The organism is Brevibacillus parabrevis, from assembly GCF_003710905.1.
Lineage (GTDB): Bacteria > Bacillota > Bacilli > Brevibacillales > Brevibacillaceae > Brevibacillus > Brevibacillus parabrevis.
The window spans coordinates 282,578-395,876 of the sequence record NZ_RHHV01000010.1; the positions used below are offsets into that span (position 1 = coordinate 282,578).

At 50.4% G+C, this 113,299-nt stretch carries 121 protein-coding genes, 8 pseudogenes and 1 CRISPR repeat array (2 of these 130 cut by a window edge); of the genes and pseudogenes, 101 read left to right on the forward strand and 28 right to left on the reverse strand.

Annotation, left to right across the window (positions count from 1 at the left end):
- On the forward strand, window positions 1-307 hold the 3' portion of the coding sequence (locus EDM60_RS14040; protein WP_122964532.1) for a hypothetical protein. The gene continues 332 nt to the left of window position 1, outside the view; only the last 307 of its 639 coding nucleotides appear in the window; its start codon lies off the left edge, out of view; its stop codon occupies window positions 305-307.
- 145 nt (window positions 308-452) lie between these two features.
- On the opposite strand, the gene EDM60_RS14045 is transcribed toward EDM60_RS14040, so the two are convergent.
- The 4 genes from EDM60_RS14045 to EDM60_RS14060 all read right to left on the reverse strand — a co-directional run bounded on the left by EDM60_RS14045 (window position 453) and on the right by EDM60_RS14060 (window position 3,664).
- Entirely contained in the window at window positions 453-1,109 is a 657-nt protein-coding gene (locus EDM60_RS14045; protein WP_122964533.1) for an RNA ligase family protein, read from the reverse strand.
- The gene (locus tag EDM60_RS14050; RefSeq protein ID WP_122964534.1) at window positions 1,099-2,058 is read right to left on the reverse strand and encodes an AAA family ATPase; all 960 of its coding nucleotides are present in this window, start codon (window positions 2,056-2,058) and stop codon (window positions 1,099-1,101) included. The genes EDM60_RS14045 and EDM60_RS14050 overlap by 11 nt, the downstream gene beginning before the upstream one ends.
- Window positions 2,059-2,231: 173 nt before the next feature.
- Window positions 2,232-2,492 carry a hypothetical protein gene (locus EDM60_RS28620; RefSeq protein ID WP_167470298.1) on the reverse strand — a complete coding sequence of 87 codons (261 nt, stop codon included), beginning with the start codon at window positions 2,490-2,492 and terminating at the stop codon, window positions 2,232-2,234.
- Between the two features lie 161 nt (window positions 2,493-2,653).
- Window positions 2,654-3,664 (reverse strand): NAD(P)/FAD-dependent oxidoreductase, encoded by a 1,011-nt coding sequence (locus EDM60_RS14060; protein WP_122964535.1) that lies wholly within the window; start codon window positions 3,662-3,664, stop codon window positions 2,654-2,656.
- A 339-nt stretch (window positions 3,665-4,003) separates the two neighbouring features.
- On the opposite strand from EDM60_RS14060, the gene EDM60_RS14070 reads away from it, so the two are divergent.
- From EDM60_RS14070 to EDM60_RS14090, 6 genes are all read left to right on the forward strand, one after another.
- Entirely contained in the window at window positions 4,004-5,194 is a 1,191-nt protein-coding gene (locus tag EDM60_RS14070; RefSeq protein ID WP_122964537.1) for an NAD(P)/FAD-dependent oxidoreductase, read from the forward strand.
- A gap of 3 nt (window positions 5,195-5,197) precedes the next feature.
- Window positions 5,198-5,449 (forward strand): hypothetical protein, encoded by a 252-nt coding sequence (locus EDM60_RS14075; RefSeq protein WP_122964538.1) that lies wholly within the window; start codon window positions 5,198-5,200, stop codon window positions 5,447-5,449.
- Window positions 5,450-5,528: 79 nt separating this feature from the next.
- On the forward strand, window positions 5,529-6,011 hold the full coding sequence (locus EDM60_RS14080; RefSeq protein ID WP_122964539.1) for an NUDIX domain-containing protein: 483 nt from the start codon (window positions 5,529-5,531) through the stop codon (window positions 6,009-6,011).
- Window positions 6,012-6,164: 153 nt separating this feature from the next.
- Window positions 6,165-6,326 (forward strand): YuiA family protein, encoded by a 162-nt coding sequence (locus EDM60_RS28625; RefSeq protein WP_167470299.1) that lies wholly within the window; start codon window positions 6,165-6,167, stop codon window positions 6,324-6,326.
- A gap of 196 nt (window positions 6,327-6,522) precedes the next feature.
- Window positions 6,523-6,783, forward strand: coding sequence for a YuiB family protein (locus EDM60_RS14085; RefSeq protein WP_063227416.1), 261 nt, complete (start codon window positions 6,523-6,525; stop codon window positions 6,781-6,783).
- Between the two features lie 159 nt (window positions 6,784-6,942).
- Window positions 6,943-7,560 carry a 3D domain-containing protein gene (locus EDM60_RS14090; protein WP_122964540.1) on the forward strand — a complete coding sequence of 206 codons (618 nt, stop codon included), beginning with the start codon at window positions 6,943-6,945 and terminating at the stop codon, window positions 7,558-7,560.
- 75 nt (window positions 7,561-7,635) lie between these two features.
- Here EDM60_RS14090 and EDM60_RS14095 read toward each other — a convergent pair whose 3' ends face one another.
- A complete protein-coding gene (locus tag EDM60_RS14095; RefSeq protein WP_122964541.1) occupies window positions 7,636-8,403 on the reverse strand; it encodes a cobalamin-binding protein in 768 nt (255 codons plus the stop codon).
- Between the two features lie 24 nt (window positions 8,404-8,427).
- Entirely contained in the window at window positions 8,428-8,904 is a 477-nt protein-coding gene (locus EDM60_RS14100) for a divergent PAP2 family protein (protein ID WP_063227419.1), read from the reverse strand.
- Window positions 8,905-9,118: 214 nt separating this feature from the next.
- On the opposite strand from EDM60_RS14100, the gene EDM60_RS14105 reads away from it, so the two are divergent.
- The 4 genes from EDM60_RS14105 to EDM60_RS14120 all read left to right on the forward strand — a co-directional run bounded on the left by EDM60_RS14105 (window position 9,119) and on the right by EDM60_RS14120 (window position 12,480).
- Window positions 9,119-9,493, forward strand: a complete 375-nt coding sequence (locus EDM60_RS14105) for a DUF309 domain-containing protein (RefSeq protein ID WP_122964542.1) — start codon at window positions 9,119-9,121, stop codon at window positions 9,491-9,493.
- Between the two features lie 53 nt (window positions 9,494-9,546).
- Entirely contained in the window at window positions 9,547-11,046 is a 1,500-nt protein-coding gene (locus tag EDM60_RS14110) for a leucyl aminopeptidase (protein ID WP_122964543.1), read from the forward strand.
- A 22-nt stretch (window positions 11,047-11,068) separates the two neighbouring features.
- Window positions 11,069-11,500 carry a CoA-binding protein gene (locus EDM60_RS14115; protein ID WP_122964544.1) on the forward strand — a complete coding sequence of 144 codons (432 nt, stop codon included), beginning with the start codon at window positions 11,069-11,071 and terminating at the stop codon, window positions 11,498-11,500.
- A 383-nt stretch (window positions 11,501-11,883) separates the two neighbouring features.
- Window positions 11,884-12,480 (forward strand): sulfite oxidase-like oxidoreductase, encoded by a 597-nt coding sequence (locus tag EDM60_RS14120; protein WP_122964747.1) that lies wholly within the window; start codon window positions 11,884-11,886, stop codon window positions 12,478-12,480.
- 31 nt (window positions 12,481-12,511) lie between these two features.
- On the opposite strand, the gene EDM60_RS14125 is transcribed toward EDM60_RS14120, so the two are convergent.
- Window positions 12,512-12,865, reverse strand: coding sequence for a hypothetical protein (locus EDM60_RS14125; RefSeq protein ID WP_141254217.1), 354 nt, complete (start codon window positions 12,863-12,865; stop codon window positions 12,512-12,514).
- Between the two features lie 435 nt (window positions 12,866-13,300).
- Here EDM60_RS14125 and EDM60_RS14130 point away from each other — a divergent pair, with 435 nt between their 5' ends.
- Both EDM60_RS14130 and EDM60_RS14135 read left to right on the forward strand, forming a co-directional pair.
- A complete protein-coding gene (locus EDM60_RS14130; protein WP_141254215.1) occupies window positions 13,301-13,789 on the forward strand; it encodes a hypothetical protein in 489 nt (162 codons plus the stop codon).
- Window positions 13,790-14,335: 546 nt separating this feature from the next.
- Window positions 14,336-14,974: a hypothetical protein gene (locus EDM60_RS14135; RefSeq protein WP_122964547.1), complete on the forward strand. Its 639-nt coding sequence runs from the start codon at window positions 14,336-14,338 to the stop codon at window positions 14,972-14,974.
- 93 nt (window positions 14,975-15,067) lie between these two features.
- Here the strand turns inward: EDM60_RS14135 and EDM60_RS14140 are convergent, their stop codons facing one another.
- Entirely contained in the window at window positions 15,068-16,399 is a 1,332-nt protein-coding gene (locus tag EDM60_RS14140) for an IS3 family transposase (protein ID WP_122964548.1), read from the reverse strand.
- A 192-nt stretch (window positions 16,400-16,591) separates the two neighbouring features.
- Between EDM60_RS14140 and EDM60_RS29525 the strand changes: the two genes are divergently transcribed.
- Entirely contained in the window at window positions 16,592-16,849 is a 258-nt protein-coding gene (locus EDM60_RS29525; protein ID WP_340964624.1) for a YolD-like family protein, read from the forward strand.
- 228 nt (window positions 16,850-17,077) lie between these two features.
- On the opposite strand, the gene EDM60_RS14150 is transcribed toward EDM60_RS29525, so the two are convergent.
- The gene (locus EDM60_RS14150; protein ID WP_122964549.1) at window positions 17,078-17,299 is read right to left on the reverse strand and encodes a hypothetical protein; all 222 of its coding nucleotides are present in this window, start codon (window positions 17,297-17,299) and stop codon (window positions 17,078-17,080) included.
- A gap of 158 nt (window positions 17,300-17,457) precedes the next feature.
- A complete protein-coding gene (locus EDM60_RS14155) occupies window positions 17,458-17,922 on the reverse strand; it encodes a GNAT family N-acetyltransferase (protein WP_122964550.1) in 465 nt (154 codons plus the stop codon).
- Between the two features lie 378 nt (window positions 17,923-18,300).
- On the opposite strand from EDM60_RS14155, the gene EDM60_RS29430 reads away from it, so the two are divergent.
- The 9 genes and pseudogenes from EDM60_RS29430 to EDM60_RS14190 all read left to right on the forward strand — a co-directional run bounded on the left by EDM60_RS29430 (window position 18,301) and on the right by EDM60_RS14190 (window position 23,118).
- Entirely contained in the window at window positions 18,301-18,423 is a 123-nt protein-coding gene (locus EDM60_RS29430) for a hypothetical protein (protein WP_279635077.1), read from the forward strand.
- 62 nt (window positions 18,424-18,485) lie between these two features.
- Entirely contained in the window at window positions 18,486-18,809 is a 324-nt protein-coding gene (locus tag EDM60_RS14160; RefSeq protein WP_122964551.1) for a hypothetical protein, read from the forward strand.
- Window positions 18,810-18,941: 132 nt separating this feature from the next.
- The gene (locus EDM60_RS14165) at window positions 18,942-19,538 is read left to right on the forward strand and encodes an ASCH domain-containing protein (protein ID WP_122964552.1); all 597 of its coding nucleotides are present in this window, start codon (window positions 18,942-18,944) and stop codon (window positions 19,536-19,538) included.
- Window positions 19,487-20,384, forward strand: a pseudogene (locus EDM60_RS14170) (IS3 family transposase). Before EDM60_RS14165 ends, EDM60_RS14170 begins: the two are co-directional and overlap by 52 nt.
- A 164-nt stretch (window positions 20,385-20,548) precedes the next feature.
- A complete protein-coding gene (locus EDM60_RS14175; protein WP_122964553.1) occupies window positions 20,549-20,776 on the forward strand; it encodes a YopX family protein in 228 nt (75 codons plus the stop codon).
- A 634-nt stretch (window positions 20,777-21,410) separates the two neighbouring features.
- Complete coding sequence (locus EDM60_RS14180) at window positions 21,411-21,719, forward strand: hypothetical protein (RefSeq protein ID WP_122964554.1); 309 nt, start codon at window positions 21,411-21,413, stop codon at window positions 21,717-21,719.
- Window positions 21,720-21,770: 51 nt separating this feature from the next.
- Entirely contained in the window at window positions 21,771-21,908 is a 138-nt protein-coding gene (locus tag EDM60_RS28635; RefSeq protein ID WP_167470289.1) for a hypothetical protein, read from the forward strand.
- Window positions 21,890-22,123 carry a hypothetical protein gene (locus EDM60_RS28930; protein WP_174769229.1) on the forward strand — a complete coding sequence of 78 codons (234 nt, stop codon included), beginning with the start codon at window positions 21,890-21,892 and terminating at the stop codon, window positions 22,121-22,123. The genes EDM60_RS28635 and EDM60_RS28930 overlap by 19 nt, the downstream gene beginning before the upstream one ends.
- Window positions 22,124-22,545: 422 nt before the next feature.
- Window positions 22,546-23,118: a sce7726 family protein gene (locus EDM60_RS14190; RefSeq protein WP_122964555.1), complete on the forward strand. Its 573-nt coding sequence runs from the start codon at window positions 22,546-22,548 to the stop codon at window positions 23,116-23,118.
- Here EDM60_RS14190 and EDM60_RS14195 read toward each other — a convergent pair.
- Window positions 23,115-24,164: a beta family protein gene (locus tag EDM60_RS14195; RefSeq protein ID WP_122964556.1), complete on the reverse strand. Its 1,050-nt coding sequence runs from the start codon at window positions 24,162-24,164 to the stop codon at window positions 23,115-23,117. The two genes, EDM60_RS14190 and EDM60_RS14195, sit on opposite strands and share 4 nt — an antisense overlap.
- Window positions 24,165-24,307: 143 nt before the next feature.
- On the opposite strand from EDM60_RS14195, the gene EDM60_RS14200 reads away from it, so the two are divergent.
- The 4 genes and pseudogenes from EDM60_RS14200 to EDM60_RS14215 all read left to right on the forward strand — a co-directional run bounded on the left by EDM60_RS14200 (window position 24,308) and on the right by EDM60_RS14215 (window position 26,147).
- Complete coding sequence (locus EDM60_RS14200) at window positions 24,308-24,598, forward strand: hypothetical protein (protein WP_122964557.1); 291 nt, start codon at window positions 24,308-24,310, stop codon at window positions 24,596-24,598.
- 73 nt (window positions 24,599-24,671) lie between these two features.
- On the forward strand, window positions 24,672-25,022 hold the full coding sequence (locus EDM60_RS29530) for a DNA translocase FtsK (RefSeq protein ID WP_307723386.1): 351 nt from the start codon (window positions 24,672-24,674) through the stop codon (window positions 25,020-25,022).
- Window positions 25,023-25,131: 109 nt separating this feature from the next.
- Window positions 25,132-25,680: pseudogene (locus EDM60_RS29170) on the forward strand (terminase small subunit).
- 74 nt (window positions 25,681-25,754) lie between these two features.
- On the forward strand, window positions 25,755-26,147 hold the full coding sequence (locus EDM60_RS14215; RefSeq protein ID WP_244226805.1) for a hypothetical protein: 393 nt from the start codon (window positions 25,755-25,757) through the stop codon (window positions 26,145-26,147).
- Window positions 26,148-26,174: 27 nt separating this feature from the next.
- Here the strand turns inward: EDM60_RS14215 and EDM60_RS14220 are convergent.
- Window positions 26,175-27,073 (reverse strand): annotated as a pseudogene (locus EDM60_RS14220) (IS3 family transposase).
- Window positions 27,074-27,381: 308 nt separating this feature from the next.
- Here EDM60_RS14220 and EDM60_RS29175 point away from each other — a divergent pair.
- Window positions 27,382-27,501, forward strand: a pseudogene (locus EDM60_RS29175) (excalibur calcium-binding domain-containing protein); the annotation flags it as partial.
- A gap of 221 nt (window positions 27,502-27,722) precedes the next feature.
- On the opposite strand, the gene EDM60_RS14235 reads toward EDM60_RS29175, so the two are convergent.
- Together EDM60_RS14235 and EDM60_RS14240 are read right to left on the reverse strand one after the other, a co-directional pair.
- Window positions 27,723-28,220 carry a hypothetical protein gene (locus EDM60_RS14235; RefSeq protein ID WP_122964560.1) on the reverse strand — a complete coding sequence of 166 codons (498 nt, stop codon included), beginning with the start codon at window positions 28,218-28,220 and terminating at the stop codon, window positions 27,723-27,725.
- A 74-nt stretch (window positions 28,221-28,294) separates the two neighbouring features.
- On the reverse strand, window positions 28,295-28,870 hold the full coding sequence (locus tag EDM60_RS14240; protein ID WP_122964561.1) for a YpjP family protein: 576 nt from the start codon (window positions 28,868-28,870) through the stop codon (window positions 28,295-28,297).
- 417 nt (window positions 28,871-29,287) lie between these two features.
- Here EDM60_RS14240 and EDM60_RS14245 point away from each other — a divergent pair, with 417 nt between their 5' ends.
- The 15 genes from EDM60_RS14245 to EDM60_RS14315 all read left to right on the forward strand — a co-directional run bounded on the left by EDM60_RS14245 (window position 29,288) and on the right by EDM60_RS14315 (window position 43,777).
- Window positions 29,288-29,878, forward strand: a complete 591-nt coding sequence (locus EDM60_RS14245; RefSeq protein WP_341867779.1) for an SOS response-associated peptidase — start codon at window positions 29,288-29,290, stop codon at window positions 29,876-29,878.
- A gap of 1,571 nt (window positions 29,879-31,449) precedes the next feature.
- Entirely contained in the window at window positions 31,450-31,722 is a 273-nt protein-coding gene (locus tag EDM60_RS14250; RefSeq protein ID WP_141254198.1) for a hypothetical protein, read from the forward strand.
- A 273-nt stretch (window positions 31,723-31,995) separates the two neighbouring features.
- On the forward strand, window positions 31,996-32,721 hold the full coding sequence (locus EDM60_RS14255) for a response regulator transcription factor (RefSeq protein WP_122964563.1): 726 nt from the start codon (window positions 31,996-31,998) through the stop codon (window positions 32,719-32,721).
- A gap of 1 nt (window position 32,722) precedes the next feature.
- A complete protein-coding gene (locus EDM60_RS14260) occupies window positions 32,723-33,664 on the forward strand; it encodes a sensor histidine kinase (RefSeq protein ID WP_122964564.1) in 942 nt (313 codons plus the stop codon).
- Between the two features lie 83 nt (window positions 33,665-33,747).
- Window positions 33,748-34,671, forward strand: coding sequence for an ATP-binding cassette domain-containing protein (locus tag EDM60_RS14265; RefSeq protein ID WP_122964565.1), 924 nt, complete (start codon window positions 33,748-33,750; stop codon window positions 34,669-34,671).
- The gene (locus EDM60_RS14270) at window positions 34,664-35,359 is read left to right on the forward strand and encodes an ABC transporter permease (RefSeq protein ID WP_229049742.1); all 696 of its coding nucleotides are present in this window, start codon (window positions 34,664-34,666) and stop codon (window positions 35,357-35,359) included. Before EDM60_RS14265 ends, EDM60_RS14270 begins: the two co-directional genes overlap by 8 nt.
- 23 nt (window positions 35,360-35,382) lie before the next feature.
- A complete protein-coding gene (locus EDM60_RS28640) occupies window positions 35,383-35,553 on the forward strand; it encodes a hypothetical protein (RefSeq protein ID WP_167470301.1) in 171 nt (56 codons plus the stop codon).
- Window positions 35,554-36,187: 634 nt separating this feature from the next.
- Entirely contained in the window at window positions 36,188-36,787 is a 600-nt protein-coding gene (locus EDM60_RS14280) for a hypothetical protein (RefSeq protein WP_122964566.1), read from the forward strand.
- A complete protein-coding gene (locus EDM60_RS14285; RefSeq protein WP_122964567.1) occupies window positions 36,784-38,199 on the forward strand; it encodes a phage baseplate assembly protein V in 1,416 nt (471 codons plus the stop codon). The genes EDM60_RS14280 and EDM60_RS14285 overlap by 4 nt, the downstream gene beginning before the upstream one ends.
- Window positions 38,196-38,828, forward strand: a complete 633-nt coding sequence (locus tag EDM60_RS14290; RefSeq protein WP_122964568.1) for a hypothetical protein — start codon at window positions 38,196-38,198, stop codon at window positions 38,826-38,828. Before EDM60_RS14285 ends, EDM60_RS14290 begins: the two co-directional genes overlap by 4 nt.
- A gap of 2 nt (window positions 38,829-38,830) precedes the next feature.
- Window positions 38,831-39,355 carry a hypothetical protein gene (locus tag EDM60_RS14295; RefSeq protein WP_122964569.1) on the forward strand — a complete coding sequence of 175 codons (525 nt, stop codon included), beginning with the start codon at window positions 38,831-38,833 and terminating at the stop codon, window positions 39,353-39,355.
- 14 nt (window positions 39,356-39,369) lie between these two features.
- Entirely contained in the window at window positions 39,370-39,762 is a 393-nt protein-coding gene (locus EDM60_RS14300; RefSeq protein ID WP_122964570.1) for a DUF4280 domain-containing protein, read from the forward strand.
- A gap of 23 nt (window positions 39,763-39,785) precedes the next feature.
- A complete protein-coding gene (locus EDM60_RS29180) occupies window positions 39,786-42,209 on the forward strand; it encodes a hypothetical protein (RefSeq protein ID WP_229049741.1) in 2,424 nt (807 codons plus the stop codon).
- A gap of 2 nt (window positions 42,210-42,211) precedes the next feature.
- Window positions 42,212-42,463, forward strand: a complete 252-nt coding sequence (locus EDM60_RS14310; RefSeq protein ID WP_122964571.1) for a hypothetical protein — start codon at window positions 42,212-42,214, stop codon at window positions 42,461-42,463.
- Between the two features lie 456 nt (window positions 42,464-42,919).
- Window positions 42,920-43,777: a replication initiation factor family protein gene (locus tag EDM60_RS14315; RefSeq protein ID WP_122964572.1), complete on the forward strand. Its 858-nt coding sequence runs from the start codon at window positions 42,920-42,922 to the stop codon at window positions 43,775-43,777.
- On the opposite strand, the gene EDM60_RS14320 is transcribed toward EDM60_RS14315, so the two are convergent.
- Complete coding sequence (locus EDM60_RS14320; RefSeq protein WP_122964573.1) at window positions 43,740-43,946, reverse strand: helix-turn-helix domain-containing protein; 207 nt, start codon at window positions 43,944-43,946, stop codon at window positions 43,740-43,742. The genes EDM60_RS14315 and EDM60_RS14320 overlap by 38 nt on opposite strands.
- Window positions 43,947-44,105: 159 nt before the next feature.
- Between EDM60_RS14320 and EDM60_RS14325 the strand changes: the two are divergent.
- From EDM60_RS14325 to EDM60_RS28650, 7 genes and pseudogenes are all read left to right on the forward strand, one after another.
- Window positions 44,106-44,881: pseudogene (locus EDM60_RS14325) on the forward strand (recombinase family protein).
- 121 nt (window positions 44,882-45,002) lie between these two features.
- Window positions 45,003-46,241, forward strand: coding sequence for an IS110 family RNA-guided transposase (locus tag EDM60_RS14330; protein ID WP_122964574.1), 1,239 nt, complete (start codon window positions 45,003-45,005; stop codon window positions 46,239-46,241).
- Between the two features lie 310 nt (window positions 46,242-46,551).
- Entirely contained in the window at window positions 46,552-46,752 is a 201-nt protein-coding gene (locus EDM60_RS29185; protein WP_255679264.1) for a deaminase domain-containing protein, read from the forward strand.
- A 12-nt stretch (window positions 46,753-46,764) separates the two neighbouring features.
- Window positions 46,765-47,229: an SMI1/KNR4 family protein gene (locus EDM60_RS14340; RefSeq protein ID WP_122964575.1), complete on the forward strand. Its 465-nt coding sequence runs from the start codon at window positions 46,765-46,767 to the stop codon at window positions 47,227-47,229.
- A gap of 192 nt (window positions 47,230-47,421) precedes the next feature.
- Window positions 47,422-47,934: a hypothetical protein gene (locus EDM60_RS14345; protein WP_122964576.1), complete on the forward strand. Its 513-nt coding sequence runs from the start codon at window positions 47,422-47,424 to the stop codon at window positions 47,932-47,934.
- Window positions 47,935-48,041: 107 nt separating this feature from the next.
- Complete coding sequence (locus EDM60_RS28645) at window positions 48,042-48,197, forward strand: hypothetical protein (protein WP_167470302.1); 156 nt, start codon at window positions 48,042-48,044, stop codon at window positions 48,195-48,197.
- A 20-nt stretch (window positions 48,198-48,217) separates the two neighbouring features.
- Complete coding sequence (locus tag EDM60_RS28650; protein WP_167470303.1) at window positions 48,218-48,382, forward strand: hypothetical protein; 165 nt, start codon at window positions 48,218-48,220, stop codon at window positions 48,380-48,382.
- A gap of 343 nt (window positions 48,383-48,725) precedes the next feature.
- Here the strand turns inward: EDM60_RS28650 and EDM60_RS29190 are convergent.
- Window positions 48,726-49,660: pseudogene (locus EDM60_RS29190) on the reverse strand (IS3 family transposase); the annotation flags it as partial.
- 16 nt (window positions 49,661-49,676) lie between these two features.
- Between EDM60_RS29190 and EDM60_RS14360 the strand changes: the two are divergent.
- Entirely contained in the window at window positions 49,677-49,871 is a 195-nt protein-coding gene (locus tag EDM60_RS14360; protein WP_167470305.1) for an IS3 family transposase, read from the forward strand.
- A gap of 76 nt (window positions 49,872-49,947) precedes the next feature.
- Here the strand turns inward: EDM60_RS14360 and EDM60_RS28405 are convergent, their stop codons facing one another.
- A complete protein-coding gene (locus EDM60_RS28405; protein WP_141254196.1) occupies window positions 49,948-50,166 on the reverse strand; it encodes a hypothetical protein in 219 nt (72 codons plus the stop codon).
- The gene (locus EDM60_RS14365; protein WP_122964580.1) at window positions 50,145-51,281 is read right to left on the reverse strand and encodes a TolB family protein; all 1,137 of its coding nucleotides are present in this window, start codon (window positions 51,279-51,281) and stop codon (window positions 50,145-50,147) included. The genes EDM60_RS28405 and EDM60_RS14365 overlap by 22 nt, the downstream gene beginning before the upstream one ends.
- 307 nt (window positions 51,282-51,588) lie before the next feature.
- Here EDM60_RS14365 and EDM60_RS14370 point away from each other — a divergent pair, with 307 nt between their 5' ends.
- Complete coding sequence (locus tag EDM60_RS14370; protein ID WP_122964581.1) at window positions 51,589-52,050, forward strand: OsmC family protein; 462 nt, start codon at window positions 51,589-51,591, stop codon at window positions 52,048-52,050.
- A gap of 291 nt (window positions 52,051-52,341) precedes the next feature.
- Here the strand turns inward: EDM60_RS14370 and EDM60_RS14375 are convergent, their stop codons facing one another.
- On the reverse strand, window positions 52,342-53,676 hold the full coding sequence (locus tag EDM60_RS14375) for an MFS transporter (protein WP_122964582.1): 1,335 nt from the start codon (window positions 53,674-53,676) through the stop codon (window positions 52,342-52,344).
- A 130-nt stretch (window positions 53,677-53,806) separates the two neighbouring features.
- On the opposite strand from EDM60_RS14375, the gene EDM60_RS14380 reads away from it, so the two are divergent.
- On the forward strand, window positions 53,807-54,313 hold the full coding sequence (locus EDM60_RS14380) for a DUF1648 domain-containing protein (protein ID WP_122964583.1): 507 nt from the start codon (window positions 53,807-53,809) through the stop codon (window positions 54,311-54,313).
- A 73-nt stretch (window positions 54,314-54,386) separates the two neighbouring features.
- Here the strand turns inward: EDM60_RS14380 and EDM60_RS14385 are convergent, their stop codons facing one another.
- Complete coding sequence (locus EDM60_RS14385; protein WP_122964584.1) at window positions 54,387-54,986, reverse strand: undecaprenyl-diphosphatase; 600 nt, start codon at window positions 54,984-54,986, stop codon at window positions 54,387-54,389.
- Between the two features lie 395 nt (window positions 54,987-55,381).
- On the opposite strand from EDM60_RS14385, the gene EDM60_RS14390 reads away from it, so the two are divergent.
- From EDM60_RS14390 to EDM60_RS14430, 9 genes are all read left to right on the forward strand, one after another.
- Window positions 55,382-56,710 carry an ABC transporter substrate-binding protein gene (locus EDM60_RS14390; RefSeq protein WP_122964585.1) on the forward strand — a complete coding sequence of 443 codons (1,329 nt, stop codon included), beginning with the start codon at window positions 55,382-55,384 and terminating at the stop codon, window positions 56,708-56,710.
- Window positions 56,711-56,741: 31 nt separating this feature from the next.
- Window positions 56,742-57,692 (forward strand): carbohydrate ABC transporter permease, encoded by a 951-nt coding sequence (locus EDM60_RS14395; protein ID WP_122964586.1) that lies wholly within the window; start codon window positions 56,742-56,744, stop codon window positions 57,690-57,692.
- A gap of 35 nt (window positions 57,693-57,727) precedes the next feature.
- A complete protein-coding gene (locus EDM60_RS14400) occupies window positions 57,728-58,555 on the forward strand; it encodes a carbohydrate ABC transporter permease (RefSeq protein WP_122964587.1) in 828 nt (275 codons plus the stop codon).
- Between the two features lie 28 nt (window positions 58,556-58,583).
- On the forward strand, window positions 58,584-59,546 hold the full coding sequence (locus tag EDM60_RS14405) for a GNAT family N-acetyltransferase (RefSeq protein WP_122964588.1): 963 nt from the start codon (window positions 58,584-58,586) through the stop codon (window positions 59,544-59,546).
- Between the two features lie 14 nt (window positions 59,547-59,560).
- Window positions 59,561-61,144: a glycoside hydrolase family 3 protein gene (locus EDM60_RS14410; RefSeq protein WP_122964589.1), complete on the forward strand. Its 1,584-nt coding sequence runs from the start codon at window positions 59,561-59,563 to the stop codon at window positions 61,142-61,144.
- A gap of 64 nt (window positions 61,145-61,208) precedes the next feature.
- Window positions 61,209-62,120 carry an N-acetylmuramic acid 6-phosphate etherase gene (murQ, locus tag EDM60_RS14415; protein ID WP_122964590.1) on the forward strand — a complete coding sequence of 304 codons (912 nt, stop codon included), beginning with the start codon at window positions 61,209-61,211 and terminating at the stop codon, window positions 62,118-62,120.
- Between the two features lie 230 nt (window positions 62,121-62,350).
- Complete coding sequence (locus tag EDM60_RS14420) at window positions 62,351-63,286, forward strand: cation diffusion facilitator family transporter (RefSeq protein WP_122964591.1); 936 nt, start codon at window positions 62,351-62,353, stop codon at window positions 63,284-63,286.
- A gap of 223 nt (window positions 63,287-63,509) precedes the next feature.
- Entirely contained in the window at window positions 63,510-63,770 is a 261-nt protein-coding gene (locus EDM60_RS14425; RefSeq protein WP_233454146.1) for a DUF1450 domain-containing protein, read from the forward strand.
- 153 nt (window positions 63,771-63,923) lie between these two features.
- Entirely contained in the window at window positions 63,924-64,523 is a 600-nt protein-coding gene (locus EDM60_RS14430) for a hypothetical protein (protein WP_122964592.1), read from the forward strand.
- 151 nt (window positions 64,524-64,674) lie between these two features.
- Here EDM60_RS14430 and EDM60_RS14435 read toward each other — a convergent pair whose 3' ends face one another.
- Window positions 64,675-65,628 (reverse strand): aminopeptidase, encoded by a 954-nt coding sequence (locus tag EDM60_RS14435; RefSeq protein WP_122964593.1) that lies wholly within the window; start codon window positions 65,626-65,628, stop codon window positions 64,675-64,677.
- 199 nt (window positions 65,629-65,827) lie between these two features.
- Here EDM60_RS14435 and EDM60_RS14440 point away from each other — a divergent pair, with 199 nt between their 5' ends.
- The 8 genes from EDM60_RS14440 to EDM60_RS14475 all read left to right on the forward strand — a co-directional run bounded on the left by EDM60_RS14440 (window position 65,828) and on the right by EDM60_RS14475 (window position 74,504).
- Window positions 65,828-67,444 carry an ABC transporter substrate-binding protein gene (locus EDM60_RS14440; RefSeq protein WP_122964594.1) on the forward strand — a complete coding sequence of 539 codons (1,617 nt, stop codon included), beginning with the start codon at window positions 65,828-65,830 and terminating at the stop codon, window positions 67,442-67,444.
- 113 nt (window positions 67,445-67,557) lie between these two features.
- On the forward strand, window positions 67,558-68,517 hold the full coding sequence (locus EDM60_RS14445) for an ABC transporter permease (protein ID WP_122964595.1): 960 nt from the start codon (window positions 67,558-67,560) through the stop codon (window positions 68,515-68,517).
- A gap of 6 nt (window positions 68,518-68,523) precedes the next feature.
- Entirely contained in the window at window positions 68,524-69,432 is a 909-nt protein-coding gene (locus tag EDM60_RS14450; protein ID WP_122964596.1) for an ABC transporter permease, read from the forward strand.
- Between the two features lie 37 nt (window positions 69,433-69,469).
- The gene (locus EDM60_RS14455; RefSeq protein ID WP_167470306.1) at window positions 69,470-70,477 is read left to right on the forward strand and encodes an ABC transporter ATP-binding protein; all 1,008 of its coding nucleotides are present in this window, start codon (window positions 69,470-69,472) and stop codon (window positions 70,475-70,477) included.
- Window positions 70,474-71,454, forward strand: coding sequence for an ABC transporter ATP-binding protein (locus EDM60_RS14460; protein ID WP_122964598.1), 981 nt, complete (start codon window positions 70,474-70,476; stop codon window positions 71,452-71,454). Before EDM60_RS14455 ends, EDM60_RS14460 begins: the two co-directional genes overlap by 4 nt.
- A gap of 19 nt (window positions 71,455-71,473) precedes the next feature.
- Entirely contained in the window at window positions 71,474-72,421 is a 948-nt protein-coding gene (locus EDM60_RS14465; RefSeq protein WP_122964599.1) for a DUF1177 domain-containing protein, read from the forward strand.
- Window positions 72,418-73,686, forward strand: coding sequence for a M20 family metallopeptidase (locus EDM60_RS14470; RefSeq protein ID WP_122964600.1), 1,269 nt, complete (start codon window positions 72,418-72,420; stop codon window positions 73,684-73,686). Before EDM60_RS14465 ends, EDM60_RS14470 begins: the two co-directional genes overlap by 4 nt.
- Before the next feature lie 38 nt (window positions 73,687-73,724).
- Window positions 73,725-74,504 carry an IclR family transcriptional regulator gene (locus EDM60_RS14475; RefSeq protein ID WP_122964601.1) on the forward strand — a complete coding sequence of 260 codons (780 nt, stop codon included), beginning with the start codon at window positions 73,725-73,727 and terminating at the stop codon, window positions 74,502-74,504.
- A 107-nt stretch (window positions 74,505-74,611) separates the two neighbouring features.
- On the opposite strand, the gene EDM60_RS14480 is transcribed toward EDM60_RS14475, so the two are convergent.
- The 3 genes from EDM60_RS14480 to EDM60_RS14495 form a co-directional block, all read right to left on the reverse strand.
- The gene (locus EDM60_RS14480) at window positions 74,612-76,186 is read right to left on the reverse strand and encodes a sensor domain-containing diguanylate cyclase (protein ID WP_122964602.1); all 1,575 of its coding nucleotides are present in this window, start codon (window positions 76,184-76,186) and stop codon (window positions 74,612-74,614) included.
- Between the two features lie 183 nt (window positions 76,187-76,369).
- Entirely contained in the window at window positions 76,370-76,735 is a 366-nt protein-coding gene (locus EDM60_RS14490; RefSeq protein ID WP_122964604.1) for an HsmA family protein, read from the reverse strand.
- A 96-nt stretch (window positions 76,736-76,831) separates the two neighbouring features.
- Window positions 76,832-77,059: a hypothetical protein gene (locus tag EDM60_RS14495; RefSeq protein ID WP_122964605.1), complete on the reverse strand. Its 228-nt coding sequence runs from the start codon at window positions 77,057-77,059 to the stop codon at window positions 76,832-76,834.
- A gap of 299 nt (window positions 77,060-77,358) precedes the next feature.
- On the opposite strand from EDM60_RS14495, the gene cuyA reads away from it, so the two are divergent.
- From cuyA to EDM60_RS14575, 15 genes and pseudogenes are all read left to right on the forward strand, one after another.
- Entirely contained in the window at window positions 77,359-78,366 is a 1,008-nt protein-coding gene (gene cuyA, locus EDM60_RS14505; protein WP_122964607.1) for a D-cysteate sulfo-lyase, read from the forward strand.
- A 51-nt stretch (window positions 78,367-78,417) separates the two neighbouring features.
- Window positions 78,418-79,383 (forward strand): carbohydrate kinase family protein, encoded by a 966-nt coding sequence (locus tag EDM60_RS14510; protein ID WP_122964608.1) that lies wholly within the window; start codon window positions 78,418-78,420, stop codon window positions 79,381-79,383.
- 112 nt (window positions 79,384-79,495) lie between these two features.
- Complete coding sequence (locus EDM60_RS14515) at window positions 79,496-80,389, forward strand: AEC family transporter (protein WP_122964609.1); 894 nt, start codon at window positions 79,496-79,498, stop codon at window positions 80,387-80,389.
- Between the two features lie 115 nt (window positions 80,390-80,504).
- A complete protein-coding gene (locus EDM60_RS14520) occupies window positions 80,505-81,494 on the forward strand; it encodes a helix-turn-helix transcriptional regulator (RefSeq protein WP_122964610.1) in 990 nt (329 codons plus the stop codon).
- A gap of 154 nt (window positions 81,495-81,648) precedes the next feature.
- Complete coding sequence (locus tag EDM60_RS14525; protein WP_122964611.1) at window positions 81,649-82,635, forward strand: ABC transporter substrate-binding protein; 987 nt, start codon at window positions 81,649-81,651, stop codon at window positions 82,633-82,635.
- Window positions 82,636-82,763: 128 nt separating this feature from the next.
- Window positions 82,764-83,063, forward strand: a complete 300-nt coding sequence (locus tag EDM60_RS14530; protein WP_122964750.1) for a DUF2277 domain-containing protein — start codon at window positions 82,764-82,766, stop codon at window positions 83,061-83,063.
- A 116-nt stretch (window positions 83,064-83,179) separates the two neighbouring features.
- Window positions 83,180-83,509 carry a cupin domain-containing protein gene (locus tag EDM60_RS14535; protein WP_122964612.1) on the forward strand — a complete coding sequence of 110 codons (330 nt, stop codon included), beginning with the start codon at window positions 83,180-83,182 and terminating at the stop codon, window positions 83,507-83,509.
- Window positions 83,510-83,672: 163 nt separating this feature from the next.
- Window positions 83,673-84,365: an FHA domain-containing protein gene (locus EDM60_RS14540; RefSeq protein ID WP_122964613.1), complete on the forward strand. Its 693-nt coding sequence runs from the start codon at window positions 83,673-83,675 to the stop codon at window positions 84,363-84,365.
- Between the two features lie 168 nt (window positions 84,366-84,533).
- Complete coding sequence (locus EDM60_RS14545) at window positions 84,534-86,594, forward strand: penicillin-binding transpeptidase domain-containing protein (protein ID WP_122964614.1); 2,061 nt, start codon at window positions 84,534-84,536, stop codon at window positions 86,592-86,594.
- A gap of 125 nt (window positions 86,595-86,719) precedes the next feature.
- Window positions 86,720-86,905, forward strand: a complete 186-nt coding sequence (locus EDM60_RS14550; RefSeq protein ID WP_122964615.1) for a hypothetical protein — start codon at window positions 86,720-86,722, stop codon at window positions 86,903-86,905.
- Window positions 86,906-87,346: 441 nt separating this feature from the next.
- Window positions 87,347-87,681: a CRISPR direct-repeat array (repeat unit 37 nt; unit sequence GTTACATTGGAGACCCGAGAAGTTAGGGGACTGAAAC).
- 452 nt (window positions 87,682-88,133) lie between these two features.
- Entirely contained in the window at window positions 88,134-88,565 is a 432-nt protein-coding gene (locus EDM60_RS14555) for a hypothetical protein (RefSeq protein WP_063229941.1), read from the forward strand.
- A gap of 27 nt (window positions 88,566-88,592) precedes the next feature.
- On the forward strand, window positions 88,593-88,994 hold the full coding sequence (locus EDM60_RS14560) for a hypothetical protein (protein WP_122964616.1): 402 nt from the start codon (window positions 88,593-88,595) through the stop codon (window positions 88,992-88,994).
- A gap of 23 nt (window positions 88,995-89,017) precedes the next feature.
- Complete coding sequence (locus EDM60_RS14565) at window positions 89,018-89,515, forward strand: hypothetical protein (RefSeq protein WP_122964617.1); 498 nt, start codon at window positions 89,018-89,020, stop codon at window positions 89,513-89,515.
- A 526-nt stretch (window positions 89,516-90,041) separates the two neighbouring features.
- Entirely contained in the window at window positions 90,042-90,698 is a 657-nt protein-coding gene (locus tag EDM60_RS14570; RefSeq protein WP_122964618.1) for a hypothetical protein, read from the forward strand.
- Window positions 90,584-90,853: pseudogene (locus EDM60_RS14575) on the forward strand (iron chelate uptake ABC transporter family permease subunit); the annotation flags it as partial. The gene EDM60_RS14570 and the pseudogene EDM60_RS14575, both read left to right, overlap by 115 nt.
- A gap of 77 nt (window positions 90,854-90,930) precedes the next feature.
- On the opposite strand, the gene EDM60_RS14580 reads toward EDM60_RS14575, so the two are convergent.
- Entirely contained in the window at window positions 90,931-91,809 is an 879-nt protein-coding gene (locus tag EDM60_RS14580) for a proline iminopeptidase-family hydrolase (protein WP_122964619.1), read from the reverse strand.
- A gap of 216 nt (window positions 91,810-92,025) precedes the next feature.
- On the opposite strand from EDM60_RS14580, the gene EDM60_RS14585 reads away from it, so the two are divergent.
- From EDM60_RS14585 to EDM60_RS14635, 11 genes and pseudogenes are all read left to right on the forward strand, one after another.
- The gene (locus tag EDM60_RS14585) at window positions 92,026-92,928 is read left to right on the forward strand and encodes a hypothetical protein (protein WP_122964620.1); all 903 of its coding nucleotides are present in this window, start codon (window positions 92,026-92,028) and stop codon (window positions 92,926-92,928) included.
- A gap of 73 nt (window positions 92,929-93,001) precedes the next feature.
- The gene (locus EDM60_RS14590; protein ID WP_122964621.1) at window positions 93,002-94,492 is read left to right on the forward strand and encodes a sensor histidine kinase; all 1,491 of its coding nucleotides are present in this window, start codon (window positions 93,002-93,004) and stop codon (window positions 94,490-94,492) included.
- Window positions 94,470-95,171 (forward strand): response regulator transcription factor, encoded by a 702-nt coding sequence (locus EDM60_RS14595; protein WP_122964622.1) that lies wholly within the window; start codon window positions 94,470-94,472, stop codon window positions 95,169-95,171. The genes EDM60_RS14590 and EDM60_RS14595 overlap by 23 nt, the downstream gene beginning before the upstream one ends.
- A 55-nt stretch (window positions 95,172-95,226) precedes the next feature.
- Window positions 95,227-95,727, forward strand: a complete 501-nt coding sequence (locus EDM60_RS14600) for a hypothetical protein (protein ID WP_122964623.1) — start codon at window positions 95,227-95,229, stop codon at window positions 95,725-95,727.
- 30 nt (window positions 95,728-95,757) lie between these two features.
- The gene (locus EDM60_RS14605; RefSeq protein ID WP_267901850.1) at window positions 95,758-96,876 is read left to right on the forward strand and encodes a beta-ketoacyl-ACP synthase III; all 1,119 of its coding nucleotides are present in this window, start codon (window positions 95,758-95,760) and stop codon (window positions 96,874-96,876) included.
- Window positions 96,866-98,038 (forward strand): ATP-grasp domain-containing protein, encoded by a 1,173-nt coding sequence (locus EDM60_RS14610; RefSeq protein ID WP_122964624.1) that lies wholly within the window; start codon window positions 96,866-96,868, stop codon window positions 98,036-98,038. Before EDM60_RS14605 ends, EDM60_RS14610 begins: the two co-directional genes overlap by 11 nt.
- A 33-nt stretch (window positions 98,039-98,071) precedes the next feature.
- Entirely contained in the window at window positions 98,072-99,073 is a 1,002-nt protein-coding gene (locus EDM60_RS14615) for an NAD-dependent epimerase/dehydratase family protein (RefSeq protein WP_122964625.1), read from the forward strand.
- Window positions 99,063-99,923 (forward strand): MBL fold metallo-hydrolase, encoded by an 861-nt coding sequence (locus EDM60_RS14620; RefSeq protein ID WP_122964626.1) that lies wholly within the window; start codon window positions 99,063-99,065, stop codon window positions 99,921-99,923. Before EDM60_RS14615 ends, EDM60_RS14620 begins: the two co-directional genes overlap by 11 nt.
- Window positions 99,911-101,257 (forward strand): F390 synthetase-related protein, encoded by a 1,347-nt coding sequence (locus EDM60_RS14625; RefSeq protein WP_122964627.1) that lies wholly within the window; start codon window positions 99,911-99,913, stop codon window positions 101,255-101,257. The genes EDM60_RS14620 and EDM60_RS14625 overlap by 13 nt, the downstream gene beginning before the upstream one ends.
- Window positions 101,235-102,395: a GNAT family N-acetyltransferase gene (locus EDM60_RS14630; protein WP_122964628.1), complete on the forward strand. Its 1,161-nt coding sequence runs from the start codon at window positions 101,235-101,237 to the stop codon at window positions 102,393-102,395. Before EDM60_RS14625 ends, EDM60_RS14630 begins: the two co-directional genes overlap by 23 nt.
- Window positions 102,396-102,486: 91 nt before the next feature.
- A pseudogene (locus EDM60_RS14635) lies at window positions 102,487-103,370 on the forward strand (DMT family transporter).
- Here EDM60_RS14635 and EDM60_RS14640 read toward each other — a convergent pair.
- Complete coding sequence (locus EDM60_RS14640) at window positions 103,367-104,074, reverse strand: ArsR/SmtB family transcription factor (protein ID WP_122964629.1); 708 nt, start codon at window positions 104,072-104,074, stop codon at window positions 103,367-103,369. The pseudogene EDM60_RS14635 and the gene EDM60_RS14640 sit on opposite strands and share 4 nt — an antisense overlap.
- Window positions 104,075-104,210: 136 nt before the next feature.
- Window positions 104,211-105,209, reverse strand: coding sequence for a M23 family metallopeptidase (locus tag EDM60_RS14645; protein ID WP_122964630.1), 999 nt, complete (start codon window positions 105,207-105,209; stop codon window positions 104,211-104,213).
- Between the two features lie 195 nt (window positions 105,210-105,404).
- On the opposite strand from EDM60_RS14645, the gene EDM60_RS14650 reads away from it, so the two are divergent.
- Together EDM60_RS14650 and EDM60_RS14655 are read left to right on the forward strand one after the other, a co-directional pair.
- Window positions 105,405-106,127 (forward strand): response regulator transcription factor, encoded by a 723-nt coding sequence (locus EDM60_RS14650; RefSeq protein WP_122964631.1) that lies wholly within the window; start codon window positions 105,405-105,407, stop codon window positions 106,125-106,127.
- Window positions 106,117-107,901, forward strand: a complete 1,785-nt coding sequence (locus EDM60_RS14655; RefSeq protein WP_122964632.1) for a sensor histidine kinase — start codon at window positions 106,117-106,119, stop codon at window positions 107,899-107,901. Before EDM60_RS14650 ends, EDM60_RS14655 begins: the two co-directional genes overlap by 11 nt.
- A 14-nt stretch (window positions 107,902-107,915) precedes the next feature.
- Here EDM60_RS14655 and EDM60_RS14660 read toward each other — a convergent pair whose 3' ends face one another.
- On the reverse strand, window positions 107,916-109,673 hold the full coding sequence (locus EDM60_RS14660) for a methyl-accepting chemotaxis protein (RefSeq protein ID WP_122964633.1): 1,758 nt from the start codon (window positions 109,671-109,673) through the stop codon (window positions 107,916-107,918).
- 330 nt (window positions 109,674-110,003) lie between these two features.
- Between EDM60_RS14660 and lplA the strand changes: the two genes are divergently transcribed.
- The 3 genes from lplA to EDM60_RS14675 all read left to right on the forward strand — a co-directional run.
- Window positions 110,004-110,996, forward strand: coding sequence for a lipoate--protein ligase (lplA, locus tag EDM60_RS14665; protein ID WP_122964634.1), 993 nt, complete (start codon window positions 110,004-110,006; stop codon window positions 110,994-110,996).
- Between the two features lie 180 nt (window positions 110,997-111,176).
- Window positions 111,177-112,049: an aminoglycoside 6-adenylyltransferase gene (locus EDM60_RS14670; protein WP_122964752.1), complete on the forward strand. Its 873-nt coding sequence runs from the start codon at window positions 111,177-111,179 to the stop codon at window positions 112,047-112,049.
- Window positions 112,050-112,365: 316 nt separating this feature from the next.
- Window positions 112,366-113,299, forward strand: the 5' portion of a protein-coding gene (locus EDM60_RS14675; protein ID WP_122964635.1) for an ABC transporter substrate-binding protein. The gene runs 14 nt beyond the window's last position; 934 of the gene's 948 nt are visible here — the first part of the coding sequence; the start codon lies at window positions 112,366-112,368; the stop codon falls past the right edge of the window.

The following is a 113,299-nucleotide window of genomic DNA, read 5'->3' on the forward strand; positions in this document are numbered from 1 at the left end:
CGAAGAGCGCAGGCAGCTTGTCAGCAAGCTGAATGAGCAAGTGAAAAAAGGCGAGATTACCAGTGAGCAAATGGAGCAGCAGCTGAAAGACTGGAGAGAGAAAAACATGGGCATGCCGGGCATGAAGGAAGATCGCGAAGCCAGAAAAGCCCGGATGGAAAAGATGAAAACGACGCACGAAGCGTTTGAAGCCGCGATTGAATCGGGGGATGCGGCGAAAATCAAGCAAGTGCTGCCGCAAATGCTGGAGCAGATGAAGGCAAAAAATACGGCGATGGCCCAGCGGCTGGAGCAGAAGAAGAAATAAGCGGATGAACGAGCAAAGGCGTGTGAACCAGGACAATGGTTCGAACACGCCTTTTTGCTGCGAGACATTTTAGCGAGGACAATGACAGGCTACTGACTGCTTATAGCAAACGAGAGCAAGAACGGTCAAGTTAGCCTATTCTGTGTTACTCCGCTTTTAACTGATTCGGCTCAACAGCCTTCGCCATCCAGTGCTGATCGGTTTGGACGTGATTTTTGCGGACGAACTTCGCTGCGCTGTATTTGAAGTCAGCGTAGGCGAAGGAAGCGGTGAGCCGGACGACATAGCCTTCCTGCTCGCCGCCAAACACGGATTGCCGCGTATAGCAGGCCCGCACCTTTTCCTCGTCCCATGGGCCGCGATAGAGCACAGGCGGAGTCTGCAAACCAAGAAGCTCTGCCCATTCCAATGTATCGTCCCAACTGAGGCAGACGTTGCGGTCATCCCAGACGGAAAACAGGTAGAAGTAGCTCGACAACTCCTCATAAAAAATCGAATGCTTGGCAAACACGTTCTCCCCGCAAATGCGATAGCCGGGTGGAAGGTGGTGGGCAATCGAGCCGTGCAGCATTTTGATCCAGTGGCGGGACGGATGGTCGCGGCTGTCGATCGAACGGGCGTGCAAGTAGTCGCGGTACAAGCTGGTGTTTTCTCCGTCCAGCTTTTCTGTCACGACAATTTCTTTTCCAACAAAATGCCGGGTATCTCGCAAAATCCGATCGTCGTCGGTTTTGCTCCGGGACCAGGGCAGGTGAAAGGTGCGCGGATACTTTTGATAGTGGCTCGTCGACTTATTTTCCATAGTGATCCGCCTCTTTGAAAAAGTATAGCTTCGTCAGCATGTCTGCCCCGACCAGATGGTAAATCTCCGACGCGCCTTCATCGCCGCCGTAGGCAATTTTCATGTGCATTTCGATCAGAGCGGCGGCCCGGAAGACAAGCTCGTCGGCAAATCCCAGCTCTTTCAGGAAATGAACGGCAATCTGGCTCGACACGTATTCGTGCCCGTAGTAGCTGCTGTGGCCTTTGGCTTGCTTGAAAACTTTTGTATACAATTTTCCCACGTCGTGAAACAGCGCGACAATTTGCATCAGCAGCTTGTCGTCCTCTTCGTAAAAAGTATTGACGTAATCGAGGACGTGGTACGTATGCTTGCACAGCGTGTGCTGATGGTGCGGGTTGTCTTGCTGAAAATCTTTCATTTGCTGAAAATAAGCGATTCCGGACAAGGCGGCAAACAGCTCGTCGTAGCCGGGTTCGCTTTGTAAAAGGGCGATAAACGCCTCTTTAGTCATCGGGTACGGCACAGGCTCATGCAGCAGGTGGATGGCGGCAAAGCCTTCCTGGTGCAAAGGAATATGCAAGTTTTTATGGTATTTGGCGAGAACCAGCTCATCCAGCTTGCGTTTTCTCGCCTGATTTCGTTGCAGGCAAATTTCAAACGGAGTGCTCACGTAGTAGCATTCCGCCGTCGCGTGCGGGAATCGCTTCAGTACGCTCATCCGCTTGTCCCGATCGACATTGGTGGCGTCGAAGACAACGTCGCTTCCTGCAGCCAACGCTTGCTCGATACGGGTGTAAACCTCGTGGAAAACGAGCGGATTTTTCCGGCGCTTGGCTTCATCCCCGAACAGCTCTAACCGAACGGCATCCGTGGACACGAGTGTCGCCCGTTCTTTTTTGGCGATCAGCCCGGCTGCGCGGGTTTTGCCGCTTCCGGGAATGCCCACCATCATGATGAATTTATTCATAAAATGACGCTCCCCTCAAAAAGTGGTTCCAATAGACGAGTGCAGGGGGTCGACAATTTAACCGATTACATGATTTTTCCGTCCTTTAACAAATAATTCCTTATAGTATAGCGTGTTTTTGCAAAAAGGGAAGAAAAAAATCCCGCCTCTGCCGTGGGCGATAGCGGGATTGCTTACAGCATGTCGGGTGTCCATTCTTGAATGGCTACCGTTTGTGCCAGCTGGCAAGTGCTGCACCAGCCGGTATGCAAGCACAGGTGCTTCTCGCGATCGGGGTAGCCGTTGTCCCATTTGGCGTCATCGATCTCCCGGTAAGGGCTGTAGTCGCCGTAAAAGTCGTACAGACGGCCTGCATCCGCAAGTGGCGTGTAGCATTGTGGGCAAGCTTGCGAGAGAGAAGCGAGCCCATTGCAAACCGGACAAAGATAATCCATGGTTTTCCCTCCAAAAACGTAAACGCTGGTTGTCGTTTTCTCTACTCTGCGTCAGAAGGAAAGCCGCTATGCATCCTGCCCGAAAGCTTCGCCGTCACGAAAAAATCCTTGCACCGCAAAAGAAAAGCGGCACAAGGATTGAATGCTTGCTGATTGTTGAATCAAGCTTTGAAGTTGTCCATGCTGGAGGAATGCCCTGGCTGCAATTTGGCATCCGGGTTGAAGTAGCCTACCGCATTGTTGACGGCCGTTGGCGCTTCCCCGAAGCCGACAGCAATCAGCTTGACTTTGCCCGGATAAGTCGCGATGTCTCCCGCCGCAAAAATGCCGGGAATGTTCGATTCCATGCGCGTGTTTACGACAATCGAACCTTTTTCCAGCTCCAATCCCCAGTTTTTGATCGGACCGAGCGAGGAGATGAAGCCGAAGTTGACGATGACGGCATCGACTTCCAGGTTGAGTTCTTCTTTCGTGGTGCAATTCGTCAGAGTCAGGCGTTCAATTTTTTCTTCTCCGTGAAGAGCGGATATTTCATAAGGTGTCGTGACGTTTACCTTGGACGACATGAGCATCTCTACGCTGTGCTCATGCGCACGGAACTTGTCTCTGCGGTGGATGAGATGGACTTCTTTGGCGATCGGTTCGAGCATCAAAGACCAGTCCAGTGCGGAATCTCCGCCGCCAATGACGGCGACGCGCTGCCCTTTGAAGGAGTTCAGGTCGGTGACGAAATAGTGCAGATTGGATTTTTCGTATTTGACGGCATCTGGGTGTTCCAGTCTGCGGGGTTCGAACGCACCTACGCCTGCCGTGATGATGACAGATTTTGCGTAGTGTACGCCTTTGTCCGTAGTGATTTCAAAAACGTCGTCCGCTTTTTTCTCTACGTTTTCCACTTTTTCTTCCAGACAAACGGTTTGCTGAAAACGTGAAAGCTGCTCCTTCAGGTTATTGATCAAATCTTGAGCCAATATCTTTGGGAACCCGGCTACATCGTAAATGTATTTTTCCGGATAGAGAGCTGACAGTTGCCCGCCAAGCTGGGGCATGCTCTCAATAATTTTCACACTTGCCTGCCTCATGCCACCGTAAAATGCAGTGAACAGTCCGGCAGGGCCTCCGCCAATGATCGTAATGTCGTAGATTTGCTCGTCCTTTTGCAGAAAATTCAATCGAAAGCACCTCCGAATATTCGAAAAACCGAACTCCTCACCCATTATAACCCAACAAAGGAAAGAAAAAAAAGCAGGGAAAAAAACGCCTCGATAGGCAAAAAACCCTTGCAAATCATGGTGGCAATCGATAAGATGAGGGTGACTGTAAAGAAATTGTCACATTTGTTTGTTTCTAAGTTTGTGCTTTTTTTCACAGGTTGGAACATATGACATAACAGGCAATTATTCCGATACGTCATTTTTTATTCACTTGGGCATCTTACTTGGTAACAGCCTACGTGAAATTTCGCACAATCTTCCTCTGGTTACCATTAACAATGAATGGAAGGGATACCGATGAGTACACCCAAAATCCTCATTCTTGGAGCGGGATACGGCGGCTTGCTGACCACGTTGCAGCTGCAAAAAAAGCTGAATTACAACGAAGCGGAAATCACGCTGGTGAACAAGCACAACTATCACTACATCACGACCTGGCTGCATGAGCCTGCTGCTGGCACGGCTTCTGCCGACCATGCGCGGGTGAGTCTGGAAGGAATCTTGAACCAGGACAAAGTCCAGTTCATCAAAGGAACGGTTCAGGCGATCGATCCGCAGGAGCAACATGTCACACTCGATAGCGGCGAAGTGCTGACCTACGATTATCTCGTGATCGGATTGGGCAGCGAACCGGAGACGTTCGGCATCGAAGGATTGAAAGAGCATGCGTTCAGCATTCGCAGCATCAACGCTGTCCGCCATATTCGCGAACATATCGAGTACATGTTTTCCAAATACAAAAACGAGCCGCATCGTACAGACTACCTGACTTTCGTTGTCGGGGGAGCGGGCTTTACGGGAATCGAGTTTTGTGGAGAGCTGGGCGACCGTCTGCCAGAGCTGTGCCAGGAGTTTGACGTGGACCCGGAGTTGGTCAAAGTATATTGCATCGAAGCGGCTCCATCTGCTTTGCCGGGCTTTGATCCCGAGCTGGTGCAGTACGCCATGGATGTGCTGGAGCGCAAAGGCATCGAGTTCAAAATCGGCACGCCGATCAAGCAGTGCACACCGGACGGCGTCCTTTTGGCAACCGGGGAAGAAATCAAGTCGAAAACGGTTGTCTGGGCAGCAGGTGTGCGCGGCAACAGCATCGTCGAAAAAGCTGGCTTCGAAGTCATGCGCGGCCGCGTCAAGGTAGATGAATATTTGCGTGCGCCGGGCTATGAAAATGTGTTCGTTGTCGGAGATTGCGCCCTGATTTTCAACGCAGAAGGTCGTCCGTACCCTCCGACAGCGCAAATCGCGGTTCAGGAAGGCGAGACGCTTGGAGAAAACCTCGCCGCGCTGATCCGTGGCGAGCTACCACAGAAGTTTGTCCCTCATCTGCAAGGAACGCTGGCTTCTCTCGGAAAAGGCGAGGGAATCGGCCAGGTCGGTTCGAAAAAGCTGTTTGGCAGCACAGCGGCGATGATGAAAAAGGCAAGCGATCTGCGCTATCTGTACAAAATCGGCGGGGTCGGCCTCGCCTTGAAAAAGGTAAAGCTGTAAGCGATGCGCCACGCGAGTATTCAGGTCAGAGGGCTTATGACCCGCGACGAAATGGAGCGGTACAATGCCATGATGGAAGTGGGCGCCTTTTTGGAAGAGCAAGGGCGGCACGACCTGGCTTGGCATGTCCAGCGTGAAATTGATATTCTCATCCTGCCTGCCATCGATCGGCTGAAGGAAAAAGGCCGCGAGAGGGATCGGGAAAATCTGCGCTACATGATTGACAACGGACTTTTGGACGACGATGATGAGTAATAGCTACCCCCGGTGAGCGAAACGCCGGGGGTTTCGTGTACATACGGTCAGGAAGGACAAAGCGAAAGGAAGCGAGCGAATGCGGGAAGGGAAAGTGTGGCTTGGCGCCTGCGGAATCGTCATCCGCGGCGAGGAGGCGCTGGTCGTCAAAAAGGCGTACAGCGGGTTGAAAGGGCAGTGGTCGTTTCCGGCCGGATTCGTACAGCAGGGCGAGACGGTAGACGAGGCAGCCGTGCGCGAGGTTTTGGAGGAAACCGGGATTGAAGCAGCCGTGCGGCAAGTAGCGGGTATCCGTTCCGGGGTCATTCGCGGGTCGATCAGCGACAACATGGTTGTGTTCTGGATGGACTATGTAAGCGGCGAACCGCGCCCGCAGGAGGGGGAAATCGTCGAAGCCCGATTTTTGCCGATTCCTGAGCTGATGGAAGATCCGCTGTCTTCTACATACTTGAAAATCATCCTGCCAGGCTACGCAAAACGGGAAAAAGGGATGGAAGGGCAATCCTATGAGATTGATCCTGTCTTTCAGTACACTTCCTATAAAATCTTCAAGCAAAGCTGAGAATGAAATAGCTAAGCCGCGATGTTTCCGCTTACATCGCGGTTTTTTCTGTTATATCGGAGAAAAACTGTGTTGTGAAAAAAGGCAGTGATCTGATATAGTTAGATACATCAAAATAATCTGAAAATACATGCAATTAACAAAGGAGCATGTATGGAGAAAGGGGAGCTCATCATGAGACATAACCAAGAACAATGCCCGTACTGCAATGGTCAAGGGTATTTCCAGCTGCTCCTGGGTGGCACGGAAAATTGCCCGAACTGTGAGGGCGTAGGAAAAGACGCTCATCAGGAGTCCGCATCCGCAAACAAATAGCCGATACTTGCCGTTGCATAGAGCAAGAGCCGTCAGAGAGCTGGCGGCTCTTTTCGTCTACGCTTCGCAAGGCTGCACATATTGACCTGTATCTGCCATTTTTGCTACACTAAATAGCGAAAATAGCCCGTCCTCCCTTGATTTGCCAACCAGCCTTGGCAAAAGCCGGAGGCGATGGCAGGAGGTTTGGCGGTCGATGAGCTTATTGCAATTTATGGTTTCCATCGTTTTGTTCACCGTGCTCGGTTTTGGCATTGGGTTTATTTTAAACATGATTTTGAAAACGACGTGGCTTCCGGTTGTGATCGCGGTCGGCGTGGTCGTTGGCGCCCTCGTTTATCAAAAAATCGTTCCGGGTGTCTGGGACGCGATCATTCTCGGCTGTGGAATGGCAGGCACAGTGGGCAGCGGCTGGACGATTGCCACCCTGCGCAAAAAAGGATACCGGATGTTTTAACAGGCGGAAAACAGGTCTTGATTCAGGGGCCTGTTTTTCTTTTTTTTCATCGTTTGCCAAAGCGGGAACATACAGAATGTTTCTGAAATCATCCAAAATTTGTGTATAGTTTCCTCCTCTTCGGGACATGACTAGAACCGAGAGGAGGTTTACCAAGAAATGAATGGGAAGCAGTTTGTAAGTATCCTCGCATTGTTCGTCCTCGTTTTGACGGCATTTGCAAGCGACGGATACGGCTACAACGTGGTAGGAGACCATAATCTTTCATCCACATTCGGAATCAAGGAAACCAAAGAGGGGCAACGGGTCGTAAAAAAACGGACAGTTTCGGCCAGCTCACTCACTCAAGTCATTGATAAAGCGGATGTATTCCTCGACCAATATCCGAAAGTTCGCGTCGTCGCTACCGGATACTATGCCGGGTTTGAATCGACCGGAAAGAACCCGTCTGATCCGTCCTACGGGATTACGTATTCGGGCGTAAAGGTTCGCCGGGACGATTACTCGACGATTGCAGCCGATCTGCGCATTTTTCCGCTGGGAACGGTCCTGTACATACCGGGCTACGGATACGGGGTTGTAGCGGACAAAGGCGGTGCCATTCGTGGCCACAAGATCGACCTGTACTTCGAGACCAAGCAGGATGTGTTCACCCAATGGGGCAAAAAATCACTCGATGTATATATCGTAAGACGCGGGGAAGGGAAGCTGACAGAAGCCTTTCTCAACAACCTGAACCAGAAGGGCATCGCGGCAATGGCTGAAGTGGCAAACTAGAGGTTTGCTGCGAGACAATGGAAGACAAAAAAACGTTCAAGGCGATGTGCTTTGAACGTTTTTTCATGCCGTGATTTATGTATGAATCAGCTTCACGAGCTGTTCCAGGCCATCGAGTATGCGCGGAGACGGGCGGCAATAAAGCCCTTCCTCCAGCAGGTGAACCTGGTCTTTTTGAATAGCTGTCATCTGGCTCCACTCTGGACGGCTCGTGATCGTTTCCCGCTTGATGCGCTTCAGTTCGATGCCGCACCAGACGACGCAAATATGATCAGGATCGCGCTCTTGCACCATCTCTCTGGTCGCTTTTACATTGGCGACCGGGAAGTCGGAGAATACGTTGACAGCACCGGCTATCTCGCTGACATCGGTCAGCCAGTTCGTTTGTCCGGGCGTATAGATCGGGTTCGGCCACCATTCCCAATACAGCTTGGGACGCTGCGTACAGGAAGCCGTCTGTTGTCGGATGCTTTCTATTCTTTCGTCAAAATGGGCGGCAAGCTGTTCCGCTTGCTTGTGAAAGCCTGTCGCCTCGCCGACCAGTCGGATGTCAGCGGCGATTTCGCCAATCCTTTGCGGGTTCAGCACGATATGCGAAAGCCCCAAGGCTTGCAATGCCTCCACATTTTTTTCCATTCCGGGAACGCTTAGCGAGGCGACGACCAGATCAGGCTGGAGGGCAGCCACCCGTTCCATGTCAATGGTCAGATCGGGACCGACGCGCGGCAGGTGCTGCCACTCCAAAGGCCAGTCGGAGTGATCGTCCAGCCCCACCACGTGCTCATGCAGACCTAAATAATAGAGGATTTCCGTATTGCTCGGACAGATGGACACGATGCGCATGTGATTCCCCCCTGTGGAAACATCCTAAAAAAACGGCTGCACCAGCAATGCAATCATGATGCCCAGCCATCCGCCAATCAGCACTTCAATCGGCTGGTGTCCGAGCAGTTCTTTCAGCTTTTTCGCCTTTTCCTGGTTCGGGCGAACTTTTAACGATTTCATCCCTTCCAACAGGTGGTTAAATTCGTCCACCAGCTTGTTGAGGACGACGGCTTGCATGCCGGCATGCCGGCGAACGCCCGCAGCGTCGAACATGACGATCACGCCAAGAATGGCGGAGATAGCAAACATGTTGCTGGAAAAACCTTCACGCAGTCCCACTGCGGTCGACAGAGCTGTCACGGCAGAAGAGTGGGAGCTGGGCATGCCGCCTGTGCTGAGCAACAGGGACCACTGCCATGTTTTCGTTGCGAAAAAATGGAGGGGAATTTTGATAAATTGGGCGATTCCTATGGCAAGCAGTGCAGCCCATAAGGGGAAGTTTTCAAAAATATCCGCCACGGAAAATCAATTCCTTTCTACTGTGCGCTTCTCTAGATTATTGTAACAGAAGGGCGTTGTCTTAATCCGTGAAGTTTTCATTTGGATTTTAAGCGCTGCCAATCTGTGGTACCATAAGGAAAGCTCCTGCTAGAGGGTCAGCCTGCAAGCCGCAGGCACTTCTTATCTAGGTAGCTTTTGCCATCAAGCAGGTGGAAAACGGAGGTGTGCATCCATGGGCTATCCCGTGCAGTATTTGCAGTTCATTGAAAAATTCAATGAAGGGGAGTTCTACGAATGCCACGATCTGCTGGAAGACATCTGGATGGAGGACAAGACCGACAAATTTTTGCAAGGCATGCTGCAATTGTCAGTCGGGTTGTACCATCTTGAATACGGCAACTTGAAAGGCGCTCGCTGGATGTTTGGCAATGCGCGGAAGTATTTGTCCCGCTACGGACCCGTGCATTGGGGGCTAGACGTAGAGGAAGTGCTTCGTTACATAGAGGACTGCGAGGCTGTGTTGCCGGATCGCGATGCGATTCCGTATGCAGAGGCGAAAGCCATGACGTTTCCATCCTTGCGCTTGCATGTAGACACATCGTGTTAAAACACAAATGTGCCCATAATTGTATCCTATCACAGCGAAAGAGGGAAGAGTATATGGAAGTAACCGTAGAAAAACGCTCACAGCTTGTGAGCTACGTATGTGATGAGCTGATCGTGCCGCTCTGGAAAGGGGAACAGCTTTCCGAGGTGTACCCGGAACTGGAAGAAGCTTTCGCAGGCAGCCTCAGCGGCTTGCAGCAGGAAGGCGAAATCACGGGCGAGGCGAAAGAGCTGACAGTCATTCATGGCTTGAACCGGATTGCCGCGAAAAAGCTGCTCATCGTCGGCATGGGCGATCCGGCCAAATTTGACTTTGTCGCTGCACGCAACGCATGGGGCCGGGCAGCCAAATCAGTCGTGTCCAAAGGAAACGCGAAAAACGTCGCAATCGATTTGCCGACAACCGGGCATTTGAGTGCCGAGCGTCTGTCCCAGGCAGTAACAGAGGCGTTCGGTCTGGCAGAATACAATTATGAAGGCTATCGTCAAAAAGCGAAGCGGGAATTTGCGCCAATCGCCACTGTGCGAATCTTGGCAGCGGACGATGCTGTAAGCGCTGTACAGGCTGGCGTGCTGCGGGGGAATGCGCTCGTTTCCGGTACGAATCTGGCGCGTACGCTCGTCAATGAGCCAGCCAACTACTTGACGCCGCGCGCTCTGAAGGACGCCGCTGTCGCTGTGGCAGAGCGTTACGGCATGACCGTGGAAGTTCTGGAGAAAGCCAAGCTGGAAGAGCTGGGCATGGGCGGAGTTCTCAGTGTCGCAAAAGGCAGCGAGCTGGAACCGTACGTCGTAGCCGTCAAATATCAGGGAAGAAAAACGTGGGATAACGTTATCGGCCTGGTTGGAAAGGGCGTTACTTTTGACACGGGCGGTATTTCCATCAAGCCGGTAGCGGGCATGGAAGACATGAAGTCGGATATGGGCGGCGCGGCTGCCATGATCGGCGCGCTGGAATCGCTGGGCCAAATGAAGCCGGAAGTAAACGTGCTCGCGGTCATTGGAACAGTGGAAAACATGCCGTCGGGCACAGCATTCCGTCCTGGCGACGTGATCACAACCATGAGCGGAAAAACGGTCGAGATCATCACGACAGATGCGGAAGGCCGCCTCGTTTTGGCCGATTGCATTACTTATGCAAAAGAGCAAGGAGTGTCGTGCATCGTAGACGCCGCCACGCTGACAGGCGGAATCGTCGTTGCGCTCGGACATTACTGCTCCGGGGCAATGACGAACGACAAGGCGCTCATGGATGAGCTTTTGCAAGCAGCGGATGTTGCTGGCGAACGCCTGTGGCAGCTCCCGACCTTCGAGGAGTACCGCAGCCTGAACAAGAGCCGCTTTGCCGACCTGAAAAACTCGGGCGGACGTTACGGCCACGGCATCATCGGCGGCGTTTTCCTCCAGGAGTTCGTCGGCGAGACACCATGGGTACACCTGGACATCGCTGGCACAGCGTACACGGCCACAACGGGCGACATGCAGCCAGCTGGCGGTACAGGCGTCATGACGCGCACGATTGCCGAATTTGTAGCAAGCCGCAGCCAATCCTAAACACGAAAAGGAGTGCATTGACATGAGCCAAAATCCTAGCAACGAAGTTCGCCGCCAAATGTTGGAGGAGGCGAAGACGATCGCTGTAGTAGGACTGTCCAACAAACCGGATCGCACCAGTTACATGGTCGCACAGGCCATGCAAAATGTCGGCTACCGCATCATTCCGGTCAACCCGGTTATTGCCGGGGAAACGGTACTGGGCGAAAAAGTCGTTTCCAGCCTGGCAGAAATCGATCAGCCTGTGGACATCGTCAACGTTTTCCGCAAAAGCGAAGACATTTTGCCTGTCGCAGAAGACGCCCTGAAAATGCAACAGAAGCCGAAAGTGTTCTGGATGCAGCAAGGGATCGCCAATGAAGAGGCGGCAAACCAAGTTCGCGCCGAAGGCATCGAAGTCGTGCAAGATATGTGCATCAAGGTAGACCATGCGCTGCTGCGCGTTGGCAAGTAAGATTTTTTCTTTTTGCTTCTCTTTGGAAGGCGGGGATGACGTCAAATCGTCATGCGCCCTATGACCTGAGCTAACACTCGTGTTGCAACGGTTGGTACAACGGGATGCTACAACAGGATGCTACAACAGGATACTACCTTGCGAAAAGGCAAAGGGCCTCCGCTCTCACATGGGGGGGGGGCTTTTTGCAGCATAATCAGGTTCGGTTCGGGCTGGTTTTCGGGGGAAACGCGCTGGAGGCTTACTTGGTATGTGGTACGGCGCTGGCCCACGCTTTGCAGGCGCTGCACTTTCGCCGTCATTTTTTCTTGCACGTTATCGCTTTCGCTGGATATGATAAGAAAAAGCAGGACAAGCGGACAAAGACAGCAAGGAGTGGGCCTATGTTTATCCATCCATCGACAGACACCAAGCGCGACCGTATCCCCCCGAACCAGAAGCAGACGACGGGTTTTCCCGTACTTCACTACGGAGATGTTCCAGAGTACACGGACCTGTCCACCGAGTGGAGCTTCCGCCTGTTCGGCTTGGTCGAGGAAGAAGTCACATTGACGTACGAACAAATGATGGCGCTGCCGACAGGCGAAGTGACGAACGACATTCACTGCGTCACAGGCTGGAGCAAGCTGGACAACGAGTGGCAGGGCATCCCGGTAGAAGAAGTGCTGAAGCTCGTGAAAATAAAGCCGGAAGCCAAGTACGTCATGCTGCACGCCGAGCACGGCTGGACAGTGAACATGCCTTTGGCCGACTTCACGAAAGCAGGCAACCTGTTCGCCAACAAACACAACGGCGAGAACCTGACCCCCGAACACGGCTGGCCGCTGCGCTTCGTCATCCCGCACCTCTACTTCTGGAAAAGCGCGAAGTGGGTGCGCGGCATCGAGTTTATGGAGAAGGACAGGCAGGGATTTTGGGAGAAGAATGGATACAACATGTATGGAGATCCGTGGCTTCAACAACGTTACGCTTGGGATTAATTACCAATAAAAGGAGGCGAAAATTCGCCTCCTAATTTGTTTGAAATGATTTTATTTCACACGCTACACGCCGACCTGGACCGCCAACAGCTTCACCATATGTATCGACAACCATTTCAGAAAATAAGGTCTGAATGATTAGCTTTTTATGCTCAAGCTCTAGGTAGTACCAGTTATCTTTTATGTTGAGCGCCGCTTCCATGACTTCTTGTTGAGTAAGAGCTGTTGATTTTTTTTCTAATACTGGTTGAGCAAAGAGTTGAGACTTAATCGCTTCCTCTCGTGTAGATTCTTCTTGCATCCTCAATCTCAAGTCATCAATCGAAATAGCATCATTTGCAAATGCCATCTGCCACTTTTTTTTTTCGTTTTTGAATCTCAGCAAGCCTCTAGTGCACTCTCCTATAAATATCCTCCTCTCTATTTTTAGGTGAAAAGTAACACCCTCCAAAGAAATATTACCTCATTTGTCCTATTTTGGCGATATATGGAATACAACGACATCTCGATATTAGTCTAAGTAAAGAAGAGACTTTTCTATTTTCTGGGACAATTGTATGATTTGTAGAAAGAGAGAGTGAGAACGTGGTATATCACAATTTGAAAGAAATTTTTATTCAAAAAATGGGTGTGCCTGTACTCTTTCCTGTATTTCCGAGGCCAATGGATTCTCAAATTCTTTTTACCCATTCACTGACTCGCAAAGTAATGGAAGTACACTCTGGTCTGTATTGTCGACTTGATCTGCAGTTAAAAAATGTAAAAAGATGCGATGGAGTTTCTAAAAACTAGTGGTGTCAATGTAGAAGACAAAATACTGATGAATGGGTTTTCAGCTTCTGGTAAGTTTGTGACTCGGTTTACACTAATGCATCCTGAGATGGTGCAAGCAGTTGCCGCCGGAGGAGTAAACGCTATCTTAACTTTACCGTTGGAGTCTTTGGATGGCGAACGCATACGCTACCCAGTGGGGGTATCTGATCTTGCTAATTTAACCGGAAAAGTCTTTGATTTTCCCCAATACGCAAGAGTTCCCCATTTTGTATTCATGGGAAGTTTAGATATAAATGATCAAGTTCAAATCAAATATGCTCCAGAAACTTTTGATATCCAGGACATTGAATTAATTTACAACCTAATTGGTGAGAAAATGATGCCCGATCGGTGGATGAAAACACAAATTATATTTAGCCAATTAGGTTGTAATAGAGTTTCCTTCAAGACTTACGAAGGAGTCGACCATAGATATGTTTCCGAAATCATTGATGACTTGATTAATTTCTTTACTGCTAATACTCAATATGAATAGGAAGACGCTCCACAAAAAAAGTGGGGCTTTTCTTTTTGTCATCCATCATAAGACAGGAATAAACGCTCGTGTAAAGGTGAGAGAATAGAGATCAAATTTAGCCCTAGATTGTGTAACGACAGCTCGTGTAACGACTCATGGAGGATAAGAAACGGATTTACAATAGTTGGTGGAAGCAGACATGGTCGTGTCAGGTACCGCATATGTATTGATACTTGCGGGGAGCGTAATTGAAAAAAAGAGTAAGGATTCGAGCTGACTCCTGTTTATTCATACTGAGCGTGCATGATTTTACAAAATTTTATTTTTGATTCGACATGTTTTTACAACATTTTCAATTAATTACCATTATTATGAGTAAGAGAATATTGATTTGAGGTGATATTATCAAAAAAATTCTCTTGGTTATACTTCTTGGGCTGTTGGCATTCAGTTTTTTTGATCTTGACGTTAGCATGGGAATAAGTAAAAAGGTTTCTGTAGTTATCACAGTTGCGGTTGTTGCTTGGATGACTTATCTGGACTATAAGGGTGGAGGAAAGACGAGTGAAAAAAAATAAAATAACTAAATCGTTACTAGCAGTTGCATTGACTACAGCTTTTCTATTTACTGGATACTCTCCGGTAGCGATGCCTAGTGTTCATGCAGCAGAACAAACTATTGACCAAAGTTTTGATGTACTACTTGAAATTGCAAAATCAGATTTGGAAGAAAAGACCTTTGTCAAGAATGGTGTAGTTGTAAATGGGTATAGCAACTACAAAGAAGCGGGAGTCAGCCAAGAGGCGTTTGAAGAATTTGAAAAGATTGTTAGTTATGCAAATAAGGAAATCAAAAAAGGGAACATGGTTGTTGGCAAGAACATTTTAGATACAAAAGCAGACATTATTAACACAAATTCGAGTAAAGCTTGCAGTTCTAAGAATTCAACCAACAACATAAAACCTATGGCGCTTTATTATGATTACCACATTAGTGCAAGTAAAGCCACAAAGATTGGAAAAGCGTTAGCTGCGGGTATCGGAGCTGCTGCACTAGCTTCTGAATTTGGCCTGCCAGCTGCTGTAGCTGCGGTACTCACTGCTTTATACGGAGCAAATGAGTTGTGCAATTGGGATGGTAATGGGTATACCATTTACTACATAATTACTCCTATCCCTGCGGGCTACTGTGTACCAGATTGATTATTAATTTAATATCAGACTGACAAAAAGGCCCCTTCAATTGTGAACTGTGACCTGAGAAATGGACAGTATTTGAAAAGGGCCTCTCGAAACTTAAGCGGCTATGAGATGACTCCTGAATTCATCAGGGGTCATCTTTTTTAAGGTCCATTGGTAACGCTCTGAATTGTAATAGGTTACGTATTCATTAACACGCTGACGCAACTCTTTCAGGGATGCACAGTCCTTGTATTCAAGTTCATCTTTCATATGACCAAAGAATGATTCCATGGAAGCATTGTCCCAGCAGTTACCTTTGCGAGATATCGACTGCTTAAAGCCAGCTTTAGCAATAAGGAGCCTCGTTAAGGGATGAGTATAGTGCATGCCTTGATCTGAATGAAAAATAGCATCAGGATGGACGTTACCGTCCAACCGTCTGATTAATTGGGCCAGCGTTCGTTTAACCAGGGATAACTCTAACGTGGAAGATAGATAGTGTGCCAAAATCTGTTTGGTTGCACCGTCTTTCACACAGGACAGATAGGCCCATTGGCCAGTGCCATAGCGCAAATAAGTGATGTCAGTAAGCAGAACCTTCTCGGGTATACCTTGGTCAAACTGGCGTTCCAGGAGGTTTGGACATGTGCGGTGTTCCTGAGTTGCCTTGGCCATTTTACGATATGGATTCGCTTTCCGAATGACAGTGACCAACTTAAACTTTCGCATGAGACGACGAATCTTTTTATGGTTCATCACGACACCGTTCAAACGCGCCAATCTCATTTTGATGACCAGTGCCCCGGCTTTCCCTTTCAGGGCTTCGAAATGCTCCTTTATTAGCAGGAAGTCACGTTCATCCGCCGCTTCTCGAAGCTGACGGTGTTCTTCAGCACGACACCAGCGATAATAGCCACTCGGGCTAACTTCTGCAATCTGACATAGATAACGGGTTACGCGCTGCAAGCTATGTTTTCGAAGGACTAGGTTAATGAGCTGAAAGCCCTCGGAAGATGGTAACGTCTTACTGGTTTGTCTTTCGAGCGCTTCTAGCTTTTTTAGAAGTTCATTCTCTGTCTCAAGAAGCCTAATTCGCGCTTGAGCACGTCTCCATTTCTCTTCCGCCGATAACTCTCCTTCTGACTTTCTGCCCGTGCTGCCCTTACCTCTACGCTCCTCAATAAATCCAGCTTCACCAAAGGTAGCATATACTTTTCGCCATCGAAGCAAGCACTTTTTTGGCATATCCCGACCGATCATTTCCATGTAAAAACCCGCCTGAAGAAAAATCTCCATCGGCGTTTGTCCCTCTTGGTATGCTTGTACAGCGGCAACCTTGAATGAAGGAGAATACGAGATGTTTTTCCCCGTTACTCGAAGTACATTTGGATTTTTCTCCAACATTTGTATCTCTTGTTCAGTAAAACGTTTTCTGTCTCGGCTCATTTTCCGTTTCCTCACTCATTTCTCGTTAAAGAAGATTAAAACACAAAAACCCGCAAGACGGTCACTTTTTTCAAAGTGTCCATCTTGCGGGTCACAGTTCACTCATTGCAGAAGGGGCCTTTTTTTTATTTGCATGTTGGCAATCCGTTCGCATATAATACAAACAAATGTTCTTGTTCGGGGGCGAACAGCATGAGAATCAGCAAGATAGATAATCCAACTTCAGGACGTTTCGTGCTTCCGCAACAGCGGGAATTGTACTTGCAGATGAAGGAAGACGAGAAATTGGTTCCGATGCCATCACTTGAGCATGATGAACTTGAATCAAAGATTTGCCTGGGATTGATTGCAAAAAAGAGGGAGGCGAGAATTTCGCCTCTTTTTTTGTTGGGGAAGATTTTTCTTTTGTATGCTGCATGCCGATTGGTGCCACCAATTGCAGCGCCATAAGAAGGCGGTCCTGCTGAGCATCGATGGAGTGGCCATCTTTTGCTTGCTCATCAGTTGAAACCCGAGTTTTTAGATCAGTCTATTGAGAAGTTCTGCTTTTTTCTTCTTCTGAAATATACGTTTTCGCCAAAAAAGAAATAGTTGGACCAGGAAATAAACAAAGATTACATCGTGGACAACTCCTACACTTGAAGCAACCATGTCAATTGTTTCTTCTACATTCATAACTTATTCATCGCTTTCCTTGGTGGAAAAATGAGTTGACTGTTTTTGTTCTTGGATCACGACAAGACGCTCGATCTTACTTATGATTTCATCGTTTTGTAATAAGTTTCTTTTCATATAACGAACAGCAAAGAGAAGTACAAAAATGGTTACAGTTGCTTCAATCAGGTAAATTAAATTACTAATCAGTCTCGGGATCATTAAGGACCAAGAAATGCCTTCCATTGTTTACCTCCTGTGTAATTTGTTTATCCCATTTTATTACAGAATTTAGAGAATGCGAAGTTTTCATTTAACACAACACACGATTTGAGAAATGGGATCAGCAGGTAAGCTTGAAAAAATGCCGGTATCCAATACGCAATAGATACCGGCCTCCACTTCTATTCAAGTGTATAGTCGTAGCGAATGAAGCCTTTATGATAGGCAATTTTGTCATAAAGAGCACGAGCAGTGAAATTGTCCTGGCGGGTTTGCCAGTACAGCCCAGAAGCTTTTTGTTCTCGTGCAGCTTGAGCGACCCGTTCTATAAGGGCACGGGCCACACCATGTCCGCGAGCGGTTTCGTCAACGAAGAGGTCTTGCAGGTAGCACACATCTTTTTTCCAGACCGTAGGCTGAAAAACGTAGTGGGTGATACCGATCAAGTTGCCATGAAGATGCGCACCGAAACCGAATATTCTATCGCCAATGAGCAGTCGGTTCCAGATCTCATCGTATGCGGAATCTGGGAGCTCTGTCTCGTAAAAGGCTTTGTAGCTTCGAGCCAATACGTCCCAACGCTTTCGATCCTCTGCTCTTAGCGGAGTGATGTCAAGCATGAGACTTTTGTTCATGTTTTCAGCCATTTGAAAATCAAACCTCCTCGTGGTCACTATTAAAGATTTAATCAGCATATTATCACGAATCTTTCACTTAAACAGGTTGCAGAAAACCGTTTCTATACCAGGTCAGACGAGGGTTAAGCCAAAATGTACTTTTGTAGTTGTGATACTACTTGTGAGAAGGCTGGGAGGCACAGCTTCTTTTCTCCCAGCCTGGTTGAAAACATTAGCTAAAGAACTTCATGATTTGTTCAACTACCCGAACAGTGAAATATAGCACTCTCAAAACCCAAACAAAACGATCGAACAAATTTTTGATAGATTTAATCATAGTAATCACCTCCCTATAAATTGCGGAGGGCGGTAGAAGAAAACGAGTAAGTTTTTCGGGAGGTAAGAGGCATGAAGAAGCATCAGTGGGAAAAAATTCTCAAAATCGTAGCGCGAAAGATCAACAGCGGTGATTTTACAAAGCTGAAGCCAGTCACTTCCGGTGCGTCGACAAAACGATTAGTGACCATATAGCCAAGAAATACGTTACAGAGTGGCAGCCATGGTGGTACGACCAAATTGAGAGTTGGGGCAACATGAGCCTCGGAGAAGGGCATAAAAAGTTCTTTGATCAGTGTTGGCAGGAGTTGCAGGCGTGGATAGGCATTGATATGGAGAAATATCACCAGTATTTTGAACTCAACCACAAAGATAAGCCCAAAAGGCAGCGTAGCAACCGCAAACCAAGACGGGAAAAGGAACAGGCGATCAGGAAACTCAGGAATCCGCGCGAGTACAAAATCGTCGTAAATGAAGGTGGCAAACGAGTTTGGAAAACTATCGTTGGTGAACCCAGTTTTTCAATACCAGGGATACGAGTTTTTCATAGCTCACTACCAAGGTCGCTGGACAGTCTCTGATATTGTTTCAGGGGCAAGGATTGTTCGCGATACTCGTTACAAACGAGCCGTAAAATACGCTAAGGGGCTGATCGAGAAACACTTCGATCGCTATGTTGCGATGGTGGAGAGACTAAGACAGGAGGAACCTGCTTGAAAGCACTTACCATACATCAACCTTGGGCGACGCTGATCGCTTTGGGTGAGAAACGTCTTGAGACTCGGAGCTGGGCCACAAAGTACAGTGGCCCCCTTCGCGATCCACGCCGCCAAAAGGTGGACAAGGAAGTGTGCCAGCAGGAGCCTTTTCGCATCGTGCTGGCGAGTCATGGATACACGGCGGACAACCTGCCAACAGGCGCGGTGGTAGCGACAGCCACCCTCAAAGAGTGCCTACGGATCGTTACCCCAGGTACAGGCCAGGTAGCGGCCTATCGTGATTCAGACGACGCTATGGTACCGATTGACGGACAGGAAAAAATCTTTGGCTGGTTTGAGCGAGGAAGGTTTGTTTGGAAAAGGGCCGACGTCAAGCCGATCGATCCGGTTACAGCAGTAGGCAAGCAAGGACTCTGGAACTGGCACTATGGCACATGCATCAACTGTAAAGGTGACAATGGATCGGCTACACTGAATTGGACAATTCTCTTAGGGTCTAGTAGATTGAAATCAAATCGGTATGGAACGGAGAGAATGTCATGGGGAAACGTGAGCGTCGGTCATTTACAGATCAATTCAAACAGCAGATGATTCAGCTTTATGAAAATGGCAAACCACGTGCAGATATTTTGAGAGAATATGATCTGAGTGCATCTGCGTTTGACCGTTGGGTCAAACAGAGTAGAACCACAGGTTGCTTCAAAGAAAAGGACAACCGAACAGAGGAACAAAATGAACTCATGGCGTTGCGTAAGGAAAATCAACGGTTGAAGATGGAGAACGATATTTTAAAGCAAGCAGCGCTGATCTTCGGACGAAAATAACAGTGATCCGGCACAATGCACATAAATACCCCGTGTCTGCCATGTGCACCATCCTCAAGGTGAATCGGAGTACCTACTATTATGAAAGTAGCCAGCAGCCATCTATTGATGATGAGGTGGAGCAAGCAATCATCCATATTTTTGATGAGAATCAGCGCGTGTATGGAACCAGAAAGATCAAGGCAACCCTACAAAAAGAAGGATGGATCGTTTCCAGACGGCGGATTGGACGCTTGATGAAAAAGAATGGTCTTGTATCGGCGTATACGGTTTCCCAGTATAAACCGCATAAGTCACCGTGTAACGATTCACCAATCCAGAATGAACTGAACCGCGAGTTTACCAACCGTACGATTGGTGACGTCGTCCGTACATTCAACATCAAGCGCTCGCTAAGCATGAAAGGCTGCCCCTATGACAATGCAGTCGCAGAAGCAACTTTTAAGCTGATTAAAACGGAGTTTGTCAAGAATCGAAGATTGGGTCACTCGCACAGTTGAAGCAGGAACTAGGGGCATACGTGAAATGGTTTAACGAAACAAGAATTCACTCGACATTGGGGTATTTGAGTCCACTCGTTTACAAACAGAAAGCACTTAAGAAATCTGTCTAGTTTGGTGTTGACGGTCCACAAAGAGCTGCTGCCATTGGATGACGAGCAAGGCATTTGAGAAGATTGCGCGCAGGTCATGAGCGATCTGGCGCCATAGGAGGGGAACGGGATGCAAGGGAAAGCAGGGCGCGAGATCAAGTTTCGGGGCAAACAGAAAGACAACGGTGAGTGAATACGGCTACATCTGGATCATTCCGGTGCTGCAAATTCATTACATTTTGACGGGCAAAATTGATGTGCGCGATTGCTCCATCGAGAAATATGAAGTCGATCCAGCATCAGTGGGGCAAATCTCTGGTCTCCCCGACAAGAACGGCAAGGAGATTTTTGAGGGGGATATCTTCCAGACTGATAATTACCCTAATATGATCACGATAGATTTTGGGGTGTAAAGAGGCTGAAGGCTGGCGTAGCCATTCGCGGTATCTCAGATGGATTGTTGGAATACGTTGATGATTCAATCGAAGTCATCGGCAACATCAACGAAAACCCGGAGCTGCTGGAGGTGGGCAGGTGATGGACAAAAAACAACTTCTCATCGACTCAATCGCAGCAAGCAAAGAGATTCTGGCAGAGCTTAACGACTTCGCGGAAAACGAAGGCCATCCAAATGCGTAGATGATGCTCTCAGTTTGCAAGGAGATAAGGCATCTCAAAGCGCAAAATAGCGAGCAGGAGTCGGAACTTGGGTTGATCGAAAGTCCTTCTCACAGCGGGGCGCTGAAGTAAGTGGGACGTGAGTTGGATGTGAAAGTGGCGGAGGCGTTGGTGTGGCAAGTCGTGAGTGTGCATGATGACACGGATATACACCGATTCCCCACTTTTCAACGTCTTGGGAAGGCATGGGCGTACTGATGGAGGAAGCACGCAGAAGCGACATTTGGTTATGGTTTGAACCATCTCTTAAAGGGTACGTTGGTGTAGCCTGCGATGGCCCGTGTGATCGGAAATATTACGTGAGCGACATCACTGCGGCGCCGTATGCAATATGCCTAGTGTTCCTGAAGGCGACGGGAGTGATAGGCCATGCGTGACGACGGAAAAGACCTGGCGGTATGCAAGGCTGCTACTGATGGTCCTTGGTACGCAAATACGAGTTGGCTTGGTTGGCTTGCTTCCGAGGTTACAACAAACCCAGGAGCATCAGCGTATGAGTGGGTTTGCCAACTTTGGTACAGAGACGAAGAAGTCATGCGAAATCATACAGCTAACGCTCGATTCATCGCCGAAGCCCGCGAATCGCTGCTGCATTGGATCGAGCGGGCGCAGGCAGCAGAAGCGGAGGTCGATAGGTTAAGAAAAGAACACCATTTTGACCGCATTGAGCTTAATTGACAGATCATGAAGCTGGAGACAGCAAACAAACGGCAAGAGAAACTTATAGCCATGGCAAAGATTCGAGACATCCTGCAGTTCAAAAAGCGAAAAGAGAACGAGCCGATCAGCTTCGAGGATCATCTGGAGCGCGCAACGGAGCGCCAACGCAAGCCGGAAACGAGGAAACCATGGCAGAGCGCCAGTTGATCCGTGAGATGCGTGGAGATGTCGAATGGGTCATTGAGTGGTTGGAGAGCGGTCGCCGTCCGGGCAACAAAAGAGGAATCGAACGGCGCGCTGCTTACCAACGCGAAAAGTTAATGGACCTGATCCGCATGCAGGCATTTGTCGCACACAGTACGGCTGGCAGCCCAGCAAATATTACTGAGTGGCTTAAGGACGCGCTGTGCGAGCTGAGTTAGTGGGAACGAGAATGCTATGTCATGGCATAAGGCCAGTGCTTCTCGCATGCTGAGGTGGCTAAACCGCTCGGCATATCCAACGCAGCGTGGACCCTCACATCAAGCGTGCGCAGCAAAAAATATCGGAGCGTGTGATGAACGGCCTTTTCCTTATCGGATGAGGCTATTTTTTGTCGTGCAGATGCCACCTAATTTAAGAAAGGCCTTTTTCTTTCGCAAACCCCTCCTACCGCCTTAGGAACGGGGCGGATTTCTTCTCGTATGGCGATGCATAGAAGAGCCAAGGAAAAAACTGCTCTAATTTCTATATTGCGAATAGATTACTACTAAAAGGAAGAAAGAGGCGGCACTATCAAGGCAGGAATAACATGGACAACGTCTAAATAAACTAAGTCAATTATAACTAGGGAATGGGATGAAGTATGGAGAAGTTACGAGATCAAGACGTTAGGGAGGTACTGCTGGAGCGCCTGTCATCAGTTTACAAAGACGAACCTGAGACGAGAATTATTAACGAATTAGGCATTGATTTTGGTGCCTCCAGAGTTGATGTTGCGGTTGTGAACGGAATATTACACGGATATGAAATAAAGAGTGAGAGTGATACCCTTAAGCGGTTGCCAAAGCAAATGGAATATTATAATCGCTTGTTTGAACGCTTAACAATTGTAGTAGATGAAAAGTATTATGAAGAAGTTAAAGAAAGTGTTCCAAATTGGTGGGGTATCACCCTTGTAAAGAGTAAGGACGGGGAAGTAAAACTTATAAATAAAAGAAAAGGACGCCGGCAGACGTCCCAAGATAAGGAGCTTTTATTAAAACTTCTTTGGAAAGATGAACTAGAAAAACTTATAGATGTTCTTGGTTATCCTAAGAAACTGAAAAAACTACGCAAACAAAAGCTACTAGAGTTATTTTTAAGAGACAACAACACCAAAGTAATTAAAGAATTCGTTTACCATTCCTTAAAAACACGAGAGCATTGGAGAGACTAACGAATCTCTAATTGATCAGTTACAAATTCAATATGGTGATTAATACCAAATTCTATTGGCTTTGCGTGGTTGGTGATTTCCAAATCACCAACTGAACATTCATAAATAGCACTATCTCCAACAGAAAAGTCTCTGCCTGAGTAGTAGTCACTTTCGACAATTGTTTTGCACACATCAACGAAGCTTTCAACACCACCATCTTTTAATAGAGTAGATTTACCTATCATGTAAAAATCTGCGGTGGTGTAAAAGATTTTTAGATAGGTGTTGTAGTAGTCGATGTTCTTACCCTCCTCAGGCTCAGGTGCAAGACGAACGGTGTAATCAGCAAAATGCAAATCAGGGAATTCATCCAGTAATTCAAAATAAGTATTAATGTCATCCCTTGGTGATGCTTCTTTGATTGATGCTGCAGATACACCATCACTATTTGCAGGACAAGAGGTTAATGCCAGCAAAGTAATAGCGTTTTCTAATTTTGAGTATGTTTCTACAGCGTTTTTAATTCTTTTGTATCCTTGATACTTGTCAGCAAAATCTATGATGATAATTACCTTGTCCATCATAGTAAAGTGAGTACTCAAGAGCCCTTCAATCCGCTTATAGATAAATGGATCAAGTGTGCTATCAAATGAATTGCAACGTACACGCACTGCTATTTTATTGAGTCCTTGGTCCTTTATGGCTTCCACATACCAATCCGGGGAATCATAGTGGAAACAAGGAATAAAATCGAGCCCTTGTTGAATCAGTTTTTCTGAACAATAGCTAATAATGTTTTGTTCATCTTCTGTTAAGAGTGCATCTTCAGGATCACCAATAATGTCGTATGCTTGTTTAAAGTCATAGATGAATTCTCTGTTTTGAAGTTTTCCCGACAGATACGTACCCAATGTTTTAAAAGACGTCCACCACGTCTTTTTATTTTTGGAACTAATTCTTTTTGATTCAATAATCGGAACAATTGAATCCTTGGTCTCCTCCTTCAAATTGAAATATGCATTCATTTCTGAAGCTGAATTTCTCAAGATTGGATAGTAAGTCATGTGAACATCACCTCTTAATTCTTTGGTAGGTCTAAAGTTCTGCTTTATTTATCAGTTCCCCTTCTAAATGTCGGGAAATGTCGGTTGAAAGTTGTAGGATAATTGGCCTTTCTGAAGAAGTTACTGGAGGGAGGTGATAAGGCATGTACCAGATAAAATATCAAAGCGGGACTTTTGAGAACAAATCAAGCTTCATAATTGGTACAACTAGCTTTTTTGATGCAATGGTTCTCAACGAAGAAGATGAAGTTAATTATGTTGTCAATCGTGCAAGGCAAATGATTCAAAGTGGCGGGGTCGTTATATTGGAAAAGCCATATCAAAATGAGCCTCCAGTAATTGTGGCCGTAATTGAAGACGAGGAGTCGCTTAACCAATGGGCGGCAAAGACGGATGATTTACAACAATGGATAAAAAGAAACAAGAAACGCTAAGTATTTTTTGGCACCCAATGAGGTGCTTTTTCTTTTGCAAAACAACTCAAACAATGGTGGTGGTGACCATGTAGTGGCACGAGCAAGAGACCCCAACCGAGACAAGGCATATGAGATTTGGGAGCAAGCCAACGGCGAAATCAAGCTAAAGAATATTGCGGATCGATTGGGTATATCCGAAGGAACGATACGGGGCTGGAAGAACAAAGACAAGTGGTCGTTGTCGGTAGATAAGCTGCAAGAGCCTCCAGTCATCGAGGATGAGCCGGAAGCAGACGAGTTATACGATCAGGTAGTGAGCATCGCCGTAGAGGCGCCAATGGCTTCAGCCAGCTTGTTACAGCGTCACATGCGTATTGGGTACACACGAGCAGCACGTCTCATCGAGCAGATGGAACGGGGTGGTTGGTCCCTACGAGGGTAGCGCACCGCGCAAGGTGTTTTTAAAACAGGCCTTGATATTCCGCCGAAAATTTCCGATACTTCCCCCAACGGAACGCTGTGAACCGCCACTGGAAATAGATGACGAAGACGTGGCTCTGACTGAAAAGCAGAGGCTTTTTTTGGAGTACCTTCGTGATTTCAACGCTACCAGAGATGCTATAGCTGTTGGCTACAGGAAGAAGACGGGGTGGGAAAACCTGAGAAAACCCCAGATTCAAGCTGAGATAAAGCGGCAAAAGGAAGCGATGGCTGATGATTTAGGGCTTGATGTTCAACGCATCATTGCGGAGTACATGAAGATTGCGTTTGCGGACATTACTGATCTACTAGAGATCGGACAAAAAGAAGTCCCGGTCATGACCATGTTCGGGCCGATGACAAAGGTTGAAGGCAATCCAGTAACGAAAATAGTGAACTAAGCTGACTTCAAGGAAAGCGAGAGTATCGACGGCATAGTCATCAGTGAAGTAAAACAGGGCAAAGACGGTGTTAGCATCAAGCTGCACGACAAAATGAAGGCTCTGGAGAAGCTCGAAAAATACCTTGGCTTCATGACTGAAGAGCAGCGAGTGCGGGTGGAGAAGCTGGCACTTGAATTGGATAAGCTCCAGTCTGATGATGACGAGCGCCCAACGTAAGTTGTAGTGCAGAGGTGGTTGCGTTGGTCCGTTCGAGGGTTGGACACCGCACGCACGCTAAACAAGTTGAAGTCATGCAGTCCACCGTCAGAAACATCGTCATGAATTGTGGGAGACGTGGAGGCAAAACCAACGTAGGGGCGCGGAAGTTCTTCGATAACATTCTGGCTGACTGGGAGCGAGGTAAGGGTCTTCCGTACAAGCCTCCGCGTAACCTGAAAGTCATGAAAAAGTCAAAGCCCCGCCTCGAATACTGGTGTATATCACCAACTTACGCCATGTCTGAGATCCAGCAGGAAGAGTTGGCAGCAGTTATCCCGGAAGAAATGATTGAGAGCTGGGATGCGTCAAAGAATCGTATTTGGCTGAAAGGTTGGGTGCTGATCCAGTTCAAGTCGGTGGACAATCTGAAAACGCTTGTCGGTAAGGGGGGGACGGTGTATGGCTTGATGAGGTGTCCAAGATGAAGGAGCAAATGGACTGTCAACACCAAACTAGACAGATTTCTTAAGTGCTTTCTGTTTGTAAACGAGTGGACTCAAATACCCCAATATCGAGTGAATTCTTGTTTCGTTAAACCATTTCACGTATGCCCCTAGTTCCTGCTTCAACTGTGCGAGTGACCCAAATCTTCGATTCTTGACAAACTCCGTTTTAATCAGCTTAAAAGTTGCTTCTGCGACTGCATTGTCATAGGGGCAGCCTTTCATGCTTAGCGAGCGCTTGATGTTGAATGTACGGACGACGTCACCAATCGTACGATTGGTAAACTCGCGGTTCAGTTCATTCTGGATTGGTGAATCGTTACACGGTGACTTATGCGGTTTATACTGGGAAACTGTATACGCCGATACAAGACCATTCTTTTTCATCAAGCGTCCAATCCGCCGTCTGGAAACGATCCATCCTTCTTTTTGCAGGGTTGCCTTGATCTTTCTGGTTCCATACACGCGCTGATTCTCATCAAAAATATGGATGATTGCCTGCTCCACCTCATCATCGATAGATGGCTGCTGGCTACTTTCATAATAGTAGGTACTCCGATTCACCTTGAGGATGGTGCACATGGCAGACACGGGGTATTTATGTGCATTGTACCGGATCACTATTATTTTCGTCCGAAGATCAGCGCTGCTTGCTTTAAAATATCGTTCTCCATCTTCAACCGTTGATTTTCCTTACGCAACGCCATGAGTTCATTTTGTTCCTCTGTTCGGTTGTCCTTTTCTTTGAAGGAACCTGTGGTTCTACTCTATTTGACCCAACGGTCAAACGCAGATGCACTCAGATCATATTCTCTCAAAATATCTGCACGTGGTTTGCCATTTTCATAAAGCTGAATCATCTGCTGTTTGAATTGATCTGTAAATGACCGACGCTCACGTTTCCCCATGACATTCTCTCCGTTCCATGTCGATTTGATTTCAATCTACTAGACCCTAAGAGAATTGTCCAATTCAGTGTAGCCGCTCCACCAAACGTAAAATACGTTGATCAGTATAAGGCAAGGCGATTCAAGAAAAGGCGCAAAAGGCAGGGCTTGGTATTTGGTCCGTAGAGAACTATGCCCAAGAAGATGGTTACCATCCGGATGTTATTAAGAAAAATGAGCCGGCATCTACCAAAGCACAAACAACTGTGTCCAAGCCGAAAGAAAACACTCAACCAGCCCCGGTCACTACACCGCAGCCAGTTCAGGAAGTGTACTATGCGAATTGTAGCGAAGCAAAGGCTGCAGGTGCTGCTCCTCTGTATAGGGGAGAGCCTGGTTATAGAGCAAAGTTAGATCGTGACAAAGACGGAGTTGCTTGTGAAAAGTAAGATTTAAGCCTTCTCATTTGAGAGGCATTCTATGGCGTATCAAAATCAATTGTCACTGGCGAGGTTCGCGAGTATGTTTACATTCAGAGACAGATTAAAGCAAGCGTCAAAATACGGAACTGGACAAAGAGTGGTATGATGCCATCACCAGTATTATTTTATTTCTGGTTAATAAATAACCCGTCCCCTCAAATAGGGACGGGTTATTGAAGTAACAATTATTATTCGGAAATCATAAGTACAATCTTTTTGAAAATTTCAGGGGCTTGCTTAATTTCGGATGCTTTAATTTTTCCAAGCAGGAATCCATAGCCCTCTACACCAGGGTATTCATCTGATTGCCTTAACTTCTCTTCCAATGAGCCTTCCTCATAGTAAAGATCCCACGAATCATCTTCTAATTCAATGGCGATGCCCACATGTTCTGTCCCGTTTTGATCGATTTCCAGATGGTAATGCCGTAAATCTCTATAAAAAACCTCATCAAACCTAACATTGATAATACTTAACTTTTCTCGTAACTGAGCAACAGATGAAGGTGTTAATTTTAATTTTAGTTTGATACCGATTTCTTCTTTTCTAAAAATACTTGATTCATTAAAAAGCTTTCTATCGTTACCTGTAACGTCTATAACAATTTTTTTAATATCATTATAGTTAGGATGATCCTCAAATAATAGATCACATCCATATCTAATATAGGATTGTTCACTAGACACTATAGGTCCTCCAGAATTTATTTTTAGATATTTTTAAACCAATGATTGCACAGGAATAGAAAATTAATTAAATTCTACCATGGAAAACTCGGTATGTCTTTACCGAACTCAACATCGACAATGTCTATATGTTCACTCATATCAGGTTGAACATGCATATGAATATTACCTACATACCCTTGTTTTGGTTTTTTAAGAACTTTCATGTCAACACGAAGAATTTGGACTCTATCATAAGACAGAATAAATAACGTATGGTTATCGTCGTTGAAACTGCTTTTTTTAGGGCCCTTCCATGATAATTTATCAACACCATATTCCTCAACTAGATCTTTTACAGCCCTTGTTACTTTATTTACAATTTTTTTTGTGACTTCTCTTTCAAAGTAAGTTATATAGCCGCGCATAGCAGAAAAAAATGCTAGTACTTTTACATGATCCATAAGAGGATTTTCACTTCTTAACGAAGCGCGCTGCTGACTATTAGAGGACGGTTTCCCATCATATATAGTTGGATCATCAAGAATCACTTCATCAGGTGATTCACTAATGTTGACCATCTGTGCCGAAGCTAATGAAGAATTAAAGACTCCGGTAAAAATGATACTTAAAACAAGAGTAAAGGTTAAAATTCGCTTCAAGTGTTTCATTAATTTAAATCTCTCCCAGTTATTATTTCTACCTATTCCTGTGCAAATAGTAGCTTGAAAGACAAGGGTAAATATAGGTATATATATTAAAAAATTCCATTTTGTTTAATTATACCCAACAAAATTTCATTTGCAATCAAAAAGTAAATTATTAATATTCAGAAATTAATCCGAATAAATACTCGATTTTTAATATGTTAAATAATACAAAGTGGCGATGTATGTTCTCATCTGGCCTTGATTCCACAGGAATCTAAGCGCATGCTGCTATCACCAGTATTTGTTGATTTCATTCTGACTGCTTAGAGCTGGTATACCAAGCTGCGATTCGGCTATGATTGTACTAAGAGGTGATAGTATGTGCGGACGTTTTACGCTAGTGACCAACCTTGAGTTATGGAATGCAAGGTTCCAAATATGCAGCCACGATACAATATCGCACCGGGTCAATTAATCCCAGCTATTATCTCTGATCAAGGTAAGCGTCGACTCGGACAGTTGAAATGGGGATTAGTTCCCTCGTGTGCACAGGATGAGAAGAACGAATTTAAAATGATCAACGCCCGCGCCGAGACGCTGACGGAGAAGCCCGCCTTCTGGCGGCTGTATGAGCGGAAGCGGTGCATTGTTCCAGCCGATGGATTTTACGAATGGCAGCAGCGAGCAGGTGGCAAGCAACCGACGCGGATCATGATGAAGACGGAAGAACCGTTTGCGTTTGCGGGCCTGTATGATACATGGACCAATCCAGCAGGCAAGAAGCTACATAGCTGCACTATCATTACCACCAAGCCGAACGAGGTAGTCCGGGACATCCACGACCGCATGCCAGTGATACTTCGCCAGCAGGACGAGGCTCTGTGGCTGAATCGAGAGCACTACGACGCTGATCTCTTACAGTCGCTGCTTGTTCCATACGACCCTGCTCAGATGCGAGCATACCCGGTTCCTTCTATAGTAGGTAGTCCAAAAAAACGATGTGCCGGAGTGCATTCAAGAAATAGCTGACCCGTCCCCGTTTTGAGGAGACGGGTTTTTGATTATGTCAGTACCTATCCATATAATCTGACATGTAAACGAATCTGGCCCCGCCGCCAATCATGTACGTTTTCAGTCGTTCGCGAAATGTCCTGTCTGCAAGCGCCAATTCGACAACGAACGCCTGCGCGCTGCCGAGCGACCGATTCCGTTTTGCTCTCCCGTTGAAAATCGGATTCCGGAAGTCAAACCCGAACAGTGAAATATAGCACTCTCAAAACCCAATTAAAGCGTTCGAACAAATTTTTGATAGATTTAATCATAGTAATCACCTCCCTATAAATTGCGGAGGGCGGTAGAAGAAAACGAGTAAGTTTTTCGGGAGGTAAGAGGCATGAAGAAGTATAGATGGGGAATTTTGCGGAAAATCAGAACGTTAGGCTCGCTGATACCGCTTGCATATAGTGATCAGGAGTTCTTCGGTGCGGTTTGTTGGCGCTACCCCGATCTTACTTATGGTTTCATCGTTTTCTAATAAATTTCTTTTCATATCACAAGCAGCAAAGAGAAGCACACAAATGGTTAGTGACAGAAATGCTTCTGAAAGAGGCATTCTAGCACTTCACACGACTTGTACAAACGTAGTCCAAGCGATAAAAATAACCCCCGGATTATCCCCGGGGGCTGTTGATGGATTACATGACTGTTTGAGTAATAACATTTGATTCGCCTTCGTTCTTGCCACCTGTAATGACAACCTTAAATAGATAAGTTTTTCCTGCCTCTAGCTGAGCAGCACGTACAGTATGCTTGGGAATCCCATTAACGGAGGCGGATTTAATTCCTAATGGCAGGTAAGCATCCTCCCAAGTTTCTCCATTGTCCGTAGACTGTAAGACTTTTTCAGATGCGGCGTCCTGTGGGGCGGTGTAGTAAAAATCGACAAATCTTCCATGAGACACATGCCAACCAGACCCAGAAATGACGACATCATCAATTGGTTTTATATCGCTATTCTCGCCTTATTTCCTTCTCTAATCGAAGGCATTCGAACGAGCCTACACCGTGCGGGCGACTTTCATCGCACACGGCGTTCCATCAACAGATAAAAGAGAAATTTTACAACGGGCAACTTTAACATACGCCACGCCTTCAATGGTGTCTGCTAACGAAAGTTAACCCATTTGGTAGCGCTTCTAGAAATGAACCAAGTTAAATCAAGTATTACGTGTGAGAACTGGTTGTAGAAATAAGAAGATCGGTAGACAGATTTTGAACAGATTGGGGAGGGACGAGTAAGCATGACAATCGAACATATTGTGGTTCTAATGTTTAACACCCAAATCCCTAACCTTAGTTAGGCGAAAATCTTGATCCTTTTTGTTACTCTATCAACGCCCGTTGTAAAAAGTACATGTCGCATCCGCTGATGGCACGCCGTATGCGTTGAAAGACGCCTGTACGGTGTAGGCTCGTTATACAACCGAGAGATAGAGAAGGTTCAAGACGAGACTAGCAATCATGCGCCAAGAGTGAACACAAATGCTTTTATTGGCCAGCGTGAATACTTTCCTGCAAACATTCCCGGGATGTATATGGTGGTGGGAATTAACGAAAAGCCGGAAAAAAGCTGGCTTATTGATGATGATGGGGACAGCTTGACTTACACAGTTTCTTCTAGTAATTCCACTATTGTGGACGTAGCAATCGGTCAGGAGAGTTTTACTGATATTAATGGCCAACCGAATACAAGTACAAGGATTCTGGTTACAGCAAAGACGCCTGGTGTTGCAGTCATAACGCTTACCGCAAATGATGGGAAAGGGGGAAGCGGATCGGTATCGTTTGAGTTGGAAGTAATCAATCCAGTTTAAGTTAAGCCCCATCCAAAAGGTGGGGTTCTTTTTTTGCGGATTGCGGATGCATGAATAGAGTAAGCTCTTTCTGATAAACGCCTCATGAACCGCTAATCACCCAGCATTCGTTGTCAACAGCCATTGCAGAGCCGCTCTGTGCTGGCTGTTTTTTTGCTTTTTCGACGGTTGTATTGCCTGTGTGAGAGGTCCACTCCATTTTTACGCAAATTCTATGCATCCTCTTTGCACCGGGCTATAATTTTCACGATGGAAATTTTAGGAGGGAGCATCATGCCGCACAGCATATTGTTAATAGAAGACGATACCCAGATCGTGGAAATGTTGCGTAATTATTTGGTCAAAGAAGGCTACGACGTCTCGGAGGCGTTTAATGGTTTGGAGGGGATTTCTCTGTTTCGGCAAAAGGCTTTCGATATCGTCATTGTCGATGTGATGATGCCGAAACTGGACGGCATCGAGGTAATTAAGCTGATCCGCGAAAAAAGTTCGGTGCCGATTCTCATCATGTCGGCGAAGGACAGCGATGTCGACAAGGCGATCGGGCTTGGATTCGGGGCTGACGATTATATCGCGAAGCCGTTTTCGCTCATTGAAGTGACAGCCCGAATCAAAGCGGCGATTCGTCGTGCCACGACGTATTCGACTGCCGGACAAATCGCCACCGAAGCAACAGAACAGGCGTCTGGAGCGGCCAGAGTGCTGACATTTGACGTGCTGCGCATTGATCTGGACAATTTTTCAGTGGCGAAAAACGATGTTGACCTGAAACTGACGGCCAAAGAATTTGAAATCTTGAAGCTGTTCACCACAAATCCGAATCGCGTGTTCACGAAAGCGCAGCTGTACGGTTTTATTTGGAATGACGAATATTACGGCGACGAAAACGTCATTAACGTCCACATCCGAAGGTTGCGGGAAAAAATCGAAGACAACCCGTCCGAACCCAAGTATATCAAGACGCTGTGGGGCATCGGCTACAAGTGGGAAGGCAACTGACATGGTGATCGCGCTGGCTGTACTCGTTGTGATTTTGACTGTAGTGATTGCCATTCAATACCGTGCTTATCGAGCAAGAAGCTCCAACCTGGAGAAAATGCATAACAAATTAAACGAAATTATCGCGGGAGACACAAGCGAGAAGTTGCTCGTTTTTACGGACGATCGCGCCTTGATACCAGTCTTGATCGCAATCAATCATTTGTTGGAGCACAACCAGCACAGGACGGCGAATTTCTTGAAGATGGAGCAGTCGATGCGAAAAATGCTCTCGAACATTTCGCACGATTTGAAGACGCCGCTTACCGTTGTGCTTGGTTACATCGAAACGATCAATTTGGACCCGGATATGGACGCCGAAGAAAGAAAAGTTTTGTTGACCAAGGTGCACGCCAAGGCAAATGAGGTGCTGGAGCTGATCCGCCAGTTTTTTGATTTGGCCAGGCTGGAGTCGGGAGACAAGCCGATTTCCCTTTCCGGGATTCACATGAACGACGTTTGCGGAAAAAACATGCTGGCTTTTTACGACACCCTGACGGTCAAAGGCTTCGAAGTCGTTATCGACATTCCGGACAAGCCGCTGCTTGCATGGGGGAACGAGGAAGCGCTGGATCGTGTCCTGAACAATTTGATTGCCAATGCGATTCAGCATGGCGGGGAGGGAAGGGCCGTCGGACTAACATTGCGGGGCGACGACGAGTTCGTGTACGTGGACGTATGGGACCAGGGCAAAGGGATCGATGAGATGCATCAAGATCGGGTGTTCGAGCGCATGTACACGCTGGAAGACTCCCGCAACAAAGCGTATCAAGGCAGCGGTCTCGGGCTGACGATTACGAAACGGCTTGTCGAAGCGCAGGGAGGAACGATTCGCATCCAGAGCAAGCCTTATGAAAAAACGATGTTTACCGTCAAGCTGAAACGAATCGCATTCACTGATTAAGGAATTTGTAAGAATCAGGTAAGGAATAAGCAAATTTCGATGCTTACAATAAAGCCTGTAAAGAACGAGGGAGGCATCGAACGATGACGCATATCGCAAGGACGAAGCAGTTGACCCGGGCTTATAAGGGCAAGGAAGTTGTTTCCAACGTCAATTTGAACATCAAGCAAGGCGAAATATACGGCATGCTCGGCCCAAATGGAGCAGGCAAAACAACCGTCATGAAAATGATTACCAACCTGGTGAAGCCGTCGGCGGGCGAAATCGAACTTTTCGGCGAAAGGCTGACCGATCATTCGTACCATTTGTTGGGACGGATGGGTACGATCATTGAAAACCCGATTTTTTACGAAAAACTGACGGCTCACGAAAACTTGGAGCTGCATGGTGAATACATGGGCTACCATAACAAAAAGTCGATCGACGAGGCGCTTGATCTGGTGAATTTGAACGGGATTGACAAGAAAGCGGTCAAGGAATTTTCGCTTGGGATGAAGCAACGACTTGGCATCGCGCGGGCGATCATGACGAAACCGGAGCTGCTTATCCTCGATGAGCCGATTAACGGCCTCGATCCGTTAGGCATCAAGGAGATTCGCGATCTGTTCAAAATGCTGTGCAAGCAGTACGGGATGACGCTTGTCATTTCAAGCCATATTCTTGGTGAAATCGAGCTGATCGCTGACACGATTGCAGTCATGAACGAGGGAAAGCTGTTGCAGGAGGTTTCGATGGAACAAGTCGCCAGGCAAACGGCAGAATATGTTGAAATTACAACGAACGAAAGCAGTAAGGCGGCTTACATACTTGAGAACCATTTGCATATTTCCAACGTGCGCATCACCGACGAAGGCCAAGTCCGCATTTACGATAGCCGCATTCCACAAAGTGAGCTGATGAAGGTTTTGGTGCTGCACGATGTCGCGATCGAAGCGGTTCATAAGAAAAAAGGGTCACTTGAGGACTATTTCCTCTCTATCCTGGGTGGGGGTGGGGTAGTTGCTTAAACTGATGAAGCTCGAAATGCGCAAACTTCGCCTATGGTCTTATATACGGGGGGCGATCATTGCCAACGTCGTGATTCTGGGTTTTATTTGCTTGATCAGTCTTGACGCGGAAATGAAACAAGATATGTCTTTTAAAAGTTATGACATGGCGTTTTCCGTCATAGATACGTTTATTCGAGGAACGTTTATCGTTTTCGCGGCAGTGCTCATTTCACGGCTTGTCATTGACGAGTTCCGCAACAAATCGATCATGGTGCTATTCATGTACCCGATCAATCGCAAAAAGCTTATCGCCGCCAAGCTGCTTGTCGTCGTGCTGTTTACGCTGATTGCCGATATTGCGACAAACCTGTTTGTTGGCGCTGGATTTTATGTATTTAATTTGTTTATGCCCGTTGTTTCAGAGCCGCTCACGTTGCCTGTCGCAGCCAAAGGACTGCTGACGGTCGTCATGAGTGCGCTGGCGACCAGCTTTTTAAGCCTGATTCCGCTTTACTTCGGCATGCGCAAGAAATCAGGCGCGGCCACCATCGTGTCATCGATTTTCGTGGTGACGCTCGTTTGCCAGAACGTCAACGGCTTCACTTTATACTCCATCATAGCGGTGCCGATTGGCCTTGCATTACTCGGAGCGGCGGTCGCGTTTATGTCGATTCGCAATATCGAGCGTGTCGATGTGCTACAGTAGCGGACGGGAGGAGCAGATCGACGATGAAGCAAGTAGTAAAATGGACATTTTTGCTTTGTGTCGTTTCGTTGACCTTGCACGGGCTGCTGTACTGGGGAACGGGGGAACGGAAAGTGCTCATCAACACGTATGGCGCTGCCGGATTAGGCATCTTGTCCGCGTTCGGGTTATTGTTTTTGAGGAATAAGAGGTAAGAGCCGTAAGTATCGGGATAAACATAAGCGAAGGCTGTCTGATAGGGACATTTGAACCTCGGGACAGCCTTTGCGTTTGGTAAGAGTGAAGCCAGGCGCGATTCGGAACAGCAATAACGCCACATAATTCGGGGCAAAGATGGCGATGATTAAGGCAAACGAGCTTACAAGCAGTCCTGCTTGCGAAGGGCTGATTTGATAGTGCTCGGAAATCTGCGGTAAAATACCGACTACGCCAAGCTTGGTGTTTATCATTCTGAATATTCATAAAAATGTTAGGAAAACACGGTATGGCTTGCTCATACAAGCAACCTCCTTTCCGTTAGTGTCGAATCCCCTTGGCCCTTTAGCTCGGCAATTTCAAGCATTGTGCTGATTGGCATGCCATATACAAAGTATATTCTTTCGAGTTCACTTGAAAGCAAGCCGTTTTGTTAAAGCTCGTCCTGTTTTGGCATTTTTAGTTTCATGCAGCCCATTCTACTCACGATGGGTTTTCCTTTTTTCTATTTTACGGTGAAGCGAACTTGGGAAAGTTCCGATACAGATAAAAGAAAACGAATGGTACAATATGTATTTTTTTCTTTATTTAGGATTTTAAATAGGATTCCATAGAGAAAAGGTGATACGGGTTATGGGACATATGGATGAAAAGATACTGGCGGTATTGAATGAAGCGGAAAAAGCGAGTGTGCCTCTTGTGATTTGCGATGGACCCGTCAGAGTGGGAAGCCGCTTCTACGAGTTTGAGCAGCAGGCATTTTGGGACAACAAGGTCTGCTTGCCTATCCCCAAAGATTTTGTGGACATGCCTGAGCACTTGCGTTCGCTCAAATATCCGTACCAGCAGCGCCCGCAGATTATTAAAAGTGATGAGAGTGGCAGCATCAACTTCACGTTGAGTCGGATTGACCAAGACTTGCAGGACCAGTGGGTCAAGCAACTGACGGCAGGAATGAAAGCGGCAATCAAAAAGGCCAATCCGGCAAATGTTTTCTATACAGACGGGGTAGAAACCGTGGGCGAAAAGCAAATTGGCTACTTCGAGTTTAAAAGCCCGGCACTGGATGGCTTCCTGTATCACCTCATGTTTTTTCTGGCGCTGGAAGGAAAAATGGTCATGGGCACGTTTGCTTGTCCTTACGCCGAGTATGAAGACTGGCGGGAAATTGCTTTTCAAGTCATGAGGACAGTAAGCGTCACAGAAGCGGATAAGGGAGAAGAGCAAGGATGAGCCAAACCGTCTTTACGTATGCCGACCTTTTCGTATCGCCCTACCAATTCGAAAAAATGACACAATTGCACCTGAGCAGACAACTAAACGAACATAGCAAACTCACCCTCAGTGGAATCGTGCCTGAGGAAAAGCTCGACCAGTACGTCGAACAGGCGGATGAGAACGAAAGAATAGAGCTGTATGTTCAGGATGGAGCGAGGAAACGCGTTTTGTTTCAAGGTGTCGTTACCAAATTGTCTGTCCAATCTGTAAGAGACGTAAGGCACATCGTCATTGAGGCCTACAGCACAACGATCCAGATGGACATTGCCAAGAAAACTCGTTCTTTCCAAAATAAACGACTTGCTTATCGCGACCTGTTTGCCAAAATTACCGCACAGTATCCTGGGGCCGATGTGGTCGATGAAGCATCAGGCGGAAAGCAGATCGGGGGCTTGCTAGTTCAGTACAAGGAAACCGATTGGGAGTTTGCCAAGCGGTTGGCTTCCCACTTCCAAGCGCCACTTGTGCCAGTTTGCACACAAAAGGGACTCAGATATTTTGTCGGAATCCCTGACTCGGGCGAACCGCAAAAACTGGAAGAATACAATTACACGATCAAAAAGAATTTGCAGGAATACAAACGAAAAGCAGAAAACGACAAGCAGGATTTTACGGAGCAGAATACGATCAGCTATGAGGTCACCAGCAACAAAATATTGGATTTGTGCAGCACCGTTACTTTTCAGCGGCGCACGCTTTACGTATACAGCGCTGAAACCAGGATGGAGCACGGAATCCTGGTCAACCAATACGTGTTGCGCGATCAGAAAGGATTGCTGAGCTGGCCTGAATTGTCTTTGGCTGAACTGGCTGGCTCCTCTTTATTTGGCAAGGTCTTGGATGTGGCCAAAGATTCGGTAAAAGTACATCTGTCTATCGATCAAAAACAAACTGTTGAAGAAGCAATCTGGTTCCCGTATTCCACGGTGTACTCTTCCCCCGACGGCAGCGGCTGGTATTGCATGCCGGAAATCGGTGATGAAGTGAGGCTGTATTTTCCAGATGCAAAAGAGCAGCATGCTTTTGCCGCAAGCTCTGTCGACCTGCTCTCGTCTGATCCGCAAAAGCGCAGCGATCCTTCCATCAAAAGCATCAGCACGAAATACGGCAAGCAAATCATTTTCCGGCCAGGAGCAATCGAGATTATTGGCAGCGGCAAGCTGTTGATGCGGCTGACAGACGATGGCGGCATCGAGATCAACAGCGACAAGAAAATCACGCTCACAGCCAAGGAAGATATTGAAATCACAGGGGGAGAAAAGGTGCTCATTCATGGAGAAGCGGGCATAGATATGAAGCAGGCAGATGCTACCCTGAGCATCGTAGACGACGTGACTTTAAGCGGAGCGAAGGTAAATATCAAGTGAGCAAGCTGATGGACAAACAGGCGGCCATGCACGATTTTTGGCAAAAGCATGTGTTGGATCGGTGGCAGTACGATCTGATCGAGATTGACCAGCGGTACAGCGAGCAAAAAGCAGGCATCGAGAACGGCTTTTGCCAAGCTTTCGATGCGCTGTGCACACAGGCAGCCAGACAGCAGGAACAGGGGAGCAAAGGAGAGATTCACACCATTTTCTTTTCCTTTTTGCGGACAAGCATCATGGAGAACAGTGCAGCATACCGCCTGGATGCGCATGATGAAAACTGGTTTTTGGACAGGACAGAATGCACGGTGGCGTGGGAAGCGGACTTCATCTTCGCCCCTTTGTTTCGGCGGATGACGGAGCTGGAGCAGGTCAAGTCCGCCTACGCAAGAAAGATCACATCGATGGATATCGAGCGGATCAAGCAAAGCGAAGCCATCAAGTATCACTTGCTGGCGGTGGAATTTATGAAGAGCATGGTGCCGATGCTGCTGGAGTGTCCAGGCTACCGTCAGATGGGCAAATCTTTGAAAATCTGCCTGCTGGCCGGGGAATATCGGGATCAATGCGAAGTCCTGTACGCTCATCCTGATCCGGCGGACAAGGAAACCAATGGAGCGGGAGCATAATCATGGACTACTTTTTGCTGAAACAAGATGAACGGTATACAGATGTGCCTCTGCTGATGGATGTGCACAAACAAATCGACATTCGCGATATGCGAATATCACGTGCTTATAAAATCGCTGACCCGCTAATCTTTCACGTCAAAGCGGGAGCAGGCAGCAGCTTTCTTGACATAATGGATCGTCAGTTGCTTTTGCTGTCGGACAAGCTGAAGCGAGTGGTGGAAGTTTACGAACCCGACACCTTGTTTAAACTGACTCCGCTAATCGACCTCTCCCGCCAGCTGCAGAAAAACTACTACCTCCCCATTTTGGAAGAACGGGAAGTGCTCAGCCCTCGTACCGAGTTTCACCATGGCAAAAGCCGAATCAAAAAGCTGGTGCTCCATAAAGAAAAGATGCGCGGCAAAAAGATTGTCCGGATCAAGGAGAGTGAAAAACCGCTGATCGTCGTCCGGTTGGACGTGGCCGAGAGCATCCTGCGGCGGGATTTGACAGGAATCTGGCTGGAACGAGTGCCGGTTGAATAAAGGAGGAACCGAAGATGCAGGGAACGCGCTATGTGGTGAGAGGGGCGAAAATGTGCTGCAATTGTGGCAGCCATGCGCGGCGAATTAACTTACCAGTCAGCCACGGCTCGTATGTGAACGGAAAACCTGTGATGAATAGTGAAGATTACAAAACGGGTGAAAATATTGCCCATTTCGGAATTTGCCAAAGCCCATCCAATCCAAGCAACGCCACCATCTACCTGATCGCCGAAGACGGACAAAACATTGCCGGAAAGCCTTGCACGCCTACTATTTGCGCTCCCTGGCTCAAGGCGAAGGAAGATACGAGAGTAGAAGGCAAAGCCGCCCTTACGACCGATTCCCAACTCATCTGCGGCTACCAGGGTGTCATCCGCTTTCTCACAGACGGACAGAACGACGAATAAAGCTAAATGGAGGCCGAGAAGGAATGACAGGGTATGAGCGTATCCGGGTAACAGCGCCTTACCGGATCAAACGAATCGAAGAGGCTCGGGTGGAGTGGAGGCTTAACGAGCATGCGCGTCTGTATGTACGCGGGATCGTGGATGACAGTGAAAAGGGAAACGCCGTGTTGCAGGCTGTCGCAGATGATGAAATTCATCTGTACGACAGTGATGGCGAAGCCGAAACGACGCTTTTCAAGGGCTTGCTGACTTCTGTCCAGATCAATCATACACAAGACGTGTACGTCATTGAACTGGAAGGGCTGTCCGGAACCTTCCAACTGGACGTAATCAAAAAACGTCGCTCCTTCCAGAGGGTGGAGATGACTTATGCTGAGCTGGTGCAGGAGGTCACCAAGACGTATCCGGGTCACAATGTGTCCATCAGCATCGGCGATGAAGTCCCGATTGGAGAGCCGATCATCCAGTACGACGAGACGGATTGGGAGCTGCTCAAGCGGCTGGCCAGCCATTTTCACGCGCTCCTCGTTAGTGATATCATGGAGCCAACACCGCGGTTCTCTTTTGGAATGCCGCAAGGGAAAAGCCATATCTTGCCGAACGATACGGCCTATACAGCAAGCAAAGACCTGTTGGCGTATCAAAAAGCAGGTGGAGATGCGGCAGGCTTGCACGATACCGATTTTTTCACCTATGAAATCGAGTCCGGCGAGCGGTATGCGATCGGGGATGAGATCTGGTTTCGCAACAAGCGGATGGTGGTCAGCGAGGTACATGCCCGTATTCAGCAGGGACTGTTTTTCTATACGTACCGTTTGTCCCGGCTGGACGGCATTCGCCAAGAGCCGATCCACAACCCGAAGCTCTCTGGTGTCTCGCTAGAGGGCAAGGTGCTGGCGGTCAAGGGCGAGGAGGTCAAGCTGCACCTGGAGATAGACGAGCGGCAGTCACAGGAAACGGCGTATGGATTCCCTTTTGCCCCGCCGACAGGCAACGCGATGTACTGCATGCCGCAGGTGGGTACGAACGCCCATTTGTACTTCCCCGATGCGACGGGCAAACGGGCGATGGTGCTTGGCTGCGTCCGTAAAAACGGGAAGATTTGTGCGAAAACAGGCAACCCGCACATCCGGTATTTCGGCACGGAGCACGGAAGCGAGCTGGAGCTGTCGCCTACAGCCATCAACATCGTCAGCGGATGCCAGGAGCCGTTGAAGCTGACGATAGACGACAACACTGGAATTACGCTAACCAGCCACAAAAAACTCGTGCTGAACGCCAAGGAAGAAATAGCGCTGTATACCCCGAAACGAGTCGTAATCCAGGCGAAAAGCCAGATTCTCGTCAAAAAAACGAGTGCACCAAGCGGATTTGCGCTGGAGAGCGAGTATCACTTTCTAGGTACTGCCGTTCATGCGGCAGGGCGGGACCGGACGACGTTTCCGCCGTACAACGACGAACCGAAGCAAGGGACGCCACCACCACCCGAACCGCAGTTTGACTGGGGAAAGCTGGCAGTCTGCGTCCTGGCCGCCGTGGCGATTGTCGGGGCGGTGGCTTTGACGGTAGCTACGTTTGGTGCGGGTGCGGTGATTGGAGCAGCGGCAGTCGGGGCCGCCCTCGGAGCGATAGGCGGGGTCGTGATGACCGCCTCGTCCGATCTCATAAACGGGGAGGCAAGCAGTCCTTACGACTACCTCAAAAGCGCCGCTCAGGGGGCTGTGATCGGGGCAGTCTGCGGAGCGATATTCGGCCCAGCCGCAGGGATCGGCGGAGGATCGGTCATCACGCTGACGGGAGGCCAAACGAGCGTGGGACTTGGCTCTGCGATGTTTATCGGAGGATCGTCGGGGTATATCGACTACTCGCTCCGGGAGCTGTGGGACGGCCGGACGCCGGACGGGGGAAAAGCGCTGGAATCGTTTGCGTTTGGAGCCGTGTTGGGCGGAGCTTTCACGGTAGGGGCGTCATGGCTAGCGAAAGGGGCCGAGCGAGTTAGTGGGTTGGTGAAAGGACGGGGGAGTTCGAGGGGTGAGGGGACGGGTAAAGTTCAGACTGGTGGTAGGGAACTCTCTGTCGATGAATACCTAAGACGGTTAGACAAAGCAGATGAAATGTATGAATCCTTTAGGAAGTCAAATGTTGACGTTCAGGCTATTGCCAAAAATACAGGGATGGCAGAACATAGGATTCAGAGAATAAAAGAACATTTATTCTTTAAAGAGCACATCAAGGAGCATGGTGTTGGACGTTTTGAAGCCGATTATGAAATTGCTCAAGCATGGGATAGGCTTCAAAAAGGAACTTACAAGCAGAATGACATCGACTTATTGAATCATGAACTCTTTGAATCAAAGTTTGAAGGTATATTTAAAACGGATTACAGGACTGCCCACGATAGAACAGTAGATTCTGGGCGTCCATGGTATCCGCCAGAGGAGGAGTAATTTTGGCTTCGTATGTACTGTTACTTAAAGAATTTGAAAACGATGAATCTGTTATCTACAAATTTGGACCAAATGAAAATGTAATGGGGAAAATCGAGTTAAACAAAATAACCAGAAAATTTTCTGAGTTAGAAGGTATACCCGACCCAAGTATTCCATCAAAGTTCTATTTTGACAGAGCGGCACAGAGGTTGGCAGTTTGTCTAGTTAGAGAAGGCGGAATTTTTCCGGAAAGAACGGCGTTCGAGTCTTAGTAGAGTCCTTGTGTTTGGTGGGGGGCTACCCAGTGCCGAATAAACGACTTAACTTTAACATTACCAACATAACCTTTGTTCTACCTGTAAGAAGTTTTTATGAATTAAGATGTACGCACAGAATGTCTGGAAAAAGTATCCCTATTTAACGTAATATCGTTACATTGAACAGGTCAATTATGGTCAGATACCACCATAAAAGACCTGTTTTTTGTTATCTTCGTTTTCTTGCGGTTTTTTCAAATATGTTTGCAACGATGTACGTACATAGAACGATTGATAGGGTGAAAGAAACACAGTGCAACTTTTGAGTATGGTATAGCGACCATAGAGAGTGTCAGGAATCAAATGATAATTGCAACGGGAAGGTCACGTGTGAAAGGCTAGCCACCGACTCCCTCATCTATATAATACAAGCGGCAAATCCGTCAAAAGTTTTGCCTGTGGGGGTAACGCATGAACAACGTACAACTTTCCATTGATAAGGTTTCCGTTGAGTATCAAGGAGTGACGGTCAGCTTTTACAATCAGCTTGCACTATCGTTTCGAGATTGGTTTGATATTAAACCTGCCATACGTCACAAAGGGTATGTATACCATTGGAATTTAGCTTTGAATGACGCATATCTTTATTTGCGATACCAACCGTGGCGGCAAAAGAAATCATTAAAATACACCTTGCAAATTGAAACTCATCCTGACTACTTGGTTCGTTTTCAAAAGTTGCTTTCAGCTTTGTACAGGCACACGCAGAAGGTCTATTTTAGTCGTTGCGAATTGGCTTTTGATTTTCCTTATCCGATGAGCAATGTATTCATCGCATCGAATACAGGGCGGAACATGAACATTTACGAGGGAACTCGATATTTTGGGCGGAAAGACGAAAGTAAAGCCCATGCCTTTTGTCGTAATTATGATAAAAAGGCAGAGCAGATAGCGAAGGGGATTCTAGAAGAGGGAGAGCGAACGAGAGTGGAACTAGTTTACAGACCCGATGAGAAAATACCTTTGGAGAGCATCATTCAATATCCGCCCAAATTTAATGATTACTACACTTGTAGCGTCATCACAGAGTTGCAAACAGTTCGGGCGGAGAAGAGAGCCATGATATTAGCGTTGCAACACGGTTTAATGACACCCGATGAATTGAGCAAGCATCATAGAGCATCAATAAAAGAAATCATGTCTTCACAGCAACTTGTAGACTTTGATGCTCTCGCCGCTCAACATTGGGAGGATTTAATGACCCTGACATGTGCTCTAGTTTGCGGTAGAGTTAGTCATCTTCCAGTACAAGAAGTTCATGCAGGCTAATGTTTAAGGTCTTGCAGATAATGTCAAAGGTGCTGAGATGTACTCTGTCAACTTCGTTAGAACATAGATGACTTATGGTATTCGGTCGTAGCCCAGTAAGCCTTGCTAATTCACGCTGAGACATATTACGTTGGGCTAGAATCTCTTTCAGTTTTACGACTACTGGCAAATTGACACCAACTTCCGAACAGACTTTATCACTTTATTATACGATTTCCTCACTCTTTATGGAAATGATTGATTGTAACGCTTAGTCGATATATAATTACGTTGTATCTACTAAGCGTTACAATAATTCAGATTTCTGTAACGGTGGGGAGGAAACACCATGAATGTCATCGGTTACGTAAGAGTATCAACACAAGGACAAGCCAAAGACGGCTACAGTTTAGCGTACCAACAAGATGAAATCCGCTCTTATTGTCAGGAGCAAGGATGGAACTTGATGAACATATATGTTGACGAAGGAATCAGTGGGGCGAAGGTAAATGAGGATGCTCTTGAGGTAGACAGAATCGGCTTCCAGAGCATGTTAGCCGCACTAGCCAGTAAAACCATTGATGCAGTTGTTGTCCTCCATACAAGCCGTTTATGGCGGTCTGACATCGTAAAAGTTCTGGTTCACAGAGAGTTCAAGAAGTATGGGGTGGACGTTCGGAGCATTGAACAGCCCACCTACAGCATTTACAAGAAAGACCCGAATGACTTCCTCATAAATGGCTTGATGGAGTTGCTAGACGCATACCAACGTCTTGAAATCGCCATGAAGCTAAGCAGAGGGCGGAGCAAGAAAGCCCAACAGGGCGGCTATGCAGGTGGAAGGGCTACCTTCGGATACAAAGCAAAGAAAGGTCAGAAAAGTATCCAAGTAGATGAAAGACACGCCCAGACCGTCCGTAGAGTATTTGAAATCAAGGAACAGTATCCCACATGGTCATTGACCCAGATAGCCGAAACACTGAACCAAGAAGGCTATACAACTGGGCAAGGCAGATTGTTTACCAAGTGCAAGTGAAACGAATTTTGGACAAACGTGATTTTTATAGCGGCACATACCGCTATGGAGATATACAAGCAGATGGCTTGCATGAAGCCATCCTGTAACAGGAAATGAATGGAGAAGCTTGCGTCCCATTGCGAACCGTAAGGTTAACGCTCGAACTGAGGTTGCTCCCATTCTTACTCCTAATCATCAAAGAATCCGTATACAGGGGTGATTTCTTTTATGCACTACAAGCAAAAACACATTTATGTCGGGCTTGATTTACACAAAGCCCACCATACAGCCGTTATCATCGACTGTTGGAATACGAAACTGGATGAAATCCAAATCGACAACAAGCCAAGCAGTTTCGATGACTTGATGAAGATGGTCAAGAAGCATTGCAAAAAAGGAATGACTCCTGTCTATGGATTGGAAGACACGGGCGGCAACGGCAGAGCACTAGCCGTTCACCTTGTTGAGAAGAAGCAAATTGTCAAAGAAGTCAATTCTGCCCTGTCCTATAATGAGCGTAAGAGTTATGCAACCACCCAAAAGAGCGACAGTTGGGATGCGTATTGCATCGCCAAAGTATTGCTTGCAAGGTTAGATGAACTACCAGATGCGAATCCACAGGACATTTACTGGACAATCGGGCAACTGGTGGCAAGACGCAACGCACTGGTCAAACACGCCAGTTCATTAAAGAATCAACTGCACCAACAATTAAGCTACCACTATCCGTCCTACAAGAAGTTCTTCTGTGATGTAGATGGAAAAGCCGCCCTTGCTTTCTGGGAGAAGTACCCTGCTCCCCATCACTTGGAATCGGTTGGGGCGGATGAACTGGCAACCTATCTACGCAAGGCAAGCCATAACACCTGTTCTACCCGTAAGGCAGAGGAAATATTGGAACTGGTGAAGAAGGACGGGGAGACGAAGCGAAAGTTTCAAACGTCCAGAGACTTTATTATTGTCAATATGGTTCAGGACATGAAACGGAGCAGAGAACTGATTAAGCAGACAGAAGAACAGCTTCGTCAGGTCTTGTCTGAGACGGACTACAAGCTAGAGTCGATGGATGGAATCAGCACCGTTACAGCGGCGGAACTGATTGCCGAAATCGGAGACATCCGCCGATTCTCCAACGCTGACAAGCTAGCACGTTTTGCAGGAATTGCTCCCGTTCGCTTTAGTTCGGGCGGCAAAGGCAAAGACCAAGCAAGTGGACAAGGAAATCGGGTATTGAACGCTATATTCCACAATCTAGCCGTTCAACAAATCCAAGTAGCGAAAGGCGACAACAAGAAGCAACGAAATCCCCTCTTCTACGACTACTATCATCGAAAGCTAGCAGAAGGCAAAACCAAGAAGCAAGCCCTGATATGCGTCATGAGAAGGCTCGTAAACATCATTTACAGCATGATGAAGCACAAGACCGAGTATCGGGCGGCTAATCTAATAGAGCGTCAGGCAAGTTGATATAATGGTGGTGATTGGTAAAACAGTTGCCACCTTCTTTATTCCCAAGTTTAAGATTACAACTTAGGGGACGGGTGAACCTGTTAGAAGATATTTTAGAGAAACAACACAAGCAGATAGAGAACTTGTCGAATCCCTAAGAAAAAAATATACTGCTGGGAAGAAAAGGAACGTTGCGGCGGCAAAAGGAAAAATAGATGGTGATGAGATAGATTTAGAAAGCGTTAGTGGAGAGTTTACAGACAATGACTACTTTAATAAGGGCAATTTTAAGCCCCCACAACCAGAGGATTATCATTATCAGGGACCAATTAGCGAATTCACAAGTCATACTGAACAAAAAATTGTAGAATATTTAAGGCTCAAGTACAAAGAAAAGCCTGATGTTAAGGGGAAAATTGAAATTATTTCTGAAAGACCGTATTGTGATAATTGTATTGATTTGGTTGATCAATTCCAGAAAGAATTTCCAAATATCGAGGTAGTTCGTGTTGAAGTAATTCCAAAATAAAGGAGAATAACGATGAGATATTTAAATGAACTTGTTATCCAACTTCAAAATGATAAAATTCCTATGATTCCGTGCACAATGGAAGAATTAAATGAAGTGAAGAAGTTGATAGGAACTAATAAACTTCCTGAAGCATACATTGAGTTTCTTGAAGTAATGGGAGGCGGAACAGAGCATACTTTTTTACGTGGAGAATCATGTTTTATTGACGAGTTGCTTGAATTGAATGAATGGGGAGCGGAATTATTAGAAGAAAATAATGTTCCTTTGAAGCTTACCTCTAACGATTTTGTATTTTGGATGAGTCAAGGGTGTATGTTTTGTTTCTTTAAATTAGATGAGGGTGAGAATCCCCCTGTCTATTTTTATTCAGAAGGTAAGAAGAAAGAAGGTTTCTATAAGATTACAGATACTTTTACAGAATTTTTACAGCGCAGGTATTTGAGAGATAAGTATGTTTTTCAAAAGAAAGATTAGGAGAAGTAAAGGGTTGTCAACATTTTTGTGTAAGCCCATTTACAACCCCAACAACAAGATCGTACCATACAACCAACAAACCAAACACTAAATAATTCAAACACTTGATAAACTTCAAAAGCTCTTTCCCACTTGAACCATGAGTAGGAATGAGCTTTTTTGCATGCCCAAAATCAAAGGAGGATGAAACGAATGGCAAAACGTGAACAGGTAGGGGCAGAAGAGTTGAAGAACGAGCAACTAGCACAGGAAGTAGAAAAAGAAGTGAGGTCTATTGCCCAGGCTCGCGCAGCATACGAGCAGCTTATGAATGAAATTCGCAGTTACTGTCAGCAAGCAAGGCAATTGCGTGAACAGGCGGAAGAGTTGCAAAGATCAGGACGTACCGATTTTCACGTTAGCGAAGAGATTCAGCAGTTGTTGAAACATGCAAAGCATTTGGATGCGGTGGCAGATCAGAAGTATGGACTGCCACGCCAGCAAGCACTAGAACTCATAGACAGACTAGAGCAAGAAGCATCAGATTGCAAGCAGCTTGTACAGTATAACCAGACCGTCCTGACGCGGCAGCAGCAGGAACTTGAAGATGCAAAGGCAGCGGCGGCAAAAATGGTTCAGGACGCAGAGGAACGCCTGAAACAAACACGGCAGGTACTGGCTGAAAAAGTAACTCAGCTTGCAGAACTGGAGGGGTCAGGCAGATGAGGAACCGTATACCACAAACGGATCAGGACATGATGAATGCTCTGTTGCAGCGGTACAAGGGAACAGGCAAATGAATTGAACTGATTACAGAGAAGGGAGCCTATGCAATGCAGGCGAGCAAAGATAACAGCAACTTCGTCATTGAGATCGTGGATGATAGTGAAGTCATTGAAGTTAATGGAGTAGGCACTACAGATGAATTGAGAGCGGCTGTTCAAGACGCAGTACGTGAAACAATCAGCAACGCTATAGGCAGAACGTAACCAGAGGGAGGAATAGAGAGATGTTGAACCTAAGTCCGGAAGCATTGGAAGCACGTCGGGAATATAGAAGACAGTATGAGCGAGAGTATCGGCGCAGATGGCGGCAGAAGCCGGAGAATCGCCTGAAAGCGAAGGAGTACGAGCGCAGATACTGGGAACGAAAGGTACAGCAATCCAAGGCATAGCATTGCAGCCCAACGCTCTTAGGTGACGCACCCATTCAAATGTACGACCAAGGACATTTTACCACAACAGACACGAAACCACGAGAGCAACCAAATACGAAAGTCACAGGAGGTAATAGCACAATGACAAAACATGAAGAATTCTTATGGGAACTGGTGCTTCACGAGAGCGAAATGAAAGCAGAACTAACACGACTGTATTTGATTGCTTTACGTTCATTGCTAAAACAGAACAGCTTGAGGCATTTCAGTTGCATAAGAAACAGAGGGAAGATAGTGGGAGGAAAGCATTAGGAGAATCCTGCTCTATGAATGAACCAGAATATGGATTGTCAACAGTGAATCAGACAACTTTTTTAAGGGCTTCTTGGCGATACTGAACAGGCGTCATATAGCCTAATGTCCCATGAATGCGATGCTTGTTAAACCCGTTCACGTAATCGTATAATTTCAGCTCCAGATGACGAAGACTCTGGAAGTTCATCTGGTTCACAAACTCTGTTTTCATGATCTTGTAGGTGGCTTCAGCCACAGCGTTGTCGTACGGACAGCCCTTCATACTTAGCGATCGGGCGATTTCAAGCGTCTCCAAAAGCTCGTCCATCTTTTGATTTTTGAACTCGCTACCACGGTCGGTATGAAACCACTGAATCTAGCGTAAATCTCCATGTACCGTCGCAAAAGCGCGGGAAATCAGAGCAGCGTCCTTGTTTGGACCCGCACTATGCCCAATGATCTCTCGATTGAACAAATCAACCAGCACACAAATGTAATGCCATCGGTTCTGGACCTTTCCATACGTCAGAGCGCTGACGACGAAGTGTTTGGCTTCCTCCTGCTCGAACTCTCGGTTCAGAACATTCCCCGTCGTTGCTTCATTACAAGCGGTTTGATGGGGCTTATATTGAGACACGGTGTAGGTGGAAACGAGTCCTTGCTCTTTCATAATACGACCAATTCTACGTCTGGAGACGACGAATCTGCGTTCCTAGAGCTTGACTTTGATCTTTCGTGTACCGTAAGCTTTTCGATTTTTGTGGAAAATCTCCACAATCAATTCGGTTATATCGTCTTCGTTTGGTTGTTCTTTCGCTTCATAGTAAAAAATACTTCTTGCGATTTGCAGGACGTCGCACATTGCTGATACTGAGTATTTATCACGGTTGTTCTGGATGATAGCTACTTTCGTCCCATGATCAGCGCGGCTTGCTTTAAAATATCGTTCTCCATTTTCAGACGCTGGTTCTCTTTTCGCAAAGCGATCAGCTCATTTTCTTCTGACGACGATAACGCTGTGGCTGAAGCCACCTACAAAATCATAAAAACAGAGTTCGTGAACGTGAACCAGATGAACTTCCAGAGTCTGCGTCATCTGGTACTGGAATTGTACGATTACGTTAATTGGTTCAACAAGCATCGCATTCATGGGACATTAGGCTATGTGACGCCTGCTCAGTATCGCCAAGAAGCCCTTAAAAAAGTTGTCTGATTTACTGTTGACAATCCAACGCTATCATTTCCCGCGGCGTTCCATCAACAGATAAATGCGCACACGATTTCTTGTCCTACATATCATAACTATATGGACCACGCTTGGCTTTTTTATAATCTTCCAGCTCTGATTTGTATGGTTTGACATCAGGGCTATCCAAAATAGCGTAAATTTCCTCAAGAGAAAGCAAGTCATCGCGGAGGTTGCCATCCGGATCATAAGCTAAAGTGGAGGCCCATTCATCAGAATCGTAGAAGAGGAAGTATGTGATTATCTCTCCCGATACTCCCACTTGTCAAAACGGCTCATGTGCACGGAGTCCAAATCGCCGACAAAAAATGACTTGCCGTCAGTTGCCCACCCTAAAAACTGGATATTGTCGCTTGAGTTCATGTAAAAGCTATTATCGAATGGATACACAAACGATTTGGTTGTTGTTTTGATCACAAGCTGGGCATAAAAATCTTGACCGTTCGAGGGGTGCCAGTATTTGTCCGCGACATAGTTATGGCCAGTCGGCGACCAGTAGATTCTCGTCAATTGACGCTCCAAATCGTTTGGGTCCGCAGTGTAATTATTTTGGGTCGATACACTCTTTCCGGTTTGCAGGTCGGTGATGAAACCGTGTCCTTGCTTGTCTTCAAACCGCAGCTTCATATCGTTGGAATACGAGGGGAAGTTTTTAAAAGAATACGTGTACTTGAGTCCGGTTGGCAAATCGAGTTCTTTTATCGCTCCGTTTGCCTTGTACAGCACTTTTTTGGATGTCGGCACCCAATAAAACAAGTCTGGCACCATGTAGCTTTTGAGTTGGTCGTCACTGAGCGAAAATTGGTCATTTACCTTCATTTTCAGTGAGTTCATGTCTTGCAAGTACAGCTTGTAGCGTTTGGTGGCATCCGGCTCTTTGAGATTGGCTTGCACAAAGACGAGGTAATGGCCGTCTGGTGCCATCGCATAATCGAGGATTGGCGTGTCGGCCGTGCCGTTGGCAAGCAACGTTTTTTGCTTGGTGAGCGGGTTGTAGCGGTACAAGCTGGCTTGCTCGACCATTAACAGCTCATCTTTGCCAGAAGCCCATTTGGCGAAGCCGTTCAACTGGCTGAACTGCTTGGTTTTGGTGTCGTACAAATAAGGAATGGTCGGTGCGTTGTTTGTGAATCCTTGCTTTTCGGCGTACACAAAACGTCCGCTCGGCGACATGCTCGCGCGGTGTACGGCAGGCAATTGAGCGACGAGCGTCTGCTTTTTGCCATCCAGACCGATCCGGTATATTTTGCTTGGCGGGTCTGTTGGAGTGGCTGTTGCCGATGCAGTTGCTGCGCTTGCTGTCGGCAATGCCAGGGACGGGAACAGTGAGACAGCAAGAAACAATGTTGTTAGAGCAATCATACGGGTTATTTTCATCGAATCATCCTTTCTGCAATAAGAAGACGCCCGAAAGGTTGAAAAGTTACAAAAAAAGAAAGAAATGGTATGCCAGCATGCGGGAAGAGGTGCGAAATGAAGGGCAGTTTCCGCCATTGGCTTAGCCGTAAGAAGAGTACATCGGGTCACAGGAAATCCAAATAGATAAAAAGTTTTCGCGACAAAACATCTCGACTTGCTATCTTTTTTATCTTTTCAAGATTTTGCAATAATTCATATTAAAACAATCGGATAAATGTGTTAAGATTTGCAATAGGATGTGAAAGATAGGAAAGGGAGTGGGATCATGCCAGTTGAAACATTTAAAGCAACCGCGCATCTTCAGGAGGGAATGGTCGTCAAGGCGCATTCCAGAAACTTCGAGGTAACGGTCGACGAGCCGAGAAGCCTTGGCGGAACGGATACAGCGATGAATCCTGTCGAATTGGTGCTGTCCGCCCTTGGCGCGTGCCAATCGATTGTAGCGCGTGCGTATGCGAAAAAGTTTGGTGTGCAGCTCGACGACTTTTGGGTGGAGGTAGAAGGCGACCTCGATACAGATGGCTTCATGAACAAATCCGATGTGCGTCGCGGTTACTCCGAGATTCGCTACACCTTTCATATCAAGACGGACGCATCCCGAGAGCAAGTGGAAGCATTCATTCAGTTTTTGGAGAAGACATGCCCTGTCGGCGACACGATTGCCAATCCGGTCACGCTCAAGCTAAACGGAATTGTCATCGGGAATGCTGCAAGCAAGCTGGGCTAATTTTTGCTGATGAGCAAAAGAAAAGAGGCGGGAGATTCTCTGCCTCTTTTTCTGTGTGAAGCGTGCCCGGAAAGCGGTATGTGGGAAAACCTCACGTACGGTTTGATGAGAGGGAGCTAAGAGAAGTAGGGCAACACGAAGGCCGCCCGAAAAATTCAGTTTTCAACTCTACAAAACGACATGATGTGTGCGTGGAGAACTGCGCGCATAGCGGCGAGAGCGCAGCAAAAATGACAAAAAGAGGCGAAAAGCTTCGCCTCTTTCTGCGGGAATTGTCCAACGCTGCCTGCCTTACCCCAGCGGTGCGTTTTCAGAATGCGTTGCCGCTTGCTTCTTTTTCGACCAGATCAAAACAGGGATCAGCAACAGGGAAAGGAAGCCGCCAGCGAGCGACAGCGTGGCGTAGCTGGCACCGGAGACGACCATGCCGGACAAAGCTCCGCCAGATGCTCCGGCAAGGGCGATCAGGACGTCGACTGTTCCTTGGGTTTTCGCTCGTGTAGCGAGCGGAGTCGCGTCGACGATCAGGGCCGTACCGCTGATCAGGCCAAAATTCCAGCCGAGTCCGAGCAGAGCCAGAGCGAGGACGAGCAGCAGCATGGAATCAGCAGGGGCCAAAGCAGCGAGCACTCCTGCCGCGAGCAGCGTGATGCCAGCCGCAAGCGCCATGGCAGAGCGCCCGATTTTGTCCACAAGTATGCCAGTCATAAGCGAAGGCAAGTACATGGCGCCAATATGCACGCTGATGACGAGACCGACTTCGCTCAAGCCATGGCCGTGATGTTTCATATGGATGGGAGTCATCGTCATGATCGCAACCATGACGATTTGGGTCAAAATCATGATCGTTGCACCGACGATGATGCCGCGGCTGTTGGCGACAGACTGGCTATCCGCCAGATGTTCGGGATGTTTCTCTTCGCGGGCCTGGGCATCGGCAATCGCTTGGGCAACCAGCAGCGGGTCTGGGCGAAGCAGGAACAAAAAGACCAGTCCGGCGCAAAGAAAAGCCGCAGCCCCTAAAATAAAGGGACCAGCCAGCGGCGGCACGCCGATGGAAGTGGCAAAACGGCCCATCGTTTCCACCAGATTCGGGCCAGCCACTGCGCCAAAGGTGGTAGAAACGAGTGCGGTACTGACAGCGGTCGCGCGCTGCTGCGGCTGGGCCAGATCGGTTCCGGCATAGCGGGCTTGCAGGTTGGTGGCTGTCCCGGCGCCGTAAACGAGCAGCGAGGCAAACAGCAGGACGATATTTTGCGTCGTGGCAGCGAGGATCACCCCGATGGCGCCGATTCCGCCCGCGAGGAAGCCGGCTGCCAGACCGAAGCGGCGACCATGGCGTTGCGAAATTTTGCCGACCAACAGAGCGGCCAGCGCGGAGCCAAGCGTAAGCAAGGCAGCGGGAATGCCAGCGAGACTTTCGGTTCCCAGCATGTCTTGGGCGAGCAGAGCACCGACCGTGACGCCAGCGGCGAGTCCGGCGCCGCCAAAAATTTGCGAGATGACGACGATCAAGAGTGTCCGCTTGTAAAGCCGTTGTCGCTCATGGGATGAATCGATAAAACATCGAAAATGGGCCTGTTGATTTTGCAAAGGCTGCAAATTATGATTAGAATGACGCACCATGGCTTTCTCTCCTTCTATTGTAGCTGTTTGTATGTAGCAAAATGGTTTCATGGGAAACGGAACTGGATGAATCTTATCTCCAATTTCTAGAAAAGTCAAACCAGTTTGACAAACAGAAGGGAGTATCTCTATGTCCGATTGGTGGGGACGCCCAAAAATCGAAATCGCCAAGTCGAAAAGCGAATGGATATGGGACATTCTGGGGGCCTTCTTTTATATCGGTGGAATCGTCTTTTTGCTGTTCGTTTGGGGGGAACTGCCGGACAAGGTTCCAGCCCATTTTGACGCGGTGGGAGAAGTGGATCGCTGGGGGTCCAAGTGGGAGCTGCTCATCTTGCCCGGGATCGGGGCATTCATCTTTGGCTTGATGCAGCTTTTGGAAAAGCATCCGGAAGTGTACAACTACCCGAAGCGATTCAATGAGTCCAACGCGGAGCAATTTTATTTGCAGAGTCGAAAAATAGTGAATCAGTTAAAAAATATGTGTCTGATCGTGTTTTCTGCGATTTTGCTGGAATCGGTTTCGATCGCCATGGGGTGGGGAGGCGGATTCGGCAAATGGTTTTTGCCTGTCGTGGCAGCCGGGATCGTCATTCAACTCGTTTACGGCTTCAGCAACTTGAACAAAATTCGCTGAGATCGCAAAAAAGCCCAAAGCATCCACTCCTCTGAGCAAAAGGAGCGCGCTTCGGGCTTTTTTTTGTGCTGCTCTACAATCCTTTGGAGCGTGGCTTGACGGGCAAAATAGCGCTTTCCATTTTTTCATAGAAGGAAAGCAAGCTATGTACAAAAGCGAAGCGCGGCAACAGCAGGAAGACGGTCAATGCCGAGCCGATGCTGATCAAAGCGCCTACGAGGACGTCGGCCGGATAGTGTACGCCTACCCAAATGCGGGACAGACCTACGCACACAGCGAGCAGCATCCAGAGAATGCCCGTTTTTCTTTGGAACAGCCAAAAGCTGACACAGAAGGAGAAAAACAAAATCGTATGGTCGCTCGGAAACGAATTGTCTACGGCTTTTTGCACCAGCTGATTCACATTGGCAAGCTCGGCGAATGGCTGGTTGTTAGTATGCAGAGTCCCAGCCAGTTTTCCGAGCACCTCCGCCATGACAAACGTGGCTGTCGCACAGATTACCATCATGCGATTTTGCGAGTCTCGCGTGAACCAGTAGAGCAGGGCGCACAGAGCCAGCGCGTAGACCGTATATTCCGCGATGGCGTAAAACGCCGGATTCAGTTCTGGATACTGCTTTCCCAGGTCGTTGATCGCCCGGAAGCACTGCACATTGAGTTCCATCAAATTCAAAAATAGCCAGCCCCTTTCTTTGACAATAGGAAAATACTAACCAACGGGCAGCAGAGAAGAAATCGATTTAGATTACATAAAATTACAATGGTGTAAGGTTGGCTCTCGACACGGAACGAGGAAAGCGAACAGCGGGTGTCGAAAAAGAAATTTTGAAATTTTATTTTATGATTAAGAAGATATCTTGATATTTTGTTTCGAGAGTCTATAATACAGGTATGTAACAAATTGCCAGTAAATTCTCGCAATAGAGGCGCTGCAAGCAGAAGGCGAAGGGGGAGTTTTTGGTTGACGCTCATTAGCCACGGTACAGCGGGACGAATCGAACGTCTGGCAAAGCAATCATTTTTCTTTTGCTAGAGAGAAGGACATTTTTTGAAAAGGGGAGGCTTTCCATGAAAAAAAGCAAGTTTTTATCCGTAGTAGGGATCGCCAGTCTGGCAGCGGCATTGCTCGTGGGAGGATGTAGCCAATCGTCGACGCAGCAGGGAGACAAGGTGGAGCTGTACATGGGGTATACTTCTGACCCGCCGACGAAGAAAAAGATGGAAGAAATTATTGCAAAATTCGAACAGTCTCACCCGCATATCAAAATCAAGACAGTGACAGCGCCCTACGAAGACTTTTACCAGAAGCTGACGACGCAAATCGCCGCAGGAAATGCGCCTGACATCTGGCAAAGCGACGGGACGAAAGTATTCGGCTTTGCCCAGCGCGGAGCGATTCGCGATATTACCGATTACGTCACGAAGGAAGTCAACAAAGACGAAGTGCTTGGCGTGGAGTTCAACAAAGACGCTTCCGGCAAATATTGGGGCGTGCCGCAGGGCATCCAGGTCGGGGCGCTTTTCTACAACAAAGATTTGTTCGACAAGGCTGGAGTCGCTTATCCGACGGCTGACTGGACCTGGGATGATTTGAAGGCGGCTGCCGCCAAGCTGACGCTTGATGCGAGCGGGAAAAATGCGGACGACCCTGCTTTTGACAAAAACGCGGTGAAGCAGTACGGATTTACGTTCTTCGGAAGCTCGCGCGGTGCGTTCAACATTATGAAAGCGTACGGCGGCGGCGTTCTCGATCCGACGATGACGCAATCGATCATCGACTCGCCGGAAAACAAAAAAGCGGTGGAGTGGATGGCGGACGGCATGAAGCGCAAGCTGTTCCCCAACCCGGCAGAGCTGAAAGCGTTCCAAAGCAATTTCAAGGTGTTTTTGAGCGGGGCCACGGCGATGCAGATCGACATTTACGCGGCGACGACCTCGATGAACGGAGCAGGCTTGAACTACGATGTCGCGCCGATGCCTAAAGGCCCGGACGGCAAACGTTTTGCGCCTGTCATCGCCAACTCGTGGGTCATCAACAAAAAAGCCGAGGAGCAAAAAGTCAAAGCAGCCCAGGAATGGATCACGTATTGGACGACATCGGACGAGGCGCAAAAAGAATGGGCAGAGGTGGGCGAAGCGATCCCGGTGAAAAAATCGGTCGCCAACTCCGAGATGTTCCTGAATCCGAGCATCAAGCCCGACAACAAAAAAGTGTTCCTGGATAGCCTGGACTTCGCCGGAACGATCGATACGAATGCCGTCTTTGCCGAATGGCTGAAAGTCGTCACAGACAATTTGGCCGAGCTGTTCATGGACAAGATGAGTGTGGACGATTACATCTCGAAAACCGATCAAGGGGTACAAAAAGTTTTGGATGACTTCTTCAAGAAGCAATAGCAAACCATCAGGGGAGGAAGTGTAGCGAGCGATGCTGGAGATACCGAACAAGCTACAGGCACAGCCTGATGTGAAAAAGAAGCGGAAATGGCTGGACAGCGAGGGGAGATGGGGATTGCTTCTCGTCTCCCCCTACCTGATCCATTTTCTCGTGTTTGTCGTAGGAACTTCCCTTGCTTCCCTGTATTTCAGCTTTTCCGACTACGATATTTTGAATCCGCCCAAGTGGACTGGCCTGGACAACTATGAAAAGCTGTTCGCGGACCCGCTGTTTTACCAGGCGCTGTGGAACACGGTCTACTTCACGCTTTTGTACGTTCCGGCCAAGACGTTTTTGGCCCTTTTGCTGGCAGTCGCGCTGAACCAAAAGCTGAAAGGGCTAAAGCTGTTCCGCATGGCGCACTTTTTGCCAGTGATCTCTTCCTGGACGGTAATTGCCTATGTGGCGGATGCGGTGTTCAACCAGCGGATCGGTTTTGCCAATGCCATTCTCGCCCACTTCGGGATTGCGCCGCAAAGCTGGCTGATCGACGAAGTGTGGGTCATTCCGGTGCTCGTGCTCATCGCGATCTGGAAGTCGGTCGGCTACATGATGATTATTTTTTTGGCGGGACTTCAAGGGATTTCCAACGACATGTACGAGGCGGCTTCGATTGATGGCGCCAACGCCTGGCAAAAGTTTTGGAGGGTGACTGTGCCGATGATTTCCGGTACGACGTTTCTCGTCATTATTTTGAACACGATCTACTCTTTTCAAAATTTCGAGCAAATCTTTGTCATGACGGGCGGGTCAACCGAAGCAGGATCGACGGGCGGCGCCAACAATGCGAGCCTCGTCCTGATGCTGCTCATGTTCAGACAAGGCTTCAGCTTTTACAAGATGGGCTACGCCTCCGCGATTGCCTGGGTGTTGTTCCTCATCCTGCTGGCGATTACTTTGGTGCAATTCAAATTGCAAAAGAAATGGGTTCACTATGACTAAACTTGACTGGATGTGCAGAGGAAAAGGGGGTAGCCATGCAAAAGCGTTTTCCGCTCAATAAACTATTCGGATACCTGTTTGTTCTCGCCAGCACTTTGATCATGGTTGTGCCGTTTTTGACGACTGTCTTCAACTCGTTGAAAACGTACAAGCAATACATGCAATTTCCGCCGGAGTGGCTGCCTGACCCTGTGAAGTGGAGCAACTACTCGCAGGTGTGGGAACAGGCGAATTTCAGCAGCTATACGGTGAACAGTGTGATTGTCGCCGTTCTTTCCGTAGTCGGTACGCTGTTGTCCAGCTCGATGATCGCGTTTGCTTTCGCTCGCTTGAAGTTTCCGTTTCGCGACACGCTGTTCATGATCGTGCTCGGAACGATGATGATTCCGGGGATTGTGACGATCATCCCGCAGTTCATCATCTTCAAAAATTTGGGCATGCTCGACTCGCTCACGCCGCTGTGGATTTTGGAGTGGTTGGGACAGCCGTTCGCGATTTTTCTGATGAGGCAAGCATTTTTGAGCATTCCAAAAGACTACGAGGAAGCGGCCAAGCTGGATGGCTGCAATCCGTTCCAGATTTACTGGCGGGTATTTTTGCCGATGTGCAAGCCGGCGCTGGCGACACTGGCCGTATTTACGTTCATGGGCAAATGGAACGAGATTCTCGCGCCTGTGATTTATTTGCTATCCGAAGAGCATTTTACGCTGCCGATCGGAATTTTGTCGCTGCGCGGACAGTACAAGACCGATGACCAACTGCTGGTTGCCGGGGCGTTGATCAGTTTGATTCCGATTTTGATCGTCTTTTTGTTTGCGGAAAAATATTTTGTGGAAGGTTCCAAAACTTCCGGGCTAAAGTAGGCGAGGCAATAGGAGGCGGATGAAACGCATGTTTTATGTACCATTAGACGAGCTGTATCTGGATGCTTTGTGCGAGCTGTGGAACCAGGAGCTTGGCGAGCGCTTCCCGATGCGGCCCGAGCTTTTTCAGCAAAACAGCTTCGCAGACAAAAACGTGCTGCAAGCCGGCTCCTGGATTGCCATCGATTCTGCCACGCGCCGTCCGGCAGGGTTCGCTGTGGCGAAATGCTGGCAGGAAAAACTCGATGTCCAGCTGGGAAAAGGTGTCGGCTGGATTCAAGTGTTGCTGGTGGATCACGAGTTTCGCGGGCAAGGAATCGGCGGGGAGCTGCTGACGCGGGCGGAGCGGGCTTTGCAGCAGCGAGGGGTGCAAAAAATTTGGCTGGGGCGCGATCCGTATCATTACTTTCCTGGCATCCCTGATGAATCGACAGCGGTCAAAGACTGGTTTGCCGCGCGAGGATACAGTCTGCTGGAGCCGCTGGAAAACGATCTGCTCTGCCGCTATGCCGCAGAGGAGGAAGCATCGCCGCTGCCGCAAGTTTCCGACGGTTGTTTCCGGTTGTTGACGCAAGCAGACAAGGAAGCTTTTCTGGCCTTTTTGCACCGCTGCTTTCCGGGGCGCTGGGAGTACGAGGCGATCCACTATTTTCAGCGCGGGGGAACCGGGCGCGAGTTCGTTGTTTTGGAGCGGCAAAAAGAAATCGTCGGCTTTTGCCGGATTAACGATGCCAACTCGCCGTTCATTGCCCAAAACGTGTACTGGTCGCCGCTGTTTGAGCAGGAATTGGGCGGGATCGGGCCGCTTGGCATCGACCCGGCGCATCGGGGAAGCGGTTTGGGACTGGCGATTGTCCAGGCAGGGATTGCCATGCTGCGCAAGCGCGGCCTGCGGCAAATTGTCATCGACTGGACTGCGCTCATGAACTTTTACGCCAAGCTCGGCTATTCAAGCTGGAAGCAGTACGCCAAATACAGCAAGGAGCTGTGAGAAGGGGGATCTCCATGCGCGCAGAGCAGATGAGTGTGGAGCAAAAAGTTGGGCAGTTGCTGATGATCGGGTACCAGACGCTCGATCTGCCACAAGAGATGGAAAAATGGATCAAGGAGCGACAGATTGGCAACGTCATTTTGTTCAGCCGCAACATCGGTGCGCACGCGGAAACATTTGAGCGCGTGCGCACGATGCAAGGCTGGGCAAAGGAGGCCGGGCACTGCTGCCCGCTATTGATCGGGACGGATCAGGAAAACGGGGTGGTGTCGAGACTGCACGAAGCGACAGCATTCCCCGGGGCGATGGCGCTCGGAGCGACGGGAAATCCAGACTTGGCGCGGCAAATATACGCAGCGACAGGCGCGGAGCTGCGAGCGGCGGGAATTGGCGTCAATTTTGCTCCTGTCATCGACGTGAACAACAACCCGCAAAATCCGGTGATCGGCGTTCGTTCATTTGGGGCCGACCCAGCGGCAGTCGGGCAATTTGGCGAAGCAGCCATGCACGGTTTGCTGGCGAGCGGCGTCATTCCGGCAGTAAAACATTTTCCCGGACATGGAGACACGCATACAGACTCGCATGAAGCGATTCCGGTTTTGCCGCACGATTGGCAAAGGCTCACACAGGTCGAGCTGGCTCCGTTTCGGCACTGCATCGAGGCAGGCACTCCGGTGGTCATGATTGGTCATGTCAGCTTGCCGACCATCGACGCCAGCGGACTGCCTGCTTCGATCTCGCAGCAGCTCGTGACGGACATTTTGCGAAGGGAACTTGGGTTTTCCGGAGTCGCGATTACCGACTGCCTGGAAATGGCGGCGATTGCCAACTCCACTGGCGTGCCGGAAGCGGCGGTGCTCTCGCTCAACGCTGGCGTGGATATGGTGCTCGTCTCCCATACGCATGAGGTTCAGCAGCAGACGTATGACCGACTGGTCGAGGCGATTGAAAACGGCGAGATTTCCCCAGCCCGCGTAGACGAAGCAGTCAATCGGATTTTGGCTTTGAAGCGGCGTTTTCTTTCCTGGGAGACGTATGCTGCGACGACGCCTCCTGCTTTTGACCGGGCCGGGCACGAGCATTTGGCGAAGGAAGTGCTGGCGCAGGCTGTCACGGTGCTGAAAAATGAGCGCGGGATCGTCCCCATTCCGAAGCAGGCTGCGACGCTTGGCGTGATCATGCCGCGAGTCGGGCGAGTGACGTTGGCCGAGGATGAGGATCAGCAGGCGGAAGCGGAACTTTTGGCAGCGTCTTTGCAAGCGTATAGCCCGGTACAATGCCATTTTCTGCGTTCGCTGCAACCGACGCGGGAAGAAGCAGAGCAAGCTTTTGCCGCGATGGCGCCTTTTGAAACGGTTATTGTCTTTACGTACAACGCCCATCTTTACGAAGGGCAGGCGCAGTTGGTCAAGCAACTGTCCAGTCAAGGCAAAAAAGTGATCGCGGTAGCGCTGCGAAACCCGTACGACCTGGGCGCATTTCCCGAAGTCGATGCTTGTCTCGCGGTGTACGATCATCGCAAGCTGGCGATCGAAGCCGTAGCGGATGTATTGTTTGGCAAGCAAAAACCAACTGGTCGATTACCTGTCAGGATGTAGGAGCAGCATGGAAACTTTGGACGCAAAAACAAGTGACAAAACAAAACTGACGGGGAGGTAGCGCATGAGAAATCAACTGAGCGGCTTGACCACGGAAACAAAGAACAAGCAATCCGAAGATTTGGATTTGCTCTCGACATTCGATATCGTCAGACTCATGAACGAAGAGGATAAAAAAGTCGCTTATTGCGTGGAAAAAGAACTGCCTGCCATTGCTCGGGCAATCGATATGATCGCGGAATGCCTGCAAAACGGCGGAAGGCTGTTTTATTTTGGCGCAGGCACCAGCGGACGTCTTGGACTTTTGGATGCTGCGGAGTGCCCGCCGACTTTTGGCACAGACCCTGCATTGGTGCAAGGCGTGATCGCTGGCGGAGTGGAAGCGGTCGTGAAAGCAATCGAGGGCGCAGAGGATCTCGCCCATTTGGGGCAGGAAGATGTTGTGGCGCATGGCGTGCGCGAAGGCGATGCGGTAGTGGGCATTGCCGCGAGCGGACGGACGCCTTATGTAAAAGGGGCGCTGGAGGAAGCGGGACGATTGAAGGCGAAAATCATTTCCTTGTCGTGCAATCCTGCTGCCGAAATCAATGAGGGCGTGGACGCCTCGATCAACGTGGTGGTCGGCCCGGAGGTCGTAACAGGCTCTACGCGGCTGAAGGCGGCGACCGCGCAAAAAATGGTGTTGAACATGATTACGACGACATGCATGGTGCGCTTGGGCAAGGTGTACAAAAACTTGATGGTGAACGTGCAAATCACAAATGAAAAGCTGAAGGAGCGAGCCAAGCAGATCGTAGCAGAGGCCGCGCAAGTGCCGCCGGAAGAAGCGGAGCAGCTTTTGGCGCAAGCGAATGGAGACGCCAAGCTGGCGATTGTCATGAAAAAAACAGCGTTGGCGCGGGAAGAGTCTGTGCGCTTGCTGGAACAATACAAAGGGAATATTCGACCGATCATGGAAGGGCATGTGTCCAGGTAGAGGAGGACATAGCTGATTCAGACGGTGTAACGAAGGCTTTGCCAGGCGACGACGACTGGCGAAGCCTTTTTGCCTTTTGGGGGCGCAAAGCATTGAGAATGGCCGGGATGGGAATGAAAATCAGTAGTATGATCCATAAAATGTTCATTTGATGAAATCACTGGAACACTCTATAATTAAATTAATTATTATATTGTAATTGTTCTATATTGATTATGGGGGTGCTTCTTATGAATCATGCTGACTATCATCATCTCGATCACGTGAAGGAACAGCAAAAGTCGAAGAAAACGCTGTGGATTACACTGATCTTGACTTTGTTTTTTACGATTGTCGAAATTGTGGGCGGCTTGCTGTCCAACTCGCTCGCGCTCCTGTCCGACTCGGCGCATATGATCTCGGACGTGATCGCCCTCGGCCTGAGCATGACCGCGATTTACATGGCGACGCGCAAGCCGAACAAAAAGTATACGTTTGGCTTTCTGCGCTTTGAAATCATTGCCTCGTTTCTGAACGGTCTGGCTCTTGCCGTCATTGCCATCGGGATTGCGATCGAAGGGATCAACCGGATGATTCATCCGCAAGACGTCGACTTGGGACTGATGTTGACGATCGCCTCGATCGGGCTGATCGTGAATATCGTCCTGACCGTCGTTCTCTCCAGAAGCACGAAGGAAGAAAACAATCTGAACGTAAAAAGCGCGCTGTGGCACTTCATCGGCGATTTGCTCAGCTCTGTCGGGGTAATCGCTTCGGCTATTCTCATTTACTTCACAGGCTACTACTTGTTCGACCCGTTGATCAGTATGGTGATCGGGGCCATCATTTTTATGGGCGGCTTTAAAATCATCCGCGAATCTCTCGCTGTGTTGATGGAGTCTGTGCCGGAGCAGTTTGACCTGGATCAAATCCGGGCAGACCTCGCCAGCGTGGAAGGAGTCTACGATGTGCATGAGCTGCATCTGTGGGCGGTATCGACGGAGCACTATTCGCTGACGGCGCATGTGTTCGTGCGTGAAGATATTCAACCGTATTGCGTGATTCTCGGCATCAATCATCTGTTGAAAACAAAGTACGGCATCGAGCATTCGACGATTCAGATCGAGCACCCGATGATCCTCGATCACGGGGAGTACGGGAAACAATTTTTGCTGCCGCAGACGTAAGCGGAATGCTGTGGCGTGTGCGGCCCATTCAAGCTGAATGAACAAAGGCCGGGCGGTTCCAGATCATGTGCAGGTTTTGCTGTACAGGTTCTGGCAACCAGCCCGGCTTTGTTTTTTCCTTGCTGCTTTAAAGCGTTTGTGGTTTTACGCATGCTCTTGCTGTGTATTCTGAATAGACTGTAAAATTTCGGTATAATCGCATGCCAAAATTCGAGTGGAGGATATGCTGGTGCAAACAATCAAGTTTTGTCCGTGCAATCTGGAAGGCAGTCTGAAATGGGTGAGGGACGAGGTCAGGCAGCTTCCCGACGTGCAAGTAATCGATGAGCGCTGTGTCAACTATTGCGGTCAATGCCTGGAAAAAGCGTTTGCCCTGTTCAACGGCAAAAACGTGGTGGGCAACGACGGGCAAGAACTGCTGGAGCGACTGAAAGAAAAATGGGCGGTGACAACCGCGGTATACCAGGACGCAGAAGGGGCGTGACCTTCTGCGTTTTTTTGTGGGTGTATACGAAGAAAACATTGACACGAACAATTCGCAAACACTGAAATTTATAATTTATGTAAAATATAGTATATTTTTGATGTTGGAAAATAATTGAATCGTTTCTATCCGTAACATAGAAGGGGGATATGGGTGAGAAAAGCGAAGCAGATGTTTTTGGTGGTGAGCTATTTCGTTGTCTTTGTGCTCGGCGGATATGCCTATCATGTCATTTTTCAGCCCGAAGACAAGCAAAGTGGGTATTTGTCTGAAAGCGATCGGGATAAGTTTGTACATGTCACCAAAAAAATCGATGAAAAGTTCAAACCAGAAGGCTATGAAGAGTTATTGCAAGGGGATGTAAACATGTTAACAACCCCGGATATGATTTTGGGGCCACAGCAACAAGAATTGCAAACGTCAATCTTTGGCAGGCAGAAAAACTACATATTTAAAAACCAAACAAACGGAACCGTAATTCTCATGAGCATAAGCAAAAGAGTTGGCGCCGAGCAAGAACAATGGCAAAACAGCATTTATTATAGCAACGCCAGATACAATTCGCCGGACAATGATTTCAAAGCCTATTACGCAAATGTGTATCCATCCATAAATGCCTATCAATATAGCCTTGAAAAATATGGATATAATGTAAGCTGCGTTCTGCTTTCTGATTCTACATACGATAAGGGAGCGAGTGATTTAGCAGATTTCATCACTCAAGTAGATGAGTTCCTGCAAGAGAATGTATAAATGTCGATTGGTTATTCCGACGATGTATTCGAAGCAACGACCCACGAATACATCAAACCTACGAGAGAAAGATAATTCCCTTCCCGCGCATGCGGATCGAAAAGCAAAAAGCAGAGGCGACTTAATCCGCCTCTGCTTTTGCTTTTTCAAGCTACTCGTCCCCAAACAGAAAGCGCCCTTTTTCCTGGAGTTGTTGCCCATCAATGAACACATCCGGTTCGTTTACGATTAAATCAATGTGCACACCAGCCTGGATGGTACCCCCAAAAGTCGCGTTGCTGCCGAACGCAACGTGGATCGTTCCGAATGCTTTCTCGTCTTCCAGCACAACCCCGATAATTCTCGCCTTGTGATTGGTTCCAATCCCAAATTCCGCCAGCATGCGGCCATCGCCATCCCCGAGCGTGGCAAGCAGTCGAGAACCCGTCGGCCCCTCTGCGCTAATCAGCCGACCATCCTTGATCGTAAGCAGCAAAGGCTCGTCAATCATGCCGATTCCGCCGATGGAGCCGTCGACCAAAATTTGTCCGTTGGCCGAGCCTTCGATGGGGGCGATGTACGCCTCGCCAGACGGGAGATTGCCCGATTGTCCTTTTTCCAGATACATGCCAGTGCTGGGAACGCCGTTGCGTGTTTCAATGGAAAATTCCAGCGCGTAGCCGGCTTTTTCAATTCGTACTTGTTTGCCGCGGATCAGGATGTCTGTCACCTCTTCGGTCAGCCATTTGACCTCCTGATAATCGGCAGAAATCGCTCCAGCGGTAAACATGTCGCGGGTAATGCCCGGCATGGTGGCGACGCGCGTTCCGTTGGCAGCGGCCACTTTTCGCGCTTGTGTGTGCGTAAGCGAATGTTTCGTGATGCACACGGCTACGTCCGCTTGCTCCATCGCTTTGGCAATCGCCTGCGGCGGCTCCTGGCCGGATTTTTCGCGCTCCTGCATGACTAACAGCACGGTTTCCGCACCGAGCAGCTTTCCAGCTTCATAGAGAGCTTCTGCCAAAGGACGCTTATCTTCATCGGTAACAATGACCAATTCTTCCTTTTCCTTTACGCCTAAACAAGTCGCCAGCAAATTGCGGCTGATTTCCACGAGTTGGCTCATCGGTCGCTCACTCCTGATTTTTAGTAAATGTAAATCTTGAAGAGATTGTACTGAAAGAAAAAGCGGTTAATCAAGTCTTAATTTTTTTGTTTTTTGACTATTTACACTAAAAAAAGCATTTGCTATAATCCAAAACGTAACACATATTGAACATGCGTTTCATTATTTGATACAAACAAAAATGTCTGGGGGAATCGTAGTGAGGAAAATGTTGAAAGCCAAAGCGTTGTTTTCTTCTGTCATGGTCGTATCCATGCTGGCACTCGCTGCATGTGGTGGACAAGGAATCGCTCCTGCTCAAGATGCAAAGGGCGGCGACCAGCAGCAGGCGGCTGGACAGCCAAAAGATGGCGGCGTGCTGAAAATCGGCTTGTCTTCTACGGCAAAAACACTGGACCCAATTGCTTACACGGGTGCTTATGAATCCAACATCATCCGCAGTATTGGCGACACGCTCGTCCGTTACACGAATGACTTGTCCAAAATTGAACCGAGCCTCGCAACAGAGTGGAAAGTGTCGGATGACATGAAGGTGTATACGTTCAAGCTCCAGGACAATGTGTACTTCCAGCCTGGCAAATACCAGGATGGACGGAAAATGACAGCCGAGGACGTGAAGTACAGTCTGGAACGTTCTGCGAAGCAATCCGCACTCAAGCGTCTGCGCGGCGTGGAAAAAGTAGAAGTCATCAGCGAAAACGAAGTAGCGATTCACCTGGACGCGCCAAACGCCGCTTTGCTTGCCATGCTGACAGACGGCGGCAACATCATCGTTCCGCGCGAAGAGGTAGAAGGCTGGAAAGATCAGTTCGGCACTCACCTCGTGGGAACAGGGCCGTTCATGATCGATAAATTCAACCAAGACGATTCTGTAAATTTGAAGCGTTCTGATAAATACTGGGGTCCGAAGCCTCACCTGGATGGCGTAGAGTTCAAATTCATCACCGATGCGAACATGATGACCAACGCCCTGCGCTCCGGCGACATCGACATGGTGACCGATGTCAAAGGGCAAAACCGTGCGATCATCGAGAAGGATCAAAACTTGAACTTGCAAACGAAGCCAGGTTTGTCCATTGAGTACATGGGTTTGAACCAGATCGAAGGCCCGACGAAGGACAAAAAAGTGCGTGAAGCAATCCGTCTCGCGGTAGACGTGGAAGGTTTGGTCAAAGGGGTATTCAAATGGGGCGGAGCGGAAAAATCTTTCCTGCCGCTGCCAAAAGCATCGTGGGGCTATGACTCGTCTCTCGAAGCAGCCGTTCCTGCTTTTGACCCGCAAAAAGCCAAACAGCTTCTGGCTGAAGCAGGCTATCCGGACGGATTCAAAACCGAGCTTTATGTAATCGCTTCCCGCGTGCCGCAAGCGACCATCGCAGCGCAACAGCTGAAAGACAACCTGAACATCGACGCAGAGATCAAAACCGTTGAGTGGGGAACGTTCAGCGACATCGTAGCCAAAGGAAAAGCTCCGCTCTACATCATGGGCTGGTCCTGGTACCCGGACCCTGACTTCTTCCTCTATCAAATGTTCCACAGCAAGCAAATCGGTTCGCTCGGCAACGGCTACGCTTACAGCAATCCGGAAGTAGACAAGCTTCTGGAACGCGCAACGGCAGAGACGACGGACGAAGCGAAGCGCAAAGAGCTGTACAGCCAGGCGATGAAACAAATCAACGATGACGTCGTTCACGTCGAACTGGGCCTGCTCGATGTTGCGACCGGAATGAAGAAATACGTGCAAGATTACCAAGTGCGTGCGGACAGCTCGATCTTCCTGGTCAACAGCGAGACGAACGTTTGGCTGAACAAGTAATACACACGCCTAAAAGCTTCCACGGTTCGAAGAGAGGCCGCGACAAAGTCCTCTCTTCGGGCATTTCTTACCAGGCCAAGCTTTAAACGAATAGTGGGAAGGAGGAGAGTGGCTTGCTCAAACTGATTTTCAAACGGTTATTCGATTTAATCCCTACGCTGTTTGTCGTTGCCACGACCGTTTTCATCATCACGCGGTTGATTCCCGGCGACCCGGCGGCAGTGCTGCTTGGGCCGCAAGCTTCCCCTGATGAAATCGCCAAAATGCGGGAAACACTCGGGCTGAATCAGCCGTTGTACCTCCAATACGTCGACTTCCTCGGCAGCTTGCTGCAGGGAGATTTGGGAACCTCGCTCGGCTACAATCAGCCGGTCATGTCTTTGATCATGGAGCGCTTCCCGAACACGCTTTTGCTGTCCGCCTGTGCGCTCGCTCTCTCGCTGCTCATCGGGATTCCGGCAGGCATCATTTCTGCAACCAAACAGTATTCGTTCTGGGATTACACCGTCATGATTCTCTCGCTCGTTGGCGTATCGATGCCGATCTTTTGGCTCGGGGTCATGCTCGTTCTTTACTTCAGCGTACATCTTGGCTGGCTTCCGGCTACCGGGATGGGCTCGTTGTCCGAAGGCTTCGGCAGCGTAGTCACGCACCTGATTTTGCCGAGCATCGCCTTGTCCACGATTCCGATGGCTACTTTTGCCCGGATTACGCGCTCCAGCATGCTTGAAGTAATCCGCCAGGACTACATCAAGACGGCTCGGGCAAAAGGGCTGCGCGAATTTTTCGTCGTCTGGAAGCACGCCTTGAAAAATGCGATGACTCCATTGCTTACGGTCATGGGGATGCAAATTTCCTCCATGCTCGGCGGGGCTGTCCTGACGGAGACGATCTTCAGCTGGCCGGGGATGGGGCGTCTCGTGGTTGACGCGATTGAAAATCGGGACTTTGTCGTCGTGCAAGGAACCGTCCTGTTCATCGCCGTTATTTTCGTGTTGATCAATTTGCTCGTCGACATTTTGTACACCGTGGTCAATCCGCGCGTGAAACTAACGAATAAAGGGGAGGGCTGATCCGATATGAGCAACCACGCGCAACCATTATCGCCAGCTCCCGCGACGCTCGCACCTAACGCACCCAAGAAAAAAAGCAAGGAAAACAGTGTATGGAGCCGGCTTTTGAAAAACAAGCTGGCGATGGTCGGCATGGTCATCATCGCGATCATGGTCATTTTCGCCCTGTTCGCGCCATTGATTGCGACGCACGGGCCGAACGACATGGACTTGGCCAATTCGCTGTCCGAGCCTGGCATCGACGGTCATTTGCTCGGAACTGACAACTACGGGCGCGATTTGTTCAGCCGGATCGTCTACGGCACGCGCATTTCCTTGATCGTCGGTATTTTTGCGATCGGACTCGGCGGCATGATCGGCACGCTGCTCGGTCTTTTGGCAGGCTACTACGGAGGCAAATGGGATGCGATCATCATGCGCCTCATGGACGGATTGTTTGCATTCCCGTTCATCCTGTTGTCCATCTCGCTGATGACCGTGCTTGGAGCCGGATTGTTCAACGTCATTCTCGCCATCGGGATTGCCAATATTCCCGGCTTCGCCCGAATTGTCCGCGGCCAGGTGCTGGCGGTCAAGGAGGAAGAGTATATCGAGGTGACGCGATCGCTTGGGGCCAACGATTCCCGCATTATTTTTCACCATATCCTGCCAAACTGTATGGCGCCGATTATTGTTTACGCAACGATGCACGTAGCCGGAGCGATCATTTCCGAAGCGGCGCTGAGCTTCCTCGGTCTGGGCGTGCAGCCGCCGACCGCTTCATGGGGCAGCATCCTGAAGGACGGAAAAGACTTCCTCGTCTTGTCGCCGCACATGGCAACGTTCTCCGGGCTGGCGATTTTGCTCTCGGTACTCGGCTTCAACCTGTTCGGTGACGGCTTGCGCGATGCACTCGATCCGAAAATGAAAGTGTAAGCGACAAAAGTGAGACATAGATTGGGGTGAAGGGGAATTGGCAAAGTCAGATGTACTACTCAGCGTGCAAGATTTGGCCGTTTATTTTTATTCGTCCGGAGTCGTGAAGGCGGTAAACGGCGTGAGCTTTGATCTGAAGCAGGGGGAGACGATCGGGATTGTCGGAGAATCAGGCTCGGGCAAAAGCGTGACCTCCACCGCCATTCTCGGGCTGATTCCGTCTCCCCCTGGAAAAATCGAGCGAGGCAGCATTTTGTTTGAAGGAAAAGATTTGACGAAGCTTTCCCAGGCACAGATGCGCAAGATTCGGGGAAACGAAATTTCGATGATTTTTCAAGACCCGATGACCTCCCTCAATCCGGTTTTTACCGTGGGGAATCAAATTATCGAAGTAATCCGTCTGCACCAGCAGTTGGACAAAAAAGCGGCTCGCCAGCGGGCGATTGAGATGTTGAAGCTGGTCGGGATTCCGGAGCCGGAAAAACGGCTGGAGCAATATCCGCACGAATTTTCCGGCGGGATGCGCCAACGTGTCATGATCGCGATTGCTCTCGCTTGCAATCCGAAGCTGCTGATTGCGGACGAGCCGACAACCGCTTTGGACGTAACGGTACAAGCGCAAATTTTGGACTTGATGAAAAAACTGCAAGACGATTTGCAAACATCGATCATCATGATTACCCATGACCTGGGTGTCGTTTGGGAGAGCTGTCAAAAAGTTCTCGTCATGTATGCCGGAAACACGGTGGAATACGCAACGGTAGAAGAGCTGTACGAAAAGCCGCTTCATCCTTATACGTGGGGATTGCTCGATTCCCAGATCAAATCAGACACAACGGGCAAGCTGCCGTCGATCCCGGGCAATCCTCCTGACCTGCGCGAAGATATTGCGGGCTGCTACTTCGCTCCCCGCTGTCCATATGCCAAAGACAAGTGCTTCAGCGAAAAACCGCCGCTCGTCGAAGTGGCTCCCAACCATCTGGTAGCCTGCCACTTCCAGACGAGCGACCACCGTCTTGAACGGAAAGGGGGAAGCCAGGCATGAGTGAGTCGATCATCCAAATCAATCAGCTGAAAAAGCATTTTCCCGTAAAGGATCAGTCTTTGTTCGGCAAATCCTCGAAAGTCGTCAAGGCAGTCGATGACGTCAGCTTTGAGGTGAAAAGAGGGGAGACACTCGGGATCGTGGGCGAGTCCGGGTGCGGCAAGTCGACATTGGCTCGCCTGATCATGCAGCTGATTCGTCCTACGGAAGGCTCCGTCATCATGGGGGGCCAGGATTTGGCCAAGCTGTCCGACAAGGAAATGAAGCGGGCGCGCAAATCGATCCAGATGATTTTCCAAAATCCGTATGCGTCGCTCGATCCGCGCAAAACAGTCGAGCAGCTGATCGTGGAGCCGCTGGTCATTCACCAGGTCGGAACTCACCAGGAACGGGTAAAAAGGGTGAAGGAGCTTTTGGAAGTCGTCGGGCTTTCCGATTATCACGCCACCCGTTACCCGCATGAGTTTTCCGGCGGACAGCGGCAGCGAATCAACATCGCCAGGGCGCTTGCGCTCAATCCGGAAGTTGTAATTTGCGACGAGTCCGTTTCGGCTTTGGACGTGTCGATTCAGGCGCAAGTGATCAACTTGCTGAAGGATTTGCAGGCGAGCTTCAACCTGACCTACATTTTCATTTCCCACGATTTGAACGTCGTGCGCTACATCAGCGACCGGATTGCCGTCATGTATTTGGGCCGTGTCGTGGAGATGGGAACGTACGAGGAGATTTACCACAATGCGCAGCACCCGTATACGCGAGCGCTGCTGTCGGCAGTGCCGAAGGAAAGTCCGCTGATCAAAAAGGAGCGGGTCATCCTGACGGGTGATGTGCCGAGTCCGATGAATCCGCCATCCGGCTGCCATTTCCACAAGCGGTGCCCGTATGCGACCGACCGTTGCAAGACAGAAGCGCCTGCGCTCACGTTGTATGAAGGGCAGCACAAGGTTTCTTGTCATCTTTTAGGAAATCTATCATAATGGAAAAGGAGACTTTTTTATGTCTTTCAAGCATGTAATCGAAATGTACGATCTTATGGACAGCGCTTACGTTACAGGGGATGACCTGAAACGATATTTTGAACAAAGCGGCTTTCGCGATGTAGAAGTATCTACCGTTACTGGACAAAAAGGAAAGACCGATTTCGTCAAAGTATTAATAAAAGGAAAGAACGGAAAAAGCAGCGGCGGAACGGCGCCGACACTTGGCGTCATTGGCCGTTTGGGCGGGATTGGCGCCCGTCCCGAGCAAGTCGGCTTCGTATCTGATGGCGACGGCGCTCTGGCGTGCATGGCAGCAGCAGCGAAGCTTGCCGACATGCAGCAGCGCGGCGACACGTTGGAAGGAGACATCCTCCTGACTACGCACATTTGCCCGGATGCGCCGACTCTTCCGCATGATCCCGTGCCGTTCATGAACTCTCCGGTGGACATGCAGATCATGAATGCCAATGAAGTATCGTCCGAGATGGACGCGATTTTGTCCATCGACACCACAAAAGGAAACATGATTCTCAATCATACAGGCTATGCGATCACCCCGACGGTCAAGGAAGGGTACATCTTGCGCATCAGCAACGATTTGCTTGAACTGGTGAAGCAAACGTCCGGCAACATGCCAGTGACATTGCCGATTACGGTACAAGACATCACGCCGTACGGCAACAATTTGCACCACATCAACAGTATCATGCAGCCGTGTGTCGTAACAGACAGCCCGGTTGTCGGGATTGCCTTGACGACCCAAGTGCCAGTAGCAGGCTGCGCCACAGGTGCGACTCATCTCGTGCACGTCGAACAAGTCGTGCGCTTCGTGATCGAGGTAGCCAAGCTGTTTGGAACAGGCAAGTGCGCGTTCTACGACGAGGAAGAGTTTGCGCGGATGACATCGCTGTACGGCTCCATGAAGCATCTGCTCACACTGGATGGCAAGGTGAGCGTGTCATGAGCGATCAACTGAAAGCGTTAAAAGACCAGGTCATCGCCGCCGTCGAACAAAACAAGGACGAATTGATCGAGCTGTGCTGCAAGCTGATCCAGTTCCCGAGCGAAAATCCGCCGGGCGATTCCGCGCCGATCAGCCGCTTTATTACGGAATATCTGGAGCGTTTTGACATCGCCACAGACTGGCATGAAGCAGGGCCAAACATGTACAACCTCGTGTCCCGGATCGGCAATCTGCAATCGGGCAAAAAGTTGATTTATTGCGGCCATACGGATGTCGTGCCTGCCGGGGACTTGTCCAAGTGGGAATTTGCTCCGTTCAGCGGCGAAGTAAAAGACGGCTGGATTTTGGGCCGCGGCGCTTCTGACATGAAGGGCGGCTTGGCTGGACTGATTTTTGCCGCGACGATTTTGCAGCGGCTGGGAGTCGAACTGCCGGGACAATTGATTCTGGCGATCGTGCCGGACGAGGAAACAGGCGGAGCGATGGGCGTTCCGTGGATTTTGGAGCGCAAGCTGGTCGAGGGAGACGGATGCCTGATCGCCGAGCCGTCCTCGCCGCACAATCCGACTTTGGGGCAAAAAGGTTCCTGCTGGTTCCAGCTCACGGTCAAAGGCAAGCCAGCTCACGGCAGCCTCGGGCCGATCGCCGGCAAAAATGCGATCATGGATGCGATTCGCGCTATCGAGCGGATTCGCACCGTATGGGATTATCCGGTCGTGATTCCGGATGAAGTCAAGGAACTCGTGAAGGTATCCAAAGCATACATGCTCGGCACCGAGCGGGAACCGTACCAGGATGTGCTGGAGCGCGTCTCTTGCAACATCGGTACGATTGAGGGCGGAACGAAAGCAAATGTGGTCCCTGACACTTGCACCGTGGAAGTGGATTGCCGCCTGCCGTTTGGCGTGACGAGAGCAGAAGTCATGGGCTACATCACCAGCCAGTTGGACGAGCTGGATATTGATTACGAAATTGTGCCGATGGGAACGCAAAGCCATGCGAACTACACGTCGCCGGATGATCCGGTCTGCCGGGCGATCGTCGACAACATCACGTACGTGACAGGCGAGCACGCTTTTGGCGTTCAGCAGTGGGCAAGCAGCGATGCCAGACATTTCCGCGCGTACGACATTCCGGTCTTGCAATACGGGCCTGCGTACTTGCCGAGCATCCACAATTTCAATGAAAAAGTGCTGGTCGAAGACGTCATCCGCTGCGCGAAGGTGTACGTGGCGGCAGCCATTGACTTTTTGTACGAGCAATAAACGGGTTTGAAAAGTAATCGTGAATAAGGGGAGTCGTCGTGCTAAAAACGTTGGATCAATCACTCAAATTGTTACAGCTGTTCACGAAGGAGAAACCGGAATGGGGAGCAAGGGAACTCGCCAAGGAAGTCGGTTTGAATCACGCAAATGTATTCCGCGTATTATCTACGTTTGAAGCCAATCGCTTTCTGGAGAAAGATCCCAAGACGAAAAAATACTCATTGGGCATTCGCCTGTGGGAGCTTGGATTGACAATGAGAGAGTCGTTCCATGTATCACGACTGATTCGGCCTGTGTTGCAGCGGATGATGGAGGAGTCGGGCGAGTCGATCTTCCTGACCTGCCTGGACGAAGACGAAGCGCTTACGCTCGATGCGCTGGAGCCGGACAATGTGGTGAAATACTCCGTGTCGGTAGGCAGTCGTGCCCCTTTGTTTGTAGGCGCATCGTACCGTTCGATCATGGCCTACTTGCCGCAAGAGAAAATCGAGCACATCATTTTGCAAGGCTTGCGGCAGTACACGAAAAATACGATTGCCGATCCGGACAAATTGCGCGAGGAGCTTGTGCATATTCGCGAAGCCGGATGGGCGATGAGCACGGGCGAGTATACGCCGGATGTTCTGGCGATCGCGTGCCCGCTGTTCCATTACGACGGACATGTGATGGGCTCGTTGACCATATCCGGCCCGATTTACCGGATGAGCGAGGAGAAGAAGGCAGAGTGCCTGGAAATCCTGATGCGGGGCAAACGGGAAGTCGATGAGATTATTCAAAACTACCGCGTGGATTTATCCCGCTATTACTTGTTTGGTTAGAAAAAAGCTGCCGCAGAGCAAAATCTGTCGGCAGCTTTTTTGCTGTGAAAAACGTCGAGACGTACGTTTTTCATGAAATGGGATGTGACCGTGCTGCTCGTTCGCGTCTACGGTTGAAGCGATTCGATGCCGAGCCGAAAGCTCGTCGTCTGATTTCGCCCGGCCGCTTTGGATTGATACAGCGCCTGATCCGCGCAGGTGATGATGTCGAGCGCTTCCGTACCGTGCAGCGGATAGCTGGCAATTCCTAGGGAGATCGTCACCGGATGTCCCGTCGGATTGTCGAGCGCTTCAATCATTTGCCGCAGCCGCTCGGCGATTTGATAGGCAAACAGATGCCGATCTCCTTGCAGCAAAATGCCGAACTCTTCCCCTCCGTAGCGGAAACAGAAGTCGTCTTCGCGCGTCGTATCCAGCATCGTTTGCGCGACTTGTTTCAAAACCTCGTCACCTGTGACATGGCCGAAAGCATCATTGATCCTTTTGAACCGATCGACGTCGAGCAGAATGAGGGAAAACGGAATTTCGCTGCGCAAAGCATCTTGCAAGCAGGCATCGAACGTTTTGCGATTGGCAAGTCCGGTCAATCCGTCCTTCTCCACTTCGGATTGCAGCTGCCGCAGCTTGCGGTTCATCTGGCGAAGTGCCAGCCGCGTGCTTTGGTACAGCTTTTGCACCTCGTAAATTTTGGAGGTGGTCGTAAGCTCGGCAGGACAGTCCATTCCGCCAGACTCATCGGAAATGTGGGTTAATTTGGACAGCGCGGTATTGATGTTTTTGGCAATCAACCAGACGATGCCAAGCGTGAGCAGCAAAAAAGGCAAGGAAGTCATCAACAGATTGTGGAGCAGCTTGTGATTCGACTCGTCAATGACAGAGGTCGGCGTCTGGGAGACGATAATCCAGCCGCTGACGCTTTCGGTCGTATATCCGGCAAAATACGATTTGCCCTTGCTGTTGACGATTTGCTGGTAGCCGCTTTTGCCCGCGAGAGCTTGCTGGATGGCGGGATTCAATAGCACGGTTTCTCCGAGGCGCTTTGTTTCGGGGTGGAAAATGAGCCTCCCTTGCTGATCGACCACATATACGTAGGAACCGTCCCCATAAAAGTGTTCCTTCAAGGTCCGGTTGAGCACATTCGATTCTTCCAAATAAATCGTTCCGCCCGCAAAGCCTTGGTACACTCCCTGTTTGTCAAAAATCGGCGAAGAAATCATCAAAATCAGCCGGCCGGACACCGCACGGTAAGGCTCGGAGATCAGCGGTTTCTTTTGGATCAACGCCAGTCTCACAGCATGCGAGGTCAGCAACGTTCCGAGGGCAACGCCGGATTTCAGCGGGCTGACTTTCTGGATGTGACCTTCAGCGTCTGTGATGAACAAGGAATGAAAATTTTGTCTGTTGGCCGCATACCAGTCGTCCAAGTCTTTCTCTACGAGCGGCTTCTCGCCAGCTTGTCTGGCAATCGTGTCGACGTTGTTTTGCAGGACGGTCAATATGTCTGCTGTGTTTCTCGCCAGCTTCTTCGCGTACTGGTAGTTGTTTTCCAGGTAGTTGGTGGAGAGCGAGGTGCGATTGACATGAAGAGAAGAAATGACCTCAATCAAAATTGTCGCGAGGACAGAAAACACAACGAGCATTTCCATAATAAAGCGAAGCGTATAGGTTCTTCTTTTCCCCATGCCAAACTCCTTTTTTCTGTTTCTGAAAGCTCTTGCTGTAAATCTTTACCCGCAATTCGCGAAGTCTAATCTCTCGGACGGCAAAAAGACAGCCTGGAGGGAGCGTGTGGCGATGGGGGAGAGATTTTCGGAAAACAAAAACAGGTTATCCGAAGACAACCTGTTTGGCAAGTATTTGATTGGTTAGCGTGTAAAGCTTAAAGCGACACCGATGGAATAAGGGACCAGCCAGAGCACCCATACAAACAGGCTGAATTTGTGGAACTGCTTGCGTTGGCGGTCTTGCTTTTTCCAGAGGACGAAGCCGGCCCAGGCGGTGTGCAAAAACATCAGGATCAGCGCGACCAGCCCGGTAATCCCGTGCAAATTCAGCGAATTGCCGTCGGCGAGCAGCTTCATGAAAGCCGTTCCGACTGTATCGAAGACAAGCCCCAGGCCAAAAAAGACGAAGTGCTTCCAGGCAAGCTCCTTGGCACGGTGTTCCGACCAGACTCCGATTGTATACGAGGCGAGCGCCAAATTGATGAAAATGACAGCCCATACTAGCATAAAAAATCATCTCCCATTCGCTTCTTGATTGTCTACACGGTTGAGTGTAGGAAAAGAAGATGAACGGAAGATGAACAACGAGGGGATTATGCCGATTTACGAATGGCGCTTTTTTCGCAGGAGCAGCCATATAATCAGGGTGGTAAGAGCCGCCTTCCACAGCTTTTGCCAAAAGTCAGCGACAATTCCGTCGTAGACGTAGGCTGATGCCATTTCAAGCGGAGTGGCTCCCGGCGCGAATTGGATGGCTACGCCGAAGCCGAGCATGGCAGGCAGACTGTAAAACAGGTAGCTGGCAAAAAGCAGAAACAGCCATTTTGGCAAAAGGAAGCCCTCCTTTCCGGTTTGTTCGATTGCGTCTAGCGAACAAACGTGTTTTTCACCCGTTTGGACAGGCGGAAGTGCGTTATCCAGATCATGGAAAAAATGCCGTTGCGTGCATCGAAAAACACCTTCGCTAAAATTGGATGAATTTCATAAAAATGACTAGATCATGGTAATGGATCGCGCCTTCTTCGTCAATGGAAAAAGCAACCGGGAATCGGGAAACTCGCCAGGCAAGGGAGGAATCGGCGGTAGCCAGATCGTATTCATACGCAAACAGGCTTGAAGGAGGCAATAAAATGAAGCCGATTCGCTATGAACGCAGAAAATATACGCAAGGCCCGACGCCGATCGAGCGTCTGGAGAGGCTGTCGCAGGTGCTGGGCGGCCCGCACATTTCCATCAAGCGCGACGACTTGCTCGGCTTGACGGCTGGTGGCAACAAGACGCGAAAGCTGGAGTATTTGGTTGCCGACGCGATCCGGCAAGGCGCAGATACACTGATTACGTGCGGTGCTGTCCAATCGAATCATTGCCGTCTGACACTGGCTGCGGCGGTTCGCGAAGGGCTGCGTTGCCAGCTCGTTTTGTCGGCGCCCGAGACAGGCGACTACAATCCGCAGGCGGGCGGGAACCATCTGTTGTTTCATTTGCTTGGCGCCGAACAGATCGAGGTCATTCCCGCAGACGGCGATATGCTTGCGGCGATGGAAAAGCTGGCGGACAGTCTGCGAGAAGCAGGCAGGAAGCCGTACCTGATTCCGGTTGGCGGCTCCAACGAGATCGGCTCGCTTGGCTACATGGCGTGCGCAGAGGAAATCGAGCAGCAAGCGTGGGAGAGCTGCACTCCGTTTGATTACGTGGTGACGGCAACAGGTAGTGGCGGGACACAGGCGGGTCTGATCGCCGGGTTTTTGGCGAGACAATCGTCTGCCAAAGTGATTGGCATCAATGTCAGCCGCGACCGCGCCTCCCAGGAAGCGAAAGTACAGGAGCTGCTTGCGCGCACCGCCGCCGAGGTCGGTCTGCAAGCGACGATCCATGCAGATGTGGTGCAGTGCGAAGAGCGCTTTGTCGGGCCAGGCTATGCGATTCCGACAGAGGAAATGGTCGAAGCCGTGCAGCTCGTCGCCCGCACAGAAGGAATTTTGCTCGACCCGGTTTACACAGGCAAAGCGATGGCGGGGTTGATCGGGCTGATTCGCGAGGGGCGTTTTTCGCAAGATGACCATGTGCTTTTTCTGCACACGGGTGGCGCTCCGGCACTTTACACGGCGTCCGAGCTGTTTTTGCCCAAGCAGGGATGACGGTGTACTTGAAGCTGCTTGCGAGACGAGAGACGAAAAGGAGACAGACAAATGCTTGATGTTGTTGCCTGCGGCGAGCTTTTGATTGATTTCACGCCGATGCCCCATCCCGAACCGGGGAAAATGGCGTATGAACAAAATCCGGGCGGAGCGGTGGCAAATGTGCTTGCGGCTTTGTCGCGGTTTCATAAAAAGACAGCTTTTCTCGGCGCAGTCGGAAACGATGCGTTCGGCCGCTTTCTGAAGCAGACGCTGATGGACCTGGAGATCGGGACTGACGGGCTTGTCCTGACGGATGCTGCCTTGACCACGCTCGCCTTTGTACACATCGACGCGAGTGGCGAGCGCTCGTTTTCGTTTGCCCGCAACCCCGGAGCAGATACGCAGCTTCGCGAGGCGGACATAGATGAGGAAATGATCGCGCAAGCAAGGCTGTTTCATTTCGGCTCCTTGTCTTTGACCCATGAACCAGCGCGCAGCGCAACCTGGAAGGCTGTAGATATAGCGAAAAGACACAAGCTGCTCGTATCGTTTGATCCAAACATTCGCGAAAGCTTGTGGCCGGACATGGAACAGGCGAAGGCAATGGCGCTGCACGGGATCAGACAAGCGGACATCGTCAAGCTGTCGGAAGAGGAGCTGGAGCTGCTCGCTCCGGCAAGCGGCTTGGCAGAGGCGACAGAGTGGCTGATGGAAACTTGCCGCCATCAGGCGATCTTCGTCACTCGCGGCAAAGCGGGCTGTTACTTCCGAACGGAAAAAGAGCAGGGGATGGTTCCAGGCTACGCGGTCGATGCTGTCGATACGACCGGGGCAGGAGACGCGTTTTTGGGGGGCTTGCTTTATCAGGTGCTGGAAGCCAAGCAGCCGCTTCGCTCCATGGACAATGACACGCTGACACGTATGGTTCGCTTCGCCAATGCGGCAGGAGCGCTCACCACCACGCGGACGGGCGCGATTCCGGCGCTGCCAGCGCTGGCTGATGTCGAGCGGTTTGTGGCAGAAAATCGCATATAGCACGGTTCAGCCGATTCTCTGTCAGAAAATAACGGGGAATCGGCTTTTTTGGCGAGCGATTTGATATACTATTCGTAATTTCGCATTTCTATGGAAGAAGTGGGTATGAACCATGATTTTTCTCGAAGTGATCTTGCCTGTCTTGCTGATCTTTTTGTCGGGCTACATTCTTCAGCGCAAGTTCCGAATGGATTTGAAGCCGATTTCGTCGCTGGCGATCTACGTGTTGACCACGGCGCTTGTCTTTCGCACGTTTTACAAGACCGAGCTTGATCTGCAATTGTTTTACATCGTCGTCATCTCGCTGTTGCTGCTCGGAGCGCTGATCGTGCTCACCCAGCTTACGGCTCGCCTGTTTCGCTACGACAAATCGCAGGAGAGCGCCCTGATGCTTTCCACCGCCTTCATGAACAGCGGGAACTACGGGACTCCGATCATTTTGTTTGCTTACGGGGAGGCCGGGTTTACGTATGCGGTCCAAATCATGGTTTTTCATTCGATCATCATGGGGGTATTCGGCGTCTACTTCGCTTCGCGGGGCGGGGGTGGCGCGGGCACGGCGATTCGGGCGATTTTCAAGCAGCCTTCCAACTACGCGGTTGTGCTGGCGATTTTGCTGCAACAAGGCAATGTCGTGATTCCAGCGGGCTACTATCAGGCGATTGATCTCGTGGCGCAGGCAGCGATTCCGGTCGTTATGCTGATTCTCGGGATGCAGCTTGCCAACGTATCGTCCAAAGCCTTGGAGTGGCAAGGATTGAGCGCCGCCAGTGTCATTCGGCTGATCGCTTCGCCTGTGCTCGCTTACGTGATCTGTCTGTTTTTCCCGATTGACCCTTTGCTGCAAAAAGTGCTGGTCATACTCGCAGCGATGCCGTCTGCTGCGACGACAGCGATTTACGCGATCCAGTTCAACATGCGTCCGCAATTTGTTTCCAGCAGTGTCCTGGTCACGACCGTGTTCAGTGTAGGGACGCTGACGATCTTGCTGAATCTGCTGCATTAGCCGATTCAACTGCCGAGGCAATCGCGCCACACCGAAAAGGTTGCCAAGGCATTGCTTTTTTCTATATGATGAGAACAAGAATCGTTTTCAACAAAATCAAAACCGGGAGATTGCCATGCATGCCACATCCATTCATTCCATCTACGACAGTTATATTGACGCGCTGCCGAACATTCGGCTTGATGACATCGGGACGGAGATGGCGGGGGATGACTTGTCCGGTTGGAACGGATACATCAACAGAATGATGCCTCGTCATGGACTGGAGATTGTCGATTCCTTCCATCGTTTTCAGGATGATCACGCCATGCGTTTTCGCTCGGAAGCCGCCATGGTGGAGCTGAGCTTTTGCTTGCAAGGAACGGGGGAGGTAGCGGTTTCGGGCGGTTCCCAGCACGATCTCGTTCCGGACAGCTGCTCGCTGCAATTGATGCGGGACTTTCAAGCCGACTTTTGCTATATGGCCCAAGCGCCGTTTCGTTCGGTAGCGATCGGGATTTCCGTCGAGCTGTTCAACGAATGGCTTGCGCAAATCGACGAAGGGACGCCGTATACGTTTGAAAGCTTGTTGGGCAACCGTCCTTTTCGCATGTTCCGCATGCCGCTTCGGCCAGATTTGATGATGCGGCTCCAGCAGCTGATCGCGCCGCCTGCGTCTCAGCCCAGATTGCGGCGGCTTCATGCGGAAGGCAAGACGCTGGAAATCGCTGCGCACGCCTTCGACATGCTGCTGTTTGAGCGAGAGGCGGAAGTCACCCGCCCCTTTTTATCCCGCAGCGATCGGGAAAAAATTCATAGCGCCAGAGAAATTTTGCTGGCGAATATGGAGGCGCCGCCTTCCTTGATCGAGCTGGCACGCATGGCGCAGCTGAACGAATACAAGCTGAAAATCGGCTTCAAAGAGGAGTTTGGCACGAGCGTCTTCGCGTACTTGCGGGAAAAGCGTCTGGAAAAAGCGCTGGAACTGCTGCGCTCGGGCGAGATGAATGTCAGCCAGGTAGCGTTGTCGGTCGGCTTTTCCAACTTCAGTCACTTTTCCGAAGCGTTCCGCAAGCAGTACGGAATGAATCCGTCCGATGTGAAGCGGGGCAGGTATATTTTGTAGCGAAAAAAGCGGGAGCGATGTCTCTCGCTTTTTTCTATTATCCCGCCAACCGTAGTTTTCGCCCTCGTCCGGTAGTTGCAAACAGCTGGCAAAGGTACGATCAAGCGTAGTTGTTGAGAATTATTATCACAGATGATGGAGGCTGACGGAAGGTATGGCAAAAAGAAAGCACGGCTGGATCGCGGGATTGCTCGGTTTGGCGTTACTTGTAGGGGGATGCAGCCAAGCTGCTGACAACAGTGCAGGAGGACAAGGCGGACAAGCGCCAGCAGATAAGCCGGCTGCGCAAACAGCAGAAACGCGGACAGTCAAGGATGCAGCAGGCGAAGTAACCATCCCGGCCAATCCGCAAAGAATCGCGGACGTATCTGGATCGACTGAGGAGCTGTTGGCGCTCGGCATTCGTCCCGTGCTGACGGCGAACAGCCAGTATGAAAGCCCGATGGATTTGACGCCGATTTTGCAAAAAGAGCTGGGAAAAGACGTGACCGTGGCGGGCTGGTTTCAAAATGAGGTAAGTGTCGAGGCGATCGCCGCAGCCAATCCCGATCTGATTCTCGTGGGTCCGGCCCAGGAAAAAATTTACGAGCAGTTGAACAAAATTGCCCCGACCGTGCGCGTGCCTTACGGTTTCAACGCGTTTCGCGAGCGGTTCGACTTTGTGGCGAATACGCTCGGGAAAAAACAGCAGATGGACGAATGGCTGAAAGCGTACGATGACCATGCGAAGCAGCTGCACGATCAGATTGTGGCAACTACCAAAGAGGAATCGTTCGCAGTGATCGAAGCGACGCAAAAAGGGATTCGCCTCTACGCGAAAACCGGGCTGGCTGACATGATTTTCTCCGACTTGAAGCTGCCGAAAGCGGCGGGAATACCGGAGCCAGATCCGTGGGGAGGCAAGGAGACGGACCTGGAGGGACTGTCGACGCTCAATCCCGACCATATCGTGCTGCTCGCCGATTCCGAGCACAATGTGCTGGAAGATACCGCGATCTGGAACAATATGAAGGCGAAGAAAAACGGCAAGGTGTACCGCGTCACTACAAAACAGAGCTACAACGAAGCGTTTTTTGCCCTCGGGAAAAAGGCGATGATCGAGCAGGTAGCGGCAGATATTTTGCAAAAGAACCAAAAATAGCAAAAGCGGGCACGAGCAAAAAACGGATGCTTTTCAGGCGTCCGTTTTTTTCATAGGCGGCGCTTGACCGACTTCACTGTGTATGTTGTATGATGAGCGAAAAAGACATTCTGCCAAAGGAGATCGCCATGTGCCGAAATATTAAAACCTTGTTCAATTTCTCCCCTCCCGCTACCGAAGATGAGGTTCAGGCAGCCGCGCTGCAGTTTGTGAGAAAGCTCTCGGGCTTCAACACGCCCTCCAAAGCAAACGAAGAGGCGTTTCAGCGGGCGGTCAAAGAGGTAACAGCAGTCGCCCAGACTTTGCTCGATTCATTGGTGACAAACGCCGAGCCGCGCAACCGCGAGACGGAAATCGAACGCGCCCGCGCAAGAAATGCCAAACGATTCGGCACGCCCCAATCCCAATCGGCTGACTCTGTTGATTGAATTTTTTGCCGCTTATCATCGTTTTGTGATTTTGTTTATCATAACTCTATCAGATCGTTTCTATTTTCCCTCCTCGTCTTTTGTATTATCTTGGGGACAAAGGGGAGAGATCCATCATGGAGAAGATAAATCTGACAGAACAATTTTCGTGGATACAACAGTCTTTACGTTCAACGGTCGTAGGGGAGCTGAACGATTCGGCGATCAAGCTGGAGCAGCTTTCGGGAGAATATCCCTGGCAGCAGCACGACCACAAGGACGAAATGATTCTCGTCGTAAACGGAAGATTGCTATTGATGTCCCATGAGCGCAATATTTGGATCGAGGCTGGCGAATTGCTCGTCATACCAAAAGGAACGGCGTACAAATGGTTCGTGCCCAACGGAGTTTGCCATCTGTTGGTGATCGAGCCGAAACAGCTGGCGGCGCTCAAGCGTTGTTCGTGATAGATTGCAAGCAAGCATGAAAGATAGATGGCGTGAACGAGATAGCTGTCATTGTCGGGACCAAGCGGCGGCTTTTACTATAGGCGAAAAAAGGGTTGACTTTCCGGTATTTTGGTATGTAATTAATACGGATAGCTGCAACTCTTTTTTGAGGTGATGAACGTTGGAAGACGGCGTCTATGTCCTGATCAAAAAAGGCGATCCGGAGCTTGTGCAAAAACGCCAGTTTCTTCGTCAGGATGAGTACACCATTGGACGGAGAGGGAGCCAACTTGCGCCTGACATCGCTTTTTCCAGCCCATACGTGTCGAGACGGCATGCCGTGATCCGCAAGATCGGCAATCGCTATACGATTTCCGATCTGGACAGCAAGCATGGAACAGAAGTCAACGGGCAGAGCGTCCGCCAAGCGCCGCAGCCGTTATTTCACGGCGATCTGATCAGCCTTGCCAAAGGAGTCGTCGAGCTGGTCTTTTTTGCGGAGGGCAGTGAGTTGGACGTGACCAGGGAATTTTCTTTTCCGCTGGTGCAATCGATGGTTTCGACTGTTTCCACGACAGGGTTGGTCATCAACCTGGAGCGGCGCGAGATTCGCCTGGATGGTGCGAGGATTCATTTGACAGGAAAAGATATGGATTTGCTGATGCTTTTGTATCAACGGGCCAATCAGGCAGTCAGCTATGAGGAAATCATGGTGTCGATCTGGCCGGAAAGAATGATTTACACAGACAATAGCGTGCCGGATGTGGGACGCGCCGAAATCAATGCGCTCGTGTACCGTTTGCGCAAACGGCTGGGCAAGTACGGGGAAAAGGTCACCACGATTCCTCGCTTCGGCTATATGTGGGAAGATTGAACAAGGGAGACGAGCCAGTGGTCTTCCTTTTTTCCATGCGCTTTTTCCTGTTGAATTGTCTGACACTTATCATTTGTTTGTGAGTGTGATCTGATGATTTCATCAGTTTTCTTCCATTTATTCTCTAATCCGGCTGGTTTATCGTGGGAAAGGGAAGGTGAGGAACTGGTGAAAAAGGCTTGGATATGGTTTTGGAGTGTCTTTCTCGTAATTCTTTCGGGATTTGTCTTCCTTTTTTGGGACTATTGGAAGGAAGGGCCGAAAACGGACGGGGAAATGGCGAAGGCGGCGTTTACCGCTTATACGACGAATTGGAAAAATCAGCAGTTTGCACATATGTACGAACAGCTTTCACTGGATACAAAGGCAAAGGTGACAAAAGACGAGTTCGTTTCGCGATACGAGAACATTTACGGCGGGATCGAGGCCAAACCGATCCTCGTCGAGCCGCTTTACAACGGAGATGTCGTCCCGACTGAGGATGGGAAAATCAACTTCCATTACCGGATCAAGCTGGACACATTCGTCGAACCGATTTCGTTTACAGGAAAAGCAACCTTGATCAAAGAGACGCAAAACGACAAAAAAGATTGGTACATCCATTGGAATCCTTCCTTTTTATTTCCCGGCATGCAGGAGGGGGATAAGGTGCGCGCCAACACGCTGTATCCGAAGCGGGGAGAAATATTGGACCGGGCCGGACGCAGGCTGGCTACGAGCCGGATCGTGGTCGATGTCGGGATTCGTCCAGATGAATGGAGCAAAACGCCTCCAGCCGGGAGGACACAAGTCAGCAAGCTGTTGCAAATACCGCTGGCAAACCTGATGAGTGTGGTGAGTGCCAATGCGGGGAAGTCTGGCTCGTTTGTCCGCATCGCAACTTTGCCGGAGGATGATGCACGCTTGCAAACTTTGCAACAAACCGCGAGCATCGTTTTGCAGAAAAAGCAGGTCAGGTACTACCCGTATCAGGCTGCGGCGGCTCATTTGGTCGGCTACACGGGTGCGATTAGCCAGGAGGAGTACGAAAAGCGCAAAGACATGGGCTACCGCACCTCGGATATCGTCGGCAAGGCGGGGCTGGAACAGCTTTTTGAACAGCAATTGCGCGGGGAATCAGGCGGCCGGATCGCGATTGTCGGTGCAGACGGGACGGTGAAAAAAATCGTGGCGGAGCAACCCGCCAAAAACGGGCAGCCACTCGCCCTGACGATCGATGCTACTGTCCAGCAAACGATTTACAGCGAGTTCAAGCAGGATGCTGGGACAGCCGCAGCGATTTCGCCCGCGACGGGAGAAGTTTTGGCGCTGGTCAGCTCGCCATCGTATGATCCAAACGCATTTGTGCTCGGCATGTCGACAGAAGAGTGGGAAAAGCTCAATGACGATCCGGGCAAGCCTTTGCTGAATCGCTTTGCCCGCGGCTTTGCGCCAGGGTCTACCTTCAAGCCGCTTACCGCGGCAATGGGACTTGCGACCGGAGCGATTACGCCAGCCGATACTGTTTCGGTCAAAGGACTGCATTGGCAAAAGGACGCCTCCTGGGGCGCATACGAAGTGACGCGGGTGAGTGACTACGGAGCGCCCGTCGACCTGAAAAAAGCACTCGTCTACTCGGACAATATTTATTTTGCCAAGGCGGCGCTGTCCATCGGGGAGGAGCCGTTCGTGGCACAGGGAAAGCAGCTTGGCTTTGACGAGGCGGTGCCGATCCCGTATCCGCTCGATCCGTCCCGGCTTGCCAACAACGGCATGAGAAACGAGATCCAGTTGGCAGACTCGGGCTATGGGCAGGGCGAGGTGACAATGACGCCGCTTCACTTGGCACTCGTGTACAGCGCTTTTGTCAACGAGGGAAACATCGTGTACCCGTCGCTGCTTCAGGGCGAGCAAAAAGAGCGGTATTGGAAGCGTGAAGCGATTCCGCCCCAAGTGGCAGCCATCGTCAGGGACGATCTTGTGCAGGTGATGGAAGACCCCCGCGGCACAGGCCGGGGAGCGCGCGTGCCGGGCATCCGCATGGCGGGCAAGACCGGCACCGCAGAATTGAAGCAAAAAAAGGGCGAGCAAGGACAGGAAAACGGTTGGTACGCGGTGTTCAATGTGGATGATCCGCGCCTGCTGGTCACGATGATGGTCGAGGACGTCAGAGGCCGCGGCGGCAGCCATGTGCTCGATGCGCGAATCAAGCGGATTTTTTCCAAGCTGTTGCAGGGCGTGGGGGCGTAAGCAGCATAGAGCAAGCGTTTCGTTTCGCTAGTTTCGCTAGGATAGAAGCAGAGAGAAAAGGACAGAGGAGCGGTGGGAGCAATGAGCAGGCGAGTAGAGGGTGAAAAGCAGATGAGATTGGCGGCATGTACGGCTGCTTGGGGAATCGTCACGGAGCCGTCCGTGCAGAAAGCGGGTTTTTGTTTGCCGCGCTCGCGGTGTTCCGACAGCAAAAGACGCTGGAGAAAGCCGCAAGCGTGGAGCTGGTGGAAAAGCTGGAGAAACTCGTAGGGAACGCGAGTGCAACTGAGCGAGGGACTTGCTGCACATGAGCCGTTTTCAGTATGGACGGTTGTGTGCAGTTTTTTTGTGGGATTGTAGCGGAATGGAATGAAGTGGTCTGTTCACGCAGGGGGGATTTGTACGGGAGCGGACTTGCCGTATTAAAGGAGAGTGATTTGTTTGGGGAGTTGGATGAAGGAAGTGGCGGTTGAAAGATATTTGCGTTTGTGGATGAAAAGTTGTTTGGGTGCTGGATCGTGTAAAGAAATGGATAGATGGGATGGGGGATAATGTTTTATTATAAGTATGAGGGCGAATGGTTACCCTGTAGCGAGGAAAAAGAAATGAACAAGATGCGTACAGCCGATTTTCGAGGATAGGGCGTGATTTTTGACGAGAAGTGAATCCTCGAAAAAAGAGCGGGTTCTTGTTGGCAGTGAGTATGAGGAAAGCCTTGGCGTTATTGAGGTTAAGCATGGTAGTCAAAGTCGGTTACATTGGAGACCCGAGAAGTTAGGGGACTGAAACTTATGAGGCAGGTAAACTCGTACCTTATCATGCGACTGTCGTTACATTGGAGACCCGAGAAGTTAGGGGACTGAAACCCTAGGTCGTTCGTTTACCTTCGAAGAACTTGTCCAAGTTACATTGGAGACCCGAGAAGTTAGGGGACTGAAACTAAAATTAGGATTAAGCATTGGTATGACTGACTTTTTGTTACATTGGAGACCCGAGAAGTTAGGGGACTGAAACTACGTGGTGATTGTTGACGGTCAAATGGGGAGTTACGTTACATTGGAGACCCGAGAAGCTAGGGGACTGAAACCATGCCTTCCACCCGCCGACAAAATTCAGCGGCGCGACGTTACATCGAAGACCCGAAAAGCAAGCGGAATTGAAACTAAGGCTCTTGCATTTTTGTTCGTATTTGGTTATCTCGTTATATTACAAATCCGAAAAAACAGAAGACTGTAACTAAGCTGGCCTTGCCTGCTCGCGATGCTCCGACAACAAAAGATGCTAGAGAAAGTAGATTTGATGGAAAAGATGGAAAAACTTATAAAAGACGCGAAAAAAGCTGCACGAGAGACTTGCTGCACATAAACCGTTTTCAATATGGACGGTTGTGTGCAGTTTTTTTGTGGGGATTGTAACAAAATACAAGCTACATCGTCTTACTAATGAAGCCTTAAACATAAATGGAAAAAAATGTTGAAAATAGAAAAATTAAAGATTAATATGCAAAAAATTTCAAAATATTTTTAGCGAGGGGTATTGTTGAATAGAAAGCTTGTAGCAAGTTTTATTACTTCTTGCGTTGTTCTGGCGACAATCACTACTGCATTCGCAGCTACTCCGATGGGGATAGCACAATCAGAAGCGTCAATCAGTGGAAATCTGTCTACGGCAGGGGGAGAAAAACATTATGTAATATCTTCGTATGGTATTACGCGTGATATCTCCTCTAGAGTAAAATCTAGTGATATTAAGCAAATCATTTCCTTTGCCATTATTACTAGAAACGGGAAGAAAGTTTCCTCAAAAACAACAGAAGATTCCTATGTTAAATCTTTGAAAGCAAAGATTAGTAATCAGGAGGAATATGGAAAAGCGATATGGGAGGTAGCCGCCAGCGGGGATGTTTACTATACCGATGGGACAACAGATAGCGGTATTAATTATGAAGAACAGGAATTTAACGTAAAGTAAAGATGATGCATAGCTATGGGGGAGAGTATGGTTAAAAGTATTCTATCTATAGGATTGCTGGCATTTACTGTGTTCTCAGCAGCTACAGTTTATGCTGAAATGACAGAATTTTCATCGGACGTTTATATAGCGTCTGAAACATCTACAAAACATACGGCGGGATTTACCGCTATCACTGAATCTGATGTCAAGTGTGCAAAAATTACGGTGCAGTCTACTATCTATTTCAATGCAAAGAAGCAAGGTGAGACAGAAAGAGCAACCAATTATAATTCATATAAGGTCAAACAAACAGGAGAAAGGAAAGTAGTTAATCCTACGAAGAAAGGGTATTGGGAAATAAGCAGCTTTCATGAAGAGTATGCAAAAAAGGAAGATAAATTGACAGAAGAAAATCACTCATACGATGATGCGATTTGGATGCCTTAATATAGTGAAAAGGAGATATTACCATGAAAAAATCGGTTTTATTTAGTGGAATTGCATTAGCTTTAGCGTTTTCCGTTATCGGTTATGCAAATGCAAGCAAGCAAGATGACATGGTGATTGTAAAACAAAGAATTGCAGAGTTTAAAGAAAAGGTTGACAATGACATTGCAAGCAGCTTTGACATTAATCTGGACGACTTGAAAAAGCTGGATCACAAAGAGGTTTTAAAAAGTGAAGAGTATAAGGGGATTGCTAAAATAGTAATGAATATCATGCTTGAGCAAGCAAACGGTGATGTAGTGCCAAGTATTTATATGGATGAAGAGAACAATGAGATGTACATTTTGGAAAAACAAGCGGATGGTACAAATATCTTGCATAAGTATAGCAAGAATAATGAAGGCTCTGATACTCAACGAACTGTTGGCGCAAAAAATATAGGCACAGATAAAGAGGGCTGGAATGAAATTAGCACGGAAAAAAGTGAGGGAAAAATCATAGACTTCGAAGAGGTAAAATAAGAGCAATTAAAACCCGCAATACCATTCTTGTCCTTTTGCAAAATAAATACAAAAAAGCGGCTAAACCAAAAACGCTGACCTACTATCGGTCAATGAAGTGCACCTCCTAAAATAGACATTGGATTAAACCTCCTGGTAGATCCGATGCAACCTAAGGGGTGTATTTTTGTTGAAAAAAAGCCCAGCCTTTAGGAGCTAACCTGACAAGTTCATGCTAGAATCCGTGCGGCTGCATAGAGAGAAAAGACAGACATACCATTGAATCATGAAGCATCCCTGAAACAGCAACAAACAGGTCAAACTATGTCACCCCTAAAAAACCATCCATACAGCAAATAAAAAGTACGACCGAAAATCCGGAAATCGCAGACAATCAATCAGTTTAACCCTTCGACCCGTCGAGAGAGCCTTTACGCTTTTTACGGCCTCCTTTGTTTTCCATCCCCGTTCCCTGATGCGCGGGGGCACGGCAGACGAGCTATAATAGTGGATAGCTAAAAGGGCTACAGGAGAGGAGGGGCCAACGTTGCATGCTGACGAGGTTTATCGACAGTTCCGACAGATGATTTTTTCCGTGCAGAGCGTATCGCTTGTCACATGTGCTCACCAAGAGCCGCATTCGCTTCCGGCTTCTTCCTGCCAGCGCATCGGGTTTGTCAAAAGTCACAAAGGTACGCTGACAAGCAATGCGATCGAGCAGGCTGTGGAGGTGGGCGATGTCGTTTTTCTCAGGCCGTGGACGGACACCTCCATTTGCGCGCATGCGGGCAAGCAGCTGGAGGTCTTTTTGATCGAGTTTGCTTTTTGGACGGAGGCAGCATCGTCCGGGACGGAGCGGACTTTTCTCCAGGGAACAGCCGATTTCCCGCTGGAAAAGTCGTTTCACGTGCGCAGCCATTCGCAGGTTTTGCATTTGATGGAGGAACTGCACAAAAGTCTGGATGCATTCGCGCATGTTCAAGACGCTCAAAGGTGTGAGCTTTTCCGACTACATAACCCGTTTGCGGATCGACCGGGCAAAGGTGCTGCTGGAGTTGCCAGCCAGCCGCTTGCGGGAAGTGGCGCAAAGCGCTGGCCGGAGCTTGTGTCGCGGTTGTCGGTTCGATCGGGTTTGTCGGCTTGCTTGCTCCGCACATGGCTGGCAGGCTGGTCGGGGGCAAGCGCATTTGGCTGCTTCCTGTAGCTGCCCTGCTCAGAGCCATTTTGCTGGTTGCAGCGGACGGACTGGGCAGATGGCTGCTACCTCCGCTTGAGGTTCCGGTGGGCATCGTGACGGCTGTAATCGGTGCGCCGTACTTCCTTTACTTGATCGGCAAAGAAAAAAGCAGAAGCTGGTAAACAAACACAAAAAGCCCTGTCTTGCACACTGCTGCGAGACGGGGCTTCTTGTGTTTTCCATATCGAGTCAACCGGAATTATCGCTTGTCCGCTTGGCGCAAAAACGCGCGGACGGTCTGTACGTATTCGTCTGTTTCTTCCAAATAGCCGAGATGGGAGCTGTGCTCCAACACATGCAGCCCGGCGTTTGGCACGAGCGACTGGTAGTAGCTTGTTGCTTCCGGGGTCGCCTCGTCGTAGCGACCGCACACAAACAGGGCAGGAATCGCGATTTCATGCAGCTTCGGCGTGTAATCAAACGTCTTGAGATTGCCTGTCGGGCAAAACTCGGACGGCCCCCACATCGTCATGTACACGTCTTTGTTGGCTTTCGCACGGCTTTGCGTCATGACTTCTGGCAACGGCTCCATGCGGCAAACGTGGCGCGCGTAGTATTGTTTCATCGCGTCCTGATACTCTTTGGAATCCGTCGTTCCTTGCTGTTCGTGCCGGGCAATCGTCTGCTGGACGTCTTCCGGCAGTTGGGCGATCAGCCGATCAGCGTCTTCTTTCCAGAGCTGGGCACGGAGGCAAGGACTGGAGAAAATCACGCTCGCAACGCCCGCAGGCTTAGCGTCAATCAAATAAGCCGCAGCCAGCATCGTTCCCCACGAATGGCCGAGAATATGAACCTCGGTCAAATCAAGCGCCTGTCGAATGCAGGCCAGCTCTTCTACAAAGCGCTCCGTTTTCCACAGCGAGGAGTCGGTCGGTCTGTCCGAGTTGCCCGAGCCGAGCTGGTCGTAAAAAATAACGGGACGCTCGTCGCCAAGCACGTGCAATGCAGACTGGAGCGGGTCGTGCGTGTTGCCAGGCCCGCCGTGCAACACGATCAGCGGAGTGTGATTGCCTGTGCCGACGCGGTTGTACCATACTTTTCCGCCAGGAACTTCGATGTAGCCTTCCTGCTTGTTCATCGTTTTTCATCCTCCACTTGTCACTCTTGTTGATCCAATTCTTTTTACCAATATACCATTTTTAGAAGATTTTTGCGTGAGTAGCTGTGTGCGTGCGCCAAGCGCATGATTTTACACTTTTTTTAGATTTCGTTTAGAACGCGTTTAGGCTTCCGCTTTATCATCGCTAGTAGAGAAAGTGAGGCTGCTTTCTACACGAAACTGGAGGGATGACTGGTGCGAAAAAAATGGCTGGCGGTGGCATTGGCGGTCGGAATCGGCGGGGTAGCGACGTGGGGGATGAGCGTTTCGGCGCAAGCGGACAACGGCGCACTGGAGTCGTACACATCGGCGTTAAAGCAGACGAAAGAAGCAGGGAGCTTGACTGCGCACGCTCACCTGGAGTTGACAGACAACCAGACGAAGCTTTTTGCAGTCGACGGGGTGGCCAAAGTCGATCATGAGCAAAAGCTGGGCAGCGTGGATGGCACGTATGTCGATGCGAACGGCGAAGGAAGCTTTCAAGCATTTCGCGAGCCGACTCAAATGGTTTTTAAAAAAGGGGATCGCGATCTGTATCGCGTCATGGAGGCAATGGATTGGCAACAACAACAGCCTGAGCAGGATCAGCACGCTATGAGCAGCGCCATGATCGAGCAGGTGCACAAAACATTGTTCGGAAGCATGGAGAAATGGACGACGATGGAAAACTTGCCGGATGGCGGGAAACGAGTATCCTTGAAGCTCGACGAGGAGCAAATGCCTGTGTTCGCCAAAATGCTAGGCCCGATCATGTACGCGAAAATCGTTGAACGCAGCCAGGAAGCGAGGGCGGGTGAAGCCGAAAAAGGACTCGCGCTGAAGCTGCCCGCTTTGCAGGAAGACGTGCATCTGGAGCAAGTCGTGCTGAACGCGACGATCAACGAGCAAAACCAGATCGAGCAGCAAACAGCCAAGGTGGAGCTGGTCGGGACGGACGCTTCCGGCGTCGTGCATACTTTGCAACTGACTGTGGACGTCCGCTTGTCGGATTTGGCAGCGACCACTCCCGAGCGCGTGGATTTGACGGGGAAACAAGTGGAGAAAGTGACTCGCGAAGAGATGCGCAGCCACTGGGCAAAAGGCGGCTGGCGGCACTAAGGCAGGGGCGTGCGTCTTTTGCCAGGCGCTGTAGTATAATGACAGCAATTATGCGCATCGGAGGAGAGGAACCATGTCAATCAAAACGAGGCTTTGGTTGTCTTATATCGCCATGATCGTCGTTCCGGTGGTCTGTTTTGGACTGGTCGCCTCGACTCTGGTGGCGGTTTTTTGGGGAGAGTCATTCCCGCGCGAAAAAGCACCGGGGAAACCGCTGTTTCGGCAAAACATGGACAGACGAGACGAGCTGTTTGCAGGAGTGGCGTTTTTGGCGCAGCACGATGCGGAGCGGTTGCTGGACAATGAGCTGCTGACCGAAACGGATGAGCAACTACGCCCGTTTGGCGGAGCATTCATATTGGCGAAAGAGGGAGCGGTGCTGTTCGCTTCTTCTTCCCTGGCTCAGGCCGATTTGCCGAAATACATGCAGTCCGCTGCGGCTGAAGAACGCCCGCGCCAGTGGCCGCCATGGGAAAGCAGCAGACATGTCGCCAGGACGTATGCGTTTTCCTTCGCCGACAAGAGTCAGGGCACTCTTTATTTTCTGGCTGACGACAGCTCCTTGTTTTCGTCGGGAATCTCTTTCTTTGCGCTCATGATCGTCAGCTTCCTCGTCATTATCGGGCTGACGAACGGGATTTTGACGTATTTGGTGTCCAAGAGCATCATCCGTCCGCTGTACGCGCTCAAACAGGCGGCTCACGAGATCAAGGAGGGCCATCTGGAGCGGCCTGTACAACTCGGGCGAAAAGATGAGCTGGGCGAGCTGGGCGAGGCTTTTGAGGAGATGCGCGTCCGGTTGTACGACTCGATTCGCATGCAGCTACAATACGAGGAAAGCCGCAAAGAGCTGATTGCGAGCATCTCGCACGATTTGAAGACGCCGATTACCGGAATCAAGGCGTGCGTGGAGGCTGTGCTGGACGGAATTGCCGATACGCAGCCGAAACGGGAGAAATACATGCGGATGATCGCCAGCAAATCCGCGCAAATGGATCGGCTCATCGACGAGCTGCTTTTGTACTCGCGGCTGGACTTGAACCGTCTGCCTTTTCATCTGGAGCCGGTCAATATTCGGGCCTACCTGACCGATTGGGTGCAGGCGCTGCGTCTGGAGCCTGGTATGTCTGACGTACGGCTGAACGTGGCGGGAACAGAGGGCGGCCCGCTTGCCGTCATGGCAGATCGGGAAAAGCTGCATCGGGTGCTGATGAACATGATCGACAACAGCATGAAATACATGGACAAACCACTGAAACAAATCGACGTGCGAGTGGAGCGGACAGCAGACGAAGTTATTGTGACGATTGCCGACAATGGAGCGGGTATTGCGGAGGAAGCGATGCCGCACATTTTTGACCGCTTTTACCGGGCGGACCCTGCGCGCAACACGACAACGGGCGGCAGCGGACTGGGACTTGCGATCGTCAAGCAATTGGTAGAAGGGCACGGAGGACGCGTCTGGGCGCGCAGCGAGGTCGGCAGCGGAACGGACATCTGTTTTTCCTTGCCGCTGCAAAAAGGGACGGAAGGTGGAGCGGATGAAGCACATATTGATCGTTGAGGACGACACGGTAATCGCAGAGGTGGAAAAAGACTACCTGGAAGCAAACGGCTATACAGTCGAGGTCGCCCATTCGGGAGAGGTCGGCTTGCAAAAAGCGCTGACAGAGCCATACGATCTGATCATTCTCGACTTGATGCTGCCTGTGGTAGACGGCTTTGCCATTTTGCGCGAGGTGCGTGAAGCGAAAAACATCCCGATCCTGCTCGTCTCCGCCAAAAAAGAGGACATCGACAAGATCCGCGGCTTGGGGCTGGGCGCGGATGATCATATTAGCAAACCGTTCAGCCTGGGCGAACTGGTGGCGAGAGTAAAAGCGCACCTGGCCCGCTACGACCGCCTCGTTTCCGATGGTTCCCAGAGCCAGCGAGCGCCGCAGGACGAAATTCGCATGCGTGGCTTGCGGATCGACAAGCTCGCCCGCAAGGTGTACGTCCGTGGACAAGAAGTTGCCTTTACGTCGAAAGAATATGAGCTGCTGCTGTTTTTGGCGACGCATCCGAACTGGGTGTTCAGCAAAAACGATTTGTTCGAGAAAATTTGGGGACTGGATTCCCTTGGCGATATTGCTACCGTGACCGTGCACATCAGCAAGCTGCGCGAAAAAATCGAGATCGACCCGACGAAGCCGCAGTATATCGAAACGGTTTGGGGAGTCGGGTACCGTTTTCAACTGTAGGTGTAGCTATCTATGTAGCTGCGGCGGCTCACAGAGGCTCAAAAGAGGTGAAAGCATGTACAAGCTGGGCATGAAAGGGAAGAAGTGGCTGCTGCTCCTGCATTTGCTCTTTTCAGCGATTATGCTGGGCGGAGCGGTCCTGTTTCTCGTTTTGAGCATCGTGGCGGCGAATACGGACGATGCCGGGGTATTTGCCGCCTGTTACACCGCGATGCACACCTTGGCGAAAACAAGCGTGCGCGCGTCGACCATCGGCACGATCGTCACAGGTGTGCTGCTTTCCGTCTGGACGCATTGGGGGCTGTTTCGCTATTACTGGCTCATCGCCAAAGAAGTGCTGACGCTCGTCACGATCCTGCTCGGTCCCGTCGCCATGTACGTCTGGACGTTGCCAGCGGTCAGCCTGGCCTGGGCGCAAGGGTTGGAAGCGATGGGCAATCCCGCGTTTATCGTCAACAGCGAAAAGCTCTGGATCGGGATTGTCTTGCAGCTGCTTTCGCTGATTCTGTTGTTTCTTTTGTCGGTGTTCAAGCCGTGGGGGAAACGAAAAAGCTGAACATACGTCTTTGTAACAGTAGACTATCTTTTGCGTAGGCGAAAGGTAGTCTTTTTTGCGTATGCCCTCCACAAGCTGCCATTCTTTTGCGTAAAATGGGTGTCAGTGACAGCATACAGTGTGAGAGACAGACAATCGAGGGAGAACCAGACCATGGAGAGAAGAGTAAAATTGCTGGGCACGGGAAAATACTTGCCCGCGCGAGTCGTGACAGCGGCAGAGCTGGATGAACAGCTCGGGCTGGCTACAGGATGGACCGAAAAAAAATCCGGGGTTCGGATTCGCCATTATGTTACAACGGAAACAGCCGCGCAGATGGGGGCGATTGCCGCCAAACGAGCGGCGGAAGCGGCAGGAGTCTCGTTGCAGGAGCTTGACTGCATCGTCTGTGCGAGCGGAACGGCGCAGCAAGAAATTCCGTGCACAGCGGCCTTGATCCAGGAAGAGCTGGGGCTTTCCCGTACCGGGATTCCTTGCTTTGATATCAATTCGACTTGCCTGAGCTTCGTGACTGCGCTCGACGTCATGTCTTGCGCGATGGCTGCGGGTGTATACAAGCGCGTGCTGATCGTCTCGACGGAGATCGCTTCGATGGGACTGAACTGGAAGCAAAAAGAAAGCTGCGTGCTGTTTGGCGATGGAGCGGCAGCGGTCGTCGTGGGGCAGACACCGGAAGGCGAGTCGTCCCGCATTATAAGCTCAGCGATGCAAACCTACAGCGAAGGGGCGCACTATTCGGAAATTCGCGGCGGCGGAACGATGGTGCACCCGCGCCACTATGCGAACGGACACGAGGATGACTTCGCTTTTGACATGGACGGACGCAAAATTTTTCGCTTGACCTCGCAGTTGATTACCGGCTTTGTCGACAGCTTGCTCGCGAAAGCGTCCGTGAGCAAAAAGCAGCTGCAGGCCGTCATTCCCCACCAGGCGAGCGGGATGGCGCTGCGCATCATGAGAACGAAGCTCGGCTTTATGGAGCAGCAAATGGTCGATATCATGGCGGACCACGGCAACGTCATTGCCGCTTCGATCCCGATGGCTTTGCACGAGGCGATCAGCCAGAAGCGTGTAGCGAGGGGAGATTGCCTGCTTTTGCTCGGTACTTCCGCCGGGTTGTCGCTCGGAGGGATTGTGCTTGAATACTGAGCGGACGGTCCTTTTGACAGGAGGGAGGGCACCTGCCACGCTGGAGTTGGCCCGGCTGTTTCACGCGGGCGGACACCGCGTCGTTGCAGCGGAAAGCGCGGGGCGGCACCTGTGCGCTCATTCGCGCTATGTAGCCCGCTCCTATCGCGTTCCGCCACCCCGGACGAAGACGGATGCCTATATCGCCGAGCTGTGCCAGATCATGCAAAAGGAGCGCGTCGACCTGCTCGTTCCGACTTGCGAGGAAATTTTTTACGTCGCGCACGGCCGCGAGCGGTTGCTGGCATATGGCGCCGTGCTGGTGGAGCCGCTTCCTGTGCTGCGCGCTTTGCATGACAAATGGCTGTTTCAGGAACAGGCACAGGCAGCAGGGGCGAAAGTTCCGCATACGATTCGGGTGGAATCTGCGCACGAGCGGGACGAAGCGATTCGCCAAGCGAGTGGCCCGATCGTGCTGAAGCCTGTCTACTCCCGCTTCGCCGCCCATGTCCAGATCATCCGCGATCTGTCCAGGGTGGAGTTGTCCAGGCTTCCTGTCCCGTCTGCCGCTCAGCCGTGGCTCGTCCAGCAGTTCATTGCAGGACGCCAGCTGTGCAGCTACGCGGTCGCCCATGAAGGAGAGCTTGCGCTGTACGCGGACTATGAGACGGTGCACACGGCCGGGCAAGGGGCGACGATTCATTTTGCCTCTGCCGGACATGGCGGAGTATACGATTTTGTCACGCGGTTTGTCCGCAGGCACAAGTTCAACGGGCAGATCGCTTTTGACCTGATCGAGAGCGATGCAGGCGAACTGTATGTGCTCGAATGCAATCCGCGGCTGACGAGCGGGATTCATCTGTTTGCGGAGCAACAGGTGGCGGATGCCTTTTTTGCAGGTGGAAAAGAGGTGCTCGTGCCAGAGACAGGACGATCCTATATGCTTGGCCTTGCCATGCTGAGCTACGGACTGGCAAATGTCAAGGGCTGGTCGGGCTGGAAAAGGTGGGCGCGCGACCTGTCCGGCGCGCGGGATGTGCTCTTTCGCCTGGACGATCTGCGCCCGTTTTTTGACCAGTTTGCCATGCTCGGCGATCTGGCCTGGCAAAGCGTGAGCACGAGAACAAGCATGCTCGCATGCAGTACGAGCGATATCGAATGGAACGGGGAAGTGCCGCGCTGAGCGGGTTTCTTTGGAAAGGATGGGAGAAGGCACATGAAAAAACGTGTGCTCGTCACAGGAGGAACGGGTTTTCTCGGACAAAAGCTGGTGCAGCGGCTGCATGAGCAAGGCCACGAGGTGACTGCGCTGGGACGGGATGAGGGCATCGGGCGGCAGCTGCGAGAGCAGGGCATCCGTTTTGTCCGTACAGATATTAGAGACAGGGAGGCGGTAGCAGACGCATGCCGCAGTCAGGAGATCGTCTATCACGTTGCCGCGTTTTCCTCGCCGTGGGGAAGGTTTCGCGACATGTACGAGACGAACGTGAGCGGAACCGTCCATGTCATTGCTGGATGCGACAAGCACGGGATTGAGCGGCTGGTGCACGTGTCCAGTCCGAGCATTTACTTTGCGTTTGCCGATGCGTATGGCATCCGGGAAGATGCGCCGCTGCCAGAACGTTTTGCCAACGTGTATGCGCAAACGAAGCATTTGGCCGAACTGGAAGTGGACAAGGCGCATCGGCAGGGGCTGCCGACGATTACGCTGCGCCCGCGCGCCTTGTTCGGGCCGGGCGACAATGCGATTTTGCCCAGACTGATTCGCGCCAACGAACAAAAATACGTGCCGCTGATTGGGGGCGGAAAAGCGCTCATCGATTTGACTTACGTGGACAATGTCGTGGATGCGCTCGTGCTGTGCATGGATTCACCTGCAAGCACATTCGGCCGAGCCTACAACATTACAAACGGGGAGGCTGTCACGCTGATCGACGTACTGACGGATGTGTTCCGGCGACTGGACATGCCGCTGCGAGCGAAAGAGGTGCCGTACTGGCAAGCGTACGGAGCGGCCTGGGTGCTGGAGCTGTTGTCCCGCACCGTGCTCGGCTACCGCGAGCCGATCCTGACCCGTTATTCCGTCGGGGTACTCGCCAAGTCGCAGACGCTCGATATTACGAAAGCGCGGCAGGAGCTTGGGTACGAGCCGCGCGTGAGCATAGCGCAAGGGATTGAAACTTTTACGGCATGGTGGAGGGCAGAACATGGACGTTAAATTGACGTGGCTGGACACTGGCTACTGCCGACAGCTGGAACTGTTCTCGCGCAAAGGCGGCAGGGTGAAAATGATTCGCTTTCACGCGCTTGCCGGGCTGATCGAGCACCCGCAGCACGGCATTTGGCTGTTTGATACAGGCTACTCGCCGCGGTTTTTCCAGGCGACCCAATCGTTTCCGTACTCGCTTTACGCCAGCTTGACGCCTGTCGTGACAGCGCCTGAGCAAAGCGTGCTGGCCCAGCTCAACCAGCGGGGGATCGCGGCAGATGAGGTAAAAGGCATTTTGCTCTCCCATTTTCATGCGGATCACATCGGCGGATTGCGCGATTTTCCCAAAGCGCGCCTGTACTGCTACGAGAGCGCCTATCTGCATATCAAGGACAAGACAGGGCTGGCTGCTGTGCGCGAGGCGTACTTGCCTGATTTAATGCCTGCCGATTTTGCCGAACGCGTGACATTTGTGGATCGGCTGGCCCCGGTTGAGCTGCCAGCGCGGTACGCGCCGTATGCAAAAGGATACGATCTGTTTGGCGACCAGAGCGCTTGGGTGGTCGATCTGCCCGGGCATGCACAAGGCCAGTTTGGCGTGTTTGTGCGTGACCGCGATCACGGCGAACTGTTTTTGTGCGCGGATGCCGCCTGGTCGAGCGAGGCGTACCGCCGCTTTTTGCTGCCGCATCCGCTTGCCAGGCTGATCATGTCCGACCGCAAGGCATACCGCGACGAGCTGCACAAGCTGCATGTCCTGTCGCGCAATCGAGCAGACGACTTGCGGATCATGCCGACGCATTGCAGCGAAGTGTGGGAGACGACGAAAGAGGGCGGGGATTTTTCATGGAGATCATGACGCTGCTTGCGCAGTACGTGCGGACGAAGTGGCTCGCCCGGCGCTTTTCCACGCGAGAACAGCTGGAAAAATGGCAAGATCGCCAGGTCAAGGCGCTGCTGAACCGGATACTGCCTGTGTCGCCGTTTTACTTGAAAAGAATGGGCGCTTTGTCCAAGGCAGAGTGGAGGAAGCTCGCGCCGATTGACAAAAAGCTGATGATGGAGCATTTTGACGAGCTGAATACGCGGCGCATCGCCAAAGAAGAGGCGTTCCGTCTGGCGCTGCAGGCGGAGAACACGCGCGATTTTACGCCACAGCTCAAAGGAGTCACGGTCGGCTTGTCGTCCGGCACCTCCGGCAATCGCGGGCTGTTTCTCGTCGGGCCAAAAGAGCAGGCCAAATGGGCCGGGACGATTATGGCCAAAATGCTGCCCGGGCCGCTCTGGTCTGAGCAACGGATCGCCTTTTTCCTGCGGGCGAACAGCAATTTGTACACAGCCGTAGACAGACGGCGTATTCAGTTTGCTTTTTTTGATCTGCAAAATTCGTTAGCAGAGCACGTCGAGCGGCTGAATCGTTATCAGCCGACTGTGCTGGTCGCCCCGGCATCGATGTTGCGCATGCTGGCAACAGCCAAGCAGCAAGGAGCACTGCGGGTATCGCCGATCAAAGTCATTTCGGTCGCGGAAGTGCTCGACCCGCTTGATCAGGCGTACATCCAGGACAGCTTCGCTCAGCTCGTTCATCAAGTGTACCAGTGCACGGAAGGGCTTCTGGCTGTCACGTGCGAGCACGGCACTTTGCACGTAAACGAAGATATCGTCGTGATGGAAAAAGAGTATCTCGATGAGCAGAAGGAGCGGTTTTTCCCGATTTTGACCGACTTTTCCCGCGAGACGCAGCCGATTATCCGCTACCGCCTGAACGACATTTTGACGGAGCGGCGCACGCCGTGTCCATGCGGCTCCGTGTTCATGGCACTGGAAGCGATAGAAGGGCGCTCGGACGATCTGTTTTGGTTCCGGCATGGGCATGAAAACGAGGAGCGCTGGATTTCCATCTTCCCGGATTTCATCCGGCGGGCTGTGATGGTGGCATCCGCGAAGATCGAGGAATACACGGTTCGCCAGCTTGGTGCAGAGCAGGTGGAAGTCGCGCTGTTGGTAAACGGGCAGCACTCCGAGCAAGAGGTGCAGGAAGAGGTGCGGCAAAGTCTCGCGGCTGTCATTCGCTCCTATGGCGCTGTCGTGCCCGCGATCCATTTTGTGCCGTACCAGCCTCATTCGGGCGCTAAAAAATTGCGGCGCGTAGAGAGGGTGTTTGCTTTCGATGAGCAAAAAGGACGAGATTAGGCTGTATGAGCCTGACGAGCTTTTGGCGCTGGACTGGACGCAGCTTGCAGATGGCGACTACGCCCGCGACTATTTGACGACACTCGCGACAGATTCTCCTGAGCGCCACATCCAAAACGTGCAAACAAAGCTGCTGGGCCTGCGCGCAGGAGGGCGTCTCGTGCCCGTGACGGTGAATGAGCAGGAGTACACCAATTCGTATGTTTGTTCACCGTACACCCATTTTGTCACTTACGCCCGCGAAGAGCTGGACATGCTCGATTCCATGCTGTGGAAAAGGCTGCTCGCGCCTGTGCTGGCCGCGCTTGGCTTATGGATGAAGGCAAGCCGCTGCAACCGGATCGCGATTGTGAACAACTGGCTGTTGTCCACGAATTTGTACCACGACTGGACGGCGCAGGAAGCGCGGGAAATCACACACTTTTGCGCGAAAAAGCTGCCGCGGCACATCATCGCGTTCCGCTCCGTTTGCCAGAAGCTGAGTCCCGAGCTGTACAAAGGGCTGAAGGATGCAGGCTGCCTGATGGTCCCGAGCCGCTACGTGTACTTGTTTCACCCGGAGTGGCCAGGCAAAGGGACGTGGCGGGTGCGCAATACGCTGTCCCGCGATCGGAAAATGCTGGAGAAGTCCGGCTACCGGGTGCTTTGGCACGATGAGCTGGAAGCAGGGCAGGCGGGGCGGATCGTCGAGCTGTACAACGCTCTGTACCTGGACAAATACTCCCGGCTAAACCCTCAGTTTACGGAGGACTTTATCAGGCTTGCGATGCGCAAGCGGACACTCACGCTGATCGGACTGGAAAAGGACGGGCGGCTGGACGGCATACTCGGTTATTTCGTCCGCAACGGCGTGATGACGACTCCTTTGTTTGGCTACGATACCAGACTGCCGAAAGAGACTGGGTTGTACCGGATGCTGTCGAGTCTTTTGGTGCAGGAGGCACAGCGGCGAAGCCTTTTGCTGCACCAGAGCGCGGGAGTCGGGGCGTTCAAGGCAGACAGGGGGGCCGTCGGGGAGACGGAATACACGGCTGTGTACGTCAAGCACCTGCCTGTTTATCGGCGGTGGATTTGGCAGACGCTTGCCGTATTGCTTGAGCGAATCGGGATCAAATTGGTGGAAAAATACGAGTTGTAGTGCCTTTTCATACACACTTCGACGCGGATCGTAACTTCTTCCCGTTACACTGAAAAGCAGCGAAGCATTTGCTTGAAGGGGGAAGGATTACATGAATCGGCTCTTGTTCGGAACATTGGTCGTAGTCACGACTTCACTCATGGGTTCATCGTTTGCGGTGGGAAAAATCGGCTTGGCTTACTTTTCGCCGCTGCTGCTTGTCGGTTTGCGCTTCACACTCGCCGGGCTGCTCATGGCTCTGTGGGTGTGGAAAAAGCCGCTGCCCCGCTCGGGAACGGAGTGGGCGAAGATCGGCCTGATCGGATTTTTGCAGACGGCGGCGGTCATGGGCTGTATTTTTTGAGCTTGCGAACGATTACTGCCGGGGAATCGTCGATTTTGACCTTCATGAATCCGCTTCTGGTCGTCATCTGGGGAACGTTGTTTCTGGGAGTGGCCTACCGTTTTTCCCAGTGGCTCGGGGTGCTGATCGGCCTTGCCGGCGTATTTTTGACACTTGGCTCGCATCTGCAATGGGAGACGGGAACGCTGTTCGGAATCGGCTCGGCCCTCGCTTGGTCGATCGCGACGATTTTGGTCAAGCGCTGGGGCGTGCAGTTTCATGTCTGGGTGCTGACGGCCTACCAGATGCTGTGCGGCGGAATTTTGCTCCTGATCATGGGCGTGACGCTGGAGACGCCCAAGCTGATCATTGCGCCGGAGTCGATCTTCATCGTGCTCTGGCTGGCGATCATGGCGTCCATCGTGCAGTTTGCCACCTGGTTTTACTTGCTCAGCCACGGTGATCCTGGACGCACCAGCGCTTTTTTGTTTCTCGCCCCGTTTTTTGGCGTGCTGTCCGGCTGGCTGTTGCTCGGGGAGGTTGTGTTGTGGAACGTATACGCCGGAGGTTGCCTGATTTTTGCCGGAATTTTTCTCGTCAACTGGACGTTTGCGCCCCGGAAGCAGCGCGAAGAGTCGGGAAAGCTCGCCTAGACGCGTTCTTTTTCGCCTGTGACGTCAAGGCCGAACTCCGCGATGAACCCGCTCGTGCCTTTTGGTGTGACGCGTACGGCACGTCCGCCGGGGATTCGTTCGATCCAGCCCAGTTCAAACAAGCGGTTGGTGAGCGAAGCCCCCAGGCTGCCAGCGAGATGGTGGCGACGCTCGCTCCAGTCCAGGCATTGACGGGCGAACCGCCGTCTGCTTTTCGGGCTGCTCTCGACCTCGACGCCGAGTGACCGCAGCTTGCTTTTTCCGGCTTCGTTCAGGACAAAATCTTGTCCGGATGCCTCGATCATGCCGAGCGCGATCAGCTTTTGCGTCAAGGCGACGCCGACTTCTCCGGCGAGGTGATCGTAGCACGTACGCGCATAGCGGATCGCCCGCATCTGATCGGACTCGCGCAAGGAGCGAACGGGCTGGGGAGCAGAAATGGTCAAAAGCGCCTCCAGCGCATGGGCCACCTCGGGGCTCGCCAACCGATAGTAGCGATGTCTGCCATGCGATTCGCTAGTCAAAAGTCCGCCTTCGACGAGCTTTCCCAGATGCGTGCTGGCTGTTTGCGGCGTCACTTTGGCGCTTTGCGCCAGCTCGCTCGCAGGGAGCGCTTTTCCTCCGAGCAGGCTGACCAGCATCATCACACGGGATGGTTCGCCGATCAGGGAGGCAAGCTCGGCGATATTCGGACTGGTACTCATCTCGATCCACCTGCTTTCACATTGATAGTTCGATCATAAACGAAATGTATGTGTGAAGACAAGAAAAAGTCCGTCACTTGAGCCGGGACAAGGCCAAGAGCGGACTTTTTCATTAGGTGCTTTCGTTCGGGGGGCGCTAGTTGCCAGCTTTTACGGTTTCGCCCTGACGCGGGTTCAGCCCGCCCTCCCATTGCACGCGGATCGACTTGCTCAAGAACAAGTCTTTGCCGTCGGAAACTTGGTAGTGCAGATGCGGCTCGCTGGAATTGCCGGAGTTGCCGCACAAGCCGAGCAAATCGCCTTTTTTCACCCGATCACCGACCTTCACTTTTGCCGAGCCTTGCTTCAAGTGGGCGAGATAGCTGAACTCGCCGTTTCCATGATCGATGACGACCACGTTTCCGGCAGGCTGCTTGTCGTTCATGATGCCGACAGGAACGTTGTCGGGAATATCGCTCACGACATGCACGACTGTTCCGTCCTGCGGCGCGAGAATTTCTTGCCCGAAGGCGTAGTAGCTTTCGTTTTTCGTGGCATCTCCGGAGTAGGAGTAGCCGTCCTTGATTTTGATGATGTCGTAGGCATAGCGCTGGGTCGGTATCGCGTAATGGTAGTTCGACAACACATCCTGCCCGCCCCAGAACACGTACCAGTCGCCCTTGAACGGCGCCTGATAGGAAAGCTTCGTCAAGGTGTTGTCCGTAGCCGGGAAGGTTTCCAGCGGCTTGACCAGCAGGGTGGTAATCGTCCCTTTCGAGTCCGTAACAGCGGTAAGGGCGAACTTCCCGTCCTGATCCAGCCAGGTGTCGTAAAAGTTGTCGCCGTTCAAACGAAGCTGCGAATGGTGCTTCCATTCTTTTATCGTCGCGTTCAACTGTTGAAACGTGTTTTCAAAATCGGTTTTGGAGATGCTTTGCTTGAAATCGGCGCTGGTCTGATCGTAGACGGCAGCGGCTTTTCCGGCAAGGAGAGCTTGCCCGAGCTGTTCAGCTTTGATTGGCTTTGCCGCCGATTGTTCTGCCGCGCCCTGCGCTGTTCCAGCTTGAGTGGGCGGCTTCCCGAGGTATTGCGTAGCGGTTCCGCAACCGACCAGCAGCATGGCGTACGCTCCTAACAGCAGTGAGACTTTCTTCATGTTCTGTTTCCATCCTCTCGCGTCTTGGTTGCCTCCATTATAAAAAGCTACTCTTATCCACAAAGAAACGGAAACTTACGCCCGACTTAAATCGGACAGGCAAAATTATGATTCCGTTAAGGTAGCTTGAAAAGCTGCGGGCGCAAGGGACATGGTAAAATGAGGGATGAAGCTAGAAAAAGGAGCGGATGCAAGGTGAAGGATGCCGCTATTCTTCTTGTGGACGACGAGCAGGCGATCCTCCAGTTGCTGGAGACGGTGCTGCGCAAAGAAGGATTCGAAACGATCGACAAGGCCAAAACAGCGGAAGAGGCACTGGCTGCTTGCGAGAAAAAAGCCTACGACCTGATCGTCCTTGACGTGACGCTCCCGCAGATGAGCGGAATCGACGCATGTCCGTTCATCCGCAGACTGACGGAAGCGCCGATCTTGTTTTTGAGTGCGAGAAATACGGACTTCGACAAGCTGACGGGCTTTGCCGTGGGCGGAGACGATTATGTGACGAAGCCGTTTAACCCGATGGAAATTGTCGCCCGCATTCGGGCGTTGCTGCGCCGTTCGCGCAAATTGCAGCCTGTGGATGCCAGCGCGGTCAACGGCGTTTTTGATTTCGGACGCTTCCAGGTGCACGAAATCGCCGGAGAGCTGTATGTGGAAGGCAAGCTGGTCGCGTGCCCATCGCTCGTGTTTCAGTTGCTGTTGTTTCTGTGCAAAAATCCGAATCGCATTTTTGCCAAAAGTGAGCTGTATGAGCGGGTGTGGGGAGAACACAGCATCCGCGACGACAATACGATCATGGTGCACATTCATCGGATTCGCGAGCGAATCGAGCCTGATCCGGCGCAACCGGAATATTTGGTGAACGTGCGCGGGCTGGGCTACAAGCTGGTGAAGAAAGGGCTGCCGCATGAACTTTAAAAATCGGCTGGCGATCCGGCTGATCTCCTGGCTGGTGATTGTCGGGTTGTTGCTATCGATCCTGGGTGGCGTGGCGCTTTTCTGGATCATCGATCGCATGACGCAGATTGAAGCGAACCGCCAGTTTGAAAATGCCGGGCTGTACCAGTTGATTCAAACGCTTGAATCACGCGACGGGCAGCTTTACTTTGATCCGCAACTGCTGGAGCTGATTCGCGAGAGCGGGGGCTGGCTGCAACGCCTAGATGAATCGGGAAAAGTCACCGATTCGTTTTTCACGCCCGATGACGTGCCGCACGCGTATGGGCCGGGAGAGCTTACCGCTTATTGGCTGGGAAAAAGTCCGTTTCCGTACCAGCTGTTTTTGTGGATACAGGAGAAAGATGGCGTCCGGCACACGCTGGTGTACGGAGTAGGCAAAAAGCAGGAACAGTTTTTAAAGCTGCTCATCGACAGTTCTACGGTGACAGGCGCCGAGATTGCAGTTGATGCCGACTTGGCGGACAGAGTGAGAAGCGAGGGCGCCTGGCTGCAATTGCTCGATGAAAAAGGCAACGAGCTGGCTTCTTTCAACAAGCCGCCGGAAGCGATTCACGACTTTTCGCTGCAAGAGTTGGCTTTGCGCTCCGTGTATCCGGATCGGTACGGAACGAAGCTCGTTTCCTACTACGACAAGGAAAAGCGGCAAACGTGGGTGTTGAGCACCCCGCTTGCAGGCATGAAGCCTGGGCAAAAGCCGCTGCTGGAACCGGAGATTCAAGTTTTGCTCGTTGGCTTAGGCTCGCTTTTGGCTGGCTCGATGCTGGTCATTCTGGTTGTGGCGTACTGGCTGGGACAACGCTTTGGCGCCCCGATCGTCCACATGATGAAATGGCTGACCCACCTGCGCAGGGGGCGCTATGCCGAGCCTGCGGGCGCAAACGGAATGGCGCGAAGCATGGACAAGCGCGGACGGCGAAAGCGCAACTACCGCGTGTATCAGGACGTCATGGATTCGCTGGATTCCTTGTCGCAATCGCTGCACCGCAACGAGAAGCTGAGGGAGGAAACCGAGCGCATCCGCGACGAATGGATCGCCGGAGTATCCCACGATTTGAAAACGCCGCTGTCCTCGATCAAAGGGTACGCGCACTTGCTGGGAAATGAGGCGTACAACTGGAGTGCAGAGGAGACGCGTTCGTTTGCGGAAATCATTTTGGACAAGTCCGCTTACCTCGATGAGTTGATCAATGACTTGACGCTTACGTATCGATTGCGAAACGGACAAGAAGCTCCGGCTGTCGAGCTTGTGGAGTTGAACAGCTACACGGGAGAGGTAGTCAGGGAAGTAGCGAACCATCCTGCGTACGCGGCGGGCGCGATCCGTTTTAATGCAGCGGATCAGACGGCGATATACATCTATGTGTACAAGCCTTGGTTTCAGCGAATTGTGGAAAATCTGGTCGCCAACGCCTTGCTGCATAACGAAGCGGGCACGACTGTCACAATCGGGTTTCGTAAAAGCGGATCGTCCACGGTTCAGCTGACTTTTGCCGACAATGGAAAAGGAATGGACGAGGAAACGGCGGAGCGCTTGTTCGAGAGGTACTTCCGCGGTACGGATACCGAAACCCGTGGAGAGGGCTCGGGCCTCGGCATGGCCGTCACGAAAGCGTTGGTGGAAGCGTTGGGCGGCTCGATTGAGGTCGAGACTGCCAAAGGGCAAGGAACTGTCATTGCTATCACCTGGAAAACAACGCAACCGCCAAGCCTGGAAAAACAAGCTGGCGGCTGAACGTAAGCATAAAACTAAACTTTGAACTGTTTGACCAAATCCTGCAATTCTTCCGCCATCTCGGACAGGGCAGCAGCAGAGGAAGAGATTTCTTCCATCGAGGCAAGCTGTTCTTCGGCAGCGGCGGAAACGTTTTGCGTGCCAAACGCGGTCGATTCTGCTGTTTTGGCGATGGTTTCGATGGCATACACGACTTGCGCAGAGCCTTCCGACATGAGATGGGTCGCGTTGGACACTTCCTGGATTTGACTGGCGACTTCTTGCGTACCGGACAAAATGCCGTGGAACGCTTTGCCTGCGTCATTCACCACTTCGATTCCGGCCGACACTTCGGAAGTCGTCGATTCCATCGCCAGAACGGCGCTGTTCGTGTCGATCTGAATGGCAGCGATCAAATCTTTGATCTGCTGGGTCGACTTGGCAGACTGCTCCGCGAGAATCCGCACTTCATTGGCGACGACGGCAAAGCCGCGTCCGTGTTCACCCGCACGCGCAGCCTCAATAGCCGCATTCAATGCGAGCAGGTTGGTTTGCTCCGCGATGGAAGTGATCACTTCGACGATTTTGCTGATCTCGGCTGAACGGTCGCCGAGCAGCTTGATCGATTCGGCCAAGCCGCTTACGGTGGTGCTGATCGAGTTCATCTGCGCGATGGCAGTCTCAATCGCCTGGTTTCCGCTGGTTACGGTTTTGGCGGCTGTCTCTACAGTGCGCGTCGCCAGCCCGGTATTGTCTACAATGTCTTGCATCCGAGCCGACATTTCATTGATCGTTTCGGATGTGGCATCGACCGTTTTCGCCTGGTCTTCTGTTCCTACCGCCATATCCTGCATGGTGACGGCGATTTGCTCGGTGGCTCTGCTCGTCTGCTCCGCGCTTGCGGTCAACTGTTCAGAGGTGGAAGCGACTTGCTCCGAGCCGAGGCGCACACGCGAAATCAACTGGCGCAAATTGTCGGTCATGAGTGCGAAGTCATCGGCCAACTGACCGAGTTCATCCCGGTTTTTGATCTCGATTTTTTCTCCGGTAAGGTCGCCTTCTGCTACTTGTTTTGCTCGCGTTGCCATTTGCACAATCGGTTTGGAAATATGACCGGAATAAATCCAGGAAACTACGAAGCCGATTAGCAGGAAAATGCCGAGGGTAATCAAAAGATCGTACAATACTTTGTTGGCGGGACCGTCAAAGTCTTCCATGTAGCTGCTCGCGCTTACGATCCAGCCCCAGTGCGGATCAGCTTTGGAGTAGGCTACTTTCGGATACATCACATCAGGTTCGTTTGGCTTGGTCCACTGGTAGTACGTAAACCCGCCGCCATTCAAGCCCTGCTTGATTATTTCCTGGGTAAAGTACACGCCGTCAGGACCTTTTTTGTCCCATTGGTTTTGCCCTTCGATGGAAGGAGAGGCGAGCATGATTCCTTGTTGATCGACTACGAACATGTAGCCGCTTGCACCGGAATCAATATTGGGGTTGATGGGGCGTTTGCCGTCCGCTTGCCTGGGGCCAAGAATATGCTCCTTTACTTGCTCTTGCGCATCTTCTTTGCTGAGTTTGCCGGCATCGACCTGTTTTTGCAGGGCGTCGATCATTTCGATCGTCAAATGCACGTTGTTTTTCAGGATGCGCGAACCCAAGTCGCTCATTCCGGCGCTGGCGGAATTGTAGCCTTGAAAACCGATGACTAAGCTGGGGATTGCCAGTAACAGCAAACACATCATCACGAGCTTCGTGCGCAAGGAAACGAACTTGGCTTGCTTGGCTGCTTTCATAAATGAACACCTCGCTGCTTCAAAAGATTTCGGACATGAAGGAAACACCAAGATGATCACCACAGGCTGACGCTTTTTTGTTGTGGATTCACAGCAGGGGAAACCGATCCATCTGGAGTTTTACTACGATGCTTATGACTTTTATCGACAGAAGTAAAGCACTGTTTTAGTCTGTTCTGGCGTATTTTCCAAAAGTTTTTGGAACGTTTTGGGTCTGGCGTTGAAAGGATTGCAGCTTCTGGAAATGATAGGGAAAGCAACTGCGGTGTTTGCCAGCGACTCATGGTATGATAGAAAGGATGTAAATCCAATCGGGATGGAGGCAGCGTGATGAAATTCATAGATAACCAGGGAATTACGGACCCTCGCATGAATCTGGCTATTGAGGAATACGCATTGAAAAATTTGCCTGCAAGTGACGACTATTTGCTGTTTTACATAAACGAACCATCGATCATCATCGGAAAAAACCAGAATACGATTGAAGAGATCAACTCTGCCTATGTGGAGGAGAACCATATCCACGTCGTGCGCAGGCTGTCTGGCGGCGGGGCCGTCTACCACGACCTCGGCAACCTGAACTTCAGCTTCATCACGAACGATGACGGCCAATCGTTTCACAACTTTCGCAAATTTACCGAGCCGGTTGTGCAGGCGCTGAAAAAGCTCGGCGTCGAAGCCGAACTGACCGGGCGCAACGACATCCAGGTCGGAGAGCGGAAAATTTCTGGCAATGCGCAGTATTCGACCAAAGGCCGGATGTTCAGCCACGGTACTCTCTTGTTTGATTCGGAAATGGAAAACGTCGTCTCGGCACTGAAAGTAAACGCCGAGAAAATCCAGTCCAAAGGGATCAAATCGATCCGCAGTCGAGTGGCGAATATCTCGGAATTTTTGCCGGAAAGCATGACGATTGCAGAGTTTCGCCTGGCGATTCTCCACTCGATTTTCGGAGAGGGAGAAGTGGAAGAGTACAAGCTGACCGCCGAAGACTGGGACAAGATTCACGAGCTGTCCAAAGCCCGCTACCAAAGCTGGGACTGGAACTACGGAAAATCGCCGAAGAGCAACTATCGCCAATCCAAGCGATTCGAAAACGTCGGCAGCATCGAAGTGCAACTGGATATCGAAAAAGGAAAAATCAAGGACGCCAAAATATACGGCGATTTCTTCGGCGTGAGAGACGTGGCGGAGCTGGAAGCGCTGCTGCGCGACACGCCGTACGACCGTCCATCTGTCACCGAGCGGATCGCTCTGGTCAACTTGCAGGAGTTTTTCGGCAATCTCGACCGGGAGTCGTTCGTGTCGCTGTTGATCGTGTAACACGCTCATCGTCTCACTCAGATTCGCGGCCCGCCCGCCAGACTTTGTTTTTTGCGGAAGGCAAGTCAAAAAACAAATCGGACGTGACAGTTTCGCCGACCGCCCGCAAGCGGCTGTATTCGCATCCGCATGAAGGAAAATGGCGAGGCAGTTGTCACGCAAAAAGGGTGGTTGCAGACGATGAGAACAGAACGTGAAATGATGGCGCTGGTACTCGATTTTGCGCGGGCAGACGAACGGATTCGCGCAGTGACACTGGAAGGCTCGCGGACCAATCCGCGCGCTCCCAAGGACATGTTTCAAGATTACGACATCAGCTTTCTCGTCACCGATATGCAGTCGTTTCTCGACGAGCCGACATGGATTGATCGATTCGGCGAGAGAATCATTTTGCAAACCCCAGAAGCGATGAGCATGTTTCCGCCAGAGCTGGGCGAGCGCTTTTCCTACCTGATGCTGTTTGCCGACGGGAACCGGATCGACTTGACCTTGATCCCGCTTGAGGAAAAGGACGCGTATTGCCAGGAGGACAAGCTATTGGTCGTGCTGCTCGACAAGGATCAATGCTTGCCGCACGTACCTGCGCCGACGGATGAAGACTACTGGGTGAAACGCCCTTCTGCCGCATTCTTCCGCGACTGCTGCAACGAGTTTTGGTGGGTGTCGACGTATGTGGCAAAAGGCTTGTGGCGAAAAGAAATTTTGTTTGCCATCGAGCATCTGGATCGGTACGTGCGACCGATGCTGCTGAAAATGATCGAGTGGCGGGTGGGCATTCAAACCGATTTTTCCGTGAGCATCGGGAAGAGCGGCAAATATTTGGAAGCACACTTGTCTGCCGAACGCTGGCAAAAGCTTTTGTCCACTTATCCGGGCGGCAGCTACGAAGGCGTCTGGACGGCACTGTTCGCGATGGGCGAGCTGTTCCGCGAAGTCGCGGGGGAGGTAGCAGACGCTTTCGGCTACGAGTACCCGCACGACGATGACGAGCGCGTGACGAGCTACTTGCATCGTGTTTCACAGCTTGCTCCTGATGCCAAACAAATTTTTTGACCGCGATCACCATCGCCACGCATGAAAAGACGGCGAAACGCCTGACAGGTGCTGTCCAGGTTTGACCGCCAAACGTGCGCTGAGCCAGGGCGAAAAGCGCAAGCTCGTACCGCATAGAGTGGCTTTTTGAAAGGAAAAAGAGGCTGTTCCCAAAGTCGAAAGACAATGGGACAGCCTTTTTTATATTCACGACATAAATAAAAACCATTGACATAAGCGTTCGAATATGTGATTATCTACTCTGTCGCTGATAATGAGAATTATTATCAGAAAACTATTTCACACAAAACACCAAGTGGCAAGGAGAAAAGAGCGTATGAAAAAAGGAACACGAATCGTACTGGCCTGCTTGATTGCAGCAGTCACAGCTGTTTTTGCCGGTTGTGGAAGCAACCAAACGGCACCGGAGGCGGACAAGAAGCCTGCGACGCGCGTAGTCAAGCATTTGATGGGGGAAGTGACGATTCCGGCAGAGCCAAAACGGATTGCCGACGTATCGGGAGCAGCCGAGGAGCTGCTGATTTTGGGGCACAAGCCGATTGCTACGGCCAATACATACAAAACAAAAGTCATGTCCCACCTGACGGACAAGCTGCCAGACGTCAAACCTGTCGGCTGGATGTGGGATGACTCGATCAATATGGAGGCAGTGATCGAAGCGAAGCCAGACTTGATCATCATGAACAACCGTCAGCAAAAGCTGTACGAGCAAATGGCGAAAATCGCGCCGACCGTCGTGCTGGAAACTGACATGGACAAATGGCGCGACAAGTTCAAGGAAATCGGTCGCTTGTTCGGACAAGAAGAAGACGTGAACAAATGGCTGGCTGGCTACGACGAGAAGACGAAAGGAATGCGTGAGCAGCTCAAGCAAGCTTACGGCGATCAGTCCTTTATGTTCCTGGCTGTAACGCCGAAGCTGTTCCGCGTGTACGGCAACTACGGATATGCCGATATTTTGTTCACCGATCTCGGACTGAAGCCGGCAGAAGGCACACCTGCCGATAAAACGATGGAAATGATCGAGCTGGAAGGTTTGACGAAGTTCCAGCCTGACCATCTGTTCCTCGTCAATTTTGGCGGCAAGGCGGATGAAGTTTACGCGGAGCTGAAAAAGAGTCCGGTGTGGAAAAGCAACAAGGCCGTTCAACAAAACCATCTCTATGAAGTAACGAACGAAACATTCAATACAAAAGCGTTTGGCCCGCTCGGCAAGGAAATGCTGCTCGACGAGATTGGCGGCATGTTGC

Excerpts from the sequence above, each read along its gene's own strand:
- EDM60_RS29525 (WP_340964624.1), top strand. The coding sequence starts at position 16,592 with ATGAGAATCAGCAAGATAGATAATCCAACTTCAGGACGTTTCGTGCTT.
- EDM60_RS14255 (WP_122964563.1), top strand. The coding sequence starts at position 31,996 with ATGCCGCACAGCATATTGTTAATAGAAGACGATACCCAGATCGTGGAA.
- murQ (WP_122964590.1), top strand. The coding sequence starts at position 61,209 with ATGAGAAATCAACTGAGCGGCTTGACCACGGAAACAAAGAACAAGCAA.
- EDM60_RS14655 (WP_122964632.1), top strand. The coding sequence starts at position 106,117 with ATGAACTTTAAAAATCGGCTGGCGATCCGGCTGATCTCCTGGCTGGTG.
- EDM60_RS14195 (WP_122964556.1), bottom strand. The coding sequence starts at position 24,164 with ATGACTTACTATCCAATCTTGAGAAATTCAGCTTCAGAAATGAATGCA.
- EDM60_RS14520 (WP_122964610.1), top strand. The coding sequence starts at position 80,505 with ATGCATGCCACATCCATTCATTCCATCTACGACAGTTATATTGACGCG.
- EDM60_RS14330 (WP_122964574.1), top strand. The coding sequence starts at position 45,003 with ATGCACTACAAGCAAAAACACATTTATGTCGGGCTTGATTTACACAAA.
- EDM60_RS14460 (WP_122964598.1), top strand. The coding sequence starts at position 70,474 with ATGAGTGAGTCGATCATCCAAATCAATCAGCTGAAAAAGCATTTTCCC.
- EDM60_RS14530 (WP_122964750.1), top strand. The coding sequence starts at position 82,764 with ATGTGCCGAAATATTAAAACCTTGTTCAATTTCTCCCCTCCCGCTACC.
- EDM60_RS14280 (WP_122964566.1), top strand. The coding sequence starts at position 36,188 with ATGGGACATATGGATGAAAAGATACTGGCGGTATTGAATGAAGCGGAA.
- EDM60_RS14315 (WP_122964572.1), top strand. The coding sequence starts at position 42,920 with ATGAACAACGTACAACTTTCCATTGATAAGGTTTCCGTTGAGTATCAA.
- EDM60_RS28640 (WP_167470301.1), top strand. The coding sequence starts at position 35,383 with ATGAAGCAAGTAGTAAAATGGACATTTTTGCTTTGTGTCGTTTCGTTG.
- EDM60_RS14425 (WP_233454146.1), top strand. The coding sequence starts at position 63,510 with ATGCTGGTGCAAACAATCAAGTTTTGTCCGTGCAATCTGGAAGGCAGT.
- EDM60_RS14660 (WP_122964633.1), bottom strand. The coding sequence starts at position 109,673 with ATGAAAGCAGCCAAGCAAGCCAAGTTCGTTTCCTTGCGCACGAAGCTC.
- EDM60_RS28650 (WP_167470303.1), top strand. The coding sequence starts at position 48,218 with ATGTTGAACCTAAGTCCGGAAGCATTGGAAGCACGTCGGGAATATAGA.
- EDM60_RS14625 (WP_122964627.1), top strand. The coding sequence starts at position 99,911 with ATGGAGATCATGACGCTGCTTGCGCAGTACGTGCGGACGAAGTGGCTC.
- EDM60_RS14155 (WP_122964550.1), bottom strand. The coding sequence starts at position 17,922 with ATGGCTGAAAACATGAACAAAAGTCTCATGCTTGACATCACTCCGCTA.
- EDM60_RS14180 (WP_122964554.1), top strand. The coding sequence starts at position 21,411 with ATGCGTGACGACGGAAAAGACCTGGCGGTATGCAAGGCTGCTACTGAT.
- EDM60_RS14600 (WP_122964623.1), top strand. The coding sequence starts at position 95,227 with ATGTACAAGCTGGGCATGAAAGGGAAGAAGTGGCTGCTGCTCCTGCAT.
- EDM60_RS14465 (WP_122964599.1), top strand. The coding sequence starts at position 71,474 with ATGTCTTTCAAGCATGTAATCGAAATGTACGATCTTATGGACAGCGCT.
- EDM60_RS14630 (WP_122964628.1), top strand. The coding sequence starts at position 101,235 with ATGAGCAAAAAGGACGAGATTAGGCTGTATGAGCCTGACGAGCTTTTG.
- EDM60_RS14620 (WP_122964626.1), top strand. The coding sequence starts at position 99,063 with ATGGACGTTAAATTGACGTGGCTGGACACTGGCTACTGCCGACAGCTG.
- lplA (WP_122964634.1), top strand. The coding sequence starts at position 110,004 with ATGAAATTCATAGATAACCAGGGAATTACGGACCCTCGCATGAATCTG.
- EDM60_RS14480 (WP_122964602.1), bottom strand. The coding sequence starts at position 76,186 with ATGGGGAAAAGAAGAACCTATACGCTTCGCTTTATTATGGAAATGCTC.
- EDM60_RS14400 (WP_122964587.1), top strand. The coding sequence starts at position 57,728 with ATGCAAAAGCGTTTTCCGCTCAATAAACTATTCGGATACCTGTTTGTT.
- EDM60_RS14105 (WP_122964542.1), top strand. The coding sequence starts at position 9,119 with ATGGGCTATCCCGTGCAGTATTTGCAGTTCATTGAAAAATTCAATGAA.
- EDM60_RS14090 (WP_122964540.1), top strand. The coding sequence starts at position 6,943 with ATGAATGGGAAGCAGTTTGTAAGTATCCTCGCATTGTTCGTCCTCGTT.
- EDM60_RS14265 (WP_122964565.1), top strand. The coding sequence starts at position 33,748 with ATGACGCATATCGCAAGGACGAAGCAGTTGACCCGGGCTTATAAGGGC.
- EDM60_RS14560 (WP_122964616.1), top strand. The coding sequence starts at position 88,593 with ATGGTTAAAAGTATTCTATCTATAGGATTGCTGGCATTTACTGTGTTC.
- EDM60_RS14190 (WP_122964555.1), top strand. The coding sequence starts at position 22,546 with ATGGAGAAGTTACGAGATCAAGACGTTAGGGAGGTACTGCTGGAGCGC.
- EDM60_RS14420 (WP_122964591.1), top strand. The coding sequence starts at position 62,351 with ATGAATCATGCTGACTATCATCATCTCGATCACGTGAAGGAACAGCAA.
- EDM60_RS14075 (WP_122964538.1), top strand. The coding sequence starts at position 5,198 with ATGCGCCACGCGAGTATTCAGGTCAGAGGGCTTATGACCCGCGACGAA.
- EDM60_RS28625 (WP_167470299.1), top strand. The coding sequence starts at position 6,165 with ATGGAGAAAGGGGAGCTCATCATGAGACATAACCAAGAACAATGCCCG.
- EDM60_RS14050 (WP_122964534.1), bottom strand. The coding sequence starts at position 2,058 with ATGAATAAATTCATCATGATGGTGGGCATTCCCGGAAGCGGCAAAACC.
- EDM60_RS29430 (WP_279635077.1), top strand. The coding sequence starts at position 18,301 with ATGAAGAAGCATCAGTGGGAAAAAATTCTCAAAATCGTAGCGCGAAAG.
- EDM60_RS14595 (WP_122964622.1), top strand. The coding sequence starts at position 94,470 with ATGAAGCACATATTGATCGTTGAGGACGACACGGTAATCGCAGAGGTG.
- EDM60_RS14115 (WP_122964544.1), top strand. The coding sequence starts at position 11,069 with ATGAGCCAAAATCCTAGCAACGAAGTTCGCCGCCAAATGTTGGAGGAG.
- EDM60_RS14200 (WP_122964557.1), top strand. The coding sequence starts at position 24,308 with ATGTACCAGATAAAATATCAAAGCGGGACTTTTGAGAACAAATCAAGC.
- EDM60_RS14490 (WP_122964604.1), bottom strand. The coding sequence starts at position 76,735 with ATGCTAGTATGGGCTGTCATTTTCATCAATTTGGCGCTCGCCTCGTAT.
- EDM60_RS14390 (WP_122964585.1), top strand. The coding sequence starts at position 55,382 with ATGAAAAAAAGCAAGTTTTTATCCGTAGTAGGGATCGCCAGTCTGGCA.
- EDM60_RS14085 (WP_063227416.1), top strand. The coding sequence starts at position 6,523 with ATGAGCTTATTGCAATTTATGGTTTCCATCGTTTTGTTCACCGTGCTC.
- EDM60_RS14285 (WP_122964567.1), top strand. The coding sequence starts at position 36,784 with ATGAGCCAAACCGTCTTTACGTATGCCGACCTTTTCGTATCGCCCTAC.
- EDM60_RS14340 (WP_122964575.1), top strand. The coding sequence starts at position 46,765 with ATGAGATATTTAAATGAACTTGTTATCCAACTTCAAAATGATAAAATT.
- EDM60_RS14295 (WP_122964569.1), top strand. The coding sequence starts at position 38,831 with ATGGACTACTTTTTGCTGAAACAAGATGAACGGTATACAGATGTGCCT.
- EDM60_RS14045 (WP_122964533.1), bottom strand. The coding sequence starts at position 1,109 with ATGGAAAATAAGTCGACGAGCCACTATCAAAAGTATCCGCGCACCTTT.
- EDM60_RS14565 (WP_122964617.1), top strand. The coding sequence starts at position 89,018 with ATGAAAAAATCGGTTTTATTTAGTGGAATTGCATTAGCTTTAGCGTTT.
- EDM60_RS14580 (WP_122964619.1), bottom strand. The coding sequence starts at position 91,809 with ATGAACAAGCAGGAAGGCTACATCGAAGTTCCTGGCGGAAAAGTATGG.
- EDM60_RS14615 (WP_122964625.1), top strand. The coding sequence starts at position 98,072 with ATGAAAAAACGTGTGCTCGTCACAGGAGGAACGGGTTTTCTCGGACAA.
- EDM60_RS14645 (WP_122964630.1), bottom strand. The coding sequence starts at position 105,209 with ATGAAGAAAGTCTCACTGCTGTTAGGAGCGTACGCCATGCTGCTGGTC.
- EDM60_RS14215 (WP_244226805.1), top strand. The coding sequence starts at position 25,755 with ATGCAGTCCACCGTCAGAAACATCGTCATGAATTGTGGGAGACGTGGA.
- EDM60_RS14160 (WP_122964551.1), top strand. The coding sequence starts at position 18,486 with ATGAGCCTCGGAGAAGGGCATAAAAAGTTCTTTGATCAGTGTTGGCAG.
- EDM60_RS29180 (WP_229049741.1), top strand. The coding sequence starts at position 39,786 with ATGACAGGGTATGAGCGTATCCGGGTAACAGCGCCTTACCGGATCAAA.
- EDM60_RS14260 (WP_122964564.1), top strand. The coding sequence starts at position 32,723 with ATGGTGATCGCGCTGGCTGTACTCGTTGTGATTTTGACTGTAGTGATT.
- EDM60_RS14245 (WP_341867779.1), top strand. The coding sequence starts at position 29,288 with ATGCAGCCACGATACAATATCGCACCGGGTCAATTAATCCCAGCTATT.
- EDM60_RS28635 (WP_167470289.1), top strand. The coding sequence starts at position 21,771 with ATGGCAAAGATTCGAGACATCCTGCAGTTCAAAAAGCGAAAAGAGAAC.
- EDM60_RS28645 (WP_167470302.1), top strand. The coding sequence starts at position 48,042 with ATGCAGGCGAGCAAAGATAACAGCAACTTCGTCATTGAGATCGTGGAT.
- EDM60_RS14670 (WP_122964752.1), top strand. The coding sequence starts at position 111,177 with ATGAGAACAGAACGTGAAATGATGGCGCTGGTACTCGATTTTGCGCGG.
- EDM60_RS14450 (WP_122964596.1), top strand. The coding sequence starts at position 68,524 with ATGAGCAACCACGCGCAACCATTATCGCCAGCTCCCGCGACGCTCGCA.
- EDM60_RS14095 (WP_122964541.1), bottom strand. The coding sequence starts at position 8,403 with ATGCGCATCGTGTCCATCTGTCCGAGCAATACGGAAATCCTCTATTAT.
- EDM60_RS14110 (WP_122964543.1), top strand. The coding sequence starts at position 9,547 with ATGGAAGTAACCGTAGAAAAACGCTCACAGCTTGTGAGCTACGTATGT.
- EDM60_RS14405 (WP_122964588.1), top strand. The coding sequence starts at position 58,584 with ATGTTTTATGTACCATTAGACGAGCTGTATCTGGATGCTTTGTGCGAG.
- EDM60_RS14370 (WP_122964581.1), top strand. The coding sequence starts at position 51,589 with ATGCCAGTTGAAACATTTAAAGCAACCGCGCATCTTCAGGAGGGAATG.
- cuyA (WP_122964607.1), top strand. The coding sequence starts at position 77,359 with ATGAAGCCGATTCGCTATGAACGCAGAAAATATACGCAAGGCCCGACG.
- EDM60_RS14395 (WP_122964586.1), top strand. The coding sequence starts at position 56,742 with ATGCTGGAGATACCGAACAAGCTACAGGCACAGCCTGATGTGAAAAAG.
- EDM60_RS14365 (WP_122964580.1), bottom strand. The coding sequence starts at position 51,281 with ATGAAAATAACCCGTATGATTGCTCTAACAACATTGTTTCTTGCTGTC.
- EDM60_RS14525 (WP_122964611.1), top strand. The coding sequence starts at position 81,649 with ATGGCAAAAAGAAAGCACGGCTGGATCGCGGGATTGCTCGGTTTGGCG.
- EDM60_RS14120 (WP_122964747.1), top strand. The coding sequence starts at position 11,884 with ATGTTTATCCATCCATCGACAGACACCAAGCGCGACCGTATCCCCCCG.
- EDM60_RS14080 (WP_122964539.1), top strand. The coding sequence starts at position 5,529 with ATGCGGGAAGGGAAAGTGTGGCTTGGCGCCTGCGGAATCGTCATCCGC.
- EDM60_RS28620 (WP_167470298.1), bottom strand. The coding sequence starts at position 2,492 with ATGGATTATCTTTGTCCGGTTTGCAATGGGCTCGCTTCTCTCTCGCAA.
- EDM60_RS14590 (WP_122964621.1), top strand. The coding sequence starts at position 93,002 with ATGTCAATCAAAACGAGGCTTTGGTTGTCTTATATCGCCATGATCGTC.
- EDM60_RS14345 (WP_122964576.1), top strand. The coding sequence starts at position 47,422 with ATGGCAAAACGTGAACAGGTAGGGGCAGAAGAGTTGAAGAACGAGCAA.
- EDM60_RS14150 (WP_122964549.1), bottom strand. The coding sequence starts at position 17,299 with ATGGAAGGCATTTCTTGGTCCTTAATGATCCCGAGACTGATTAGTAAT.
- EDM60_RS14130 (WP_141254215.1), top strand. The coding sequence starts at position 13,301 with ATGAATGGGTTTTCAGCTTCTGGTAAGTTTGTGACTCGGTTTACACTA.
- EDM60_RS14640 (WP_122964629.1), bottom strand. The coding sequence starts at position 104,074 with ATGAGTACCAGTCCGAATATCGCCGAGCTTGCCTCCCTGATCGGCGAA.
- EDM60_RS14435 (WP_122964593.1), bottom strand. The coding sequence starts at position 65,628 with ATGAGCCAACTCGTGGAAATCAGCCGCAATTTGCTGGCGACTTGTTTA.
- EDM60_RS14300 (WP_122964570.1), top strand. The coding sequence starts at position 39,370 with ATGCAGGGAACGCGCTATGTGGTGAGAGGGGCGAAAATGTGCTGCAAT.
- EDM60_RS14510 (WP_122964608.1), top strand. The coding sequence starts at position 78,418 with ATGCTTGATGTTGTTGCCTGCGGCGAGCTTTTGATTGATTTCACGCCG.
- EDM60_RS14550 (WP_122964615.1), top strand. The coding sequence starts at position 86,720 with ATGTACGGCTGCTTGGGGAATCGTCACGGAGCCGTCCGTGCAGAAAGC.
- EDM60_RS14375 (WP_122964582.1), bottom strand. The coding sequence starts at position 53,676 with ATGGTGCGTCATTCTAATCATAATTTGCAGCCTTTGCAAAATCAACAG.
- EDM60_RS14070 (WP_122964537.1), top strand. The coding sequence starts at position 4,004 with ATGAGTACACCCAAAATCCTCATTCTTGGAGCGGGATACGGCGGCTTG.
- EDM60_RS14470 (WP_122964600.1), top strand. The coding sequence starts at position 72,418 with ATGAGCGATCAACTGAAAGCGTTAAAAGACCAGGTCATCGCCGCCGTC.
- EDM60_RS14410 (WP_122964589.1), top strand. The coding sequence starts at position 59,561 with ATGCGCGCAGAGCAGATGAGTGTGGAGCAAAAAGTTGGGCAGTTGCTG.
- EDM60_RS14140 (WP_122964548.1), bottom strand. The coding sequence starts at position 16,399 with ATGAGCCGAGACAGAAAACGTTTTACTGAACAAGAGATACAAATGTTG.
- EDM60_RS14535 (WP_122964612.1), top strand. The coding sequence starts at position 83,180 with ATGGAGAAGATAAATCTGACAGAACAATTTTCGTGGATACAACAGTCT.
- EDM60_RS14380 (WP_122964583.1), top strand. The coding sequence starts at position 53,807 with ATGTCCGATTGGTGGGGACGCCCAAAAATCGAAATCGCCAAGTCGAAA.
- EDM60_RS28930 (WP_174769229.1), top strand. The coding sequence starts at position 21,890 with ATGGCAGAGCGCCAGTTGATCCGTGAGATGCGTGGAGATGTCGAATGG.
- EDM60_RS14240 (WP_122964561.1), bottom strand. The coding sequence starts at position 28,870 with ATGAAACACTTGAAGCGAATTTTAACCTTTACTCTTGTTTTAAGTATC.
- EDM60_RS14515 (WP_122964609.1), top strand. The coding sequence starts at position 79,496 with ATGATTTTTCTCGAAGTGATCTTGCCTGTCTTGCTGATCTTTTTGTCG.